The following is a 100,267-nucleotide window of genomic DNA, read 5'->3' as shown; positions in this document are numbered from 1 at the left end:
TAAAGAAAAAACCAGCTCTGCCTCTGGCCCGCGCGGAGCGCAAAGCCATTTGACCATAAAATAAAACTCACCCCGCGCCAAAAGCGCGCAAGCTCACTTTACCGTCCCGAAAAATAAAAAACAAAAACCCCCGCACCGGGGTCCCGGTACAGGGGTTTTGTTCGTCAATCAAACTGCGATCAAGCGTTCTTGTTAACACGCTTTGCCATACGGCTGATCTTGCGGCTAGCGGTGTTCTTTTTGATGACACCCTTAGCGCGAGCCTTGTCGATCGCGGAAACAGCAGCCAGGACGGTTGCGTCCTTGTCAGCGGCATTCGCATCGATGGCAGCGTCTGCCTTCTTGACGACTGTTTTCAGGTTGGTCTTAATGGCCTTGTTGTGAGCCTGCTCTGCAACAGCCTGCACGACACGGTCCTTCTGAGATTTGATGTTAGGCATTCGTTCCACCTCCTTGGCTACCTATAACAGCGCACCTTATGATACCATATTTGCCGCTCCAGCGCAAGCATTTTTTCGATTTTTGTTTCAAAAAGTTTTGATTTTCCCATACTTTTTGTGCCGCGAGGCCCCAAAACCGGCTTTTTGGCGGCAAACAGAGCAGAAAAGAGGGAAAATCATGCGCTTGACAGATATGGCGGACGAGCTCTACACGGCCGCGACTGACCTGCCCGGCGGAGTCCGCGCGGCCACGGCAAAACGGGGCGGCGTGACGGTGACGCGGGTGGAGATCGCCCGGGAGGGCCTCGAAAAGCCCCGGGGGCGGTACGTCACGCTGGAAGTCCCCAGCGTCAGTGTGCTGGACGAGCGGGACGCCGAGGTCATCGAGCAGGCAGCGGACGAGCTGCGGGCGCTTCTGCCGCCGGAGGGGCCGGTGCTGGTGCTGGGCGTGGGCAACCGCCGGGTCACCGCCGACGCCCTCGGCCCCCGCACCGTCCAGAAAATTTTTGTTACGATGGGCGCAGGCCGTCCGCCGGTGAAGGGCATCCGCCCGGTGGCGGCGGTGGCCCCGGGCATCTCGGCGTCCACCGGTCTGAGCCTGCAGCAGCTGGCCGGTGCGCTGGTGCGGGAAGTGCGGCCCACGGCCCTCATCTGTGTGGACAGCCTCTGCTCGTCGGAACCCCAGCGTCTGGGCCGGACGCTGCAGTTCTCCGACACCGGCCTCTGCCCGGCCCAGCCCGGCAGCAGCAAGCATCTGGACGCGGCCCGTCTGGGCCTGCCAGTGATCGCGGCGGGCATCCCCACCCTGATGATGGCGCAGGAGGGCAAAGACCTCGTGGTGACGCCCCGAGAACTGGACAGCGTCATCGCCCACGGGGCCGCCCTGTTGGGCGCGGCCATTAACCGCGCCTTGCAGCCGAGGCTCAGCATCGCCCAGCTCTGCTGGCTGGTGGGATAAAACCAGGCCGTCCATCATATTGTATGGATAAAACAAAAGGGGAGGGGGCAGTCTATGCGCTATGGCGAGGCCGGGCAGAGCCATCTGCTGCCCTTTCTGGGCGCAGCGGCCCTTTTTGCGGCTCTGACCATCATGGCCCACAGTGTTGTGCTGGGGCTGGCGGCGGTCATCGCCGGGCCTGTCCCGGCGGCGCAGACGGCGCTCTCCCTGAGCCGAAAGGCCGTCTCCGGCGCGGCACAGGAGGAGGCCGCATCTGTGGCCGAAGCCGCCCCTGAAAGCACCGGGACTGCCGCCTCTCAGCCCGAAGCCGCCGCCCCGACAGGCGGCATCGAAAGCTATCTTGTGGAGCTTCTGGGTGACGACGCTCGGCCCGAAGGCGCGGGCGCAGTGATTGAAAAAAATTACCCGCAAGGCAGCGGTGAAAAGTACGTTGCCTGCGGCGCGGGCAGCATCAAGAACAACACCCGACAGACTGCGGCGGACATCGCAGCAGAGATACAGGAGCCACTGCCCTTTGGCGTCGAAAAGGACAGCCCTGACCCGCAGATCCTCATCATGCACACCCACGCCACTGAGGACTACCGCCTTTCGGCGGGGCTGTGGTATTCGCCCGGCGACGGCGCCCGTACCACCGACACGAACCTGAATATGTGTGCCGTGGGCCGGGTGATGGCCGACACCCTCAACGCCGCCGGGCTGAACACTCTCCACGACGAGACCCTGAACGACTACCCCAGTTACACCGGCAGCTACGAGAACAGCCGGGCCGTCGTCCAGCGGTACTTGGCCCAGTACCCCAGCATCAAGGTGGTGCTGGACGTCCACCGGGACGCCATCGAGACAGAGGGAGGTTCCCGGATGGCACCGGTCTGCACCGTGAACGGGCGGCAGGCCGCGCAGGTCATGATCATCTGCGGGTGCGACAACGGCGGCAGCGTCCGGCTGCCGGGCTGGCGGCAGAACCTCCGTTTCGCCGCCGCATGGGAGCGGAGCATGGAGGGGATGTACCCCGGTTTCACCCGGCCTGTGCTGTTCAGCTACCGCTTTTATAATCAGGACCTCACCACCGGCAGTCTGCTCATCGAGATAGGAGGCCACGGCAATAACCTCAACGAGGCCCTCTACGCCGGGCAGCTGGCGGCCAACGGCCTTGTGCAGGCCCTGCTTGGCCCGGATACTTGACGAAACGGCGGCAAAGTGCTATATTTTACTGGTAAATGCAGTGATTGGGAAAAGTAGCGCATCACAACGCCACAGAGAGCGCGGCAGAGCTGGGAGCCGTGCGCGGACGGTGCGTGAACGAACACCCGGGAGCAGCAAACTGAACAGGGCGCAGTGAGAAAAATGCGCCGCCAGTAGGTGCGCCGCAGGCTCAGCGTTAACGGAGCAGCGCTTTTACTTGAGCGCGTGAGCGACCGGACACTTCCGGTAATTCAGGTGGCACCGCGGACATTACAAGACAGCTTGTTCGCCCTGAACTTTCAGGGAGAAAAGCTGTCTTTTTCTTTTGTAAAATCGATAAGGAGAAAAACTATGGAACGCACTGAGATCGTTTCGCTGTACAAGAACACCCCCGCCGATGGTACGGTCGTCACCGTATGCGGCTGGGCAAAGAACATCCGCGACTCCAAGAACATCGGCTTCATCGCCCTGTCCGATGGCGGCTGCTTCAAGACCCTGCAGGTCGTGCTGGAAGCCGGCAAGCTGGCAAACTACGATGAGGTCGTCCACACCGGCCTGTACAGCAGCCTGCGTGTCGTGGGCCGCATCGTGCTGACCCCGCAGGCAAAGCAGCCCTTTGAGCTGAACGCTGATTCCGTCGAGATCCTGGGCGACTGCCCCGCCGACGAGTATCCGCTGCAGAAAAAGAAGATGAGCATGGAGTATCTGCGCACCATGCCCACCCTGCGCCCCCGCACCAACACCTTCAACGCCGCTTTCCGCGTCCGCAGCGTGGCCGCTTACGCCATCCACAAGTTCTTCCAGGAGAACGGCTTCGTCTACGCCCACTCTCCGCTGCTGACCGCTTCCGACTGTGAGGGCGCCGGCGAGATGTTCCGCGTCACCACCCTCGACCTCGACAACGTCCCCAAGAACGAAGACGGCACCGTCGATTACACCAAGGACTTCTTCGAGAAGCCCGTCAACCTGACCGTTTCCGGCCAGCTGGAAGCCGAGGCCATGGCAATGGCGTTCGGCAAGGTGTACACCTTTGGTCCCACCTTCCGCGCGGAGAAGAGCTTTACCACCCGCCACGCCGCCGAGTTCTGGATGATCGAGCCGGAGATGGCTTTCTGCGATTTGAACGGCTACATGGACACCGCCGAGGCCATGACCAAGTACGTTATCCGCTACGTTCTGGACAACTGCCCCGATGAGATGGCTTTCTTCAACCAGTTCATCGACAAGGGCCTCATCGAGCGCCTTGAGCTGGTGGCAAACAGCGAGTTTGGCCGCATCAGCTACACTGACGCCATCGAGATCCTGAAGAAGAACAACAAGAAGTTCCAGTTCCCCGTGGAGTGGGGTGTGGACATCCAGACCGAGCACGAGCGCTACCTGACCGAGGTGGTGTTCAAGAAGCCCGTCTTCGTCACCGACTACCCGAAGGAGATCAAGAGCTTCTACATGAAGCAGAACGCCGACGGCAAGACCGTCGCCGCAGCCGATATGCTGGTTCCCGGCATCGGCGAGCTCATCGGCGGCAGCCAGCGTGAGGAGGACTACGATAAGCTCGTGACCCGTATGGACGAGCTGGGTCTGGACAAGTCCAGCTACGACTGGTACCTGAACCTCCGCAAGTTCGGCGGCGTGGAGCACGCAGGCTATGGTCTGGGCTTCGAGCGCATGATCATGTACCTCACGGGCATCCAGAACATCCGTGACGTGCTGCCCTTCCCCCGCACGGCTTACGGCTTCTAATCAGTGAGTCAACCTCTCCGTCATTGCTTCGCAATGCCACCTCTCCTGACGAGGAGAGGCTTTGGCAGAACGGGAAACTTTTCCTTTTCGCCAGAGGCTCCCCTCGGTAGGGGAGCTGGCAAAGCCGCAGGCTTTGACTGAGAGGTTTTCTTTTATTTTCAACAAGGAGAGCAAAACAAGTGGAAAACATCGCCCCGGCATTGCTGGAATGGTTCTACAAGAACCAGCGCATCCTGCCTTTCCGCACCGACCCCAGCCCCTACCACGTCTGGCTCAGCGAGATCATGCTGCAGCAGACCCGCGTCTCGGCGGCGCTGCCCTATTATGAGCGCTTCCTCGCCGCCCTGCCGGACATTCCCGCGCTGGCGGCGTGCGAAGAAGAAAAGCTCCACAAGCTCTGGGAGGGGCTGGGCTACTACAGCCGGGTGCGCAACCTGCAAAAGGCCGCCCGCATCGTCTGTGAGCAGTACGGCGGGCAGCTGCCAGCCGACTACGACGCCCTCCGCGCTCTGCCCGGTATCGGGGACTACACAGCGGGAGCCGTCGCGTCCATCAGCTTCGGGCTGGCTGTCCCGGCGGTAGACGGAAATGTGCTGCGGGTGTTTTCCAGACTGTATAATGACCCTGGCATTATTACAGAACCGACGGTAAAACGAGCTTTTACGGCCCGGGTCATGGAGCATCAGCCCCCCGAGAAGGCGGGCGACTACAACCAGGCTCTGATGGAGCTGGGCGCACTGGTCTGTGTGCCGAACGGCGCACCGCTCTGTGAGCAGTGTCCGCTGGCCTCTCTGTGCGAAGCCCGCAGGGCCGGTACGGCGCTGGAACTGCCCCATAAGGCTGCGCCCAAAGCACGGCGCATCGAGCCGGTGACGGTAGTGCTGGCCGAAGACGCCGAAGGACGTTTCCTGTTGCAGCAGCGGCCCGAAAAAGGTCTGCTGGCCGGTCTGTGGCAGCCGCTTCTGTGGGAGGGCGAAGCCCTCAGCGCCGAAGAAGTCTGCGGCCGGCTGGAAGCGCTGGGCCTTGCCTGTGAGGGCATCGAACCTCTGCCGGCGGCAAAACATATTTTCAGCCACATTGAGTGGCGGATGAGCGGCTATTCTGTCTGCGTCGGCAGTGCGGAAGCTCCGGCGGGCTGTGTCTGGACCAGCCGCGAACAGCTGCAGAACGAATACACCCTGCCCGGCGCATTCAAGGCGTATAAGAAAAAGCTGGGACTCTGAAAAAAGCAAAATTTTGCCTTTTTGGTTGTAATTTTCGTGAAGTCCGGGTATAATAGTTTCAGAATAGACCGAGCCTGTGCCGCGGAACGACCGCTGAAAATAGCTGGACCGCTGGTTCGACCAAAAAGGAGTGTGCTGAACCTATGAAGAAATCCTGTCTGATCGCTGTTATCGCAACGCTGGCTGCTGTGGCTGGTGCGCTGGCTGCTGTGGCTGTTTATCTGCGCCGCCGTGAGAAGGAGCTGGACGAGTACGAGCGTCTGCTGTTCGGCGAGGATACCGCCGCCCCCGCTGAGGAAGAGCCTGCTGAGGCCGAAGACGAGGCTGCAGAAGAGGCTGCTCCCGCTGAGGATACTGCCGAATAACGCGGGCCGAAACAGAACAAAATGACGAAGGGCGCACCGGCAGTCTGTAACAGGGCTGTGCCGGTGCGCCTTTTTATACCCTCTCAGGCGCTTGCGCCCAAACTTTAGGAGGAGAGTACATATGAAGCGGCTTTTGTTATGGCTCATCGGCGTCGCGCTGGGCGTCGTGGTGCTGCTTGCGGCGGTGCTGGGCGTGAGCTATTCGTTCACCTCGGAGGGCGCGAAGCCTGCGCCTGAGGTGCAGTTCGCCGGGCAGGAGCTGGAGCCCAACGGCTGGTGCTGGCAGGTGCCGCTGCTGGGCGGGCAGGTGGATAAAGTCTTCGCCAGCCCCCGCACCCTCACGGTGCAGAAGCTTGGCGTCCTCTACGACGCCCACCCGGCCTTCGCTCTGCCCGAGTGGTACAGCTACGGCCCGCTGACCATCACCGACAGCGCGGGCAATGTGGTCTTCGAGGGGACTGCGGCCACCTACGACGATTTTTTGTTCCCGGCCAACGGCGACTATAAGGCCGAGCTGACCGTCTGGCGTCTGCCGGAAAATATGCTGGCCACCCAGTTCGAGGGCGGCAGCACCGGCGAGCTGCGGCAGGACGTCCGGCTCGAAAAGCCCGCGAAGCCCATCGGTTGGTATTATTACTCTTTCCGCTTTACGCTGCAGGCAAGCGCCGAGGTGGAGCTTTCCGCCGAACGGATGGAGCAGGGCGGCACGGTGGCCGCGGCTTTCACCGGCATGGTGGGTGAGACGGCCCCTACGGTGGAAACAGACCTCGGCAATGTGCAGGCTGTCCGTCTGGGCAGCGGGTGGCGCGCCTATATCCCGGCGGCCTACAATGCCGCTGCCGGTGCGCATGAAGTGACCTTTACCGTGGGCGGCGAGACGGTGGTGAAGAACATCACCGTCATCCCGAAGGACTTCGGCACGGTTGAAATCGAAGCCGAACCGGAAGCCTCCGAAGCTGCCAACACCGAGTTCCGCAACGCCGTCTGGCCCCTCTATGAGCAGCCAGCCCGCGAAAAGCTGTGGAGCGGCGGCTTCGCCTGCCCGGCGGAGAATTACATGACCCTCGTGGACTTCGGCCAGACCAAAGTCACCGGCGGCAAGCAGGGCAGCAAATCGAACTCCACGAAACTCTACACCATCCCGGGCGACCCCTGCCGCGCCCCGGCCAACGGCGTCGTGGTGCTGGCCCGGAACCTCGCCCTCACCGGCAACACCGTCGTCATCGACCACGGCTGCGGGATGCGCAGCTACCTCTACGGGCTGGATGCTCTCTCGGTGAGCGAGGGCCAGAGCGTGGAGCGCGGGCAGGCCGTGGGCGCATTGGGCGAAGACCTGACCATGGACTTCAAGCTCGGCAGCAAGAGCATCAATCCGTGGCTGCTCTTCCAGACCAGCGGCGGACTGTTCTGGAAAGAGAATGGGTGAGGTCGGCAAATCGGAATTTGAAAGGAGCGTTTTCAATGGCAAGCAAGAAAGTCGAAATGTATGCTAAAAAACGATATGAATTAGATGAAATCAAAAATAAAATCAAAGAAGAATTTGATAAACGTAAGTTCGAATTCAAAGACGAAATTATACGTGAATTGGGAGACACCAAAACACTACTATTAATTTTTGAAAACTTGTTTTTACGAACAGGAAGTTATGCCAGTTTAGTAATTATGTTATCCGAGTATCAGGGGTATCAGAGTGCAGATATTATTGCCACTGGTGGTAAAAAAGTTTTCTTTTCTTTTGGTGCAGAAAGTGACTTTGCAAAGTTTGGAGAAGATGCTTTGAAGAATTTAGGCTTTCAAGGAAAAGTTAGATAAATTCCAGTTTATCATAAAGAATCCAGATATAAAACGAGCAGAGCCTCTACCTTTCGGTGGAGGCTCTGCTCGTTTCATATCTGCGGTTTTGCTCAGGAAATGGCGTCCACGTCCCACTTCATCTGGACGGCGTCGGCGCCTTCCAGTGCGATGTGGAGCGCACCGGCGTTGTCGATGGCCTGCTCCGGCGTCCGTGCGCCGCACAGAACGTGCAGGCCGGGGATCATCCGGGCCGTCAGGGCGATGACCAGCTGCGCCTTGGTGCAGTGGTACTTCTCGCAGAGGTCAGACCAGCTGTCCAGCAGCCGGATGGCCTGCATCCGACGGGCGGGCTGGAAGCAGGGGTTCGTGTTCCGGGTGCTGCCCTCGGGGTAGGTGGTGTCCATGGTCACCTTGCCGGTGAGCAGGCCCTGCTCCAAGGGAGAATAAGCCTGAATGGACACGCCCAGCTCCTTGCAGGTGGGCAGCAGCTGCTTTTCGATGCGGCGGGTCAGCAGGCTGTACTTTTCCTGAATGACATCCAGCTGGCCGTATTTGCAGTAGCCGCGGATGAACTCAGCGGTGGTGTTGGACGCGCCGATGGCACGAATTTTTCCCTGCTCCTTGAGCTTCATCATGGCTTCGACGGTTTCTTCCAGCGGGAAGATGTTCAGGTCGGGCGTCTGCCAGTGGGTGTAGAGCACGTCCAGATGGTCGGTGCCGAGACGGCGCAGGCTGTCTTCCACGTCCTCGATGATGCTCTTGGCCGACAGGTCGCGGTAGGTCTGCACGCCGTCCACCACCTTGTGGAGAACGGGGCTTTCGTGCCGCCACTCGAGGCCGCACTTGGTGGAGAGGATGACCTTGTCCCGGTCGATGTGGCGCAAAGCTTCGCCCACCACCTCTTCGCTGTGGTAAAGGCCGTAGATGGGGGCGGTGTCTATCCAGGTGATGCCCTGCTCCACGGCAGTCTCGATGGCTTTTACCGACAGGGCGTCGTCGTTGTCGCCCCACCAGCTGCCGCCGCCGATGGCCCAGGTGCCAAGCCCCAGAAATGGTGCAGAGAGGCCGCTTTTGCCAATGTTACGTTTTTCCATAAATCGTTACCTTCTTTTCCGGCAGCGCCCCGCGAAGGGGGGTGTTGTCGCTGACTGGTATATATTGTTGCATTTTAGATTTATTCCAAAAAGAGCTGCCATGCAGGTCTTCTGCACAGCAGCTCTTGGGAACCTGTAACTTAAATATTGCCAAATTCGCTCAGCTTTAACGTCTCATTGTGCGTTTCAGCCCAGCGGATAGCCCAATCGGAGGTGAACAGGAGCAGGCGGTTGCCCTTCATGTCCTCGACGGCCTTGGTGTCGCTGGTGAGGTCGAGGTCACGCAGGACGTAGGTGTCGGGGTCGTTCTGGATCCAGCGCAGCTGCTCGAAGGGGAGCTGCTGCATCCGGATCTCGACGTTGTACTCGGTGTTCAGACGGTACTCCAGCACTTCCAGCTGCAGCACGCCGACGACGCCGACCACGACTTCTTCCATGCCGCCGCCCACTTCGCGGAAGATCTGGATAGCGCCCTCCTGAGCGATCTGCTCCATGCCTTTCACGAACTGCTTGCGCTTCATGGTGTCCTTCTGCTCGATGCGGGCAAAGTGCTCGGGAGAGAAGGTGGGGATGCCGGCGAACTCGACCTTCTTCTTGCCGGTACACAGGGTGTCGCCGATGGAGAAGATGCCCGGGTCGAACAGGCCGATGATGTCGCCTGCGTAGGCTTCATCGACGATGGCGCGATCCTGCGCCATCAGCTGGGTGCCGGTGGCCAGCTTGATGTTCTTGCCCTCCTGCACGTGGTAGGCTTCCATGCCGCGCTCGAACTTGCCCGAGCAGATGCGCATGAAGGCGATACGGTCGCGGTGGGCCTTGTTCATGTTGGCCTGAATTTTGAAGATGAAGGCAGAGAACTCATCGCGGCAGGGGTCAACGGCCTCGCCGGTCAGGCTGTCCACGCGGGCCAGCGGGGTGGGGGTGAGGCGGAGGAAGTTCTCGAGGAAGGGCTCGACGCCGAAGTTGGTCAGCGCAGAGCCGAAGAACACGGGGCTCAGCTCGCCGCGCAGCACGCGGTCGAGGTCAAATTCCTCGGCAGCACCGTCCAGAAGCTCAATTTCGTCCACCAGCTGCTGGTGCAGGTAGGGGGTCAGCAGTTCGTCCAGTGCGGCATCGCCCAGCTCAGCCTCGGTTTCCTCGACCTTCTTGACGCCGTTGGCGCGGCCGTCGCTGGAGAAAGCAAGCACTTTGCGGGTGTTGCGGTCGAACACGCCCTTGAACTCCTTGCCGCAGCCGATGGGCCAGTTCATGGGGTAGGTCTTGATGCCCAGAATTTCTTCGATGTTCTCCATCAGCTCGAAGGGGTCGCGGGCCTCGCGGTCCATCTTGTTGATGAAGGTGAAGATGGGGATATGGCGCAGGGTGCAGACCTTGAACAGCTTGATGGTCTGGGCCTCGACGCCCTTTGCGGCGTCGATGACCATGACAGCCGAGTCGGCTGCCATCAGGGTGCGGTAGGTGTCCTCCGAAAAGTCCTGATGGCCCGGGGTATCCAGAATGTTCACGCACTTGCCTGCGTAGTTGAACTGCAGCACAGAGGAAGTGACGGAGATGCCGCGCTGCTTCTCGATGTCCATCCAGTCGGACACGGCGTGCTTTGCGCTCTGCTTGCCCTTGACAGAGCCTGCCTGATTGATGGCTCCGCCGTACAGCAGCAGCTTTTCGGTCAGCGTCGTTTTGCCGGCGTCGGGGTGGCTGATGATAGCAAACGTCCGGCGGCGCTCGATTTCTTCACGATTTGTCATAAAAGTTTCGTTCTCCTGAGATGCGGCCCCGCGAAGGGCCGGGTGGATGTATCAGCAAACAATAGGGTCTGTTTACATGGGAAACTCTCCTATAAAATTACATACAACGCTTATTTTAACAGAAAATCCACATGGATGCAAGAGTTTTTGCTATTTTTTCAGAACAAGGCAGGGCAGGGGCGCGGTGTCGGCCCAGTTGGCAAAATCGCACACCAGTACGGTATATTTTTCCAGCGGGAGAGCCCGCAGCCAGCCGAGGATGCTCTGCTTTTCGTCCGTGCCGATGACGCGCCCGCTGTAGAGGATGGCGCTGAGCACGCCGCCGACGCGCAGCGCCGCGAGGGCGGCTTCCAGCGCAGGGATGCTGCTGTCTGCTGTGGAGAAGACGCTGTGGTCGGCCCCGGGCAGCCAGCCGAAGTTGAACATCACGATGTCCGCCGTGCCGGGCCGGACATACTGTAAGAGGTTCGCGTGGCTGTCGCAGATAAGCTCTGCCGTGAGGCCCTGCTTTTTGAGCCGGGCGCGGGTGGAAGTGATGGCCTCGGGCTGGATGTCGAAGCCCAGCACCCGGCCTTCCGGGCCGGCAAGGCGGCAGAGGAACGCCGTGTCGCCGCCGTTGCCGCAGGTGGCGTCGATGCAGAGCTTCGGGTGGGGGAGATGGGCGGCAAGATAGTCCTGCACGAAGCGCACCGCCGTCAAATCGGGGGTGCGGCGGCGGACGAGCCGCCCATCCTCAGGCGCAAAGCCGAATTTCTGCCAGAACAGCCCTTCGCCCTCGTCGGCGGGCAGGGGCGCGGTGAACACCGTCGCGGCCTCCCGGTCATAACCGCCGAACCGGCGCAATATCTCTTTTAACAGGTAGGAGCCGTAGCCCTTCCGCCGCCACTGGGGCAGGACGGACAGGGCCGTGATGTCCGCGCCTTTTGGGGTGGGCGTGACGTCGCACTGGCCGATGACGTCGGCCTCTTTATAAAGGGCAAAGCCCGTTTGAGTGGCGCTGATTTTCATAGAAACTCCTTAGGACTTGGAAGCTGTTTCCATAACCATTGCACACCGTCTGAACGGCTTTTTTGACCGCATTCTGCGTTGCTTTCCCTTGCAATCCGTCAGGATTGCTGCGGAAAATCGCCTTGCCTGCGGGCAAAAAATCTCGTTTATCCGGCGCACTCTGGCTATGGAAACAACTTCTGATTTCACACATTCTTCACTGGGGAAACGATTGATTTTCACAATTAGCAGATAGAATAAAACCGTGCCAGAGAGGAGCGAAAAAGCTCTTCCCCCGACCATATCCCTTAGAAAGGAAGTAATCACGATGGATGAAAACAAATGGGAATATGACTATTCCTCTTCCAATAATCCTGCCGGTGATACCGGCTACCCCAATGTGGGTTCCAGCGGCATGAACACCGCAAACACTGCTTCTACCTTCAGCGAGAGCACCCAGCCTTCCGGCGGCGCAACGCCGCCCCCCGCAGGCCCGCAGAACACAGCCCCTGCTGCGCCGAAGAAGCCTAAGAAGAATGCAGGCAAGGCTGTAAAGAGCATCGTCGCTCTGGTGCTGGCCGCAGCCATGGGCTTTATGGGCGGCTTTGTGGGCGCACGCTTCGGCGGCAATAACAAAGTCATCATCCAGCAGGTGGAGCGGTCTAGCAGCTCTTCGGCAGACTCTGAGAGCGCGGCCGAAGGCACGACTGTTTCCAGCGGCATGACCACCGCACAGGTGGCCAAGACCGTCAGCCCCAGCGTCGTGGTCATCACCACCGAGCAGGTGGTCTACTCCCAGTGGTCCTGGTACGGCCAGAGCCAGGTGGAGAGCGGCGCCGGCAGCGGCGTCATCATCAGCTCGGATGGCTACATCCTCACCTGTGACCATGTCGTGAGCGGCGCGTCCAACATCACCGTCACCATCGGCGACAAGGACTACACCGCCACCGTCGTGGGCGAGGATTCCACCAGCGACATCGCCGTCATCAAGGTCGATGCCGACGGCCTGACCCCCGCCATCGTGGGCGACAGCGACAAGCTGGCCGTGGGCGACAACGTGCTGGCCGTGGGCAACCCGCTGGGTGAGCTGGGCGGCACCGTCACCAGCGGCATCGTCAGCGCCCTGAACCGCAGCGTCTCCATCCAGAGCTCCAGCTCTGTCAACACCATGTCCCTCATTCAGATGGATGCTTCTGTCAGCCCCGGCAACTCCGGCGGCGGCCTGTTCAACATGAACGGCGAGCTGATCGGCATCGTCAACGCAAAGTCTTCCAGCTCTGACGCTGAGGGTCTGGGCTTCGCCATCCCCATCAACGACGCCATCAAGGTGGCGCAGGACCTGCTGGAGAACGGCTACGTCACGGGTCGTCCCTACATGGGCATCACCTATCTGGCTGTCAACGACGCACAGACGGCGGCACAGTTGGGCGTCAACGCCTACGGCATCTACGTCGTGGACGTCGTGTCCGGCGGCCCTGCCGATAAGGCGGGCCTCAAGGCCGGCGACCGCATCGTCAGCATCGACAACACCGAGGTAGCCCAGAAGACCGACCTTGGCACCCTGATGCAGGAGCACTCTGCCGGTGATACCCTGTCCATCACCGTCGCCCGCGACGGTCAGATGCAGACTGTCAGCCTGACGCTGGGCGAAAAGAACGCCTCCAACAGCGGCAATGGCACCAACGGCGCATCTCGTCAGGAGAAGTCTGCCGAGTCTGCACCTCAGCAGAACCCGCAGGGCTAAATCAGGACATGATTGGGTGGCTCGCCGCGTAAAGCGGCGGGCCGCTTTTTTTTATACCTGGCCGAAAATCGTTGCACTGTATGGCAGCAGTGTCACTTCGCCGCCGCAGACCCGGCTGGGGCCTTTCCAGAGCGCAGACGATACGCCGTCGCTCAGCAATTTCCACTGGCCGTCGGGCAGATGGACCCGTTTTTCTTCTTCCGTGGGATTGTAAAAGACGCAGAGCGCCCGCCATGCCGCGCCGTCGCCGGGTGCGGCGGGCAAAGTCCAGCCCACGAGGGGCTGTTCCAGCGAGAAAAACTTGATAGCCGCCGGGCTGGCCGCATCCGAGGCGCTCAGGCGGGGGAACTGCGCCCGCAGGCCCAGCAGGCCCCGGTAATAGTCCACCAGTCCGTGGAACTGTGCGGCCCGCTTCCAGTCCAGACGGTTGAGGGAGGGCGAAGAGCGGTAGGTGTTGCCCTGACCTTTTTTGGTGCGGGCGAACTCCTCGCCGGCCTGCATGAAGGGCATCCCCATGCAGGTGAGATAGATGCCCGCCGCCAGCCGGTTCTGGGCCAGCGCCGCCGAGTCGGCGGCAGTGTACTCGGGACGGGCGTACCGGACGAGCATCAGCTTATCCCAGAGAGTGAAATTGTCGTGGGCGGACACATAGCTGACGATTTGGGAGGGCGAATGGGCGGGCAGTTTGTCGCTGCGGCACCACGCGGCCACGGCCCCGCCGATGTCCCAGAAGCTGCCCGGTTTGCCCTCGACGTAACCCGGCTCTCGGGCGTCAAAACAGCCGCCCTTGATGACGTCGCGGGTGTTGTCGCAGAAGACGCCGATGCGCTCGGACAGCATGGCGAGGTTCGCCTTGTTGGCCTCGTACCGGTGGAGCTGGCTCCCGCCGCCCTGCCATGGCTCACCGTACATCAGGATGCTTCTGCCGCCCGGAAGAGCGTCCAGCGCGGCCCGCAGTTCGTTCATGGTGTCCACGTCATAGAGGCCCATGAGGTCGAAGCGGAAGCCGTCGATGTGATATTCCTGCGCCCAGTAGAGCACCGAGTCGATGAGGTATTTCCGGGCCATGGGCCGCTCACTGGCAAACTCGTTGCCGCAGCCGCTGCCGTTGGAGAAGCTGCCGTCCGGGTTCTGCCGGAAGAAATAATAAGGCACCGTGCTGTTCAGCGGGTTCTCGCTGCGGTACATATGATTGTACACCACGTCCATGATGACGCCGATGCCCGCCGCGTGGAGGGCGGCTATCATCTCCTTGCACTCCCGCACCCGGACTTCGCCTTTCGTGGGGTCGGTGGAGTAGCTGCCCTCGGGGACGTTGTAGTTGGTGGGGTCGTAGCCCCAGTTGTACTGCCGGGTGAGGGGGCGGCTCTCGTCCACACTGCCGAAGTCGAAGATGGGCATCAGCTGCACATAGCCCACTCCCAGCCGCTTGAGGTAGTCGAGGCAGGTGGGGAAGGTGCCGGCGGAAGAAAGGGTGGTTCCCTTCTGGGTAAAGGCCATGAATTTGCCCCGCCATGCATTCCGAACGCCGCAGGCCGGGTCTTGCGAGAAGTCACGGACGCTGACCTCCCACACCGTCCGGCGGGAGGCTGGGACGATGACCCGGTGGTCGTGGTTCCAGTCGGGCGGGTCGATGCGGGGCGCGTCTAAAATCATGCTCCGCAGGCCGTTGACGCCTGCCGTCCGGGCGTAGGGGTCGCCCGTCTCGTATGCTGTGCCGTCCACCTCGACGGTAAAGGTATAGTAATGTCCGTGCTGGTCGCCGGGCAGATAGACCGACCAGACGCCCTGCCCGTGCTGTTCCAGCGGCAGGGTCCCCATGCAGGCCCCGCCGTCGCCCCGGCGGTAGAGATTGACTGATACCTTCTGCGCCGTGGGCGCCCAGAGCCGGAGCCGGGTGCCGGAGGGGTTATATTCCGGCCCCAGAGGGCCGCTGTAGTTTGTCTGCCGTGCAAAGGCGCTGCTCTCGAACAGCGTTTTCCACTCTGCGGGCGTTTTCATTTCGTTCCATTCCCTTCGCATATCAAATCAATATAAAATTAGTGTACCCGCCTGCCCGTGGATTTTCAAGACTTTTCTTGCAAAAGGGGGCAAAGTACACTATACTGGGAAAAAACGCAGGACGGAGGCAGGCAGATGGCATACACCGACGATTGGGAGAACTTGATGAACGGAGTGTTCGGCCCGGGAGGAAAACTACACTTTGATACGCAGAAAACGCCGCCGGAAAAGCCCGGTCTGCCCGATATGAACGCAGCCCTGCTCGAGCAGCAGAAAAAGCTGGACGAAATGCTGAAAAAACAGAACGCCGAGCTGCGCAGAGACACCACACAGGAGGCGCTGGCCCAGAGCCGGAAGATGCTTGAGGATATGGAGGCCGACGGCCTGCTGGCCAAAGGAACCACCGAAGCCAAACAGGAGCATCTGGGCAGCTTCGAAGGGCTGGCCGCTGAGGTGAAAAAGACAGTGCTGGGGCAGGACGCCTTCGTAGACGGCGTCGTGCGGGCGATGCGCCGGCCTTTCGTGCTGGGGACGGAGGCCCCCACGGCCCGGAACGTCATCCTGCTCTGCGGTGCGCCCGGCACGGGGCGGCATTTCACTCTGACGGAGACGGCCCGCTGCATGGCCGTCCGGGGTCTTTTGCAGAGCGATAAGCTGGCCGTTATGGATCTGGCGCTTTACCCCAACTCGGGGGCCGAAAAGCTCTTTTTGCAGGATCTGTACGCCGCCCTCCATGCGCCGGGCGAGATCCTGGTCTTTGAGCACTACGAGAGCTGCTACCCGGGCTTTTTGAAGACGCTGGCAGACCTCGCCGTCAAGGGCAGTGCGCCCCTGTCCAGCCGGTATCTTGTCAACAAGGAGGGCATCCTCGTGGACGCCGGAACGGCGCTTGCCCCCGGGGCTGTGAGCCGCATCACCCCCTGCGGCAAGTACCTCGTCTTCTTCTCCCAGAAGGGCCGGGAGGCGCTGGCTGACAAGTTCGGTGCGGCCTTCGTCTCGGCGCTGGGCGATGTCTGTGAGACCAGCGCCTTTGCGCGGGAAGCCCTCGCCGCGCTGGCCGCCCAGCAGCTCAACGCGCTGGCCGCAAAAGTGAAGACCCGCCTCGGCCTGACCCTGTCGGCGGGCGCGGATGTGCGGGACTATGTGGCGGCCCAGTGCAGCCCGAAGCAGGGTGCGGCGGGGCTTTCGGCCTGCTGCGATAAGATATTCCGCGCTCTGAGCGAATACTGTCTGCAAACAGATGCCACGCTTACCGGAACGATTACACTGACTGCCCGGGAGGACGGCCTGGACTTTGCCCTCAACGACGCCGGACCCCAGAAGCTCTTCGACCTGCTGCCCGCCGCCTATACCGGCGCAGTGGAAGAAATCAGGAAAGAGCTGAACGACCTCGTGGGTCTTGCACCGGTGAAGGAATACGTCTTCGGTCTTGCCGATAACATTCAGGTGCAGCAGCGCCGTGCGGCGGCGGGCCTCAAGACCGCCAGCCTCTCGATGCACATGATCTTCACCGGCAACCCCGGCACCGGCAAGACCACCATCGCCCGGCTCGTGGCAAAGTACCTCAAGGTCATCGGCGCCCTCAAGGGCGGGCAGCTGGTGGAGGTGAGCCGGGGAGACCTCGTGGGCCGCTACACCGGCCACACCGCCCCCCTGACCAACAGCGTCATTCAGAGCGCGCTGGGCGGCGTCCTTTTCATCGACGAGGCCTACAGCCTCTACCGGGGCGAGCAGGACAGCTTCGGCCTTGAGGCCATCGACACGCTGGTGAAGGGGATGGAAGACCACCGCGACGAGCTGGTGGTCATCCTTGCGGGCTACACCAGGGAGATGGAGACGTTCCTGACCGCCAACAGCGGCCTTGCCAGCCGCTTCCCGAACAAGATAGAGTTCCCGGACTACACCGCCGATGAGCTGCTGGACATCACGAATGTGCTGGCGAGGGGCAAGGGCTACAGGCTGGCCGAGAGCTGCACGGAACCGCTGCGGGGCTACTACGAGCGCCGCCAGGCAGAGGATGCCCGCACGGCGGGCAACGGACGTCTCGCCCGCAACACGCTGGAAAAGGCCATCTTCAACCAGAGCCGCCGCCTCGTGGCAGAGCCTGCGGCGGAGCTGGATGTCATCCTGCCCAGTGATCTGGAGCTTTGATGATAAAAACAAACGCTGGCACGAAATGTAGATGTCCATAAAACAGCATCAATCCCGGCAGTAATGTCTGCCGGGATTGTTCTTGACGTACATTGAAGCCATATGATATGATTAAACAGACTGATAAACTTGAGTTTATTTGATTAAGGAGAATTGAAAATAATGTTGGAATTAAAAAGATTGTCAGTTGATGATGGCTTAGATATTTACACAATGCTGCAAGAGATCCCTGCTGAAGAAAATGGATTAATTAACAAAGCCAACGGATTAACATTTGATGAGTATAAAGAATGGCTGATTGTAAAACAGAGGGATTCTGAGCAAGAAGGGATTGTAGATGGTTGGAAAGTGCCTTCTACAACTTTTTGGCTATATGCTGATGGTATTCCGGTTGGATTTGGTTCTGTCAGACATTTTTTGACTGAGGCACTGAGAAAAGCAGGAGGAAATATCGGGTACGGAATTGCACCAGCGTTTCGTGGAAAAGGATATGGAAAAGAACTGCTGAGATTATTGCTTAATGAAGCGAAAGAAATGGGAATAGATAAAGTGTTAGTAACCATTCTTTTAGATAACATAGCATCTCAAGCTGTGGCAATAGCAAACGGAGGTGTTGTTACTGAAAGAACTGACGAGAGAGTTTTCATTTGGATTGATACTAAGAAATAAAAAGGAAAATCAATTCCAATTTGTCAAACAGTAAGGGCGCACTTCTATACACTATTCGGTGTAGTGCGGTAATGTGCGATTTTGCACCGCATCCAAGCCTCCCGCGTCAGAGGGAGCCATGGATATTCCAGCCCTAACATAAAAAAAGAATCCGACCTTTGATTGCAGCCATAGGTCGGATTCACTTTTTTATGAGCAACCAGCTAAGGTGCCAGCGTTTGTTTTTTACAGATTTTCCATCCGCAGCAGGTAGTAAAGCACTTCGATAAGGACGTTCGGCGAGAGCAGCGATGCCGCATGGCTGCCCTCGATGAGCCGCTGTTCGCGGTTGGAAGCCGTCATCACATAGTCGGCCAGCTGGGCCAGCGGGCCGTGGCTGTCACAGGTGATGACCAGCACCGGTACATCCCGCCCTTTGGCGACAGCGGACACCTCTTCCAGCCTGGCGCTCTGCCCGGAGGCCGAGAGCACGATGAGGATGTCTTTGGGTGTCAGCGTCTGAGCAAAGGCAAGGTTCTTCTCGTGGACTGCGCTGGAAACGCACCGCTTGCCCAGGTGGCTGAACCGGATGGAGGCATCGAAGGCCACCGGCAGGCCGCCGCCCTCAGAGACCACCTCCATGACCTCGCAGCTGCGCAGCAGAGAGAGTATCTGCCGCAGCTGGCGGGTATCAATGGCCTGAATGGTGGCCCGCAGCTCCTCTTCGCGGTTTGCCAGAATGTTCAGAAGTGCCTGATGCAGCTCGTCCTGCCCTTCGTCCCGCATACGCTGGGCTTCCTGCTGCTCCATGGCGTCCCGTGCCAGCGCCAGCTGGAATTTGCGGTAGTTCTCGAATCCCAGTTTGTGGCACAGCCGGGTGATGGTGGCCTCGGACGAACAGCTCAGCCGGGCCAGTTCTGCTGACGTACACATCGACGCCCGCTTTACATCTGCAAGGATGCAGTCCGCAATGCGCCTCTCGGCGCTGTAAAGCTGGATGCCGGAACATAGCAGCGTTACTACGCTTCCGGGGGCTTCGCACATAAGTGATCCCTCCTCGCATTATGCGCAAGACACAATTTCTTCTTGAGTTCTACTTGAGATTGTAGCAGTTTGAACGAAGAAAATCAATTCAAATTCCCATAAATTTTCATGGTTGACGGAAATTGACTTTTTCTGCCGATTTTTGTATCCTGCACAGTTTTGCCGCAGGAAGCGCAAAAAATGCCCCTCCGCGGAGTGCGGAGAGGCATCGGGAACCAAATATTCAGCGCAGCTTAGTGCAGAAAGACGTTTCAGCAGCCTTCCTTCTCAGCCAGCTTGCGGCCCATCAGCACGCCCATGACGGAGGCCATCATCAGGCCACGGGTCCAGCCGGAAGAGTCGCCGAGGCAGTGCAGGCCCTTGATGTTGGTGTCGAGGTTCGAGTCCATCTTGACCTTGTTGGAGTAGAACTTCAGCTCAGGGCTGTACAGCAGGGTCTCGTTGGCGGCGAAGCCGGGGACGACCATATCCAGCATCTTGATGAACTCGATGATGTTGGTCATGGCGCGGTAGGGCATGGCGGCGGTGATGTCGCCGGCCACAGCGTCCTTCAGGGTGGGCTTGACGTTGGACTGGGCCAGCTCCTTCGCCCAGGTGCGCTTGCCGTCGAGGATGTCGCCGTAGCGCTGCACCATGATGTGGCCTGCGCCCAGCATATTGGTCAGCTCGCCCACCTTCTGGGCGTAGGCGATGGGCTGGTTGAAGGGCTCGGTGAAGTTGTGGGAGACGAGGATGGCGAGGTTGGTGTTCTCGCTCTTCTTCTCCTTGAAGCTGTGGCCATTGACCACGGCCAGGTCGTTGTCGTAGTTCTCCTGTGCCACGAAGCCGCCGGGGTTCTGGCAGAAGGTGCGGACCTTGTTCTTCCAGGGCTTCGGATAGCCGATGAGCTTGGACTCATACAGCACCTTGTTCACCTTTTCCATGACCTCGTTGCGGCACTCGACGCGGACACCGATGTCCACGGTGCCAGGCTTGTGGGCGATATGGTGCTCTGCACAAATTTTCTCAAGCCAGTCTGCGCCGCGGCGGCCGGTGCCGATGACCACGGTGTCGCCGTAGACGGCGCGGGGCTCTCCGTCGCCCTGACGCAGCAGCACGCCCTTGCACTCCTCGTCTTCGAGGATGATGTTCTCGCACTCGGTGGAGAAGAGCATCTCCACGCCGTTGTCAGCCAGATAGTTCTGGATGGCGAGATAGAGCTGCTGTGCCTTCTCGGTGCCGAGGTGGCGGATGGGGCAGTCCACCAGCTTCAGACCGGCGTGGATGGCGTTCTTGCGGATCTCCTTGATGTCCTCGCCGGTGTAGATGCCCTCCACATGGGGGTCAGCGCCGAACTCGAGGTAGATCTTGTCGGTGTAGTCGATGAGCTCCTGTGCAAACTCTTCGCCGATGAGGCTGGGCAGGTCGCCGCCGACCTCATAGGAGAGGCTCAGCTTGCCGTCGGAGAAGGCGCCTGCACCGGAGAAGCCGGTGGTGATGGCGCAGGTGGGGCGGCAGTTGACGCAGTGGCCGATCTCGGCCTTGGGGCAGTGGCGCTTTTCCACCGGCTTACCTTTTTCCACCAGCAGGATGTGCTTCTTGCTGCCGCGGCGCAGCAGCTCCACAGCGGTGAAGATGCCGGCAGGGCCGGCACCAACGATGATGAGATCGTACTTTTCCATAACTCTTTTTATCCTTTATGTTGAATTGATAAAACCTCTCAGTCTCGCTAACGCTCGACAAGGCCGGGTTGCGGCACCCAGCATCCGCTGCGCATTGCGCGCGTCTTGCTGGCCGCTGCCCCAACAACGACTCCCTGTTTCCGCCACTGGCGGCGGTCGTCGTTGTTGCCCCTACCGAGGGGAGCCTTTGGCAAAGAGGTCAGTCTTACGATGTTTTACGAGAAGCGCAGAGGAACGCCAGGGCCTCTCGGAGAGGTGGCATCGCGCAGCGATGACGGAGAGGTTATTCCTCCTCCTGCTCCACCTCGGCGCTCTCATCCACATAGTCGAGCTCCACAGCGGTGGACTCCACATCTGCGTGGGAGACATCCGGGGCGATGACGCCGTCGCCGTTCAGATCTTGGCCGGTAATGGCTTCCAGCATGGACTGGGTCTCCGGATGCAGCTTTATAAAGCGCCGGACGGCCAGCATGGTGTACAGGGCGCTCAGCAGGTTCAGTGCGCCTTCCAGAATGAGGATGAGGCCGATGGCCATCACCAGCGTCTCCATGGTGCCGAAGGGGTCCACCACCATCACGATGCCCAGCACGACGCTGAGCACGGCCAGCAGCAGAAAAACCTTCCAGCTCGAATACTCGCACCGGCGCAGCTCGAGAGCGTTCTGGATGCGGCCCAGACTGTCAAAGATGACGAACAGGCCAAACACGATGGGCAGCACCCGCACCACCACATCGCTGCGGATGATGAGGAATGCGCCCAGCGCCAGACAGACAAGCCCCGAGATGAGGGTGAGCTGGCTCTGGAACACGCCGCGCTCTACGACAAAATACCGCACCAGCTGCACTGCCGCGCAGGCCAGCACCACGCCGCCCAGCGCGTAGCAGACCACGTTGAGGGCCGTGCCAGGCACCATCAGCAGGAAGATGCCCAGCGCCAGATAGAGCAGGCTCATGAGGATAAGGTTCCACTTCAGCTTTTTTGCCATAGAGTTCACGTTCCTTTCAGGTTATACAGCTGCGTCCTGCTTTTCGGAGAGCGGGACGATGACGGTATGGTTGATGCGGGCCATGAAAACGAGGCTCAGCGCAAGGCTGACCACCTCCGCGATGATGAAGGCCCACCAGACCATGTTCACCTCGCCGGTGCGGCTCAGCAGCCATGCAGCGGGGATGAGCACCACCAGCTGACGGCAGATGGAGACGGTCAGGCTGAACACGCCGTTGCCCAGCGCCTGGAACACCGAGCTCAGCACGATGCCGGCACCCGCCAGCAGGAAGTGGGGGCAGATGATGCGCAGCGCCGGGACGCCGATGGCCAGCATGGCGTCGCTGGCGGCAAAGAGGCCCAGCAGCTTATCCGGCAGGAACTGGAAGATGCAGAAGCCAACCAGCATGATGCACTCGGCGTAGAAGACTGAGAGGCGGATGGTCTTTTTGACCCGCTCCGGCTTCCGTGCGCCGTAGTTGTAGCTGATGATGGGGACCATGCCGTTGTTCATACCGAAGATGGGCATGAACACGAAGCTCTGCAGCTTGAAGTAAACGCCGAAGACGGCGACAGCCGTGGCCGAGAAGGCCATCAGGATCTGGTTCATGAAGAAGGTCATCACGCTGCCCACGCACTGCATGGCGATGCTGGGCAGGCCGACGGTGTAGATGCGGCCGATGGCCTTTGCGCTGGGCCGGAAGCCCCGGAAGCTGATCTGGATGTCGGGGTTCTTATTGAGGTTGAAGTACAGCGTCATGCCCGCGCCGCAGAACTGGCCGATGACGGTGGCCGCGGCAGCGCCGGTGGTGCCGGACAGGGCCTCGCCGCAGTAGCCGAAGATGAAGATGGGGTCGAGAACGATGTTCACGACAGCGCCCACCAGCTGGCTTATCATGCTCAGATGGGTGCGGCCGGTGGCGGCCAGCAGTTTTTCGCCCATGGTCTGGGTAAAGAGACCGAGGCTGAGCACGCAGCAGAGCTGCAGATACTGGATGCCCTGCCGGGCGATGTCCATGTCCGAAGTCTGTGCGTAGAAGTAGGGTTTCATGCAGGTGAGGCCGATGACGAGGAAGACGGCGTAGCTGCACAGGGACAGGAAGATGCCGTTCTCGGCGGTCTTATTGGCCCGTTCCTGGTTCTTTTCGCCGAGGCTCTTGGACAGCAGGGCGTTGACGCCCACGCCGGTGCCGACGCCCACGGCGATCATGACGTTCTGCAAAGAGAACGCCAGCGAAACGGCGGTCAGAGCGCTCTCGCTGACGTGGGACACGAAAATCGAGTCCACCACGTTGTAGAGGGCCTGCACCAGCATGGATACCATCATCGGCACGCTGAGCTTGATGAGCAGAGGGTTGATGTCCATGGTACCCATGATGTTTTCCCGCTCACCGGCGGGAGAGGATAAGGACTGCTTGTTTTCCACGATTTCTCCTTTTGATGTTGATGACTTGGGGATGCAAAGTTCTTCTATGCCGCAAACGTGGGCAGAGCGCAAAAGCACCCCACCCACGCAGCATCATTATTTATTTTGCCCCTTCCGGGGCGGCGGGCATCAGCCCTCCATGGCCTTCTCCTTGGCCTCTGCGGCGGCAAGGATCATCTGCACACAGGCGTCATGGCCCAGTGCAGCGTTGATGGCAAGGTCATAGTTGTGGGCGTCGCCCCAGCGGTTCTGGGTGTAGTAGTTGTAGTAGGAAGCACGGTTGCGGTCGGTCTTGTCGATCTCGTCCTTGATGCCCTTTTCGTCCTTGGCCTGCAGCATGTTGTTCTCCTTGCCGTAAGCCAGACGCCACTCCTTGGGGGCGTAGACGAAGACGCGCAGCACGTCCTTGCGGTCGCGCAGGACGTAGTCGCCGCAGCGGCCCACGATGACGCAGGGGCCTTCGTCGGCCAGCTGCTTGATGATGCGGCTCTGCAGGATGAAGACCTGATCGCCCAGCGGAAGGTCATTGCCCATCGTATACAGGCTGTACAGCAGGCTGTGGGTGTGCCGCTTTTCGCTGGCGGCCACGGCCTCCTCGGACAGTCCGGAATTCTTGGCGGCCATCGTGATCAGTTCCTTGTCGTAGAGCTTGATGCCCAGTGCGCGTGCCACGTCCTTGGCGATGTAGCGTCCGCCGGTGCAGTACTCGCGGCCCAAAGTGATGATCGTCTTTGCCATAATATGTTCCTCCCATGTTGATGATTTATCCCAAAAAGCTCTTGGCTGTGCTGTCTCTCAGGAGACAGAAGGCTCGGTGCTTTGGTTTGCTTCCGATAGCGGCAGCGCGGGCGGCGGAGGGGCTGGCAGACGGACCTCTGCAAACTGCATGGTGCCGGTCTGATCCACGATGTAAACGCTGCACCGCCCGCCTGCGTCGGTCTGCTCGGGCGGGAAGCGGAAGCCGCCTGTCCGTGTCCGCTCCATCCGCCGGAAGGTGCGGTGGGCTGTGGTGGCGTGGGCTACTCCGTCGTGAGGGCTGCAGGCCGCCCAGCCGGAAAATTCTGCCGGGAGCAGCTGCCGCTGGCCCTTCTGGGCCAGATACCAGCAGTCATCCTCGGCGCTGTACACAAAGTCGCAGGAGACCCGCCGGGGGCGGTTGGCCTCGGTGTTCCGGGGCTTGGGGCGGAGGGCGATGGCCCGCCCGGTGAAGTAGCGGGCAAAATCCGTCACCGCCATCGTGCAGTTCACGGCTCCGTCGCTGTCGGCGGTGGGGTCGTTGAGCAGGACAAAATCGGCGAGGACCGCGTCGTCGTGGCCGAAGCCCCGCAGACCCATCCAGACCCCGATGGGGTCCCGCTGGCCCCGGATGCGGCGCTCGATGCGCACGGCCACGGAACAGCCGTCGTGTATCTGCTCCCGCAGGTCCTGCAGGTCCATCCACGCCTGCCAGCAGGGAAAACCGCAGCAGCCCGCTGCCGCGGCGGCAAAAGCGCCGTTGCTGGTGCTGCCGGTGGTCTTGTCCTCCATGACGTAGGCCACCTCTTCGGGCAGGATGTCCTCGCCCCAGCGGTTCATCAGGGCCGCCATCACCAGCGGCAGGTCCATGTCCCGGCCAAAGCTGGGGTCATGGGCCGAGAGGCAGTATTCCGGTAAGTACAGGCGGCGGTTGATGGGGTGGCCGCTCTGCTTATCCCACGCAAGGGGGCGGACCGCCGCCGCCAGCAGCCGGAGCGCCGGGGTGACTTTATCGTCGTTGGTCGAAAGATTGACCTGAAGCTGGACGCCGGTGCCGCCGCCGGGCAGCGCCACCGTCACGGTGTCGCCCATCAGGAAGATGAGGCCGTCGTCGCTGTGGGTGCTGATGCTGGCCCGGGGGTAATCCGGCGCCCACTTGCCAAAGCTCATCCAGCCCGTCCAGCTGCCGCCTGCGTAGACGCGGCAGCGCACCTCCACCATCGTGTTCTGGGGCGCGTGGGCGTTCCAGCTGACGTTCAGGTTGCAGAAGGCCGGCATGGCGAACTCGGGCGTCGTGTAGCTGCCGTATTGCAGGTACCGCCCGGCCACGCTGTCCAGCACGACGCTGCCGTTGTCCAGCGCTACATTATCGAGCTGTCCGCGGGAAAATGTCTCCGTGCCCTGCAGCACCAGATTGTTCCGCTGTTCCATTGCACGCATCCCCTTTCCGCGTCGGTGTGTCGTTTATTCCTCGTCGTCGCTGCGCTCCTCGGCCATCTCGGCTTCATACTCGGCGTCGTGGAGCTTGCGGATGTTCTCCTCGATGTGGAACACCCGGTCGAGGTCGCCGTAGACGATCTGGCTGGTGATCTCCACCTGGAACCAGAAGCCGAACACCAGCATGAGCAGCAGGCCCAGCGGCATACAGAGGATGACGAGGCCCCAGAACAGTACCGTCACGAGAGACGCAGCCAGTGCGTGGGGCAGGAAAGCGATCATGCAGTTGACGCTGTTCTTGAGCGTCTGGCCGAGAGGCTGGTCCAGCAGGACCACCTGGGGCCACATGTAGGAGAACAGCATGTGGAAGATGACGAGGTTGAGCACCGTGGCCACCCACATGCCTACGCCGACGTTGGTGCCGTGGTAGAGCAGGTTGAAGCAGAAGTACACGAGGAAGATCTGCACCGTGACCACGACGCAGTAGAGCACGCCCGGCAGGATGCTGGCTTTGAAGTTCTGCTTGAAAGCCTTGCGGTAGGTGGTCCACCAGTAACCGGCCTCATCGCGCAGAGCGCGCAGGACGGTGTCGTACATGCCTGCCAGCACCGGACCGGCCAGGATGCCGCCCACGGCAGCGCTGAGCACCATGACGGGCAGGCTGTTCATCAGGAAGCCGATGTACACCAGACAGATGACGGGCAGAAAGCCCAGACAGGTGAGCAGGTTTGCAAGGAACATCCCGCTCATATCCCGGCCCACCAGCTCGAAGAAGCGGCCTACGCCGGTCTTGCGGGGGGCGTCCTTTTCGACGCCCGGCCCGGACTTGAAATCGTTTGCAGAAGGGAACAGACTCATGTTGTGTGAATATCCTCTCTCGCTGTCCCGAAAGACGGCTTACATTGCGCAGCACGGTTTTGGCAGGAAACGCCATTGTGCTGGCTTTCTGATTATAAATATACCCGGATTTTGTGGATTTTGCAAGCCGCAAAGCCCTCTAAATGTAAAAAAAGTATTTCCTCTCCCTTTTTGGGGCGGAGTGTGATACAATAGAAACGGCTTTTTGAGCCAGAAGGAGGTATCGCTCTGTGAGCATTTTCCGCACCATTGCGTTATTCGTTTATCTGTTCGGGTACATGATCGTCCATTACAGTGTGCTGTGCAAAGCCGAGCGTGCGCTGGCCGCAGGCGACACCGAGACGGTGCGCCAGCTGGTAAAAAAGCACATCCCCCATTGGAGCAAAGGCATCCTGAACGTCACTGGCGTCCGGCTCAGCGTCGAGGGACTGGACAACATCCCGAAGGATGGCCCCTGCGTCTTTGTGGCGAACCACCGCAGTTATTATGACATCCCGCTGCTGCTGGCCGGCCTTGATGAGCCCTATGGCATCCTCGCCAAGGAAGAGCTGGGAAAAATTCCTCTGCTCAACCGCTGGATGAAGCTGCTGGGCTGCGTTTTCGTCCAGCGCGACGATGTCCGCGCCTCGGTGCGCGCGTTGAACGACGCCACCGCCATCGTGGAGAGCGGCAGGAGCTTCATCATCTTCCCTGAAGGCACCCGCTACAAGGGCGAAGAGGGCGGCGCCGGTGAGTTTAAGGCCGGTGCCTTCCGCATTGCGGTCAAGACCGGCGCGCCGGTGGTGCCGGTGGCCATCTCCGGCGCACGGGGCCTGTTCGAGGCCCACGGCAACCGTGCCACCCCCGGAACGGTACACGTCCGGGTGCTGCCGCCCATCCAGACGGCAGACATGAGCCGGGCCGAGCAGAAGCAGCTGCCTGACGCCGTCCGCCAGACCATTCTGGCAGAGTTATAACTTTTTTGGAGGACACTGCCTCATGGCAAGCTACCGTTACGAGCGCGACATCGACCCGAAAGACATTGCCCCTCGCAAGGAAAGACAGTACACCCGCAAGGAGCGCTGGGCCAACTGGTGGGACTATAACCTGAAATGGGTCATCATCATCGGCATCGCTGCGGCTTTTGTGGCCTACAACTTCATCGGACAATATTTCTTTGTCACCAAGCCCGATTATAACGTGGCCGTGGTGGCCCCCTACTATCTGCCCGAGGACACCGTGAACGCTTTGCAGGATGCACTGGCCGCCTACGGCGAAGACCGCAACGGCGACGGCAAGGTGGTCGTGACCCTCAACGTCTACACTCTCGACTACTCCGACACTGAGACCCAGACCGAGAGCGCCGCCTATCTGACCATGGCTGGAACTACCAAGCTGGCCACCGACGTACAGGGCGGCCTCAGCTCTGTCTTTCTGCTCTGGGACCCGGCGGGCTTTGAAGAAAGCACCGGCTCGCTGCGGTATCTTGACGGCACTTTGCCCGCCGCCGACAGCGACGAGGACTGGTGGAACATGGTGTACAAGTGGGACGACTGCCCGGTCCTGGCTGGCCTCGACCTCGGTGATTACGGCCCCGACACCACCCAGAGCAGGAGTGGTTCCAGTCAGGAGTATATGTCCCAGTTCTATGTGGGAATGCGGGGCGCGTGGAACAGCGGCACTGCTGATAACCTCGCAGGAGGCGAAGAATTCTGGCAGAAGCTGACCGAAGGCGCTGCCTCCACGGCAACCCCGGAGGACTGAGCCATGCGGTACCGTGTTCTCTCCAAGGGGAAGGCAAAGCATCTCAGCATCCCTGAAAAGCCTGCCGAAAAAACTGCATCTCTGAAGGCTGCCGACCTCGACAACCCCTATGGCCGGGTGTTCGGCACCCCCCGCAGCAGGGAAGACCTGCGCAAATAAGCAAGAACGCCCTCTCCGGCAATGTCGGAGGGGGCGTTTTGGTTATCGGCCAAAGAGCCGCTGTGTTTCCTGCAAAAAGAAGCGGGCCGGAGTGGAGGGTGTGACGTTCTGAGGATAGACGACGCAGAAGGTCCAGAACGCTTCATATTTATCTTCCAGATAGAAATAGGCGAGTTCTTTCTGTGCATTGAAAAGGGGGATATAGCTTTCTGGCGCAAAGGTGATGCCGAGGTCGTTGGATGCAAAGCAGAGGGCGCTCTGGATGCTGCTGGTCTCCAGCCGGATCTTCGGCACGATGCCTGCATGGCGGAGGATGCGGTCGGAGATCTGCCGGACGCGCTGCTGAGGGTGGGCGAGGATGAACTGCTGCTCTGCGGCCAGCGCCGGGTCGAGAAAGAGGTGCGCAAAGCCGGGTTTGGAGTAGGCTTTGCGGGTGAGGGGATTGTCTTTCGCTATTGCCATGACATAGCGGTCGTCGCTGACGCGGGTATAGCCTGCGTGCTCGCAGAGCAGAGGAAGATGCATGAGCGCCAGATCCAGCTCGTTGTTGTCGATGAGCTTTTCCAGCGTGAGGGAAGTCCCCTCTGTGATGGCAAGCTGGATGTTCGGATAGCGGTTCTGGAAAGAAAAAAGCATCTCGGGCAGAACGATGGAGCCGATATGGGGAGAAGTCCCGAGACGAAGGATGCCTTTGCGCTCGGCCTGTATCTCACACAGCTCCTGGTCGAAGCTGTGGCCAAGCGCGATGGACTGACGGGCAAATTCGATGTATTTCTGGCCTGCGTAGGTAGGGACAAGTCCACGTTTGGTGCGCTCGAAAAGCCGGGTCTGAAGCTGCGTTTCCAGCCGTGTGAGGAAAATGCTGAGGGCAGGCTGGGTGATATAGAGCTTTTCGGCGGCTTTCGAGAGGCTTTTTTCCTGATAGATGGTTAGAACATATTCAAAATCTCGGTATTCCATGAGACAGCTCCATTCTGCCAGAGAGGGCGTTTCGTCGCTTTTATCATAGCGCAAAATGGGAAAAATGAAAAGCGGAACTGGCCGATGCAGAGCACCGGCCAGTTCCGGGAAGAGGAAGGAGCGAGAATGCGGTTCAGACGACAATGGTGCCGATGAGGCAGCCGAAGACGATCATGATGAGGCCGATGATCCAGTGGGGGAGGAAGTTGGTCTTCATGACGTCCTTCAGGGACATACCGGACACGGCCAGGCCGAGGTAGGTGGAGGCGATGACCGGTGCCATCGTGAAGCAGGAGTCTGCGCCGACGCCGAATGCGATGGCGACGCTGGTGGCAGGGATGCCGTAGTTACCGCAGACCTCGATAAGAACGGGCAGGATGCCGTAGTACAGTGGGTCAGGAGAGACGGCCAGACCGATGAAGCCGCCCAGGAAGGCAAAGACGAGGTGCAGATGCTTGGCCAGTGCGGCGGGCAGGATGTTGATGATGAACTCTGCCATGGCGACGATCATGCCGGTGTTGTTCAGGATGCCGACCATGACACCGGCGGCCAGAACGGTGGCGACCAGAGAGATGGCTTTGGGAGCGTGTGCGGCGAGACGGGCTTCCTGCTCTTTGGGGTCAGGGAAGTTGACGACGAGAGCGAACACGCAGCCCAGCATGAAGATGAAGTAGTTGGGAAGCTTGGTGGTGAAGAGGAGCACGAAGACGACGACAGTCAGCAGGACGTTGTACCAGAGCAGCTTGGGGCGAAGGAGCTTCGCAGCGGCTTTATCTACGACTTCAGCTTCTTCTTCCTGCGTGGCAGAGACGTCGATCTTACCGGCACCGCGCTTGACTTCGACACGAGCCATGATAACGGCCAGACCGACACAGCAGACGAGGCCGCAGACCTGCAGGGGCAGATACATATGCCACAACTCGTTGGAATCCATCACCAGCGTGATGGACTGACGGTTGAGCACGCCGCCCCAGGGTACGAGGTTCATGACGGTGATGGTGGCTGTGCAGACCATCATGATGGTGCTGATGCGGATGTTCAGCTTTTTGCACAGGGGTGCCATTGCGGGGATGACGATGAGGTAGGTCGTGGGGCTGTTGCCGTCCAGATGGCCCAGGATGGAGACGAGGACGACGACCAGAAGGATGCCCAATACCCGGCCGTTGGCGATCTTGATGAGCTTTTTGACCAGCTTATCAAACATACCGACATCGGTCATGATGCCAAAGTAGGTGATGACGAAGACGAACAGGGCGGCCATGCCCCAGGTGGTGGAGACGCCGGATTTGATGTAATCGGTGATGTCTGCGATGCCGAAGCCGTTGATGAGTGCACCGATGATGGGAAGGACGACGAAAAGGGTCACGGGGATGGCCTTTCCCTTCAGCAGGAAGTACATCAGCAGGCCTATCATGACGAAACCTGTGAGCGCGAGCAGCATTGTTTTTTCCTCCTTTTTCGTGTGGTGTTTTTATTTTTGGCGGGAGAGCGCGTCGGCTTTCCGCACAAAGTCAGCGAGACAGGCGTTGAACTTTTCCGCCTCGTACAGGAACATCAGGTGGCCGCTCTTGTAGAACTTGTGGACCTCACTGTAGCCCTGCACTTCGGCGGCAAAGCGGTCTACCATGTCCAGACCATACGCCTTGGACTGTGCGCCGAATACGGCGTAAGGAACGGTGACCTTTTTCAGATTGCTGAAATTATCGGTCAGGCAGAAGTCGTAGTGCAGCTCCAGCGCCGTCCAGGGCATCGTCTTTTTGCACTCGGCCTCGAACCAGGCACGGGTCTCATCGTCCATTCCCTCCGCACAGGAAACGCGGGCGATGAATTTGTCATAGAAGAGCTTGGGGTCATAGTAAAGAGGCAGGTAGGTGTCGAACCAGTTCTGCAAATTGTAGTCCCGGCCACGGTGGTGGTTCCAGTCGGCGTCCGAGAACGGATACAGCGAGCCGTCCATCGTCACGAGGCCGTTGAGCTTGTACTGCTCAAATTCGGCTGCATAGCTGACAACGATGGAGGAGGCCAGCGACCAGCCCAGCAGGACGACATGCTCCAGACCGAGATGGTCGATGAGTTCCTTGATGTCCTGTGCGTTGCGGCGGATGGTGTTGCCCTGACAGGTCTTGGAGGAGTTGCCCTGTCCGCGGAGGTCCATCGTGATGACGCGGAACTCTTTGGAGAGGACCTCAGCGTTTTTTTCGAAAAATTTGGTGGTGCATAAAAATCCGGGGACCATCACGATAGGAAGTCCGGAACCCCGGTCTTCGAAATAAATGTGAATGCCGTCCGAGGTGGTGAAAAAATTATCTGTGGTGATTTTCACTGAAACTGCCTCCCTTCTGTTGACAATTTAATTATAACTTGCCGTGGTATAAAGTCAAATTTATGGTTTTTATGTCAGATATTAGCGCAGAGTAATAGGAGGGCGCAGGGCATAAAATACAGCGCAGGTCCCGGAAACAGACGGGTCCCCCTGTTGCAATCTCTTCGCGTTGACGGCCCCGGATTTGAAATATTATCTACCCTCAAAGAGAGCCGGGCTTGTTGTTTCCTCATCCGGGTTATGGTATACTTACTAGGTATCATCGCTGTAAGAACTGAAACTTTACCCAAAGGATGTGGAAAGATGGACACACTGGAACAAGCCCGCGCCGAGATCGACGCGGTGGACGCGCAGCTAGCCGCCCTGTTTGAGCGGCGGATGGCCGCTGTGCTCAGCGTCGCCCAATACAAACAGGCCCACGGCCTGCCGATTTTTGACGCCGCGCGGGAGGCGGTGGTGCTGGAAAAGGCTGCGGCCCGCATCCAGAACGCTGCCCTCCGGCCTTACTATAAAGACCATGTCCAGAACATGATGGATGTCGCCAAGCAGTACGAAGCTGAGGTGTTGGGCCGGAATCGCGCCGCCTATCAGGGCGTGGAAGGCGCTTTCGCCCACATCGCGCTGCGGGCGCTCTTCCCCCACGCGGAGGCCGTCAGCTGCCCGACGTGGGACGAGGTGTTCGATGCCGTCAGCCGGGGCGACACCGCCCACGGCGTTGTGCCGTTTGAAAACAGCCACGCAGGCGACGTCTCCGCTGTCCTCGACTTGTGCTACAACCACCCTGAGCTGTGGGTGGTGGACGTCTACGACCTGCCCATCTCCCAGAACCTGCTCGTCCTGCCCGGCACCCAGCTGGCCCAGCTCAAGCACGTTTACAGCCATCAGCAGGCCATCGCCCAGAGTGAGACGTTCTTAAAGCAGTTCCATCTGCCCGCCACGGCCATGCCCAACACGGCCATGGCCGCAAAGTTCGTGGCCGAGTCGGGCGACCCGGCCAAAGCCGCCATCGCCAGCGCCGAGACAGCCGCCCTCTACGGGCTGGAAGTCCTCGTCCCCAGCATCAACACCGACGGCGACAACACCACCCGCTTCATCGTCCTCAGCCGCGAAAAGCCCACCGCGGGCAACCGCTTCTCGCTGCTGTTCACACTGGACAACAAACCCGGCAAGCTGGCTGAGGTCATCCAGGTCATTGGCCGCTTCGGCTACGACATGGAGTCCATCAAGAGCCGTCCGCTGCCCCATGTCCCCTTTGATTATTATTTTTACGTCGAGCTGGTGGGCGACCCCTCCGCCGACAAGACCGCCGCGCTGCTGCGTGAGCTGGACCATACCTGCCGCACGGTGCGGCTGTTAGGAGTGTATACAAAATGAGTGGATTTATCGGCACCAAGCTCACCATGAATCTGGGTGAGCGCAGCTATGACATCATCCTGAAAAACGGCGCACTGGAAAATCTGTACCAGTTTGCCCGCCTCGACCGCCGGGTGGCGGTGGTGACGGACGCAGGCGTTCCCGCCGAGTACGCACAGCGTGTGGCCGACCAGTGCCGCGACGCAAAAATTATTACTGTCCCGCAGGGCGAGGCCAGCAAGAGCATGAAGATCCTCGAAAGCGTCCTGCGCCAGATGCTCGAGTTCAACATGGGCCGCGGCGACCTCGTCATCGCCGTCGGCGGCGGCGTTGTGGGCGATCTGGCGGGTTTTGCCGCTTCCATCTATATGCGCGGCATCGACTTCATCAACTGCCCCACCACCACCCTCTCGATGATCGATTCCTCTATCGGCGGCAAGACCGCTGTGGATCTGGGGGAGACGAAGAACATCGTCGGTTCCTTCTGGCAGCCCAAGCTGGTCATCGTAGACCCCAGCACCCTCGTCACCCTGCCCCGCCGCCAGTACATCAACGGTCTGGCCGAGTCGGTGAAGGCCAGTCTGCTGGCCGACCCGGAACTGTTCGCCATCTTTGAAAAGGGCGACATCGACGAGCAGATCGGCGAGATCATCTACCGCAGCCTCCGTTTCAAAAAGAGCATCGTCGAGCAGGACGAGACGGAGCATGGAATGCGCAAGGCCCTCAATTTCGGCCACACCATCGGCCACGGCATCGAGGCCGTCAAGGGCGTCAAGGGACGCCGCACCGTGGGCCTCTACCACGGCGAGTGCGTGGCTCTGGGGATGCTGCCGATGATCGAGTCCAAGGCACTGCAGAAGCGCGTCCGTGCGGTCTACCGCCGTCTGGGCCTGCCCCTGCGTACCGCCTACAACAAGGACAAGGTCTACGCCGAGATGCTCCACGACAAAAAGGCACAGGGCGGCCAGATCACCGTCATCAAGGTGCCGGGCCTGGGCTGCTGGCGCGCGGAGACCATCCCGGTGGAGGGTCTGCGCCCCCTGCTGGGCATGGAGGACTAAAGCCATGAAAAACACCTTTGGCAGCGCATTGGCGCTGACCATCTTCGGCGAGAGCCACGGCAGGGCCATCGGCGGTGTGCTGGACGGCATGGCCGCTGGTGTGCCGGTGGACGAGGAATTCATTGCCGCCTGCATGGATAAGCGCCGCGCCCGTGGCGACGGGCTTTCGACGCCCCGCGTGGAGGCCGATAACGTACAGCTGCTCTCCGGCGTCGTGAACGGTCACACCACCGGCACGGCCATCGCCCTGATGATCGAGAACCAGAACACCCGCAGCGGCGACTACGCCAAGACGGCTGACCTTCTCCGCCCCGGCCACGCGGACTATACCGCCTACGCCAAATACCACGGCTTTCAGGACGCCCGGGGCGGTGGACACTTTTCGGGCCGCATCACTGCCGCGCTGGTGGCAGGCGGTGCCATCGTGCTGGGTGCGCTGAACCGCGCCGGCATCGACATCACCACCCACATCGCCCGCTGTGCCGGCATTTCCGATACGCCCTTTGCGCTGGACGATGCCGCCGCACTGGCCGCTCAGGTGAGCGTGCTGGAAAGCAGGGACGAGGGCTTCGCCCTGCTGGATGCTTCCGTCGAAGAGCCGATGAAAACGGCCATCCGTGCCGCCGGTTCGGAGGGCGACAGCGTGGGCGGCATCCTTGAAACAGCCATTCTCGGCCTGCCCGCCGGTGTGGGCGAGCCGTATTTTGACAGCGTGGAGAGCCTTATTTCCCACATGGCGTTTTCGGTGCCTGCCGTGAAGGGCATTGAGTTCGGCACCGGCTTCGGCTTCGCCGACCTGAAAGGCTCTGAGGCCAACGATGCCTTCCGCATGAAGGGCGATTCGGTGGTCACGGCCACCAACCACAACGCGGGCATCAACGGCGGCATCACCAACGGAATGCCTGTCGTCTTCCGCACCGCTGTCAAGCCGACGCCCAGCATCTACAAAGAGCAGGAGACGGTGGATTATATTGCAAAGCAGGACGCGCCCCTCTCCATTCAGGGCCGTCATGATCCCTGCATCGTGCCTCGCGCCGCCATCGTCCAGACCTGCGCCGCCGCGCTGGCTGTGGGCGATTTGATGACCGCCCGCTACGGCACCGCATGGATGGAGCGGCCCACCAGCTACCGCAGGGAGGGACTGTGATGGAATACGGACTCATCGGCTCGAAACTGGGCCATTCCTACTCGAAGATCATCCATGAGATGCTCTGCGGCTACCACTACGACCTCTGCCCGCTTCCCACCGAAGAGGAAGCCCGGGTTTTCCTGACCAGGCGGCAGTTCAAGGCCATCAATGTCACCATCCCCTATAAGCGGCTGGTGATGGAATACTGCACCTACATCGACCCCCGTGCCAAGGCCATCGGCGCGGTGAACACTGTGGTCAACAAGAACGGCCTGCTCTACGGCTACAACACCGATTATCTCGGCTTTGCCCACCTGTGCGACGCCCACGGCGTCGATTTTGTGGGCAAGACCGTCCTCATCCTCGGCACCGGCGGCACCCACAACACCACCAGCGCCGTCGCCCGCGACAAGGGTGCGGCCAGAGTGCTCACCGTCAGCCGGACGCCGGACGCCGCCAAAGGCCAGCTTTCCTATGAAGAGGCTGTGTTCAGCGGCGCACACATCGTCATCAACACCACCCCCGCCGGAATGTACCCCAACGTGGGCGTGTGCAGTCTGGACGTGGCAAAAATGCCCGGGCTGGAAGCTGTGCTGGACGTGGTGTACAACCCCGATAAGACGGAACTCATCCTCCGGGCCGAAGAGGCCGGGACCCCGGTGGCTGTGGGCGGCCTCGAGATGCTGGTGGCGCAGGCCGTGTACGCCGCCGAATACTTCCTCAGCCGAAAGTTCGACGACGCAGCGGGGGAGATCGGCCGCATCACTGCCGCACTCCGCCGCGATATGCTCAACGTGGCCCTCATCGGAATGCCCTCCAGCGGAAAATCCACGGTGGGCCGTGCATTGGCCGAGAAGCTGGGCAAAAAGTTCATCGACCTCGACGAGGAGATCGTCAAGGCCGACGGCCGCAGCATCCCCGACATCTTCGCCGCCGAGGGCGAGGACGGCTTCCGTGCGAAGGAATCCGCCCAGACCGCCCGCTTTGCCAAAGAGGGACGACAGCTGCTCTCCTGCGGCGGCGGCATCATCAAGCGGGGCGAGAATCTGCGGGCGCTGCATCAGAACGGCGTCGTGCTCTTCCTCGACCGGCCCCTGGATGCGCTGACGGTGGGCGGCGGACGTCCGCTCTCGTCCAGCACCGAGGCGTTGAAAAAGATGGAGGCGGAGCGCCGCCCCCTGTATCTCGCGGCGGCAGACGCCGTTATCCCGAACAGCGGCACGGTGGAAGACGCCGTGACCGCCGCAATGGAGGCACTGGATGAAATTTTTAGTCATTAACGGCCCCAACCTCAACATGATGCACTTCACCGAGCCGGGTGTGGCCGGTCAGCTGGATTATAACGGTCTGCTGGATTACCTCGAGCTGTGCTGCACCCAGATGGGCATGGAAGTGGAATTTTTTCAGTCCAACCACGAGGGCGACCTCATCGACGAGATCCAGTCTGCCGCAGGCCGGGCCGACGGCATCATCCTGAACCCGGGCGGCTATGCCCACTACAGCGTCGCCATCCTCGACGCGCTGCGCCTCTGCGGTGTGCCTGCCGTGGAAGTGCTGCTCAGCGAGCCCGACGAGCACGAGCCCTTCCGCAAGACGGACATCGTCTCGTTCGGCTGTCAGGGCCACTTCATCGGCGAGGGCATCAGCGGCTATCTCCACGCTGCCGCCTATCTGGCCCAGCTGCTGCGGCTGGACGGTAGTGCGCACACCCATTTAGTGATGTAAAAATCGACTCTCTTCTGCTGGAAAGCGGAGCAAAGAGGGCGTGGAAAAGAAGGATAGAAAGGAAAAATCTTATGATCATCTCCACCAAAAAGGGTACCCCGAAGGAAGAACTCGAGAAAATCGTTGACCGCTTCGAAAAGCAGGGCCTCGACGTCACCCTCATCACCGGCAAGGACTACAATGTCTTCGGCCTCGTGGGCGATACCACCAAGATCGACGAGCGCGACGTCCTCGCCAACCCCTGGATCGACAACGTGACCCGTGTTTCTGCCCCCTATAAGCGTGCCAACCGCCTGTTCCACCCGGCAGATTCCGTCATCGACTGCGGCGGCGTGAAGATCGGCGGCAAGGAGAAGATCGCTGTCATGGCCGGCCCCTGCAGCATCGAGAGCGAAGAGCAGGCCCTCCGCATCGCACAGGGCGTCAAGGCCGGCGGTGCGACCCTCTTCCGCGGCGGCGCTTACAAGCCCCGCACCTCTCCCTACTCCTTCCAGGGCCTCGAGACTGAGGGCATCCTTGACATGGTAAAGGCCCGCGAGGCCACCGGCATGCCCATCGTCTCCGAGCTGATGAGCGAGGAGCGCATCCCCGAGTTCGAGGAATATGTGGACGTGGTGCAGATCGGCGCCCGCAATATGCAGAACTTCCAGCTGCTCAAGGCTGTGGGCAAGATGCACAAGCCCGTTCTGCTCAAGCGCGGCCTCTGCAACACCATCGAAGAGTGGATCATGAGCGCCGAGTACATCATGGCCGGCGGCAATGAGCAGGTCATCCTCTGTGAGCGCGGTATCCGCACCTTCGAGAAGTACACCCGCAACACCCTCGACCTCTCCGCTGTGCCTATCATCCACGAGAAGACCCATCTGCCCGTCATCGTGGACCCCAGCCACGCTACCGGCAAGGCAAACCTTGTGGAGCCCATGATGATCGCCGCTGTCGCCGCGGGTGCCGACGGCCTTGAGGTGGAAGTCCACTACGACCCCCGCCACGCATGGAGCGACGGCGCACAGTGCCTGACCCCCGACGCCTTTGCACAGGCTATGGCAAAGTGCCGTCAGGTCGCATGGGCTATTGGCCGGGATATGTGATATGAATGCTACGATAAAACGCGCCCCCGGCGGCATCGGCGGCACCATCACCGCGCCACCCAGCAAGAGCATGGCGCACCGTGCGGTGCTCTGCTCGGCGCTGGCCGAGGGTGCTTCCCACATCGAAAACCTTGAATTCAGCAAGGATATTTCTGCCACCCTCTCCGCCGCCGGGCAGCTCTGCGCCAAAGTGCGCACCGGTGCGGATCGTGCCGTCGTGGAGGGTCTGGGGAGCTTTCTGCCCGTCAGCGCTCCGGTGGACTGCTGTGAGAGTGGAAGCACCCTGCGCTTTCTCATCCCCATTGCCAGCCTCACCGGGCAGAAAGTGACCTTTATTGGCCGCGGACGGCTGATGGAACGCCCTCAGACAGTATACGAGAAGTTGTATCAGGAGCAGTCTCTCCGATTTGAACAATCTTCGGCGGGCCTGACCGTCGAAGGAACTCTGAAAAGCAGCGAATACGAGCTGGCGGGCAACGTGTCCAGCCAGTTCATCAGCGGATTGCTGTTTGCCCTGCCGCTGCTGGCAGGCGACAGCACCCTCCACCTTATCCCGCCGGTAGAGAGCCGCAGTTATATCGAGATGACCCGGGCGGCCCAGCGCCGTTTCGGCGTCGAGAGCCGCTGGCAGGACGAAAACACCCTCTTTATCCCGGGCGGGCAGAAATACCGGCCTTGCGATTACACCGTGGAGGGCGATTACAGCCAGGCGGCATTCCCGGCGGTGCTGGGAGCGGTGCAGGGCGGCGTGACCCTCAAAGGATTATCCGCCGACACCCTGCAGGGCGATGCCGCGATCCTCGACATTCTGCGCCGCTGTGGTGCAAGCTTCCGCACCACCGATGCAGGCATCGTGTTCGGGAAAGCACCTCTCCACGGTGTGGACATTGACCTTGCCGACTGCCCCGACCTCGGCCCCGTGCTGATGGTCCTGGGCCTGCTTTGCGAAGGGACCACCACCATCCGCAACGCGGAACGTCTCCGTATCAAGGAGAGCGACCGCATTGCAGCCATGGAAGCCGAACTGCGGGCCTGCGGCGGCGTCCTCGAGAGCGAGGGCGGCACCATCACCATCCACGGCTGTGCAGACAGGCTCCACGCCCCCGCCGCGCCGCTCCATGGCCACAACGACCACCGTGTGGTGATGAGCCTTGCGGTGCTGGCGCTGGCCGCCGGACTGGAACTCTCCATCGACGACGCCGAGGCCGTGCAGAAGAGCTGGCCCCATTTCTTTGAAGCCATCAAGCCGTTAGGCGCGGAGGTAGAATATGCTGGATAAAACAAAGCGTTATCTTATCGTGGGCCTCGGACTGCTGGGCGGCAAATACGCCCTCGAGCTTTCCAAAGCCGGATTCCATGTGGACGGCATCAACCGCAGCGAGGGCCACTTACAGTACGCTCTCGACCACGGCTATATCGCCAGCGGAAAGACCCACGATTTCGAGGACCTCGTCTCACAGGCCGACCACATCATCTTCGGCCTCTACCCCACGGCCCTCATCGACTGGTTCAAGACCTACGGCCATCTCATCAAGTCCGGCTGCATCTTTACCGATGTCTCCGGCGTCAAGACCGGCCTTGTGGAGCCGGTGCAGGCCATGTGTCCGGAGGGTGTGGAGTTCATCGCCAGCCACCCGATGGCAGGCCGTGAGACTTCCAGCGTCGAGCACGCCGCCGAGGTCAGCTTTGCCCCGGCCAACTTCATCATCACCCCCACCGAGAAGAACACCCCCGAGGCCATCCAGTGGGCAAAAGAGCTGGCCGAGGTGCTGGGCTTCCGCCACATCTGCACCCTGACGGTGCAGGAGCACGACAAAATGATCGGCTACGTCAGCCAGCTCTGCCACGCCATCGCCGTCAGCCTCATGTGTGCAAACGACAACTCTTCTCTCTGCGAGTACACGGGCGACTCCTTCCGCGATTTGACCCGCATCGCCCGCATCAACGAGAAGATGTGGGCGGAGCTGTTCCTCTGGAACAAGGAGAACCTCATTGCCGAGATCGACCAGTTCGATTCCGCTCTGGACCAGCTGCGGGACGCCCTCGTGGCCGATGACCGGGACAAGCTGGAAGAGATGTTCCGTCTGTCCACCCAGCGCCGCGCCGCATTCGACAAAAAGGACTCGTGACCGTAAAGGAGGCCGCCCATGCCCAAGCAGGAGGGACAAAAATCCAAACTGTTGGCGCTGCTGCATATCTTTGAGCAGCAGACCGACGAGGAGCATCTGCTGAATGTGCCTCAGCTGGTGGAGCTGCTGGCCCGGCAGGGCATCCTCTGCGAGCGAAAGAGCGTCTACAGCGACATCGACGCGCTGAACGCGCTGGGCTATGACATCCGGCTGCGCCGGGGCCGCAGCGGCGGCTATTGGATGGCGACGCGGCCTTTCGAGCTGGCGGAGCTGAAGCTTCTGGTGGACGCTGTCCAGTCCAGCCGGGTCATCTCGAAAGCGTCCAGTGATAAGCTCATCCATAAGCTGGAAGGGCTGGCCTCCCAGTATGAGGGCAGTCAGCTCCAGCGTCAGGTCTATGTCGATGGCCGCCCCAAGAGCGCCAACAAAGACCTGCCCTACAGCGTGGACGCCCTCTTTACGGCCATCAACACCGGCAGGATGGTGCGCTTCCGCTACAAAAAGGCGGGACGCCCCGCGCCTTACACCATCAGCCCCTGGCAGATGGCGTGGGAGAACGGCTGCTACTACCTCATCGCCTATCAGGATGAGAAGGAGCCGGTGGGCATCCGCCATTACCGGGTGGATAAAATGGCCGGCGTCACGGTGCTGGACGAGCCCCGCCGCGGCAAAGAGCAGTTCGCGGATCTCGACCTTCCTGCCTACCTGAAAAAGCACTTCCAGATGTTCGGCGGGCCGGAGTATAGAGTCACCCTGCGGTGTACTTCCGACCTTGAATCAGCCATGCGGGAGCGCTTCGGCGCTTCGCCCATCTTCGTGCCGGAAGGAAAGGAACATTTCCATTTCGACGTCCCCGTCTGTGTCAGCGACCAGTTCTACGGCTGGGTCTGCGGCTTCGGCGGCAAGATAGAAGTCGTCTCGCCCGCCGAGGTGCGGGACGGCCTGCGGGCGCTGAACGAGCGGCTGGTAAAAATGCATCAATAAAAATAAAGAGGCTGTTGTTCTAACCTCTCCGTCACGGCTGCGCCGTGCCATTGTCCGGGTTGCGGTACCCAGCATCCGCTTCGCTTTGCTTGCGTATTGCTGACCGCGGCCCCAACAACTCCTCCCTGTTTCCGCCACCGGCGGCGGTCGTCGTCGTTGCCCTACCGAGGGGAGGCTTTGGCCATGGCGGAAAGCCTTCTCTCTTCGCCAGAGGCTCCCCTACTAGGGGAGCTGTCGAGCGTATGCGAGACTGAGAGGTTGAGTCAACAGCCTCTTTTGCTGTATAAATTTTATTTGAAATTACTTTGCGTTGAACACATACTTGTCCATCCGGTGGAACGCCTCTTCAATGCGGGCGCGGGGCGAGGCCAGATTGATGCGCAGATGGCAGGGGCCGTGGAACATCACGCCGTCCTGCACGGCAGCACCGACGGCCCAGCAGGCCTTCTCCACGTCCTGAATGGTCTTGCCGTGGGCGGCGCACCAGTCGGTGCAGTCCACAAAGAGCATATAGGTGCCTTCGGGCTTTGTCACATGGACACCCTCGAAGTGCTTTGCGATGTAGTCGCAGGCGAAATCCACATTGCCGGTCAGCGTCTCACAGAGCTCGTCGGCCCACTCATAGCCCTCGGGGCGGTAGGCACCGATGAGGGCGTGCATTGAGAGGACGTTCATGGAGTTGTAGTGGCAGAGGGAGGATTCCTTCTTGATGCGGTCACGCCACCACGGGTTATAAACGATGTGATAGCTGCCGATGAGACCGGCGAGGTTGAAGGTCTTGGAGGGGGCGTAGAGGGCGGCAGTGCGCATCCGGGCGTCCTCACTGATGGACTGGGTGGGGATGTGCTTGTGGCCGGAGAGGATGATGTCCGACCAGATCTCGTCGGAAACGACGTAGACATTATACTTTTTGTACAACTCCATGGCCTTTTCCAGCTCCCACCGCTCCCAGACGCGGCCGCAGGGGTTGTGGGGGCTGCACAGGATGGCGGCGTGGATGTGCTCTTCGGCGAGGTGCTTTTCCATGTCGGCGTAATCCATCCGCCAGATGCCATTTTCGTCCTGCACCAGCGGGGAGTGGACGATGTCATAGCCGTTGTCGGTCAGGCAGCGGGTGAAGCCGATGTAGGTGGGGCTGTGGACCAGCACCTTGTCGCCCCGGGAGCAGACGCAGTTCAGTGCGCTGATGACGCCGCCCAGCACACCGTTCTCGTAGCCGATGGCCTCGGCGGTCAGACCCGTGACGTCGTTGCGAATCTCCTGCCAGCGGATGATGGAGCCGTAGTATTCGGGCGTCGGGTCAAAATAGCCGAAAGCCGGGTGCTGGACCCGCTCGATGACGGCCTGCTGGATGGTGGGCAGGCAGACGAAGTTCATGTCCGCCACCCACATGGGGATGGCATCGAAGCCGGGCTGCGGTGCGTCGGGCGCAAAACCTTTGCCCAGCCCGTCCACGGCGATGGAGTCCCGGCCATGGCGGTCGGGCAGGGTGGTGAAATCGTACTTCATGGAAGTTCCTCCTGTGGATGCAAAAAAGGCTTTCCCCAAAGGGAAAGCCATAGGTGCAGAAAATCAGCCCTCGATGAGCTCGACGGTCTTCATCTTGACGGGGGTCTTGGGCTTGTCGTTCCAGTCGGTGGGGACGGATGCGATCTTGTCCACGACGTCCATGCCGGCGACGACCTTGCCGAAAGCGGCGTACTGGCCGTCCAGATGGGGTGCGTCCTTATGCATGATGAAGAACTGGCTGCCGGCACTGTTGGGGTTCATGCTGCGGGCCATGCTGATGACGCCGCGGACGTGCTTGATGGGGTTGTTGACGCCGTTGGCGGCAAACTCGCCCTTGATGTTCCAGCCGGGGCCGCCGGTGCCGTTGCCCAGCGGGCAGCCGCCCTGGATCATGAAGTTGGGAATGACGCGGTGGAAGGTCAGGCCGTTGTAAAAGCCCTGACCGACCAGCTTCTTGAAATTCTCACAGGTGATGGGGGCAGCTTCCTCGTTCAGCTCGATGTCGATGATGCCGCCGTCTTCCATAGTAATGCGAACCATAGTTTTAACAATGCTCCTTTTATCATAGCCCGTTTCGGGGTGGGTGCGGCAGATGCTCTGCCGAAGCTCCCCTTTAGTATACCATACCTTTTGCAGAGCGCAACGGCGCAGATGCAACCTTTTTGTAAAGAATCACCGCATTTCTACCATATCCTGCCAGAAACGCTTGGGACAGTGGGTCATCCGGCCCTTTTCGTTGTGGCGGGCCTTGATCTCCAGCGTGTCGTAGAACTGCTTCCAGAGGGCCTGAAACTCCTGTTCCCGGGCGCTGGGCGGGGGCAGCTCCAGCGGCGCAGCCAGCTCCAGAAGCTGGGCTTTGTGCTCCTGATAAAGCAATACCGCCTGATGGACTGCGTCGTATATCATGAAGTTCTCTTCCGGAAAGCGGGAGCAGAAATGCCCCCGCAGCAGAGGCAGGATATAGTTTTTGGGGTGGATGACCGCACCCAGCATCCTGTCGTGCTCCTCGAAGCGGACGAAGCCCTGAAACTTGTCCACCTCCCAGTCGAGACTCTTTTTCATCTCGTAGAGCGGGGCCACATCCGGGTGGCCCATCCGCTTGACCGTGCCGGGGCCGAGGGCGAAGGCCAGATGCAGGAAGCGGATGAGAAGCAATTCCTTATCTTCCTGCCCGGAGAGAAAATCCCGGCTGACGAGATATTCCGTCTCCCGGCCCAGTTTCCGGCCAAGGGCCGAAAAGACCCGCTGCGCTCTGGCAGAGTCCGTCTCGATGTCCCGGACGGGGTAGAGGGTGGCCGTTTCCCGCTGGGGCGTCCAGACGGCGAAGGGGATCTCATGCTGGGCGAAACTCTCGAATACACAGCACAGGAAGCCCTCAAAGCTGCCATCGTAGAGGTAGACCACATCGGCGTCGTGGAGCTTCCGGGGCGGCGTCACAGTGCTCTCGCCAGACATTGCACCGCCTCCTCCCGCACCATCCGCTGGGCCGCCCGGGGCGGTACGCCCTGTTCCACCAGCCGGTAAACGGCGGGCGGTGCGAACATACTCAGCTGCTCGGCCCCGGCGCTGAAGACGTTGGGGTCGATGAGCGTCCGGGTGATGCGCTCCCGTCCGGCGCTGCCCCGGCCCGGGTGCGCCCCGGAAAAGCCCCGGCAGGTGATGAAATACTGCGCCCGCTTGAGCACGACGCCCATCCGCTTCAGTTCGTCGAGGCCGAGGGCCGACAGCCGCCGGGCGTCTCGGATGCGGCGGGCGCTCTTGGGGCCGATGCCCGGCACCCGCAGCAGCATCTCGAAGGGGGCGCGGTTCACGTCCACCGGGAACAGCCCGTAGTGCTGGACGGCCCAGTTGCATTTCGGGTCGAGATAGGGGTTGAAGCTCTGGTTGTCCTTATCCAGTATCTCGTCGGCCTTGAACTGGTAGAACCGCAGCAGCCAGTCGGCCTGATAGAGCCGGTGTTCCCGCAGGAGCGGCGGCTTCGTGTCCAGCGCAGGCAGGCGGGTGTCGTCCGACACCGGGATATAGGCCGAGTAGAACACCCGCTTGAGGCCGTATTTCTGGTACATCCCCTCGGACAGCTGCAAAATGTGGTAGTCCGTCTCGGGCGACGCACCGACGATCATCTGGGTGCTCTGGCCGGCGGGAGCGAACTTGGGCGCGTGGCGGTAGAGGGCCAGCTCCTGCCGGCTCTCTTCACCTGCCACCGAGATCTGCTTCATGGGCCGGAAGATGGAGTGGCGGCCCTTGTCGGGGGCGAGAAGATGGAGGCTCTGCTCGCTGGGCAGCTCGACGTTGACGCTGAGGCGGTCGGCGAGGTAGCCCATCTGCTGGATGAGCTCGGGGCTGGTGCCGGGGATGGTCTTGGCATGGATGTAGCCGCCGAAGTGATATTCGTTCCGCAGCAGCCGCAGAACGGTGAGCATCCGCTCGGTGGTGTAGTCGGGGGTCCCCAGCACGGCGCTGGACAGGAAAAGTCCCTCGATGTAGTTGCGGCGGTAGAACTCAATGGTCAGTTCTGCCAGCTCCCGGGGTGAAAAAGTGGCCCGGGGAACGTCGTTGGACTTCCGATTGACGCAGTAGCTGCAGTCGAAGGCGCAGCAGTTGCTCATCAGGACCTTCAACAGGCTGACGCAGCGGCCATCAGCGGTAAAGGCGTGGCAGCAGCCCGGCGCATAGCAGCTGCCGATGGTGCCGCGCTTCGCCGGATGGGACGCGCCGCTGGACGTGCAGGCCACGTCATATTTTGCGCTGTCGGCCAAGATGGTGAGCTTGTCCATCAGGGACTGTTCCATAGAAAGATACCTCCCAGAAAGGTATATCTCCCCCTTACCCCCACAGCTGCTGATCAGAAGCGCCGTGGGGCAGGGGAGAGACTCACCACTTGGCCTTCGTCTCGACCACGCGGCCCGCGATGTGCAGGCGGTTCAGGTCCTCACCCTTGATGACCAGCTCGTTGTAAGCGGGGTTGAAGGGCTGCAGAACGACGCAGTTGCCCCGCTGGATATACCGCTTGAGGGTGCCTTCGCCCTCGTCGCCGTAGACCAGCACACCCAGATCGCCGTTCTCCAGCGTGTCCTGCTTGTGGACAAGGGCGAGGTCGCCGTCCTGGATGCGGGGCTCCATGCTGTCGCCGCGCACGACGAGGTAGAAGTAGTTGGAGGGGTCCTTGACGCGGGCATACTCCTGCCCATAATCCTCCTCAAAGGCCAGTGCGCCGTACCCGGCCTTCACGGTGCCGATGACCGGGATGAGGCTCTCGGCGTAGTTGCCGAAGAAACGCTCCTCGGGGGTGGTCACGTTGGACACCGGACGGTAGAGCCCCAGCAGGAAATCGGCTGTGGTGCTCAGGATCTCAGCGATGCGGGCCACCGTGGCGGGGTCGGGGGAGGATTTGCCGCTTTCCCACTTGCCGACGGCCTGCTGGGTCACCCCCAGTTTGGATGCCAGCTCAGCCTGACTGATCCCCTTCTGCTTGCGGCACTGCTTCAAAAGCTCTGAAAACGACATGGTCGTACACTCCTTTACTCCGAGGTCAATATTTTATGCTTTTATTGTACAACAAAAAGATGTTTTTGTAAAGAGAAAAGTGAGCGGCCAGCCAAAAAAAGGTTGTCGCATGAGAGGGATTTGCAGGGCTGGACGAAAAACTTTCAATTTGGGCTTGACAGAAGGCCGGAAATCTGGTAAATTAAATAGGCATTCGGTACGGCGTGTGCGAGTGCCCACGAGGAGAGATGTCCGAGTGGTTTAAGGAAGCAGTCTTGAAAACTGCCGTACGGCAACGTACCGTGGGTTCGAATCCCACTCTCTCCGCCATTTTTTTGAATAAGTGTAATGCACTTTGCTCTGGAGTAGTACTCAAGAGGCCGAAGAGGCGCCCCTGCTAAGGGCGTAGGTCGTCTAAACAACGGCGCGAGGGTTCAAATCCCTCCTACTCCGCCAAGAAAAAGCTCGATGGTTCGTTGAAACCACCGGGCTTTTTCCATTGTTGCACACTTTTGTGAATTTTCGGGGCGGATGATTTACTTTTGCACTCGGATTTCTTATAATGGGATAAATAATGGGATAAAACGGAAATACCGGAACAGGAGGAAACGAGCAATGGCACTCAAAAAATTTGCCCGCAGGGACGTCATCCTGCCCGCAGTGGTCTTCCTGCTCACATTTGTGGTGGCGCTGTTTTCGCTCCGGCTTCTCTCGCTCAATCAGGAAAAAGACGAGCGGCTGCGGGCTGTCTATGCGGCCGAGTCCACCATCAGCCGTGTGTCTTCCCAGCTGAACCGCTATCTGGCAGAATCGGACTTCATCAAAAAATATATCGAGTCGGGCCGTGTGCTCCGTGAAGCGGAGTTCGCAGCTATATCCAGCAATATGCAGGATGGCAGCAACGTCATCAAGACCCACGAGCTGGCGAAAGACGGCATCATCTCTCAGGTGTACCCGGTAGCGGGCAATGAGGCGGCCATCGGGCTCGATATGCTGCATAACCCCGCCCGCAAAAAGGAAGCAAACCTTGCCAAGAACAGCGGGATGTACACCATCGCTGGTCCCTTCGAGCTGGTGCAGGGCGGCACGGGCGCGCTGCTGTTCGACCCCATCTATACCTATAGTAAAAAGGGGGAGCGCTCGTTCTGGGGCTTCTCCATCCTTGTTTTACAGTGGGACAACTTCATTGATGAAGTCGAGCTGGACAAGATGGAGGATGCTGGCTACCAGTATCAAATCTGGAAAAAAGACCCCTATACCGGCGAAAAAATCGTCATCGCGGAGAGCGAAGAGGATTTCCCCGGCAATGCGCTGGAAGTTGCGTGCAGCGTCCCCAACGATACATGGTATTTTGAAATCATCCCGAAGGCCGGGTGGTTCTCGGACCAGCAGCTCTTGCGGGGCATCGCCATCGCCACCATCATTGGCATGATGGCGGCCTATGTCTGCTGGGAGCTCATGAACCGGCACCAGAAGGACCTGCAGCACGAAGCGGCCCTTGAAAAGTCTGCACAGGAGGCCCGGGCAGCCAACGAGGCAAAGACCCGCTTCCTGTTCAATATGAGCCATGACATCCGCACCCCGATGAACGCCATCATCGGCTTTTCGGAGCTTCTGGAAAAGCACATCGACGAGAAGGACAAGGTGCTGGATTACACCGAGAAGATACGCTCGTCCAGCGCATTTCTGCTCTCGCTCATCAACTATGTGCTGGAAATGGCCCGCATCGAGAGCGGCAAGGCTGTGCTGAAAGAAGAACCCGGCGACCTGTGCGCGCTGATGCAGACGCTCTCAGACGTATTTGAGCCCTCTGTCCAGCAGAAAAAGCTGACCTGCACCTACCATACGGATGTCGAACATCCCTATATTGTGAGCGACCGCACCAAAGTGCGGGAGATATTGCTGAATGTCATCAGCAACGCCATCAAGTATACGCCCGAGGGCGGACATATTGCGGTGTCGGTGAAAGAACTGCCGGCTGAGAAGCCGAAGACGGGCCGCTATACCTTTACTGTTCAGGACGACGGCATCGGCATGAGCGAGGAGTATCTGCCCCATATCTTCGAGGAGTTCACCCGTGAGCATACCAGCACCGAGAGCAAAGTCATCGGCACCGGACTCGGCCTGCCCATCGTGAAGGCTCTCGTGGAGTGGATGCACGGCAGCATCGACGTGCAGAGCAAGCTGGGCGCAGGAACCACTGTGACCATCACCCTTGGGTTCCCACTGGCGGATGAGGCCCAGAAGAGCGTAGAGGAGCAGAACGCAGAGGGCGACGCGGCCCAGCTCAAGGGCTGCCGCATCCTGCTGGCCGAGGACAACGACCTCAACGCAGAGATCGTCGTGACCATTCTGGAAGAGAGCGGCCTTACCGTGGAGCGCACTGCCGACGGTGAACTCTGCATCGAGGCACTCAAAGCCCACCCGGCGGGCTATTATGATGCCATCCTCATGGACATCCAGATGCCCAACATGGACGGCTATCAGGCAACGAAGATCATCCGCAATCTGTCGGGCAATTACCGCACCATCCCCATCATCGCCATGACGGCCAACGCCTTCGACGAAGACCGCCAGAAAGCCCTCTCCGTCGGCATGGACGCCCATCTGGCAAAGCCTGTTGATGTGGAGCGGCTGTTTGGGACGCTGCGGAAAGTGATAAGATAAGCATATCATTTCATCCATAACAAAAAGAACCCCAGCCTAAGCCGGGGTTCTTTTTGTTATGGGCCAGGCAGGACTTGAACCCGCGACCAAGCGGTTATGAGAACGTCACTAATTTTGAAATCCCGTTTTTCTTGTGAAATCTTGTGACTATCTCATAGTTTCGCAAAAACACCTTTGTGTACTTTGACGTAACTTTTGGTGTCTTTTAGTGTCTAAAATGGCTCTTTGTACCCAGAACCGTACCCAAGAATTTTTGGGTACGAAACTCGACACTTACTGTTACCATTTTACCATGCCCATATAAAAACCTGAACACCCTGTGTGTGTCGTTCTTCATAAGGGTACATCATTTCTGCCGTAAAAGCAATATCTATTTTTTACATGGCTCACTTTCAAAAAGAAGGTGAGCTTTTTCTTTTGCAGAAATCAGGGAGGAGGTTTTCCACATGAATACACCCATACAGTTGAAAATCCGAGGTCACACCAAATGACGCTGGACTACTTCTATGGTCAGTCGGGCGAATTGTTCTCCTATTTCCGCATCCCAAAGGCACTGTTCCAAGACCACCGCTTCCGGCAGCTCTCCACCGATGCCCGGACACTGTACGGCATTCTGCTGGACCGCATGAGCCTGTCCGCAAAGAACGGCTGGCTTGACGAGCAGGGCCGGGTGTATATCATTTACACCGTCCGGGAAGTGCAGGAATCCCTCTGTTGCGCCGAGCACAAGGCGGTCAAGCTGTTCCGGGAGTTGGAGGACATCGACCTCATCGAGCGCAAACGCCGTGGTCTGGGCAGACCCAGCCTGATCTACGTCAAGGACTTTTCGTCTGGACTGCCAAAAGCGCAAGTACAGAATTGCCCAAACAACAATTCTGGTGCTGTCGAAAGCGCAATTCTGGTGCAGTCAAAACCGCAAGCAAATAAGACTGATAAGAATAAGACAGAGTGGAACGATCCTGACCCTATCTATTCCGTGGGAATCCGGGAGCAGCTTGAGGATTATTTTTATCAGGCATTGGAGGTAGAACTTCTGCTCCGACTCTGCCCGGACGATGAGGATACAATCTACCAGATCGTAGACCTGCTTGTGGATACCTGTTCCACCAAACGCAAGATGTTGTGGATTGCCGGAGATGATAAGCCCACCGAGGTGGTACGCAGTCGGCTGAAAAAGCTGAACGCCGACCACATCCGTTTTGTGCTGGATTCTCTGGCAGAAAACACCGCCCCGGTGCGGAACATGAAGCAGTATCTGCTGGCGATGCTCTACAATGCGCCCACCACCATGAACCTCTACTATCAGAACAAGACGAACCACGACTTTGCGCGCGGTTCACCGAAGGCGGGGTGATGTTATCGCAAAGAAAGCTACGATTATTGCAGTCACCAATCAAAAAGGCGGTGTTGGGAAAAGCACCACCTGTGAGAATCTGGGCATCGGGCTGGCAATGGAGGGCAAAAAAGTCCTGTTGGTAGACACCGACCCGCAGGGCAGCTTGACCATCAGCATGGGCTGGCAGCAGCCCGATGAACTGCCCACTACCCTCTCTACCCTGATGCAAAAAGCCATGAACGACCAGCCCATTCAGCCCGGTGAGGGCGTTCTGCACCATGCAGAGGGCATTGACCTGATCCCGGCAAACATCGAACTGGCAGGGCTGGAAGTAGCCCTCGTGAACAGTATGAACCGGGAGAAGATGCTCAAGCAGGTGCTGGACAGTGCCAAACGGGAGTACGATTTTATTTTGCTGGACTGTATGCCCTCGCTGGGAATGCTGACCATTAACGCATTGGCGGCGGCAGACGCTGCCCTGATTCCGGTGCAGGCGCAGTACCTGTCCGCAAAAGGCTTGGAACAACTTTTGCAGACTGTCCAAAAAGTCAGAAGGCAAATCAACCCGAAGCTGAAAATCGAGGGTATCCTGCTGACCATGACCGACAACCGCACCAACTACGGAAAACAGATCAGCAACCTGATCCGGCAGGCATACGGAAAGCACCTGAAGGTGTTCGAGCAGACTATCCCACGGTCAGTCCGTGCGGCGGAAACCAGTGCGGCAGGAAAAAGCATCTTTGCCTATGACTCCAAGGGCAAGGTGGCAGAAGCCTACAAATCTCTTGCAAAGGAGGTGCTGGCAGATGCCGATCGACAGCGGAAACTTAGCTCTGAAAGGGCTAGATGACCTGTTTTCCACCGAGGAAAACCGACAGGAGGAGCAGCGGGAACAGGTGCAGCAAATCCCTATCGGTGAACTGCATCCGTTCACCAACCATCCTTTCAAGGTCGTGGATGATGAAGCCATGACCCGGACGGTAGAAAGTATCGCTCAGTTTGGTGTGCTGGCTCCGCTTATCGCAAGGCCGCGCCCAGATGGTGATGGTTATGAAATCATTTCCGGGCACCGCCGTCAGTTCGCCGCAAAGATGGCCGGACTGGAAACGCTGCCTGTCATTGTAAGAAATATGGACGATGATGCTGCCACCATTTTGATGGTCGATTCCAATTTACAGCGAGAACACATTTCGCCTAGCGAAAGGGCTTTTGCGTACAAAATGAAGATGGATGCTATGAAAAGAACTGCTGGTAGGCCATCAAAAGAAAATTCCCGACAAGTTGTCGGGAATTTTGAAACAGCCGATCTTATTGGTAAAGAAAGCGGTGAAAGTGGCAGACAAGTCCAACGATTTATTCGTTTGACGAACCTCATTCCTGAACTGCTGAATATGGTAGATGAGAAAAAAGTATCATTTAATCCTGCGGTGGAACTGTCTTATCTCTCTACTGAACAGCAGCAGGAGATGATAAATGCCATGGACGATACGCAAAATGCGCCCTCATTCTCACAAGCAAAGCGCATAAAAAAGTTGGCACAGGAGGGCAATTTCACATCAGAAGCCGTAGTTGATATTATGGGGGAAGAAAAGAAAAGCGAGTTGGATACCGTGACCATCAAAAACGAAACCCTGCGGAAATACTTTCCGCGCAGTTACACGCCCCGGCAGATGGAAAGCATCATCATCAAGCTGCTCGACCAGTGGCAGCTGAAAAAACAGCAGGCAAAACAGAAGAAGCAGGAAGAAGCGCGTTGAGCGCAGACTGAACTAAGAGACCCGATTCGGGTCTTTTTATTTTGCAAAAATAACGGAGGAAACGCCTATGAACAACACGATTGATTTCAAGACCGCAAAGACCATCGACAGCATGAGCAAGAAGCTCGACCACATCGACGATGCCGTGACCGGCTTCTTCTCAATCATGCACATGGCAATGAAGAACGAGCTTGGCAGTGCAGAGCCTTATTTCGCCGCAACCTCGCCGGTTCTGGATTTGACGGTTATCCGTCCTGACGATGCGCCGCACATTTTGGCTTGCTTCGACGAAGCAGATGAGGGTATCGGCATCTCTGAGAACGAGCCGCTGGGCTTCCGTTACAATCCTAAACAGGTTGTCAAGCTGATGGGGCAGCGGTATCTGGTCGGTCCGGTCATTTTTCACCGCTTCGATGAGGATGGCAACTTCGCATCTCTGACGATGGGCGATATGTACACCATCCAGAAATATCTGGAGACCAAGAGTGTCACCCTGATGATCGACCGAGACAAACTGACCTGCATCTGTATTGACTGAGGTGTGCCATGCTGAACTTTTTTATCGGTTTCGCATTTTTTGAAGCAGGTGCCTTTTTCGGCTTCTTCGTGGCGGCTTTGATGCAGGCGGCACGAAGCGGCGAAATCGGACTGAATGGAAAGGAGGACTCGCATGGAAGAGAACACCCTGTCGGTGCTGAAAATTGCACCGGGGCAGTATCCGCAGCAGGTCGAGATCGATAACGACCTGAAAGCCTTGCAGCAGGCGGTGGGCGGCTCCATCGGCGCAAGCTACCCTTTTGAAGATCCGGTTGCCATCGTCTATAACGATGACGGCAAGCTCATGGGACTGCCCCTGAACCGTGCCCTTCGGGATGAAAACGGAGAAATGTACGATGCCGTTGCCGGGACTTTTCTCGTGGTGGGGCTGGGTGAGGAGGATTTCGCATCCCTGACCCCGGAACTGGCGCAGAAGTACGAGCAGCTTTTCCATCAGCCGGAAGCCTTTCTGAAGCTGGGCAACCGTCTGTTGGTACTGCCGGTGCCCGATGAACCCCCTGCAGAAAAGCCCCGCACCAAGCCCCCGGCAGAGCATGACCGCTAAAATCACCCTGCTGCACGGGAGGTGATGGCAGTGCAGGAAGAAATCGAACAGAAGTCATTCAACATTATGATCTCCACCACAAAGCTGTCTGCCCGGACCGTCCTCCGGGCGGTAAAGGCGGCATTTCGGCTATACCAGTCCAAAACATCCCAAGGTAAGCAGAGCGTCCGCACTCTTCTGCGGCAGAACCGGGGCGTGTCCAGCGTGGAGATCAGCAAGACCGGCATCCGTGGTCTGGAACGCTATGCCAAAAAGTACGGCATCGACTACGCCATCCGCAAGGACACCTCTGAGGTGCCGCCCCGGTATCTGGTCTTTTTCAAAGCCCCGGACGCAGAAGCCTTCAACTCGGCGTTCAAAGAGTATTCGGCATCTTTGCTCAACAAGGACAAACGCCCCTCGGTGCTGGCACGATTGCATGAACTGGTGCAGGCCGCAGCGGAACTTTCCGGCAAAGTCCGGCGCAAGCAGGAGGAACGCGGCTTATGACCACGAAAAAGCTGACGAAGCTGATTGCGCTGTATCTGCCCTATATCCTGCTGGGGCTGGTGGCAACGAACCTTGGTGAAGCATGGCGGCTTGCCGAGGGAAAAGAACTGGGCGAACGCATTATGTCTATGATGGGCACCATCCCGATGGCGTTTGCAAACCCTCTGCCCAGCCTGCATCCGCTTGATTTGCTGGTGGGTTTGTGCTGCGGCGCAGGGTTACGGCTGGCGGTCTATTTGCGTGGCAAAAACGCCAAGAAGTACCGCCATGGCATGGAATACGGCTCTGCCCGATGGGGTACGCCCAAGGACATTGAGCCGTTCATTGCTCCGAAGTTTGAGGACAATATCATTCTGACCAAAACAGAGCGCCTGATGATGAGCAATCGCCCGCCTGACCCCAAGAATGCCCGGAATAAAAACGTGCTGGTGGTGGGCGGCTCCGGCAGCGGCAAGACCCGGTTTTGGCTCAAGCCCAACCTTTTACAATGTCACAGTTCCTATGTGGTCACCGACCCGAAAGGTAGTATCGTGGTCGAGTGTGGGAACGCACTTCTGAAAAACGGTTACAAGCTGAAGATCCTGAACACCATAAACTTCAAAAAGTCCATGCACTATAACCCCTTTGCCTATGTTCACAGCGAAAAGGACATTCTGAAACTGGTCACGACCCTGATGACCAACACCAAGGGTGAAGGGTCCGGCGGGGACCCATTCTGGGAAAAATCGGAGCGTCTTTTGCTCACTGCCCTGATTGCCTATCTGCACTATGAAGCCCCGGTGGAGGAGCAAAACTTCGCTACCCTGCTGGAGATGCTGAACACCATGCAGGTACTGGAGGACGACGAGGAATACCAGAACCCGGTGGACTTGCTGTTTGAGGAACTGGCAAAAAAGAAGCCCAACAGCTTTGCCGGGCGGCAGTACAAACTTTACAAGCTGGCTGCCGGAAAGACCGCAAAATCCATCCTGATTTCCTGCGGTGCTAGGCTCGCGCCCTTCGACATCCAAGAGTTGCGGGACCTTACCATGTACGATGAACTGCAACTGGACACGCTGGGCGATAAGAAAACGGCGCTGTTCCTCATCATGTCGGACACGGATTCTACCTTTAATTTCCTCATCAGCATGGTCTACACCCAGCTTTTCAACCTCCTGTGCGACAAAGCAGACGATGTGTACGGCGGCAAATTGCCCATCCATGTACGGTGCCTGATCGACGAGTGCGCCAACATCGGGCAGATTCCAAACCTTGAAAAATTGGTGGCGACCATCCGCAGTCGTGAGATCTCCGCCTGCCTTGTTTTGCAGGCGAGAAGTCAGTTGAAAGCCATCTACAAGGACAATGCGGACACCATCGTGGGCAACATGGATTCTCAAATTTTTCTGGGCGGCTCCGAACCTACCACCCTGAAAGACCTGTCCGAAATGCTAGGCAAGGAGACCATCGACGCCTTCAACACCTCGGATACCCGTGGCAACAGCCCCAGTTACGGCACTACGTTCCAGAAGATGGGGCATGAATTATTGAGCCGGGACGAGATTGCGGTGCTGGACGGCGGCAAGTGTATTTTGCAGCTGCGTGGCGTCAGACCGTTTCTCTCGGACAAATACGACCTGACCCAGCACCCCAACTACAAGTTGACCTCGGACTACGACCCCAAAAACACCTTCGATATTGAAAAATATCTGAACCGAAAAGAAAAAATCCACTCCGGTGATGAGTTCATCGTGGTGGACGCTGATTCGCTCCCGCCTGCCTGAACCGGTAGGCGGTTTTATTTTACCCGGACCAGAGAGGTACACCGGCAAGCTCACTCTCGCCGCAGTTTGCGGCTTAACAACAACGGCTTCAGGTGTGTACGGACGGTCTGCAACTTTCATTTATAAAGGAGAAACGACTATGGAATTCTTTAACTCTGCTATCGAAGTCCTCCAGACCCTCGTTGTTGCTCTCGGTGCCGGTCTCGGCGTTTGGGGTGCCATCAACCTGCTGGAAGGTTATGGTAACGACAACCCCGGCTCCAAGTCTCAGGGCATGAAGCAGCTCATGGCTGGCGGCGGCGTTGCTCTGGTGGGCATCACCCTCATTCCTCTGCTGTCTGGTCTGTTCGGCTAAGAGCCGCAGGCGGGGTTTCCCGCCTGTACATACGCAATCGCTCCATCTCTGCTGTGGATAACAGTCCTTTATCATAAGGAGCGCATTGCGGTACGAAACTCCACCCATCAGCGAAAGGCGGTGCTATTATGCAGTTTTTGACCCACATTATTTTTCTCCTGAACCTTCTCAAGACCCTTATCAACCACTTCAGCTAAGGACGGTGACTGCTGAATGGAAACCGTTCTTAAAGCCATTGCCGACTGGATCAAAGGCATCCTGACGGCAGGCATTATGTCAAACCTTTCCGGCCTGTTCGACGATGTGAACACGCAGGTCGGCAATATCGCCCAGCAGGTGGGCACCAAGCCCTCCAGCTTTGAGCCGAGAGTGTTCGCTATGATCGAAGCCCTCTCCCGGAACGTGGTGCTACCCATTGCAGGCATCATCCTGACCTTCATCGCCTGTTATGAATTGATCGAGATGATCACTCAGCATAACAATATGGCGCAGTTTGAGCCTGCCCTCATCATGCGCTGGATTTTTAAGACCGCTGTTTCGGTATGGCTCATCAGCAACACCTTCGATATTGTGATGGCGGTCTTTGACCTGACACAGAAGGTGGTGTCCGATTCCAGCGGCATCATCGCCGGAAACACCCGTGTCAACGACATTGGGCTTTCCATGCTGCAATCCAGCCTGATGCAGATGGACGTTGGCCCCCTGTTCGGGCTTTTCCTGCAATCCCTCTTCATCGGCATCACCATGCGCATCCTGTCCATCGTGATTTTCGTCATCGTCTACGGAAGAATGATTGAAATTTACTGCATGGTAAGCCTTGCGCCCATCCCCATGGCAACCTTCGGCAACCACGAGCAGAGCCACATGGGGCAGAACTATTTGAAATGCCTGTTTGCGCTGGGTTTTCAGGGCTTTCTCATCCTCATCTGCGTAGCAATTTATGCGGTGCTGATCCAGAGCGTAGCGATTTCCGGGGATGCCATCAACTCCATTTGGAGCATTGTGGGCTACACTGTTCTGCTCTGTTTCAGCCTGTTCAAGACCAGTTCCGTGACAAAATCCGTTCTCGGAGCGCATTAAAGGAGGTGCTTTATTGGCTGCGTATATTTCCGTCCCCCGTGACCTGACGAAGGTGAAATCGAAGGTCGCATTCAATCTGACCAAACGGCAGCTCGTCTGCTTTGGCACAGCGGCTCTCATTGGAGTGCCGCTGTTTTTTGTTCTCCGGGATTCCGGCGGCAACACTACCGCCACCCTCGGCATGATGGCGGTGATGCTGCCGGCGTTCTTCCTTGGAATGTACGAAAAAAACGGTCAGCCCATGGAAAAGCTGCTGTCGTACTATGTGCAGGCCCGGTTTGTCCGCCCGAAAATTCGCCCCTACAAGACCAACAATTACTATGCGATTTTGATGAAGGGAGGCATGACTCATGATTCCGTTTTGGAAAAAGACCGTTAAGCACAAGCGCAGGCAGAATGCAAAGCCCGTTGTGCCCCGGACCGCCCAGCAGTCTATCCCCATGCAGCGGATGTTTGAGGATGGCACCTGCCGGGTGAAGCCCAACTACTACACCCGCACCATCCAGTATCAGGACATCAATTATCAGCTTGCCCAGCAGGAGGATAAGACGGCGATTTTTGAGGAATGGTGCAGTTTTCTGAACTTCTTCGACAGCTCCATCAAATTTGAGCTGTCCTTCGTGAACATGGCAACGGATAGCACCGAGTTTGAGAAAAGCATCCGTATCCCGTACCAGCGGGATGGTTTTGACGATGTGCGCGCCGAGTATTCCCAGATGCTGCGCCAGCAGCTTGCCAAGGGCAATAATGGTCTGACCAAGACCAAGTTCATCACCTTTGGTGTGGAGGGCGAAAGCATGGCGCAGGTCAAGCCCCGGCTCGACCACATCCAGAACGATCTGCTCAACAACTTTCACCGGCTGGGGGTGCAGGCAAAGCCCCTGAACGGTGTCCAGCGGCTGAAACTCATGCACGATATGTTCAACATGGACGGTGCCAGCAAGTTTCATTTCGACTGGAAAGACCTCGTAAAAAGTGGGCTTTCGGTGAAGGATGCTATTGCACCCACCGCCTTTGCCTTCAAAAACTCCCGGACGTTCCAGATGGGCGGCATTTTTTGCGCCGCCAGTTTCTTGAGCATCACGGCATCCGACATCAGCGACCAGCTGCTGAAGGATTTTCTGGATATGGATTCCAGCCAGATCGTCACCATGCACATCCAGAGTGTCGATCAGAATCGTGCCATTAAGACCGTGAAGCGCACCATCACCGAACTCGATAGATCAAAGATTGAGGAGCAGAAGAAAGCCATCCGTGCCGGATATGATATTGACATCATTCCATCGGATTTGGCGACCTACGGCAGAGATGCCAAGGCTCTTTTGAAGGAATTGCAGAGCCAGAACGAGAGAATGTTTTTGGTGACATTCCTCGTTTTGAACACCGGGCGCACGGAGCAGGAGCTGGAAAACAACGTCTTTCAGGCAAGCTCCATTGCCCAGAAACACAACTGCAACCTGTGCAGACTGGACTATCAGCAGGAGCAAGGGCTGATGAGCAGCCTGCCGCTGGCTGACTGCCAGATCGAAATTCAGCGGGGACTGACTACCAGCAGCACGGCAATCTTCATTCCGTTCACCACACAGGAACTGTACCAGTCCGGCAAAGAAAGCCTGTATTATGGCTTGAATGCTTTGTCCAACAACCTGATTATGGTAGACCGGAAGAAACTGAAGAACCCCAATGGCCTGATTTTGGGTACTCCCGGCTCCGGCAAAAGTTTCTCGGCAAAGCGTGAGATCACCAACGCTTTTCTGGTGACGGACGATGATATTATCATCAACGACCCCGAAGGCGAATACTCGCCGCTGGTGAATCGTTTGAAGGGGCAGGTCATCAAAATTTCGCCCAACAGTACCCAGTTCATCAATCCCATGGACATCAATGCCAACTACTCCGAGGAAGATAACCCGCTTTCCTTGAAAGCTGACTTTATCCTTTCGCTGTGCGAACTGGTGGTGGGCGGCAAGGAAGGGCTGCTGCCGGTGGAGAAAACCGTCATTGACCGCTGTGTGCATCTGATTTACCGCAAATATTTTGCGGACCCCTGCCCGGAGAATATGCCCATTCTTGAGGATCTGTACAACGCCCTGCTCCAACAGGACGAGAAAGAAGCCCACCATGTTGCTACAGCTCTGGAAATCTATGTGAAAGGCTCCCTGAACCTGTTCAACCACCGTACCAATGTAAACGTCAACAACCGCATCGTCTGCTACGACATCAAGGAACTGGGCAAGCAGATGAAAAAACTGGGAATGCTCATCGTACAGGATCAGGTCTGGGGGCGTGTCACCGCAAACCGCAGCAGCGGCAAGTCCACCCGGTATTATATGGATGAGATGCACCTTTTGCTGAAAGAGGAGCAGACCGCCGCTTATTCCGTCGAGATCTGGAAGCGTTTCCGTAAGTGGGGCGGTATTCCCACGGGGCTTACCCAGAACGTCAAAGACCTGCTTTCCTCTCGTGAGGTCGAGAATATTTTCGAGAACAGCGACATGATCATCATGTTGAATCAGGCGGCAGGAGACCGGCAGATCCTCGCAAAGCAGCTCAACATCTCGCCCCATCAGCTTTCCTATGTGACCCACTCCGGCGAGGGCGAAGGGCTGCTGTTTTTCGGCAATGTCATTCTGCCCTTTGTGGACCGTTTCCCCACCGATCTGGAACTCTACCGCATTATGACCACCAAGTTGGGTGAAGTCTCGGAGGGCGTGCAGAAATGAGTGAACCGAAGCTGAACATCAAAGAGGAAACGTCCGCAAAAAAGACCCGTTCTCCCCCGAAAAAAGCCAAGGTAGAGCAGACGGTGCCCAAAAAGAAAAAGCTGAAAACCGATGCAGATAAAGCTGCGGAAAAGGCACAGCATCTGCGGTTTGGCAAGGCGGAACTGACCCCGGACGAGTTGAGCCGGTTGAGCAAGGCGCAGAAGCGTGAAATGTACGCCGCCCATGCCGCCCGCTCTGCGGTGCACCGGGAAGTTGACCAGTACGAGGATGAAAACGTCGGTGTGCAGGCTCTGAGCGAGGGCGAAAAAGCCGCCGAGACCACCCACGATATTGCCAAGAGCCGCTATGCCAGGAAGCTGAAAAAGAAAGCCAAGATGCAGGGCAAGAAGGGCACCAAAACCGCAAAATCTTCTGCACGAGAGCCGACTGCGGCACAAGATGCAGGCGCATCCGGCACCGGTGAGGGCGGCTCCAACTGGCTTTCACGTTGGAAACAGCGGCAAGAAATTCACAAAAGCTATTATACCGCCGCCCGGTCGGGCACGGCGGCGCAGACCGCAGGCGGCAAGGCGGCATCCAACGGTGCATCTGCTGCCCGGTCCGGCGTGGAACAAGCCGTAGAAAAAGGTAAAACCGCCGTCAGCACTGCCGTAAAGGGGCTGATGAATGCCGCCAAGGGCAACGCACACGTTCTGGTGATCGTGGGCGTTTTTCTTTTGCTCATCCTCATGGTGATGTCCGGCTTTTCCTCCTGCGGCATCCTCTTTTCGGGAGGTACACAGGTATCCGGGCAGACCATGTACTCTGCCGAGGACCGGGACATCCGGGGCGCAGAGCAGGACTACAAGAAGCTGGAAAAGGAACTGGATAAGAAAATCAAGCGCACCCCCGCCGACCACCCCGGCTACAACGAGTACCAGTATCACCTTGACCCCATCGAGCATGACCCGTGGCAGCTCACTTCGTATTTGACCACCCTTTACGACGATTACACTCGCAGCGAGGTACAGGGCAAATTGAAGGAGACCTTCAAAAAGCAGTACAAGCTGACCACATGGGTGGAGGTGCAGATACGGTATAAGACCGTGTGGGTCATCAGTCCGGCAGGAATCCCAGTCCCCACGCAGGTGCCCTATGAGTACCGCATCTTCCACACCAAGCTGGTCAATCGTGGCTTGGAGGTGGTTGTCCGGGAAGAATTGGATGCTGACCAATGGAAACGGTACGAGATCTTTCAAGACACCTTGGGTGGTCGGCCTTATCTGTTCAACGGCGGTCTGCCGCCCGGTGGCTCCGATGGCTCTGGTACACCGGGCATCGACTATCAGGTTCCGGCAGAAGCCCTGACGGACGAGGAATTTGCCGCCATCTACAAGGAAGCCCAAAAGTATGTGGGCACACCCTATGTGTGGGGCGGCTCCACCCCGGAAACCGGCTTCGACTGTTCAGGTTATGTCTGTTGGGTGTACAACCAGAACGGCTACAATGTGGGGCGCACCACCGCCAACGGTTTGTGGAACAAGAGCCAGCACATCAGCGAGTCAGAAGCAAAGCCCGGTGACCTTGTTTTCTTCGAGGGAACGTATGATACCCCCGGAAAAAGTCACGTTGGAATCTACCTCGGCAATGGCATGATGGTCAGTGCCGGAGACCCCATCAAGTACGCAAACATTCACTCGTCCTACTGGGAGAAGCATCTCGCCGGGTTCGGACGGCTTTCAAAATGATTGGAGGAGTTTTATGAGCGAAAAATCGGATAAGCTGCGGGCAATGCTGGAAAAAGAGAAGGAACGCCGCATCAAGCTGAACAACCGCATCGAGATTCTGGAACGGCGCATTCAGGAGGAGGATTCCGCCGAGGTCAACGAGATGGTGCGGACTGCAAAGGTCACGCCGGAACAGCTTGCTGCCCTGCTGCGGCAGTCGGCAACCGCCACCCCGAACCCGGCTGCGCTGTCTGCTGTGGGTGCAACTTTTGAGAAGGAGGTCGATACAGATGAAGATTAAGAAACTGGGTGCGCTGCTGGTATCGGCGGCACTGTGCGTTGGCATGGCGGCTCCCGCCTTTGCCTTTGAGGGCGAAGCTGCCCCGGTGGAGCAGCCTGTTCTGCCGGAGGTCGTGGAGGAGGATGTTGTCACCATCACAGATGAAACCTCTGGTGCCCTGACCCCGGAGGGCAACCTGACGCTGGTGGACGATTACCACACCAACTATTCCGATGGCAGCGGACAGCAGTTCATTACGCTGGTGTCGAAGTCGGGTGCAACTTTCTATCTGGTGATTGACCGCAACGCCAAGGGGCAGCAGACCGTTCACTTTATGAACCTTGTGGACGAAGCCGACCTTCTGGCTCTGATGGAGGAAGATGCTGCCGATGCTTATACCGCTGAAAAAGAAGCGGCGGCGCAGGCAGAACAGGACAGGCTGAAAGCCGAGGAAGAAGCGAAAAAAGCCGCCGAAGAAGCGGCAGCATCCGGCACGGAACAGCCCAAGGAGAACAAGGTCACAAAGATCGCGTCCGGCTTTCTGGGTGCGGTCGTGCTGATTGCGCTGGCGGCAGGCGGCGTTTTCTATGCCTTTGCGAAGCAGAAGCAGAAAAAGCAGGCCGAAAAAGAAGCCCTTGACCCCGATGCAAACTACACCGAGGACAAGGGTGATTTTGAAATTCCCACCGAGGACGAGCCGGAAGAGACCGGCGAGGAGGATAACACAGAAGAATAATTCTATTGGCGGCGTTTGCCGCCGTACATATTGCAATCCAAAACAGATTGGAGGGATTTTTATCGCAAAATTAGTCGTGGCGGAAAAGCCATCCGTCGCTATGTCCTATGCAAAAGTCCTTGGCGCAACCAGCCGCAAAGACGGCTACCTTGAAGGCAACGGCTATCTGGTAAGCTGGTGCGTAGGGCACTTGGTAGAACTGGCTCCACCCAACATCTACGATGCCAAGTACGTCAAGTGGAGCATTGCAGACTTGCCCATCCTGCCGCAAAAGTGGCAGTATCTGGTGTCTGCCAGTACCAAAAAGCAGTTCGGTATCCTGCAAAAGCTCATGCACCGCCCGGATGTGGATAGCATTGTGAACAGTTGCGATTCCGGCCGGGAGGGAGAACTGATCTTCCGACTTGTCTACCAGCAAGCGGGCTGCAAAAAGCCCTTTACCCGCCTGTGGCTGTCCAGCATGGAGGAATCTGTTATCCGGGAGGGTTTCGCTCATCTCAAACCGTCAACTGAATACGATGCGCTGTACAACGCAGCACTCTGCCGGGAACGTGCCGACTGGATGGTCGGTATCAATGCGTCCCGGCTTTTTTCGTGCCTGTACGGTCAACCGCTGGCGGTGGGGCGTGTTATGACCCCGGTGCTTGCCATGACGGTGGTGCGGGAAGCCGCCATTGCCGCCTTTGTGCCGGAGAAGTTCTACACGGTGGATCTGGAACTGACCAGCGGCTGCACGGCATCCAGCCGCCGCATTCCCGAAAAATCCGTTGCCGAAAACCTGCTGGAAGCCTGCCGAAAGGAGATGGTAGCAACGATCCAGCGCATCACCCGCAAGGAAAAATCCGAAAATCCGCCGCCGCTGTACGATCTGACCACCCTTCAGCGAGATGCCAACCGCCTGTTGGGATACAGCGCACAGCAGACGCTGGACTATGTGCAGAGCCTGTATGAGAAGAAACTTACCACTTATCCCAGAACTGATAGCTGCTATATCACCGACGATGACGAGGAAATGCTGGAAGAACTGACCGGGGCACTGGAAGTCTTTCTCGACATTACCCCGGCAGATGTGGACGAGGCTGTGCCCCGGACACGGCGCACCGTCAACAGGGAAAAAGTCACCGACCACCACGCCATTCTGCCCACCCGCAGTATGCTGCAAGCCGATCTGGAGGCTCTGCCTAAAGGCGAGCAGAACGTCCTGAAACTCATCATCGCCCGGACGCTGATGGCGGTCAGCAAGCCCTTCCGGTATCTGGAAACCCTGCTGACCACCGAATGTGCTGGAGAGGAGTTTACTGCCAAAGGTAAGGAGATTCTGGAGGAAGGCTGGAAAGCGGTGGAGCGCAAGGTGCTGGCAGACATCCTGAATCGGAAGCAGGAACTCACCGCCCTTTCCAATGCGGCAGAGAACGAGTGTGGCATTCTCAACGCCGAACTGAAAGAGGGGCAGACCTCACCGCCGAAGCATTTTACCGAGGACACCCTGCTGCACGCTATGGAAACTGCCAGTGCAGACAGTATGCCGGAGGGTGTGGAACGTCAGGGCATCGGCACCCCGGCAACCAGAGCTGCCACCATTGAAAAACTGGTGCAGAAGGGCTTTCTGGAGCGCAAGGGCACCAAGAAAACCAAGGTGCTGCTGCCCACGGATAAGGGAAAAGCCCTCATCACCGTGATGCCCGAAGAAATCCAATCCCCGGAAATGACCGCTGATTGGGAAACAAAACTGCTGCAAATCGAGCGCAGCGAAATGGAGCCGGAAACTTTTATGACTGAAATCAAAGAGATGATTTCCTCGCTGGTAACGACCACCGAGGCTGCGAAAGGAGCGAATGCGCTTATGAAAAACAAAATCATTGGTGTCTGCCCGAACTGTGGTGCAAATGTTGTGGAGCGTGAAAAGGGCTGGTTCTGTGAGAACCGGGAGTGCCGTTTCGTGCTGTGGAAGGACAATGCGTTCTTTAAGCGTCTGGGCAAGCGTCTGGACGCTCATGTGGCGGACAAGCTGCTGCGGGATGGTCGGGTCCGGCTGAAGGACTGCAAGAGCGTCAAGGGCAAGACCTACAATGCCACCGTGCTGCTGTCCTGTGAAGCCGATGGCCGCAGCAAGTTTTCGCTGGAATTTGAAGGTGGGTGCTGATGGAGCAGATAAAAGAAGCGGTCTACCTTATCAACGATGAACGCTATCTCCACCTCCGGGAAAACGGTGCAGGAGTCGGCTTTGCCACCTATAACAAGGTAACTGGTGAGCCGCTGGAAAGCGGGCAGATCTCGGAAAAGAACCTGCCGCCCGATGGCAGGAACGCCATTCCTGCTGCCCGGAACTGGTATCTGTTTGAACTTTCGGACGATGACCGCAAGGCCATCCAACAGGAAAGCGTAAAGATCCTCGAAAACATCCCGCAAGCTGGTATCGGCAGACGGCGCATCTGGGATGACCCCACGATTCCCAGAGATGATGTCCGGCTCATCAACAGCCACTATGATGATCTCTACCGGGTGCCGAATCATGGTGTGATTCAGGTTGACCGTTCCGATGGCAACAGTTACACGGCACGGGTCGAGCATCTGGACGACTATCATTTTGATCTGGGCGAGTACGGAAACGTCTATCACATCTGTCAGTTCGGCGAGATGATGGAGCGCACCGGCTCGACCGCCTATCCTGAGATTCAGACACAGGACGAGCAGGGCGCATGGGAGCTGGGCGGCAAAGGCTATCTTGCCATCCAGTCCTGTGAAGATGGCTGGGATTATACCCTTTATCACAGCGATTATTCTGTGATGGATGGTGGACAGATCGACACACCCGAATTGACGATTCAGGAAGTCCGGGAGCAGATTCTGGAAGCGCACCACATGGAAAAGGGGCGGCGTGTGCTGAAGGACTATGACCTCATCATGGACAAAGTTGCCGAAGCCGAAGAACTGGGGCCGTCCAATCGCCCTTCCACGCTGGAAAAGCTGGCAGAGCTGGCGGGCGCAAGAGAAAAATGTGATGCCCCGGAATGCAACCCTTTTGGATGTAAGAAAGCGAGGGATGCCCATGAACTTTAATGCTGAGGAACTGATGCTGATGATGCTCTACAACACCGGCTCGCGGCTGGAGCTGATGCAGGAACTTCGGCTCATGCAGTGCTACCTGATGCCCGATGAGTTTGCTCTCCGGGAGCTGTCCGAGGGTGTGGTCGAGAAGCTGAAACTTATGACCGATGCGGAGTTTGCCGAGCTGGAATTTCCCCGGGACTGATTTTTGCCGCCTGCGGGCGGCGTACATAGGCTCTTTTGTTCCGAAAAATTTTCGCAAACCGCAAGAAAGTGGGCTTGATAGAATCCTTCCATTCATGCTATACTAAAACCAGTTTTAATGCACAGAAAAATTGAAAGCGGAGGATAGCCAATGGATACCAAAAAAAGATCACCCATCGACCGCCTGCTTTTTGCCACCTTTCTGAAAGGCCGCACTTCATCCCGTGATGTATGGGAAGAAAAGGGCGATATGACCCCCGAAGATAACCAGAAGATCATCGAAGAAACCAACGAGATCATCAACGATGATTCCACCTATCCCTTCATCAGCTACCTGTCCGACCTGCTTGCCAAATCCAAACCCTCCGATGAAGCGGTCAAGAAGCTGCACGACTGCATCGACAAAGTTGCCGCCGCACTGGGGCAGGACAGCACCGATGTGTTCCGTGCGCTCCTTGCAAAGCTGATCGAGGAGCCGGAAGAAAAGCAGACCTTTGACCGTCTGCTGGAGATGGCAGAAAAGTTTGCCGCAAAACACGAATAAAATACCATAGATTCCATAAGCGAGTGACCTGAAAAGGCCGCTCGCTTTTTTGTTTACAACGAGATTGAAGGGAGGAACGCTATGCCAAGCAAAACCGAAGAATATCTCGCCCTTGCCCAGCGCACGGCAAACGGACTGACCCGGTACTGGGAAAGCTGGACGGACTACCTGACCACCGCATCCCGGCTGTACAAGTACCCTTTTGCCGACCAGCTCATGATCTACGCCCAGCGCCCGGATGCCACCGCCTGCGCCGACTTCGACATCTGGAACAATCGGATGAACCGCTATGTGCGCCGGGGGGCCAAGGGCATCGCCCTGCTGGACGAATTCAGCGGATTTCCGCGCCTGCACTACGTTTTTGACGTAAGCGACACCGGGGTGCGCCGCAATTCCCATGACCCGGAGGTGTGGCAGTTCAACGACGACCTGAAACAGCCGGTTTCGGAAATGTTGAGCAAGACCTACGGCATCGGCGGAGAGCGTGTCAGCCAGCAGCTTGCGGATGCTGCCGGGAAACTGGTGGCAGATTACTGGGACAACAACGGCGGCGACATCCGTGCCATCGTTGACGGTTCGCTGCTGATGGATTATGATGAAGCCGGGGTGGAGATGCAGTTCAAGTCCGCCGCCGCCATCAGCGTCACCTACACGCTGCTGGAACGCTGCGGCTTTGAGCCGGCAGGCTGGTTCGACAAGGACGATTTCCAAGCCATCCACGATTTTTCCACCCCGGATGCCGTCTTTGCCCTCGGCGCAGCCGTCAGCGACATGAGCCGGGAGGTGCTGCGGAACATCGAGCGCACCGTCAAAACTACCATCCGCCGCCGCAATGCAGAAAGGAGCCAACATGAATACGAACAGCAGGAACGTGACCTACTCGACCGTCGGGGACTACCAGCTCCCGAACCTGATCCTGAACCAGCCTCAGAAGCCGCTGGGCAAGTACGGCAGGCTGCGCTGGACCTACCTGAAGGAGCAGCACCCGGTGCTGTACCACACGATGCTGATGAACGGGAGCCTGTATCCGCACCTGATGGAGGTGGAGCAGACGGCAGAGAGCCGGATGCAGCAGACCATGGCACAGCTTCTGAAGCAGGACCCAGCCCCGGACAAAGCGCAGAATCAACTGATGTGGGTGCAACACATGAACAGCCTGAAAGCACAGGCAGAGGAACTGGTGATGACGGAGCTGATCTACAGCTAAGTTTTCTGGATGCGAACATCCCCACCGAAGCCCAGCAAATCGAAAAAATCGACCGAGCGGAGAGCGAAAAAACGCCCTCCGCTTTTGTTTTGTCGCAGGCTGAAATTGAAAACGAACTGCGGCGGCATGGATCAGGGTTTGCAGGCGGCAAACAGCGCATTATGGCACTGTACCAGACCCAGCCTGACCGAAAACTCCGTGCCAAAGCACTGGCAAAGGAGTACGGCATTGGTGGGCACTCCCACGATTTTCTGGACGGAAGCCGAGGCTTCGTCAACCACGACTGGAAGGGATTGGAATTTGACCATTACCCCGACCACCAGAAAATCACCCTGAAATGGGCGCAGGTGGAAAAGTATATCGACCTGATGATCCAATCCGACCGCTACCTGACCGATGAGGAAAAAGAGCAGCGTACCACTGTACAGGAAGAAAACGGCTACAAAGTCGGTGACGATGTAATGGTTGATTTGCCCACTGGAACCATCGAGGGCACCATTGGCTATATCGGCGAAACGGATGTTCGCATCGACACCAGCGCACACGGACAGTCGTGGGATAACGAAGTTATCAACAAACGACAATTCGAGGACGGTCTGCGGCAGAATGAACCTAGCCAGCGTGTGGATGAAATGCTGGAGCAGGCAGAAACCATCTACAAGGAATCCGAGGTGCCGGAATATGAGCGTTTTTCTGTCCGCGAAGTGGTCGGAGGTACGTCCCAGCTTTTTGCTATCTGGGATGATCTCAATGAGGGCTACTATGCAAATGATAACGGAATGGCGCAATTTACAGACAAGGAGCAGGCCGAATCCTATTGCACCGCTTTGAAAAAAGAGACGGATGAACGAACCGCCGCCGATTGGCTTGCAGTGGAAAAGGCAAAGTTTTTGGCAGAAAATGAACCTGTTCCCGCTCTCCCAAAAGAGCGTGATTACCGTGTGGGCGATACAATCCGTCTGGACGGTAAGGATTTTACGGTCGAAACTGTCGGAACTCTGAACATCCAGCTTCGTGACCCGGATGAGGTCTATCCGGTTGCCCGCTCGGAAAGCAAGGAAAATCTGGAACGGCTGCTGCGCCAGCCGGGCAACATCCATCTGCACAACCTGACGGTCAATCTCACTCCTGCGCATGAGCCGGACGAGGACAAACCGCCGCTTACGGACGAAGAACTGGACGAACTCCCCATCTCTACTGTGATGGACGGAAAAGTGCAGATCTTCCCGGATGCCGCTGCCTTGGATGAAGCTCTGAATGCTGAACCTGCGCCGGAGCCTGCTGGGAACTTCCGCATCACAGACGACCATCTGGGCGAGGGCGGCGCAAAGCAGAAATATGCCCGGAACATTGAAGCCATCCGCACCCTGTTCAAGTTGGAGCAGGAGCACCGTGGTGCCACCCCTGAGGAACAGCAGGTGCTTTCCCAGTATGTGAGCTGGGGCGGTCTGGCGGATGCCTTTGACCCCGGAAAAGATAGTTGGGCAAAAGAGTATGCCGAACTGAAAGGACTGCTTTCCGAGGACGAATACGCCGCCGCCCGTTCCAGCACCCTGAACGCCCACTACACCAGCCCCACCGTTATCCGTGGCATCTACGATGCCGTGGAGCGCATGGGTTTCCGGTCTGGCAACATCTTGGAGCCGTCCATGGGTGTGGGCAACTTCTTCGGAATGCTGCCGGACAGCATGGCAGACAGCCGTCTGTACGGCGTGGAGCTGGACAGCATCACCGGGCGCATTGCGAAAAAGCTGTATCCGCAGGCAGACATTACGGTGGCGGGCTTTGAAAACACCGACCGCCGTGATTTCTACGATCTGGCGGTGGGCAATGTTCCCTTTGGTCAGTACAAGGTCAACGACAAGGCGTACAACAAACTGGGATTCAGCATTCACAACTACTTTTTCGCCAAAGCCATCGACCAAGTGCGGCCGGGCGGCGTGGTGGCGTTCGTCACCAGCCGCTACACCATGGACAGCAAGGACAGCACTGCCCGCAAACACATGGCAGAGCGTGCCGATCTGCTGGGGGCGATCCGTCTGCCGAATAATGCGTTCCGTGCCAACGCTGGCACAGATGTTGTCAGTGATATTATCTTTTTGCAGAAGCGTAACCGCCCCATCGACCATGAGCCGGACTGGGTACAGCTTGGCAAGACCGAGGACGGCTTTGCCATCAACCAGTATTTCGTAGACCACCCGGAGATGGTTCTGGGGCAGCTTACCACCGAAAGCACCCAGTACGGACGAGAGGAATTGACCGTTGTGCCCATCGAGGGCGCAAACCTTGGCGACCAGCTTGCCGAGGCGGTACAGCATATTGAAGGGCAGTATACTGCCGCCGAGGTGGACGCTCCCGACATTGCCGAGGAAGAAGCCACCCGGCACACCCTGCCTGCCGACCCGGAGGTGAAGAATTTCTCCTACACCGTGGTGGACGGCGAGGTTTTCTACCGGGAAAATTCCGTGATGACGCAGGTTGAACTGTCCGACACCGCCAAGGGGCGTGTCACCGGCATGGTGGAGCTGCGGCAGATCGTCAACGAGCTGATTCAGCAACAGTTGGAGGCTTACCCCGATGCCGACATCAAGGCAGTGCAGGAGCGTTTGAACGCCGCCTACGATGCCTTTACCGCAAAGTACGGTCTGCTGAACGACCGCAAAAACGGGCGGCTGTTTGAGCAGGATTCCTCCTATTATCTGCTGTGTTCGCTGGAAAATCTGGACGAGCAAGGGCAGCTTAAATCCAAAGCGGCGATGTTCACCAAGCGCACCATCCGCCCGGAGCGTACCGTCACCAGTGTGGATACCCCCAGCGAAGCGCTGGCGGTGTCCATCGGGGAACATGGCAAAGTGGACCTGCCCTATATGGCGGAGCTGTTGGGCACGCCCGGTGACTATGGGCGCATTACCACCGAACTTTCCGGCGTGATCTTCAAAGACCCTGCCGCCGACCCCACCGACCTAGAAGCGGGCTGGCAGATGGCAGACGAATATCTGTCCGGCAATGTCCGGGCAAAGCTGCGGATGGCACAGTTTGCGGCAGAGACCAACCCGGAATTTGCCGTCAATGTGGAGGCACTGACCAAGGCGCAGCCCAGAGAACTGGAAGCCTCCGAAATTGATGTGCGCTTGGGTGCAACGTGGCTCGACCCGGATATTATCCAAAAGTTTATGACCGAGACCTTCCAGATCCCCTACTATCTGCGCCACGCGGTCAAGGTGAGATATTCTCCGTATACCGCCGAATGGCGTGTGGAGGGCAAAACGGCTACGGGGCGGGGCGACATTATCTCCTCCGAGACCTACGGCACATCCCGTGCCAACGCCTACAAGATTCTGGAGGAGACCCTGAACCTGAAGGATGTCCGCATCTACGACACCATCGAGGATGCCGAGGGCAAACCCAAGCGTGTGCTGAACAAGCGGGAGACTATGCTGGCGCAGCAGAAACAACAGGTCATCAAGGATGCCTTTGCAAACTGGGTCTGGCAAGATCCCCAGCGGCGCATTGCGCTGGTGAAGCAGTACAACGAGCTGTTCAACAGCACCAGACCCCGTGAATACGATGGCTCCCACATCAAATTCGTGGGCATGAACCCAGAGATCACCCTCCGGGAACACCAGCGCAACGCCATCGCCCATGTGCTTTATGGCGGTAATACGTTGCTTGCACACGAAGTGGGCGCAGGCAAGACCTACGAAATGGCGGCATCTGCCATGGAAGCAAAACGCCTTGGTTTGTGCCAGAAAAGCCTTTTTGTCGTGCCCAACCATCTGACAGAGCAGTGGGCATCGGAGTTTTTGAACCTCTACCCTAATGCTAAGTTGCTGGTGGCACGGCGCAAGGACTTTGAGACCGCCAACCGCAAAAAATTCTGCGCCCGCATCGCCACCGGCGACTACGATGCCGTCATCATCGGGCACAGCCAGTTTGAGCGCATCCCGCTGTCCTTTGAGCGGCAGGAGCGTATCATTCAGGAGCAAATTTATGAAACGCTTGCCGCCATCAACGAGCTGAAAGTCCACGCAGGCGAGAATTTCAGTATCAAACAGATGGAAAAGACCCGGAAAACGCTGGAAACTAAGCTGGAAAAACTGCGCTCCGATGAGCGTAAGGATGATGTAATTACCTTTGAGCAACTGGGCGTTGACAGGCTCTTTGTGGATGAGAGCCATTTTTACAAGAACCTCTTTTTGACCACAAAAATGCGAAATGTCGCAGGATTATCCACCAGCGAAGCGCAAAAATCCAGCGATATGTTTGGCAAGTGCAGATACTTGGACGAGATCACCGGAGGGCGTGGCGTGGTGTTTGCCACGGGTACACCCGTGAGCAATTCCATGACCGAGCTGTACACGGTCATGCGCTATCTGCAATACAGCACCCTCCAGCAGAAAAAGCTGACCCACTTCGACTGTTGGGCATCTACCTTTGGTGAGACCACCACCGCCATCGAGCTTGCTCCCGAAGGTACAGGGTATCGGGCGAGGACTAGATTTGCCAAGTTCTTTAACCTGCCGGAACTGATGTCCATGTTCAAGGAGGTTGCAGACATCAAGACTGCCGACCAGCTTCATCTGCCTGTGCCGGAGGCAAAGTTTGAAACGGTGGTGGCAAAGCCGTCCGACCTCCAAAAGGAGATGGTGCAGGAGCTGAGCAAGCGTGCCGCTGAGATTCACTCCGGCACGGTGGATGCGTCTGTGGACAATATGCTCTGCGTCACCAACGATGGCAGAAAGATTGGCTTGGATGTTCGCCTGATGAACCCCATGCTGCCGGATGACCCCAACAGTAAGTTAAACGTCTGTGTGCAGAATGTGCTGAAAATCTGGGAGGAGGGCAAAGACCAGAAGCTGACCCAGCTTTTGTTCTGCGACCTCTCCACCCCGAAAAACGACGGCAATTTTAACGTCTATGACGATATTCGCAAAAAGCTGATTGCCGCCGGTGTGCCGGAAAACGAGATCGAGTTCATCCACAATGCCGACACCGAAGCAAAAAAGGCAGCGCTCTTTTCCAAAGTGCGCTCCGGCGATGTGCGAGTGTTGCTCGGAAGTACGGCGAAAATGGGAGCCGGAACCAACGTCCAATCGCGGCTTGTGGCGGTGCATCACTTGGACGTGGGCTGGAAGCCCAGCGACATGACCCAGCGCAATGGGCGCATCATCCGGCAGGGCAATATGAATAAGGAAGTCAAGGTGTTCAATTACGTCACGGAAGGGACATTTGACAGCTACCTCTTCCAGACTCTTGAGAATAAACAGCGATTCATCAGCCAAATCATGACTTCCAAATCCCCGGTGCGCTCCTGCGAGGACGTAGACGAGCAGGCGCTTTCCTATGCGGAAATCAAAGCACTGTGTGCCGGAAATCCGCTCATCAAGGAGAAAATGGACTTGGATGTACAGGTGGCAAAGCTGAAGGTGCTGAAAGCCGACCACCAGAGCCAGAAATTCCGCTTGCAGGACAAATTGCTGACCAAGTTCCCGGCTGACATTCAGGAAACGAACGCCCACATTGCCGGGCTGAAAGCCGATGCACAGCTTGCCGCCGCCCATCCACAGGGCAAGGAGGAGTTTTGCGGCATGGTCATCAAGGGTGTTGCCTACGACGAGAAAAAGACCGCCGGTGAGCGTCTGGTGCTTGCCTGCTCCGAACTGCCCAACGCCGAGGAAAAAGTCATCGGCAGCTACCGGGGCTTTGAACTGTCCCTGCGGTTCGATGCTTTCCGCACGGAGTATCAGGCACTTTTGAAAGGGCAGCGGAAGTACACGGTGCCCTTGGGCACCGACCCTTTGGGCAACATCATTCGTCTGGATAACTCCCTGAACAATTTCCCGGAGCGTATCACCGCCGCAGAAAACGAGCTGGATACCCTGCATCAGCAGCAGGCAGCGGCACAGATTGAGGTGGAAAAGCCCTTCCCGCAGGAGGAAGAACTGGCAGAGAAGTCCGCACGACTTGCAGAATTGAACGCTCAGTTGGATGTGGACGAAAAGAGCCACGAGCCGGAACAGGATGAGGAAGAACAGGAGGATGCACCTCGCCGTCCCTCGGTGCTGGCGGCACTGGAAGAAAAGTCGGACAAGACGGAGCCGGTGAAGCCCTTCCGCAGTTATTACGACAAGGATGGTGATGCCCGGTGAGCGACCGCCGTGACCAGCAACTCCATTTCCGGGTCAGCAAGGCGGAATTGGAGCGGATTCGGAACAAAATGGAAGCCAGCGGCATCCTGAGCATTGGCTCCTATCTGCGCAAGATGGCACTGGACGGGTATTGTCTGCATCTGGATCTGCCGCAGCTGCGCCGGATGGCGTATCTTCTGCAGATGTGTAGCAACAATCTGAACCAGTACGCCAAAGTAGCCAATGAAAACGGTCAGATTTATACTGCCGATCTGGAGGATTTGCGCGCCCGGTTGGATGAACTGATCAGCGTCAGCAAGCAAATTCTTGCAAAGCTGACCGAGCTGTAACACTGCCCGCAGTCAAACACTGCGGGTTACATAAATTTTATTAGCATAAGGATTACCACTCATCTTCATCCTCGTCATCCTTATTGAGCAGTAAATCTTCAAATTCATCGGCATCATCCGACGCAAGCCGTTCCGGGTGGAAGCGCATATCAAGCTGCTCCTGCGCAAGCTTCCGAATCTCAGGCCGCTTGTCATGGGCTTTGTTGTTCAGCCATTTTATTTGTTCTTTGGAAAGTCTCCATGGCAAAGAAAGCAGCTTGTTTTCGATCATCTGCGCAGAGCGTACATCTGGCGGCAGAGCAGCGCACTTTTTACAGATGTGCGCTGTATGACCTTTGCCCGAAAACTTTTCATTTGCTTTGTACTCGTCGCAGACTTTACAATAATGTCCGTGCTTTTTCATGGGACAGATTCCTTTCACAGATATTTTTACCAGTGTATCAGATTTTGAAGTCAATTCCAATTTATTTTTAAGAAAGGGGGGCGTTCGATGGCCACAACACGTTTGATTGCGCTGCACAAAAACAAGGGCAAGTCGGTTGCGGCCTGCCTGAAAAGCCGCACGGACTACGCGAAGAATCCTGACAAAACGAACAAGGGAGAACTGGTCAGCAGCTATGAGTGCAGCCCCTTGACCGCAGACGAAGAATTTATGCTTTCCAAGCGGCAGTATGAATTTGTCACTGGGCGCATACAAAAAAATGATGTGATCGCCTATCAAATTCGACAGTCTTTCAAACCCGGTGAGATCACCGCCGAAGAAGCCAACAAGGTGGGCTACGAACTGGCAATGCGTTTCACCAAAGGCAAGTATGCGTTTATTGTCGCAACGCATACCGACCGAGAACACATTCATAATCACATTATCTACAACTCCACTGCATTGGACAGCACCCGAAAATTCCGGGATTTTTTGTTGTCCGGGCTGGCGGTGCAGCGATTGAGCGATTTGATTTGTCTGGAACACCAGCTGTCCGTCATTGAAATCAAGCCGTATCGGGAGCGGCAGAAACGCACCCTTTATCCACCCAGAGAAAGCAATCGGGATAAGCTGTGTGCCGTAATCGACAACATCCTGCTGAACGAAAAATCTGTAGACTTTGAATCCTTTCTTCAAAAGCTGGAACAGCAAGGCTATGAAATCAAACGAGGAAAACACACTTCGGTCAAAGGCGCACGGCAGAAACGCTTCATCCGTTTTCGCACTTTGGGCGCAGGATACAGCGAAGATGAAATCAAGGCGGTCATCGCCGGAGAAGCCGAACACCGCCCGCATCAGAAGCAACCACCGAAAGAGCAACCATTCCATCTGTTGGTGGACATTCAGGCAAAGCTCTCCGAGGGCAAAAGCGAAGGCTATGCACGGTGGGCGAAACGCTACAATTTGAAAGAGATGTCCAAGACCCTGATTTTTTTGCAGGAAAATAAAATCGGCAGCATCGAAGAAATGCAGGAGCGTGTGGATGCTGTTACTGCTCACTATCACGAACTGGGCGATTCCATTAAAGCCTCTGAAAATCGGCTGGCAGAAATTGCGGCGCTGAAAGCGCATATCACCAACTACGCCAAAACGCGACCGGTCTACGATGCCTACCGTAAGACCGGATACAGCAAGCGCTTTCTGGAAACGCACCGCACGGAGATCACGTTGCACAAGGCAGCGAAAGCGGCGTTTGATGAAGCCAACTTGAAAAAACTCCCCAAGGTCAAGGAGTTGGATGCGGAATATTCCAAGCTGCTGACAGAAAAGAAAGTACGCTACCCGGACTACCGCAAAGCGAAAGAAGAAATGCAGGAGCTTCTTCGTGCAAAGAGAAACGTAGAAATATTCTTTGCAGAGGAAAAGAGCATTGCCGAAAAAATGAAGTCCCGATAAATGAAGATAGCCTAGGACCCTTCCCTCGTGGAAGAGCCCTAGGCTATCTTTTTTGTTATAAAAGTGTTTGGAACAAACGCGCAGCCTGCATCGGTACGATGCAGAACAAATGGGTTTGGGCACAGCCCAACAAGCATTTTGAATTTGGATTTGAAAAATCTGATTCAAAAATCGCGAGTTGGTACCAGCTCGCCCTGCTTGCAGAGTTATTTTTAAAGATGAATCAATTGCGTACAGTGCGCATCAAATGAGTCATCATGGGAAACCGCAATAATTGTCATATTATATTTCTGAGCAAATGTCAGCAATCGGTTTACCAAAACGCTTTTTGTCTTTGAATCGAGCGCACTGGTGACTTCATCCAAAAGAATGATCTCCGGTCGACGCAATAACATTCGGGCAAGACCGATTCGCTGCCGTTCACCTCCGCTGATATTGCTCCCATCTCCTTGAATCTGGTAGGATTGATCTCTTCCTTGAATGAAGTCCTGTAATACGCACACATGAATTATTTCCTCAATCCATTCTGGATAAAAAATATCTCCCAATACGAGGTTTTCATACAAGGTTCCATCGATCAGCGCAGGTGTTCTCTCCACTAACAGCACCCTGCAGTGGTAATCTTTCAAATCAAAATTAGAAATCAATTGATTGTTATACTTTATACTGCCACACAGCCCGTCCGCTGGAATCAACCTGGACATCAATTCGATTAAGGTCGTTTTTCCTTTACCACTGGCAGCTTTGATCAGCACCAAATCTCCCCTCTTAAACTGAAATTGCAGACCAACAAGAATTTTATCACCACAGTCGGTATACTGGAACTCGTGAATCTCAACACGCATTTCCTCGAAATCCTGCATGAGATTTCCACGATGCTCGTCAGCTTTTTCTGTATACAGGGATTTTGATTTTGCATACATTTCGGATGCTTTCTTTTGATCTGCAATCAAATCGGTCAGCAAAATGATCGGACCATTTAATTTTTGAGCGATAAGCATCATCGTGATCGCATCGCTCCCAGTTGCTTTTCCAAGCTTGGCAAGCAAAATCGTTGAGACAAGAACAATAACGGGCAACGTGTTGATCATGAATGTCAACATTGCATTTCTCAAAGCGGTATACCGGCTTAAAGGAACAAGTACAGACTGGCTGATCTGGTCATGGAATGTTTTTAACTTGTTGGAGAAGAAAGCCTCATTGTTTAATGCGTAGATCAAATTTCGATTGTTTAAGGTGTCTAGCAATTTCGAGTTTATTTCAGAATATCTGGTTTGCTTTTCGGCTGTATATGCAGCTTCCTTTTGCGCATATAGCTTTGAGAGTAAGAAAATCACGATAATAATGAATACGGTAATCATCGTAACCACTGCATTATGAAGAAGTAGGATCAAAAGATATGCCAGCAGCAGAAATGTTTGAAGAATGGTGTTCACAACACCCGTTGACATCCATTGCGAAATGACTTCCGTATTCCGATTGACTGCGGACACCAAATCTCCTGCTTTTTGGAACTGTACAGAAGAAAGATTTTTCAGGAAGCAGCCATAGGTATATTCTTGTAATTTGAGTTCGCCAACCCCTTTCAGCTTTCGGAAAAAATATTGATCGGAAAAAACAAGCAGAACAAAAATGACTGCACCAATGCAAAACAGAACGGAAGTTTTTGAAAAAAGACAAAGATCAGACTGTGCGGAATACGCCATCAACCGATCCAGCAGTTCAATCAGGAGCAGATTCCATGCAAATTCAATTAAAAACGAGAGCGAAAATAAACTTCTGTCTTTTTTCAACGAAGAATACACATTCAGCAATTTTTTCATCGTTCACCTATCTTTTACAGTTGAATGATTTGAGAGCTATACGGATCAAACTCTTCCCCATGACAAATAATCACAAGGGTCATTTTATGCTTCTTCGCAAAATCAACGATCCCCTTTGAAACGGCTTCTTTCAGGTCGTGGTCGAGTGCACTGGTTGGCTCATCAAGAATGAGAACATCTGGCTTACGAAGCAGAAGCCTTGCAATCCCGATTCTTTGCCGTTCACCACTGCTCAAGTTTTCGCCACCATAAGGTATTGCATACGCAAGCCCATGTTCCGCAACAAATTCCGACAGACCGCATGCCACAACCACTTCATCTATTTCATCGGGAGCTGCATTCCATTCCATCGTTATATTTTCTAACACAGTTCCATAAAATAACACGGTGTTTTGCTCGACCATCAGAACGCGTTTTTTATATTCATCCGGATCGAATTGTAAAAAGTCCTGCCCATTATACCTAATATGTCCGTTGATCTGATTGGGTGAAATCATTCGGGTGATTATTTTTGCAAGTGTGGATTTTCCTGTTCCGCTTTTTCCTTTTATTAAAACCACTTCGCCTCGTGAAAATTTGATATCAAGTTCACGTGGTGGCAACGTAGACTGTTCATTGGAAGGGCAGAATCTATTGGATATTGTAATGTCAAAGTTTTTGAATTCTGGAACTTCTTGTTGCAATCCTTTTTCTGTAAGCGAGTCCGAATGGATTGTCTTCTGTACCCTGTTGTATATATCAGTCGACAGATGGCATTGAGAAATATCATCACCGATCGACTGGATGGAATTTGAAATCTTCACCATGGAGTCCATGATAACAATTGTTTCGCCAACCGACGCATATCCATAAAAGGATAAAACGACCCCTAAAAACAAAACCATAAAAGGAAGAACTTCCCCAGAAAAAACAAGCTGAGTAATAAAAACTGTCTTTCTTACGATCGCGATTTTTAACGTTGATGTATAATTTTGCTCTACAACTTTTTCGAATTGTTCCTCAAAATAATCTGCTTTGTCCAGCTGTCGAATTGTGTTAATGTTTCTCTCTGTGTTTACGATATACTGGTTCAGAAAGCCCTTCATTTTTTGCCGATTATTTTCTGCTTTTGCAAATGCTATGCTGCAGCTGTTTGCAAGCCAAGAACTAATCAATAAAAAGAAACAGGCAATCAATGTTAAATAGAAATTTATCGACATTATCAGAAAAATCATAAATGCCACATTCAAAACTTCTAATGTTAGCTCTGATTTTCCCGAAGTATACCATGGCATCATTTTATATGTATCTTCTGTCAGGTTATAGAGCAATGTTCCTTCGTTCTCTTTTGTTTTATGCCACAAAGATTGATTAAAGATTAATCTTTGACCTTCCAGAATACCATCATTATCCAGACAGTTCTTGACGTATGACCTTAAAAATTTAAGCATAAATGTCACAAAAAACAACGCCATCAAAGATCCGAACATAAAATAATTCAAGTTTTTCTGATCAATAAACTTTTGCAGATATATTTCTCCCAAAAATGTACACGGCATATAGATCAAAGATATAAAAAGATATAGGCATTTATATGCACGTATTCTTCTTGAAAACTTGAACATTATTACTCCTTCTGGTGAATACTATGTAAAAGGTTATTAATTAAGCTGCAATTTCCTATAACACAAGGATGCCTTTAACTTGGGCTTTTATACACAAATACAAGCACCAATCCCACAAACTAAATCGTTCAGGGTTTGATGCTTGTATTGTTTGATCATCTAAAGTTTTCAATCGCTTTAGATCATTCTGTTAGCCGTGCTTGCCCCAGCCATCGACTTCCATCATAATGGGTTTCTTATACATATTATCACCTCCTTTCAAGTTTAGAGTAAGTCCAGTTTCTTTAATTGATTCATGAATTCCTCGACATCTGGAGAAACTGTATCAGAAGAAACTGAATACTTTTGACATAATTGATTGATAATTTCTTCTTGACTATTTCCGCCTTCCAGCATTAATAATATTTCGTAACTGATGTTATTCAATATATATACTTTGCCATTTGTGGAGAGAAATCCCGTACTTTCGTCATCTAATCGTGCAGTACATTGTCTTTTGAAATTATGTAATTTACAAATTTTCATTTTCAATTCCTACATTTATAAAATTTCAGTGGATTATCGGGCATATGGACATCGCCCATCTGATTCAATAAGGTCTTTAGTTGCTGCAAATGTGCAGCCCCTGCATCCACCTTTGCACCATTTCAGAATACTACAATTCTTGCAGGCCCCTTTTATATCTTTAATGGAAATATCTCGTAATTGACTAAATACTTTTGAATTTTCCCATATATCAATTAAAGAATGTTCTTTAATATTTCCAGCTTTCAATTCAGGAATAGACGACATCATAGAGCATCCATACACATCACCAAAGGCATTCACAAAGAAATTGTCTTTACCTGCTGTACAACCAAAACTATTTTCAGTAGATGTATAGTACAAATCCTCTTTGACCCAATATTTTATATCTTCTGCCCGACCAGTTTCATATAAAGGCCAATAAAGCTCCCACGGTAATTGTCCTTCCTCGACAGGAACAATCCTCAGCGAAACTGGAAGTTTTTTCTGCTTTTTCAAATCTGTCATCTGCAGAATGAATTGTTTTAGCTCGCCATATGTTAAATAGCAATCTCTGACATTCTTTTTTGCATTGCCTACAGTAGCTAAGAGCATGATTGCTGCTTCATGTATTCCCAACTCATGCATTAGTTCTAATGTTTCCGGAATATAATTCACATTATATTTTGTAAGAGTTATAATCCCATCGACTGCAATGCCGCAATTCATCAGGTTTATGATTCCTCTTTTGGTTAATTCAAATGTTCCGCTTTTTCCACGTGATTTATCATGAATTTGAGCAGTTGGACCATCCAAACTGACACAGATTCTATCAACGTTTGTTTGCGCCAATTTCTTTGCAATAGACTCATCGATCATTGTTGCATTTGTATTGACAAAGTAATTAAAATAGTGCTTATCTGCCAATTTGAGGATTTCGAACCAATCCTTCCGTAGAAAGGGTTCACCGCCTTCAAATCCAACGCGTAAAATTCCAATTTGATCAAACTGCTCAAAGATATCCTCAAAGTCCGATACCTTGAGCAAATGATTTGAAATAGTCGATTCACATTCAGCTTCTGCATAGCAGAAGTCACACCTCAAATTGCAATATGGGTAGATTGAAAAATCTACGTAGGTTGGATTTACCATTTGATTTTTCCTTTCCACATTTAAATGCGTCTCAAAATACGTGCAAGCTGTTTGCATTCTATTACTTTTTTCATCAGTTGTCAGCAAATTTGTCATGAATTCCCGAAATCATGGCATGAAGTCGTGCATTGGCTCAGTCGGTGATTTCAAGTCATTCAAGCCCCCCCCAAAAAAAAACACTTTTCTTGCATCAACAATTTTAACAGTCGATTACAAGAAAAGTGTGGATTAACGAAAATAAGTTAGCCGAATGAGCTTATAATATCGTGGAGGATACCCATCTGGTTCTTAGAAAAGTCTTTTCCTCGTTGGCTAGGGGAAAGATACTCTTGTCGAATTTTTCTCAAGAGATTACACTGTTCCTCCGTAAGTCCAGAAAGCGAAAGGACATTCGTTGTTTCTAAATCTAGCAGTTCATCGGTAGAAACTCCAAACAGAAGTGAAATACTAACAAGAACATCTAATGGAATAGCATGAGCGTCACTTTCATAGCCGCTAATTGTAGAAACGGCCTTGTTCAACCGCTTTGCAAGTTCAGCTTGCGACCAGTTTCGACTTTCTCTCAAGTTTTTTAGCTTTTCACCAAGATAATGCTCCATTTCTGTTCACTCCTATCCTATTAGAGTGTACTATTTGCATATTCGATATAATCGTACTATAATTATTAAAATGTTCGATTATGTCGAATTTCATTGACTTGCGAAAGGAGTTGCGTTATTTTGGATGACAAAAAGATCATCAAATTGCAGTGGAGGATTGGCAAAATGAGAATTTTGATTTGTGATGATGAGCAAAAGTTGATTGACTTAGAGCTTTCTATTCTTCAAGAATATTGTCGGTCCACTAACATCGCTGCAACATTTTTTACATTCACAGATTCCCTAAGTGCTGGAAATATAGGTGAATTTGATATTGCGTTCTTAGATATTGATATGGAGAAACTAAATGGAATTGAGCTGGCTCGAAAATTGCGATCAAAAAACCCGACTTCCATTATTATTTTTGTTACAAACTTCATTCAATACGCCCCTGAAGGCTATGAAGTAAATGCTTTTCGTTATCTATTAAAGTCTGATATTCCTTACAAGCTCATTCCATACTTTGTGAATTCGCTACAAGAAGTTATTGATTCTCGTCAAACCGTTACTTTTTCGATTAGCGGCGAGTCGATAGATGTTCAAACCAAAAACATTTTATATCTAGAATCCGACAAGCATATTATTGTTATGCACTTAATTAATGATGCACGGACTGAGTATCGCTTTTACGGAAATATGGCGGTTCTTTCTGACAAACTTCAAAATCTAGGCTTTCTACGTATACATAAGAGCTACCTAGTAAATATGGAATACATTGAGCTCTTTCAATATGAAAAAGTTTATCTAAAAAGTGGTGTATGTGTTCCATCCAGTGAAAAAAAGCATAAAGAATTGAAACAGCTATACTTAAAATGGAGGGGAAAAAGTCGATGGGAACTTTCTTAAGTCTTTGTTATACCGCTGTTGATACAATATGTTTGATTTTATTTTTAGATGTTTTTGAGCAACGTCGCTTTGACGGATTAAAATTCCACCTCCATGTATTGGAATATGTACTTCTGAGTTGTTGGGTTCCTTTAATTCTTTCAATCATTGTTGGACACAATCAAGCACTAAAAATTTTAATCATTTTACTGATCGATTTCATAATCGCTAAAAGGTTATATACAGAAATCTCGACTGCTATACTCTGCTTCTTTGTTAGCCTTGAATATTTATTATCATACTGCTTATCTTTCACTGTTGGAATGACATGCAGTGTAATTTTTGGAATGGATTCTAATACATTTCAATCTTCACCTATCTGCGTAATTATTTATGGTATAATCGCTTATTCTTTACAGCTATTTTTAGCACTAATGTTCCGAAAAATCATGCGCCCCAGAAGGTTTGGAAAAAATCGACATTCTCTCCGAATATCACAAATAATTATGTACGGGTTATTTCCAAGTGCTTCGTTTATGGTATTGATTGTTCTACTCTATATATCCACCGGAAGAAATGTATCAGAAGCTATACTAGCATTTACTTGTGGATTGATTATTGCTGCAAATGCAGCAATAATCTTTCTTCTAGAACGTATGGAGCAGGCTATGGAACGAGAGCAACAGCTATTTTCATTGGGACAGCAACTTGAGGTTCAAGTACGGAGCATGGAATCTGCCAGCAAACTTTTCTCGGAACAACGCAAAAAAGTACATGATTATCGCTCACATCTCAACACTCTTCGTGTGCTTTTGCAGAACCATGAATACGAGCCAGCAGAAGTCTATTTGAACTCAGTATCCAAGCAACAAACCGAACGACTTTTTTTGGTAAATACTCATCATTCGATTTTGGATGCATTATTTAATACGAAAGCGTCAGAGGCAATTCAAGAGGGGATTGAAATTGATTTCAGAGTAAACGATTTATCAATGTTGCCATTTGAAGCAGCTGATATGGTTGTACTGCTTTCAAATTTGCTAGATAATGCAATTGAAGCCAATCGATCATACTGTGGAAGTAAGAAGATTCATGTAACAGCATTATGGAAAAAAAGCTTTTTATTTTCTATTCGAAACACCTCAAATCCTGTCAGAATTGAAAACAACACTATTCAAACGACCAAACCTGACCCCCAACTTCATGGTTTTGGACTTTCCAATGTGAAGCTTATCCTTGAAAAATATAATGGTGATTTCACTATGGATTATGAGGACAACTGGTTTCAATTTACTGGAGAAATTTCACAATAACCGATTTTGTGACAGAAAAAACCTACTTGATGACAAAAAAGTTGATTTATTTGCAAACTCAAGGTATTTAATTTATAAACTTTCAAGCATGGGAGTATGGATTGAATGAACCTCATTGCAACACACTTGGCAAAAAGGTTTTTGAAGAGGGAGCTAATTGCAGAAGAATCTCTTGAGTGGTGCATTTACGGAATCGAAAAAAGACTGTCAATGTTCACTACATGGACTCTTTTAATCTTATTGGGGAGTTACTGCTTCGGCTTTCGACGAACTATATCTTTTGCTGTTTGTTTTGTTGCATTAAGAAAATATTCAAATGGGTACCATGCAAAAACGTATATCCATTGCTTATTGCTTTCTTTAATTCTCCAATCAGTTTCCATGATACTCATCAAAGCTCTCCCTACTAAATTTTTTGGGTTTGTTTGGATATTCTCTGATTTTGTGATTCTCAAAATTGCTCCTGTTAATAACAATCAATTACATTTAACGCAGTCAGAATTGTCTGCTCTAAAAGAACGAATCCCCTATGTGCTTTTTTTCGTCAACCTAACATGTATAATCTTAAGGTCACCACCAATTGAAAAAACACTTTCTAATGAGCTGGAAGGATTAACAGCTGCAATGTTATCAGATGCCTTGACGCTGCTAATCTTTGTATTAAAGAAAATATATGGGAGGATTATCCATGGAAATGAAAGTAAGAAATCTAATAAAAAAATCTCTTGAAAAAATGATGAAAAAAGATATGGAAGTCTGGCCGCCTGAGTGTTCCGGTTGGTTGTATCAACCGTGTCGTCCCAAATCACAGCTTATTAAAGATACTGACCCTCCCAAAAATCGATAACTTCATCAATTTTGTTTTTATTTTGAGGCTTTCTTAGACTCAAGGAAATCGCATTTTGAGTACATCATGCTAGACTTTAAGCCTAGTATGATGCACTTTTTGTTTACACTACGTTTGAGGAAAGCTATGCCGATTATCAACTTAAAGGAACACTACCCCACTGCGCATCCAAAAGACTTTTTTGTAGAAGTATCTGATGAAGTCCATCAGTTTCTCTTGTCTATGAAACGCAAAGAGGATGCTTTTGCCAGACAGGTGAGCCGTTACCACGCATATCACTCGCTAGACGATCCCGCTTTTTCTGCTGAGTCGTATCTTCTTGTGCCCACTCCAACACCTGCGGAGATCATAGAACGGCAACAGCATCTTGTGAACATCAACCATACAATTTTAGCTTTGTCTCCAAAACAAGCAAAGCGGTGCTACGATTACTTCTATTGTGGGATTTCCATGCCAAGCATAGCCGAAAAAGAGGGCACAACAGTAGGAAGTGTCTCGGGAAGTATTAAATCTGCTTTAATTAACCTCAGAGAAAAATGCAATTTGTTCATCAAACCCTAACTTTTACCTGTTTTTTGTCCTATATAGTATAGGGATGTTTTTCTCTATCACGGAAAAGTGCAACCGCATTTTCCATGCTCCGCCCGCCTTGCCATCATCGACAAAGAAAGGACGAAGAAACATGAAAAGGAGATTGATCGAGTACCAACCGAACCCCGGCAACCAAAACTTGGTCCGCCGCCGATTGCATCTTTGCACTCTGACCTTATGGCGCAGCTTGCGACTGCGTTGCTTTGTGGTCGGAGGGCTGGCTTATGTACTTTGACTCTTACATTACAGGAAAACGCATCCAGCAGCTGCGCAAAACCAAAGGCTTAACGCAAGAACAATTTGCCGCAAAGCTGAATATCAGTGACCGCCATTTGGGAAAGATCGAACGAGGGGAAGGAACTGCTTCCATAGATTTGTTGGTAGAAGTAGCCATTTCACTGAACACCACTCTGGACTTTTTGATTCTTGGCGTATTGGACACTCCACGGGAAAGGGAGCTTAATGCACAGATCAAAAAGCAGCACCAGAAAATCCAGATTATCAAAAATAAGCTGAGCAATCTTATTGACGAACTGGATGCATCTGTATAACCACCATAAAGAAGTCGAGAAGCGATTCTCGGCTTCTTTTTTTGCGCCATTTTTTCGACGAATCTACGAAAAATCGGAACTGGCAGTTCCAGTTTTTGAGAAAAATCCGCTCAAAAAAGTGGCAAAACCGGAACTACCAGTTCCTTAAAAAGACAGTGTTTCCACGATAAACTATTGTCACAGCAAGGGCAACACCCCAGACGGGGAGATACCCGAAGCTGTAAGACGTACCTTGAAAACTGAATATCATTCCCTCGGACAAAACAATGAAACTTCCGTAATTCGCGGCCCGGCCATAAAGAAGGCGGGGTGGCTGAAAAGCCAATGAGAGGAAGGGTGCAGTCCCCCTCACCGAGGTGTATTCCAACCCCCACCGGGCGTCGAGGACAAATAGGGTGGGACACTTAAAACAAAATCTTCAAAGCCCACCACCGGAATTCTTCTGAATCAAGGCAGTGGGCTTTTTCCATACCGAATATTCATTCTGATGACACGGAGGTAATGATTATGAGCCGTACTTTTACCCACAAGACCGATGAATCGACCCTGACCACCCTCTGCCCCCGCTGCCTGAATGCCTTTCGGAACACCCGTGGCATCCGTGTCCGCCGTGCTGACCCCCACCAGCTCACCAAGGAGCCTTGCACCTACTGCCAGACCAACTTTGGCTACGACTACTACATCCAGCCCACCAGCCCGAAATCCACCTACTTTAAGAAGGGACGGTTTGATGATGAATCTGAATGCGCTTAAGATCGACCCAGAGTTTCAGGGCAAGATCCCGCCGCTGAACGCCGAGGAGGAGCACATCTTAGAGCAGAACATGATTCAGGAGCGGCGGCTACTGAATCCGCTCATCATCTGGAACGGTTACATACTGGATGGACATTCCCGGTATCGCATCCTCAAGCATCACCCGGAGATCGCTTTTGAAGTGAAGGAAATCCAGTTGCCCGACCGTTACGCTGCACTGGCATGGATTTGTCAGAATCAGTTGGGGCGCAGAAACCTTGACCCGGAACGCCGGAAGTTCTTGATGGGGAAAACCTATGAAAACGAAAAGCTCTCTGTAGGTGGGTCAATTCATCGAGAACATGATGAATCTGGGAGATTCACCTCATGTGCTCAAAATGATCACATGAGGTCAGCCGAAGGACGCACCTGCGAACGTATTGCTGCCAAAAACGGCGTTACCCCAATATTTGTTCGTCGAGCTGAAAAGTATGCGAAAGGCGTTGATGCGGCGGAAGCTGCCGTCCCCGGTGCAATGGAGGAAATACTGACCGGGCATATCAAGGCTACCGATGCCGAGATCACCGCTTTGGCGCAAACCCCAAAAGAAGAAATCCCGGCAATCATTAAGGAGCTGCGCAAACCCAAGAAGGACCGGAAAGCAAAGAAGCCGACAAGCCCGGAAAAATCCGATGTTGCTGCCGACGATGCTTCTGATTCCGATGAAGTCCATACCGAGGATGAAATTGTGCCGGTAAGCAATTCGCCCCCGGATTTCAAAAGGAGTATCCAAGGTCACAAACGCTGTCTTACAGACGAAGATCGAAAACGACTTCGGCAATCCATTGACAACCGCCATCATAAAACGACCGTTGCGAACGGCTCAATTATGATGTGCGAAGTTCAGGGCGCAAAGGAGGATTTTATCCGCCGCTGGAATCTCGTATTCAAAGACTATCCCGATGTTTTTGAGGACAACGACTGCCGAAGTGCCATTCTTTTTCTGATTGATGACACTTCTGCCTATCTTCAGACGATAAAGGAGAGAGTGCTATGATGAATTCTAATCTGAACCTTGCCAAGCTGCCCGAATGTGTTTGCGAGATGCGCTACATCGACAGCGCACTCTTGACCCCCTGCGCGGAATACCAGCGTGTTTTGCGCACCAGAAAGGTGGAGGAGATTTCTGCTACCTTTTCGGAGTACGTTGCCAACGAACCGAGAGTCAGCTACCGTGATGGTCGCTACCATGTTTTTGATGGACAGAACACCATCGAAGCTCGTATCGCCTGCAACGGAGGTCATGACCTCCCGATCCTCTGCAAAGTCTTTCACGGTCTTTCCAAAAAGGATGAAGCCCTTTTGTTTGCTGTTCAGACGGGCATTTCCACCGATCTGACCGCAGGTGAGCGGCTTCGTGCTGACATCGTGGCAGAAGATGAGGATGCTTGTGCATTTGTTGCAGCCACCGAAGCAACTGGTGCTACTTTTGCACTGGATGGCATCCGAGCCGAGTGGAAGATCTACTGCATCCGCTCTGCCTATTATATTTACAAGAACTACGGTTCTGACATCTATCAGGAAGCCCTGAAGATCATCGTGGAGGCATGGTGGGGCGATTCCGATTCGTTCCTGTCTGGCATCCTCCATGGCGTTACCCGCTTTGTGGCAATGTACCGGGATGAGTACAGCCGGGAGCGTCTGATTGCACGGCTTTCTACGGTGCATCCGAAAACCATCACCAAAAATGCACGGAAGGACACGGGCAACACCGCCGACCGCCACATGAAGCAGATTCTGGAGATCTACAATGGCTCCAGCCGTTCTCTGAGCCTTCCTGTAAAACGTTGATGCTCTCGCCTTTATCGGCATACTCCTTTTTCCTGCAAGAGCCGCCTGCCATAAACGGGCGGCTCTTGCTACATATAGAAGGATAGGAGGTCTGATCGCTATCATACCAAAGGACTGGAAATACCTCAGAGGGGACATTTACTATGCAGACATGGAGCCGCACATCGGCTCCGAACAGGGCGGCACCCGACCTGTGGTGGTTCTGCAAAACGATGTAGGAAACCGCTATGCGCCTACCCTTATTGTGGCGACAGTGACTTCCCGCACCGAGAAAAAGAAATACCAGCCCACGCACGTTCTGATAGCCCACAATACAGCCTTTGAGAAGCCGTCTGTGGTTCAGCTGGAACAGATATTCACGATAGACAAAAGCCGCATACAGCGTTTCTTAGGACAGACTACACGGCATGAAATGCGCCGGATCGAAGAAGCCCTGATGAACAGTTTAGAAATCAATGAATGGGATAGGAGGAATGCCGATGAATGAAAAAGTGATGGTATCGCCGGAGATCCAGAGCGAAGCAGTCGTCTTGCCGCAGATCGTCAGCATCAAGCAGGCAAGCCAGCGTATGGGCTTACCTGAATATTACATCCGCCGTCTTTGCCGGGAAGTGCCGGGCATGGCGTTCCAGTCAGGCATCAAATGGTATATCAACCTTGGCAAGATGGCTGAGTATTTCAACGGGGGAACGACAACTTTGTGATTTGTCAAGGATGCGGGCATAAACTGCGACATCCTAAAAATTAACCGCCCGAACTGCTATACTCATCGTGACAGAGATAACCACCACACAGAAAGGAAGGTAAATATATGGCATCGTTTGAATTGCGAGAACCCAAAAAGAAGCCTCGTTATTATAAACTCATCGCAAATGTTCTGGTGAACGGCAAAATCGAACGCCGCTATGGTCGGTTTGATTTTGACCCTACCGAACTGAAAAATGCTCGTGCGCGCAACGCTGCTGCGAAAGTTGCCGCTGCCGAATTTGAACGGCGGGAACAGGAAAAGGCCGATAAAGAAGCCGGCAACGCAGGAAAGACCTTTGCGGTAGTGGCGCAGGAGTACATAGAATCTAAAAAGGCAAGACTTGCTCCTTCTGCTCGCTTAGAGGGCGATTATGACAGCCATCGTAATAAGGCGAACACAACGAGGGGCAAGGAAAACTACCTTCGGAAGATTCAGCAATTCCCTGAGTTTGCACAGAAGTCCGTTGATTCCATCAAAAAGGTGGATTGTGATTGGGTTCTGGAACAGATCGAAATTGGCGGCGCACGATGCCGCACCCATGCTGTTATCAATCAGCGTGGTCTGGAGATGAAAAAGGAATCTTGCCCGAAGCTGGCTAAGAGATGCGATTGCGGTGCAAAAACCATAGAAAAAGCATTTCGCAGCGAAGTGGTCGATATTAAAACAGCAGAACAGGTGGCGATTGCGCTGGGTTGTAAAGTGGACGATGCTTTTGATGTGGAAACCATTGCAAAACCTATGACCAGAAAGAGCATGAGAGAATACGCTCTGTTCATTCGTTCTACACTGGAATATGCGGATGAAAATTACGGTGTGAAGAATCCCATGCACAAAATTCCTGCACTGGGAAGCCGGAGCAGGTCGGTAGACACTATTAAGAAGCACCAGATCAAGCAGCTTCAGGACACCTTAAAGGAAAGTTCCATGTTGGAACAGGTGATCGTTCTGTCCCTGCTCAATTCTGGTGTGCGCCGTGGCGAACTGGCTGGATTGACATGGAAAGATGTCAACTTTGAAGAATGCACGATACATATTTCTAAATCGCTTCTGGTATTCAAAGATTTTGGGTATCAGTTGACAACGACCAAGGAAAGCAACATCCGGGATGTGGACGTTGCACCGGAGTACATGGACTTCCTCAAAGAATATTATAAGTATTGGAAGTCCCAGAAAAAATTGATGGGAGGGAGTTGGCAGAAAAGTCTGGATAAGAAAAGCAGCAAGTATGCACCCTCACTCCTTGCCCTTCGGGGGACGGACTTCGTGATCTGCAATGACCATGGGTTCCCCATCAACCCGGACAGCTATGGCGCACTGGTTCGCAGAATCGGACAGCGGGCAGGCATTGAAGGGCTGCATCCTCATATGTTCCGGCACACTTTTGTGAGCATCCTCTTGTCCAACCCGGAAATCGGTGTGGCGACAGTAGCCGCAGAAGCCGGACACGCACAGCCCAGTACCACCCTTGCAATTTACACGCAGGTCTATGACAAACGGCGCAAAGAAATTCGCAACCAGATGAGCAAGGAGCTGTACGAATGAGCAAAAAAGAAGCACGAAGGCCGGAACCTTCGTGCTTTTTTGGTGGGCCAGGCAGGACTTGAACCCGCGATAACCCCGTTATGAGCGGGGAGTTCTAACCACTGAACTACTGGCCCTTATGACGTTGTTTCAAAGCTCTGTAAAATGGCTTTCGTACCCAGAAAATACCCAAGTCCGATTTTCAAGCCACTCGCAAACCAAAAAACAACGGAAAAACGCTATTTGAAAAAGGTGGAAACGGTAAGGTCTGGCGGTTATGAGCCGCCAGCTCTGACCAACTGAGCTACTGGCCCACGAAGACGGCGTCTGCCGCACATGGACTAACTATAAGTATACCAAAAAATCAGAAAAAAGCAAATCCTTTTGCCGGAATTATTTTGTGCGGCGGGCGTCAAACTTGCGCAGCATGAACTCGTCCAGCATCGCGGGCTGGAACAGCGGCTCTTTGTAGCCAAAAGCTTCCCGGATGAAGATGAGGGTCACGATGGTCTGGCGGCCCGGGTCGAACCGGAGGGTGTAGAGGGTGTCCAGCGGCTGCTGGGTGGGCTGATGGAGCGTCAGGTGGAGGGTGAAGCCGCCGTCGTTCTCCCGGCGGCACTCGTAGGCAAAGACATCGTCCGGGCTGTGCTGGTCCAGCCGGTCGAAGCAGTCGTCCAGCGGCAGGTCGGTGCGGAACTCGGACAGGCCGCTGGGGCCGTACTGGCTGCGGCGGTTCTGGTCTTTCTTAGACAGCAGAAATACGATAAAGCCCAGAATGGCCGCGAGAAGAAGGATGGAAAAAACAGCGTTCATGTGCGCCTCCCGATGGAATTTGTGTCGAGTTTTCCTTATTGTAACACAACACGCCCCAAAATGTGTTATAATATTTGAAAAATTCCAAAAACTGATGGGGAGCCTGCGCCCTTTCTGCGGGCGGGAGGGACGATATGAAACTCAAATTCACGCGAAAGACCTGGTATTTCCTGCTGCTGGCTTCCGCAGCGGCCTCTATGCTCAACGGCTTTGCCGTCCTGAGCGGCACCAGCTTCGGCCTCATCGAGCAGATCGCATTCGCCATGGCGGGCATCGCGGCCCTTTTCCTCGCGGCGGAAAAAGGCTCGGCAAGCTGGGAAAAACGCAACTTTACCGGCGTGTTCGTGCTGCTGATGGTGAGCTACATGGTCAATGGCTGGGCGGGCTACCTCTGCTCTGCGCTGGCGTGGCCGCTGCTGCTCAGTACTGAGTACAAGCGCGGCATGGCCATCCAGCGCCAGCTGCAGCTGGTGGGTGCCGCCGAAGCGCTCCACCTGTTCTTCCTGCTGATGGCGAAATACGGCGGCATGGCCACGCTGGGTTTCTGGACGAACCTGCTCTGGGTGCTGCTGGCCTGCGCCCGGGGCTGGGCAGCGCTGAGCCTCTATAAGATGCAGGAGGACGCATGACCCAGCGGCGGAGAAGACGCCACGCCCGGCGGGGCCGGTTCGGGCGGCGGGCGTTCCTGGCCGGGGCCGGCTGTGCCGCTCTGGCCGGGGCAGCGGTGCTGCTGGACCGGGGCCAGACGGCCTCGGCGTCGTCGGTGCCGCCGACGGATAAAGCAGAGCCAAACGCCGCCCTGCCCACGGGTGAATGGCGGGCCGTCTGGGTGAGCTATCTGGAATGGGCCGGGATGGACTTTTCGTCCGAAGAAGCCTTCCGTGCCGGTGCGGCGGCGCTGATGGACAACTGTCTGTCCATCGGGCTGAACACCGTCATCGCGCAGGTGCGGCCTTTCGGGGATGCTCTTTACAGGAGCACCCTCTTCCCGTGGAGCCATCTCTGCACCGGCGAGCAGGGGCAGGACCCCGGCTTCGACCCGCTGGACGTCCTCATCACCGAAGCACACAGCCGGGGCCTTTCGCTGGAAGCGTGGGTGAACCCCTACCGCCTCCGCTCCTCGGCGAAGATGCCGCCTGCGCTGGCGGAAAATAACCTTGCCAATGTACATCCCGAGTGGGTCTGCGCCGTGGGCGAGGGGCTGTACCTGAACCCGGCTATCCCGGAAGCCGCAGACTATGTGGTGAAGGGCGTGGCCGAGCTGGTGCAGAACTACGCTGTGGACGGCATCCACTTCGACGACTATTTTTACCCCACGACAGACGCTGCACTGGACGCGGCCCAGTTCGCCGCCAGCGGCGCGGGGGATCTGGCCGCATGGCGGCGGCAGAACGTCACCGCGCTGGTGAAAACGGCCCACGACGCCGTCAAAGCCGCCGACGCTACCCTCCGTTTCGGCGTCAGCCCGCAGGGCAACCCCGACAACGACCTCGGCCAGCAGTACAGCGACGTGAAAGCATGGCTGGCCGCCGAGGGCGAAAACGCCGTGGTGGACTACCTCTGCCCGCAGATATACTGGGGCTGCGGCTATACCCTCCAGTCGGGCAGCACCCGCTTCGCCTTCGAGAACATCGTGCCGGAGTGGCTGGCTATGCCAAGGGCGGCATCCACGGCCCTCTACTTCGGGCTGGGGGCCTATCGCATCGGCGAGGGCGACGGCGGTGCCAACGAGGACAGCCAGAGCCAGTGGTGCACGGGCAGCGCTCTTGCCCGGCAGGTGGAAAGTCTGCACAGCCTCGGCGCGGGCGGCTGGGCGCTCTACCGGTACGATTCGCTGTTCCGGTCGGCTCAGCCGGAGCTTGCCGACGCCGAACGTGCGGCGCTGGCCGCTCTGACTACAGCCTGAACTCTTGTATGGAAAAGCAAAATGCGGTATACTATATAAATCGTGTAAAACCTCGTGTTAAAACAAAATTTGAGGATAAAAGATCATGAAAAAGATAAAGCGAATCGTCCTGCTCGTCGTGGCGGTGCTGGTACTGCTTGTGGCTGCGTCCGGCGTCAAGACTGTGCTGGACATGAAGAACAGCGCGGACAACGAGGTGCAGGAAGAGGACAGCACCCGCTGGGCCGAACCGACCAGCGACCCGCTGAACATCGAGGGCATTGCTGACGCCTCGGCCAAGTATGCCTCGGCAGCGGTGAACGGGAGCTTGAACATCGTGTTCAACGGCATCTGGAGCCGCCAGACCGATTACTTCACCGTCCCGGGCGGCAGCCTGACCATCACCGGCTACGGCACCGCCGAGGGTACCCAGCGGTACAAGGTGTCCGTCTGGCAGAAGGTGGCCGGCGGCGCACAGTACGTCAACGGAAGCACCTATTATATCAAGACCGATGGTCAGAACTACCGCTGCGTCATCTCCGGGCTGGACCCGGCGGCCAGCTACCGCCTGACCATCTCCTACGATTCCAGCCGTTACTACCTCTATGGCGGACTCAAAGTGGAGGGCATAGGATGAAGACACAGACCAAACATTCGCTCATGCTGATGCTCTGCGCATTTATCTGGGGTACGGCTTTCGTAGCCCAGAGCGCAGGCTCCGGCATGGGGGCCTATTCCTTCCTCGCAGGGCGCAGCTGGCTGGCCGTCCTTGTGCTGATCCCCACCGTGTTCGCTTTCGACGCCGTGCGCAAAAAACAGGGCCAGCCCTACGGCTGGCCGAAAGAGAAGTCGGAGCGAAAGACCCTGCTGGTGGCGGGCCTCGTCTCCGGCACCTTCCTGTTCGCGGCCTCAGCGGCCCAGCAGATCGGCATCACCATCAACCCGTCCACGGCCAAGGCCGCGTTCCTGACGGCCATGTACGTCGTGCTGGTGCCGGTGTTCGGCCTCTTTCTGGGTCGGAAGGGCAGCGCGCAGCTCTGGGTCAGCATGGTCATCGCCGTGGCGGGCCTGTATATGCTCTGCATGAAGAACGGCTTCGGCGGCATTGAGACCAGCGACTGGATACTTCTCAGCTGCGCCGTGCTGTTCAGCTTCCAGATCATGTCCATCGACCACTTTTCGCCGCTTGTGGACGGTGTGCGGCTGAGTCTCATCCAGTTCATCGTGGTGGCTGTGGAGAGCTCTGCGGCGGCGCTGATCTTCGAGACGCCCACGCTGGCAGAGTACGGCGCAAACTTTCTGCCTGTGGTCTACTGCGGCGTCATGTCCAGCGGCGCGGGCTATACGCTTCAAATCCTGGGCCAGAAAGATTTGAACCCCGCCATCGCCAGCCTTATCATGTGTTTGGAAAGCGTATTCAGCGCGCTGGGCGGCTGGCTGCTGCTGGGCCAGAACCTTTCGATGCGGGAGAGCGCAGGCTGCACCCTCATCTTCGCCGCCGTTGTGCTGTCTCAGCTGCCCTTTGCGGAGCTGCGCAGATGCAAAAAGGGCGCGTGATGCTGCGGGCGGCCGGGGGCATCCCCTATGAGCTGACGCGGGGACGAGTCAAGCGGCTCAACCTCCACGTCCGGCGGGACGGTACCGTGGCCCTCAGCATCCCCCTGCGCACGACGCTGGAAGCGGCTGACGCCTACGTCATCGCTGAGGCGGAGTGGATACGGGCCGCACAGGCCCGGCAGGCCGCCCGCGAAAAGCGGCAGGAGGAACTGCCCGACAAGGCGGCCGCCCTGGCCCACTTCACGGCCATGAGCGACAAGGTCTACCCGGCCTTTGCCGGGGTACTGGGCGGGCAGAAGCCCACCATCAAAGTGCGCAGCATGACCAGCCGCTGGGGCGTCTGCCACATGGCGAAGCGCCAGATCACCTTCGCGCTCCAGCTCTACAATATGCCCGAGGCGGCACAGATCTATGTGGTAGTGCATGAGTACTGCCACTTTTTGCGGCCCGACCACAGCCCGGCTTTCTGGGCCGAAGTGGCGAAACTGATGCCGGACTGGAAAGCCCGGCGGGATTTATTAAAATAGGAGAGAAAATCTTTTGGAAAGCGAAAAGACCTCCGGCGGCGATAAATATTCGAAGCTCGCCGGCAATACCATCATCTTTGCCATCAGCAGCTTTTCGTCCAAGCTGCTGACGCTCATCGTTCAGCCCTTCCTGACGTACGCGATGGCCGAGATTTCCGACCTCGGCCTGTCGAAGATTTTGAGCCAGTACGCCAACCTGCTCATCCCCTTTGTGTCGATGGGCATGTCCAACGCCATCATCCGCTTCGGCCTCGATAAGGGCAACAGCGAAAAGCAGGTGTTCACCAACGGCCTGCTCACCATCCTCGGCGGCTTCGGCATCCTCGTGCTCTGCTGGCCGGTGGCGCAGTTTTTGCCCGATATGGCCCAGTACGGCCTGCTCATTTATATTTATGTCCTGATGAGCTGCCTGCGCACCCTCTGCACCCAGTTCGTGCGCAGCCGCCAGTGGAACAAGCTGGTGGCCGTGGACGGTGTGCTCTGCACCGTGGCGACCATGGCATTTTATGTGCTCTATCTGGTGGGTTTCAAGTGGGGGGCCAACGGCTATCTGCTGGCCATCATCAGCGGCGACTTCGTGAGCGTGCTCTTCCTGATGTTCACCGGCAAGCTCTGGGATTTCATCGAGCTGAAGGGCATCAACAAGACCCTCTGGAAGCAGATGCTCCACTTCTCGCTGCCCATGATACCGGCCCAGATAAGCTTCTGGATCATCAACGCCTCCGATTTGTTCTTTGTGCGTGAGATGTGCGACGGCCTCGACGGCCACAGCGGCGACGCATGGAGCGGCCTGCTCTCCACCGGCTACTTCCTGCCCACCATCCTCACGACGCTGGGCCTTATCTTCTACGACGCATGGCAGCTGTCGGCTGTCACCGAGGAAGAGGGGAGAGCCAAGTTCTTTACCCAGATCTTCCGCACCTATTCCAGTGTGCTGTTCTGCTGTGCAGCGGGCATCATCTGGCTCTGCCGCCCGGTCATGCACGTCATGAAGTCCAACTACTATTACGCATGGCACTTCGTGCCGTTCCTCGTGCTGGCGTCTACCTGCAGCTGCTTCAACCAGTTCATGAACAGCGTCTATGTCGTGAATAAGAAGTCCCAGCGCAGCATGGTCACCATGATGGCCGGTGCCATCAGCAACTGCCTCATGAACTACTTCTTCATCAAGTGGTGGGGTCCTGTGGGTGCGACCTATGCGTCCTTCCTCGGCCTCGGGCTGGTGTTCACCCTCCGCGCCATGGATGCCCACGGCATGATCGGGATGCATGTCCACCCGGGCCGTGTCCTCGTCAACGCCGCCGCGCTGGTGTTCGAGGCTTTCGTGCTGCTGGCCGAGACGCCGCTGTACGGCCTCTGGACGGGCATCATTACCGCCCTCATCATCCTGTACAACTTCTCCGGTGTCTGGGCCATGGCCCGCATCCTGCTGCCTAAAATTCTGGGCCGCCGGGGCAAGGCCCTTGTGGCTGTCGTGGACGGCTGGGCAGCCAAAAAGTAAAAATGGATCTATAAGCGCTCTGTCAGGCGGCTTTCGGGCCGACTGGCGGGCGCTTTTTGCATCAGTGTGTCTTTTCGTGATTTTGTGTAGAAGAAACCGCCGCTTTTCGTCAAAGCTCCAAGAATTGTGAAAAGAATTGACTTCTGCCAGATGCAAAGACTACAATAAAATTGCCCGGTGGGTGTCCGGGTACTTGCGGAAAATAAAAAAACGGGAGGAACATCAATATGAAAAATCTGAGCAGAAGAGACTTCCTGCGGCTTTCCGGCGCGGCAGTGCTTGCCGTGGGCATGACGGGCGCACTGAGCGGATGTGACGACGACAAAGTCAGCGAGACTTTCGTTGAGTTTGGAAAAACGGTAAAGATGGGCGACTGCGAAGTGACTTTTTTCAGCATCCAGGCTGATAAAGGCGATGGTTCGGAGCATAAGGCGTATTTGAATTTCGGAGTAGCTAATAACGGAACGGAAGATGTTCTCGTAGAAAAGAAGAACATTTCGTTCTGGCTTGATAATGGAAAACAGGACATCGCAGCAATAGATTTCCATGGAAAAGAAAGCAAGTGGAGCACGGCTGAGGCTGCGGTCAAGGTCGTAGCAGGCGAGAGACTGTGGATTCGGGTAAGAGGAAACCATACTTCCTGCTCGAGCACGCCGAAGAGCGGAAAAGCCGAGGTGACCATCAGCGGGAAAACGGTGAAAGCAAGAACGAACGATATTAAAGGACTGGGTGTAGGCTAAAAGCCGCTTTCGCACTCTCTTTGAAATAACAGCGCCCCGCCAGCGGCCATCCAGCCGCCCGGCGGGGCGCTTTTTGCATCAGTGTGTCTTTTCGTGATTTTGTGCAGAAGAAACCGCCGCTTTTCGTCAAAGCTCCAAGAATTGTGAAAAGGATTGACTTCTGCCAGATGCAAAGACTACAATAAAATTGCCCGGTGGGTGTCCGGGTACTTGCGGAAAATAAAAAAACGGGAGGAACATCAACATGAAAAATCTGAGCAGAAGAGACTTCCTGCGGCTTTCCGGCGCGGCAGTGTTTGCCGTGGGCATGACAGGCGCACTGAGCGGATGCGACAGCAACAGCAGCAGTGTCATTGCTTCGCCCTTTGGTAAGGAGTTGACGGCGGGGGACTGCAAGGTTACCTTTATTAACTTGGGCGGCACTGCAAGTACGATGAGCGGCGGCGAGGTGTATGATGTGCTGCTGAAAGTTCAGAATACGGGCAATGCGACCGTGATCTTAAAAACGGAAGACTTCAAAGCAACGCTGAACGATAAGACGAACGTACCCATCAAGAAATCGGAGACGGTGACAGAAAGCGGGTATCTGGGTGACGATACAATCGAGAATGTCATCCCGGTGGAAGCTGGCGCAACCAGATATATCCTGCTTCTTCTGGGCGACCGGGTCCCGGTCGATGAGATGAAGACACTCACGGTTTCGGTGACGATCGGAAAAACGACTGTTGCCGCCGCAGGCACGAAAGACAATACGAGCCTTGGTTTCGGCTAAACAATAAGACGCCTATGAATTTGGGCGATGATATGGTTCACTCCTGAAATATCAACAGCGCCCCGCCGGATGGCTCGAAAGCCGCCCGGCGGGGCGCTTTTCCGTAGTCCAGAAGAAAAAGCCCCCACATCGGCAGTCCGATGAAGGAGCTTTGGATTCAAAGATGCAGTTGTTTTTCGAGCCAGCCGGCGATGTCCGCAAACACCTCGGCTTTGTTCGTCTCCACCAGCAGTTCATGGCGGGCGCCGGGGTAGAATTTCGACTCGATATTCCCGACACCGGCGTCCCGGAGGCTCTGGATGGCCCGCCGGACTCCGGCGGTGCGCTCGCCCACAGGGTCGGCGTCACCGGCGAGGAAGAGAAGGGGCAGGTCCTTTGGCACCCCGGCCAGAACGGCGGGGTCGTACAGCCGCAGGATGCCTGTGAACATGCTGTAGTAGGCGTTCAGGGTGAAGGTGAACATGCAGCGCTCGTCGGCGCGGTACTTGTCCACTTCGGCCTGGTCACGGTTGAGCCAGTCCTGAGGCGTGCGGCCCTCGAGACCCCTGTTGTAGCCGAGGAAGGAGAGGTTCGCCACCAGCTTGCTGCGGTGCTCCCAGCCGAAAAAGACGGCCAGCACCCGGCAGAGCGCCCGGGCCGTGGCGACCAGCGCTTTGGGCTGGAAGCCGGTACCCATGATGATGGCTCCGTCAAGCTCACCGCCCCACTCGCAAAGGTACTGCCGGGCGTAGAACGAGCCCATGCTGTGGCCCAGCAGAAAATAGGGGACGCCGGGATAGAGCTGCTTCGTCAGCGCAGTGACAGCGTGGAGATCGTCGAGGACGGCGCGGTTGCCGTCGGGCTGGGCGAAATAGCCGTAATCCGCCTTGGTGCGGATGGAGCCGCCGTGGCCCAGATGGTCGTGGCCGGTGACGAGGATGCCCCGGGCGGCCAGATACTCGGCCAGAGGCTTGTACCGGTCGATGAACTCCACCATGCCGTGGGAGAGCTGCAGGATGGCCCGCACCTCGCCCTCCGGCACACAGCGGAATGCATGGAGCGTCCGGCCCGGTACGCAGGAGGGCAGGGTGAAATCGGTCATCTGACTCATGTGATTCTCCTTTTCCGTTTACAGGGCAGCGATCTTGGCCCGGCAGGCGGGGCAGATGCAGTAACCCTCATACTGGGCCATGTCAGCCGCCAGCTCACCGCAGAAATCGCAGCTTCCGGCGGGACGGTGCTTTTTGAGGATGATCTGATCGCCCTCCACGAAGATCTCGAGCTTCGAGTCCTTGTCGATGTGCATATTGGTGCGCAGCTCCTTGGGGAGGACGATGCGGCCCAGAGAATCGATGCCCCGAACGATGCCAGTTGTTTTCATATTCATTTCTCCTTTTCAGTGTGTCCGGAAAGATGGCAGAATGAGCGTCGTTTACACCGACACAACGCAAAAAATGTTCCTGTGCAGGAAAAACAGGAAAATTCTGTCAACTTCGTGCCTGTTCAGTATACAAAAAGTTGAGCCATTCGTCAATCTAAACGGGCGGATTCGACAAAAACTTTTCAAAGAAGCAAAGAGGGGCCGCTTTTCAGCAGTCCCGTCTCGTTTTTCTGATTCACTTTCCAGTGGCAGGCGTCTGGCGATAGATGCCCAGGCTGTTGTCCGGCATTGGCATCTCCACCCGGGAGGCACGGTCGTTCACGGCCACCATCATCGCGGCCATTGCGGCCAGCACCACGGCAATGATGAGCCACTTTACAAAATTCGGCAGTTTTTTCATTTGTTACATCCTCAGTTGGTTTTCGGTCGGCAGAGGGTGCGGGCGTGGGCCAGCAGTTCCGCCGCCTCCGGCCCGGAAAGCTGTTTCACCCACGCCGGGCGCTCTGCTGCGCCCGGGCCGGCGCTGTCAGCTTCCGCAAAGCTGGCAAGGCCGGTATCGGTGCGGTCATTCCATGCGATAAAACCTTCCGGCGCGATGTGGGCGCCGAGACGGCAGTCCAGCACCGCCGTCTTGCCTTCGGGACGCCACGGACGCCCCAGGTAGACACTGCCCGCCGGGCAGTCGGAGACGAAATCGCAGTTCCAGAACACAAAGCCAAGTCCATCGGCTTTGCCCGAAGGAGCTGTGACATAGCTGTGGGGGATGTGGTTGTCCACCGTGCGGATGACGCAGTTTTCGAAGAGGGCGTCGCCGCCGCCAAAGATGAAATCAATGTCGCCCGCGATCTCACAGTCGGTGTAGTACTGGGCGGTCGGTTTGCGGGGCGCAAGACCGCGCGGGCCGAGAAAGCCGTCCTTCTCCCGCTCCTTTTCGGGCAGCGGGGCGCAGAAGAGCGTGTCCTGACTGCCCAGCAGCTTGACCCGGCGGAACACCGCCCGGGTGCTGTCCACATAGGCCGCGACGGCCTGCCCGGCTTTCGCGCCCGGGCCGGCGTCGTTTTCAATCGTCATGTCCTCCACGCAGAGCGTTTCGCCGCTGAAAAAGGCGGTGTAGCTGCGGAAGGTATGGGTGGGCCGCCCGTCCTTGTGGGGCAGCTTGCCGCCGTCGCCCCACACGAGTTTTGTCTTATCT

At 55.8% G+C, this 100,267-nt stretch carries 94 protein-coding genes, 3 tRNA genes and 1 pseudogene (1 of these 98 only partly in view); 66 read left to right on the top strand and 32 right to left on the bottom strand.

Annotated elements, in window-relative coordinates:
* Positions 1-179: 179 nt before the first annotated feature.
* Entirely contained in the window at positions 180-440 is a 261-nt protein-coding gene (rpsT, locus tag J3349_RS06210) for a 30S ribosomal protein S20 (RefSeq protein ID WP_207676794.1), read from the bottom strand.
* A 178-nt stretch (positions 441-618) separates the two neighbouring features.
* On the opposite strand from rpsT, the gene gpr reads away from it, so the two are divergent.
* The 7 genes from gpr (at position 619) to J3349_RS06175 (ending at position 7,720) form a co-directional block, all read left to right on the top strand.
* The gene (gpr, locus tag J3349_RS06205) at positions 619-1,398 is read left to right on the top strand and encodes a GPR endopeptidase (protein WP_207676793.1); all 780 of its coding nucleotides are present in this window, start codon (positions 619-621) and stop codon (positions 1,396-1,398) included.
* Positions 1,399-1,452: 54 nt separating this feature from the next.
* On the top strand, positions 1,453-2,580 hold the full coding sequence (locus J3349_RS06200; protein WP_207676792.1) for a stage II sporulation protein P: 1,128 nt from the start codon (positions 1,453-1,455) through the stop codon (positions 2,578-2,580).
* A 351-nt stretch (positions 2,581-2,931) separates the two neighbouring features.
* The gene (gene asnS / locus J3349_RS06195; protein WP_015564447.1) at positions 2,932-4,320 is read left to right on the top strand and encodes an asparagine--tRNA ligase; all 1,389 of its coding nucleotides are present in this window, start codon (positions 2,932-2,934) and stop codon (positions 4,318-4,320) included.
* A 179-nt stretch (positions 4,321-4,499) separates the two neighbouring features.
* Entirely contained in the window at positions 4,500-5,543 is a 1,044-nt protein-coding gene (mutY, locus tag J3349_RS06190) for an A/G-specific adenine glycosylase (RefSeq protein WP_207676791.1), read from the top strand.
* Between the two features lie 143 nt (positions 5,544-5,686).
* Positions 5,687-5,908, top strand: a complete 222-nt coding sequence (locus J3349_RS06185; RefSeq protein WP_149793981.1) for a phosphatase — start codon at positions 5,687-5,689, stop codon at positions 5,906-5,908.
* 121 nt (positions 5,909-6,029) lie between these two features.
* Entirely contained in the window at positions 6,030-7,334 is a 1,305-nt protein-coding gene (locus tag J3349_RS06180; RefSeq protein WP_207676790.1) for a M23 family metallopeptidase, read from the top strand.
* 35 nt (positions 7,335-7,369) lie between these two features.
* A complete protein-coding gene (locus J3349_RS06175) occupies positions 7,370-7,720 on the top strand; it encodes a DUF6054 family protein (RefSeq protein WP_207676789.1) in 351 nt (116 codons plus the stop codon).
* Positions 7,721-7,812: 92 nt separating this feature from the next.
* Here J3349_RS06175 and J3349_RS06170 read toward each other — a convergent pair whose 3' ends face one another.
* From J3349_RS06170 to J3349_RS06160, 3 genes are all read right to left on the bottom strand, one after another.
* Positions 7,813-8,796 carry an aldo/keto reductase gene (locus tag J3349_RS06170; RefSeq protein ID WP_207676788.1) on the bottom strand — a complete coding sequence of 328 codons (984 nt, stop codon included), beginning with the start codon at positions 8,794-8,796 and terminating at the stop codon, positions 7,813-7,815.
* Between the two features lie 140 nt (positions 8,797-8,936).
* Positions 8,937-10,541, bottom strand: a complete 1,605-nt coding sequence (locus tag J3349_RS06165) for a peptide chain release factor 3 (protein ID WP_158395355.1) — start codon at positions 10,539-10,541, stop codon at positions 8,937-8,939.
* A 150-nt stretch (positions 10,542-10,691) separates the two neighbouring features.
* A complete protein-coding gene (locus tag J3349_RS06160; protein ID WP_207676787.1) occupies positions 10,692-11,549 on the bottom strand; it encodes a GNAT family N-acetyltransferase in 858 nt (285 codons plus the stop codon).
* A gap of 307 nt (positions 11,550-11,856) precedes the next feature.
* Here J3349_RS06160 and J3349_RS06155 point away from each other — a divergent pair, with 307 nt between their 5' ends.
* Positions 11,857-13,272: a trypsin-like peptidase domain-containing protein gene (locus J3349_RS06155; protein ID WP_207676786.1), complete on the top strand. Its 1,416-nt coding sequence runs from the start codon at positions 11,857-11,859 to the stop codon at positions 13,270-13,272.
* 51 nt (positions 13,273-13,323) lie between these two features.
* Here the strand turns inward: J3349_RS06155 and pulA are convergent, their stop codons facing one another.
* Positions 13,324-15,273: a type I pullulanase gene (gene pulA / locus J3349_RS06150; RefSeq protein WP_207676785.1), complete on the bottom strand. Its 1,950-nt coding sequence runs from the start codon at positions 15,271-15,273 to the stop codon at positions 13,324-13,326.
* 135 nt (positions 15,274-15,408) lie between these two features.
* Here pulA and J3349_RS06145 point away from each other — a divergent pair, with 135 nt between their 5' ends.
* A complete protein-coding gene (locus tag J3349_RS06145; protein ID WP_207676784.1) occupies positions 15,409-17,424 on the top strand; it encodes an AAA family ATPase in 2,016 nt (671 codons plus the stop codon).
* A gap of 162 nt (positions 17,425-17,586) precedes the next feature.
* Complete coding sequence (locus J3349_RS06140) at positions 17,587-18,093, top strand: GNAT family N-acetyltransferase (protein ID WP_098922424.1); 507 nt, start codon at positions 17,587-17,589, stop codon at positions 18,091-18,093.
* Between the two features lie 225 nt (positions 18,094-18,318).
* On the opposite strand, the gene J3349_RS06135 is transcribed toward J3349_RS06140, so the two are convergent.
* The 7 genes from J3349_RS06135 to J3349_RS06105 all read right to left on the bottom strand — a co-directional run bounded on the left by J3349_RS06135 (position 18,319) and on the right by J3349_RS06105 (position 26,217).
* Positions 18,319-19,116 (bottom strand): MurR/RpiR family transcriptional regulator, encoded by a 798-nt coding sequence (locus J3349_RS06135; RefSeq protein ID WP_207676783.1) that lies wholly within the window; start codon positions 19,114-19,116, stop codon positions 18,319-18,321.
* A 251-nt stretch (positions 19,117-19,367) separates the two neighbouring features.
* Positions 19,368-20,777 (bottom strand): FAD-dependent protein, encoded by a 1,410-nt coding sequence (locus J3349_RS06130; RefSeq protein WP_158402127.1) that lies wholly within the window; start codon positions 20,775-20,777, stop codon positions 19,368-19,370.
* Between the two features lie 283 nt (positions 20,778-21,060).
* Positions 21,061-21,762, bottom strand: coding sequence for a DUF308 domain-containing protein (locus J3349_RS06125; RefSeq protein ID WP_207676782.1), 702 nt, complete (start codon positions 21,760-21,762; stop codon positions 21,061-21,063).
* A gap of 21 nt (positions 21,763-21,783) precedes the next feature.
* Positions 21,784-23,187, bottom strand: coding sequence for an MATE family efflux transporter (locus tag J3349_RS06120; RefSeq protein WP_207676781.1), 1,404 nt, complete (start codon positions 23,185-23,187; stop codon positions 21,784-21,786).
* Positions 23,188-23,316: 129 nt separating this feature from the next.
* Positions 23,317-23,925, bottom strand: coding sequence for a cytidylate kinase-like family protein (locus J3349_RS06115; protein WP_207676780.1), 609 nt, complete (start codon positions 23,923-23,925; stop codon positions 23,317-23,319).
* 57 nt (positions 23,926-23,982) lie between these two features.
* Complete coding sequence (locus J3349_RS06110; RefSeq protein ID WP_242699535.1) at positions 23,983-25,362, bottom strand: hypothetical protein; 1,380 nt, start codon at positions 25,360-25,362, stop codon at positions 23,983-23,985.
* Between the two features lie 24 nt (positions 25,363-25,386).
* Positions 25,387-26,217, bottom strand: a complete 831-nt coding sequence (locus J3349_RS06105) for a DUF624 domain-containing protein (protein WP_207676779.1) — start codon at positions 26,215-26,217, stop codon at positions 25,387-25,389.
* 230 nt (positions 26,218-26,447) lie between these two features.
* Between J3349_RS06105 and J3349_RS06100 the strand changes: the two genes are divergently transcribed.
* Genes J3349_RS06100 through J3349_RS06090 form a run of 3 tightly spaced genes read left to right on the top strand, consistent with a single transcriptional unit; the run spans position 26,448 to position 28,119 of the window.
* Complete coding sequence (locus J3349_RS06100) at positions 26,448-27,173, top strand: lysophospholipid acyltransferase family protein (protein WP_207676778.1); 726 nt, start codon at positions 26,448-26,450, stop codon at positions 27,171-27,173.
* Positions 27,174-27,195: 22 nt separating this feature from the next.
* On the top strand, positions 27,196-27,960 hold the full coding sequence (locus tag J3349_RS06095; RefSeq protein WP_207676777.1) for a hypothetical protein: 765 nt from the start codon (positions 27,196-27,198) through the stop codon (positions 27,958-27,960).
* Between the two features lie 3 nt (positions 27,961-27,963).
* The gene (locus J3349_RS06090) at positions 27,964-28,119 is read left to right on the top strand and encodes a hypothetical protein (protein WP_015564429.1); all 156 of its coding nucleotides are present in this window, start codon (positions 27,964-27,966) and stop codon (positions 28,117-28,119) included.
* Positions 28,120-28,161: 42 nt separating this feature from the next.
* On the opposite strand, the gene J3349_RS06085 is transcribed toward J3349_RS06090, so the two are convergent.
* From J3349_RS06085 to J3349_RS06075, 3 genes are all read right to left on the bottom strand, one after another.
* Positions 28,162-29,079: a LysR family transcriptional regulator gene (locus J3349_RS06085; protein ID WP_207676776.1), complete on the bottom strand. Its 918-nt coding sequence runs from the start codon at positions 29,077-29,079 to the stop codon at positions 28,162-28,164.
* A gap of 133 nt (positions 29,080-29,212) precedes the next feature.
* Positions 29,213-30,520, bottom strand: a complete 1,308-nt coding sequence (locus J3349_RS06080) for a citrate:proton symporter (RefSeq protein ID WP_207676775.1) — start codon at positions 30,518-30,520, stop codon at positions 29,213-29,215.
* 30 nt (positions 30,521-30,550) lie between these two features.
* A complete protein-coding gene (locus J3349_RS06075; protein WP_207676774.1) occupies positions 30,551-31,402 on the bottom strand; it encodes an alpha/beta hydrolase in 852 nt (283 codons plus the stop codon).
* Positions 31,403-31,705: 303 nt separating this feature from the next.
* On the opposite strand from J3349_RS06075, the gene J3349_RS06070 reads away from it, so the two are divergent.
* The 9 genes from J3349_RS06070 (at position 31,706) to J3349_RS06030 (ending at position 40,871) form a co-directional block, all read left to right on the top strand.
* The gene (locus tag J3349_RS06070; protein ID WP_207676773.1) at positions 31,706-32,776 is read left to right on the top strand and encodes a chorismate mutase; all 1,071 of its coding nucleotides are present in this window, start codon (positions 31,706-31,708) and stop codon (positions 32,774-32,776) included.
* Positions 32,773-33,816, top strand: coding sequence for a 3-dehydroquinate synthase (gene aroB / locus J3349_RS06065; RefSeq protein ID WP_207676772.1), 1,044 nt, complete (start codon positions 32,773-32,775; stop codon positions 33,814-33,816). Before J3349_RS06070 ends, aroB begins: the two co-directional genes overlap by 4 nt.
* Before the next feature lie 4 nt (positions 33,817-33,820).
* Positions 33,821-34,963 (top strand): chorismate synthase, encoded by a 1,143-nt coding sequence (gene aroC, locus J3349_RS06060; RefSeq protein ID WP_158395323.1) that lies wholly within the window; start codon positions 33,821-33,823, stop codon positions 34,961-34,963.
* Entirely contained in the window at positions 34,963-36,225 is a 1,263-nt protein-coding gene (locus tag J3349_RS06055) for a shikimate kinase (protein WP_207676771.1), read from the top strand. Before aroC ends, J3349_RS06055 begins: the two co-directional genes overlap by 1 nt.
* A complete protein-coding gene (locus tag J3349_RS06050; protein WP_158400382.1) occupies positions 36,206-36,670 on the top strand; it encodes a type II 3-dehydroquinate dehydratase in 465 nt (154 codons plus the stop codon). The genes J3349_RS06055 and J3349_RS06050 overlap by 20 nt, the downstream gene beginning before the upstream one ends.
* Before the next feature lie 71 nt (positions 36,671-36,741).
* Positions 36,742-37,758: a 3-deoxy-7-phosphoheptulonate synthase gene (gene aroF, locus J3349_RS06045; protein WP_158390455.1), complete on the top strand. Its 1,017-nt coding sequence runs from the start codon at positions 36,742-36,744 to the stop codon at positions 37,756-37,758.
* A 1-nt stretch (position 37,759) separates the two neighbouring features.
* Complete coding sequence (gene aroA, locus J3349_RS06040) at positions 37,760-39,037, top strand: 3-phosphoshikimate 1-carboxyvinyltransferase (RefSeq protein ID WP_207676770.1); 1,278 nt, start codon at positions 37,760-37,762, stop codon at positions 39,035-39,037.
* Entirely contained in the window at positions 39,027-39,887 is an 861-nt protein-coding gene (locus J3349_RS06035; RefSeq protein WP_207676769.1) for a prephenate dehydrogenase, read from the top strand. The genes aroA and J3349_RS06035 overlap by 11 nt, the downstream gene beginning before the upstream one ends.
* Positions 39,888-39,905: 18 nt before the next feature.
* Positions 39,906-40,871 (top strand): WYL domain-containing protein, encoded by a 966-nt coding sequence (locus J3349_RS06030; RefSeq protein ID WP_158400385.1) that lies wholly within the window; start codon positions 39,906-39,908, stop codon positions 40,869-40,871.
* Between the two features lie 300 nt (positions 40,872-41,171).
* Here J3349_RS06030 and J3349_RS06025 read toward each other — a convergent pair whose 3' ends face one another.
* The 5 genes from J3349_RS06025 to J3349_RS06005 form a co-directional block, all read right to left on the bottom strand.
* Positions 41,172-42,380, bottom strand: coding sequence for an aminotransferase class I/II-fold pyridoxal phosphate-dependent enzyme (locus tag J3349_RS06025; RefSeq protein WP_207676768.1), 1,209 nt, complete (start codon positions 42,378-42,380; stop codon positions 41,172-41,174).
* Between the two features lie 63 nt (positions 42,381-42,443).
* Entirely contained in the window at positions 42,444-42,920 is a 477-nt protein-coding gene (locus J3349_RS06020; RefSeq protein ID WP_149793951.1) for a peptidylprolyl isomerase, read from the bottom strand.
* A gap of 132 nt (positions 42,921-43,052) precedes the next feature.
* Positions 43,053-43,835 carry a TIGR03915 family putative DNA repair protein gene (locus J3349_RS06015; protein ID WP_207676767.1) on the bottom strand — a complete coding sequence of 261 codons (783 nt, stop codon included), beginning with the start codon at positions 43,833-43,835 and terminating at the stop codon, positions 43,053-43,055.
* Positions 43,814-45,172, bottom strand: a complete 1,359-nt coding sequence (locus tag J3349_RS06010; protein WP_207676766.1) for a putative DNA modification/repair radical SAM protein — start codon at positions 45,170-45,172, stop codon at positions 43,814-43,816. The genes J3349_RS06015 and J3349_RS06010 overlap by 22 nt, the downstream gene beginning before the upstream one ends.
* A gap of 82 nt (positions 45,173-45,254) precedes the next feature.
* On the bottom strand, positions 45,255-45,887 hold the full coding sequence (locus tag J3349_RS06005; protein ID WP_015564416.1) for an XRE family transcriptional regulator: 633 nt from the start codon (positions 45,885-45,887) through the stop codon (positions 45,255-45,257).
* A 221-nt stretch (positions 45,888-46,108) separates the two neighbouring features.
* Here J3349_RS06005 and J3349_RS06000 point away from each other — a divergent pair.
* The 24 genes and pseudogenes from J3349_RS06000 to mobC all read left to right on the top strand — a co-directional run bounded on the left by J3349_RS06000 (position 46,109) and on the right by mobC (position 73,344).
* Positions 46,109-46,196, top strand: a tRNA-Ser gene (locus tag J3349_RS06000).
* A gap of 32 nt (positions 46,197-46,228) precedes the next feature.
* Positions 46,229-46,322 (top strand) — tRNA-Ser (locus tag J3349_RS05995).
* Between the two features lie 159 nt (positions 46,323-46,481).
* Positions 46,482-48,533 (top strand): ATP-binding protein, encoded by a 2,052-nt coding sequence (locus tag J3349_RS05990; protein ID WP_207676765.1) that lies wholly within the window; start codon positions 46,482-46,484, stop codon positions 48,531-48,533.
* A 487-nt stretch (positions 48,534-49,020) separates the two neighbouring features.
* A complete protein-coding gene (locus tag J3349_RS05985; RefSeq protein ID WP_207676764.1) occupies positions 49,021-49,887 on the top strand; it encodes a DUF6017 domain-containing protein in 867 nt (288 codons plus the stop codon).
* Positions 49,888-49,891: 4 nt separating this feature from the next.
* Positions 49,892-50,719 carry a ParA family protein gene (locus tag J3349_RS05980; protein WP_207676803.1) on the top strand — a complete coding sequence of 276 codons (828 nt, stop codon included), beginning with the start codon at positions 49,892-49,894 and terminating at the stop codon, positions 50,717-50,719.
* On the top strand, positions 50,676-51,626 hold the full coding sequence (locus tag J3349_RS05975; protein WP_207676763.1) for a ParB/RepB/Spo0J family partition protein: 951 nt from the start codon (positions 50,676-50,678) through the stop codon (positions 51,624-51,626). The genes J3349_RS05980 and J3349_RS05975 overlap by 44 nt, the downstream gene beginning before the upstream one ends.
* Positions 51,627-51,693: 67 nt before the next feature.
* The gene (locus J3349_RS05970; RefSeq protein ID WP_207676762.1) at positions 51,694-52,164 is read left to right on the top strand and encodes a hypothetical protein; all 471 of its coding nucleotides are present in this window, start codon (positions 51,694-51,696) and stop codon (positions 52,162-52,164) included.
* A gap of 132 nt (positions 52,165-52,296) precedes the next feature.
* Positions 52,297-52,728 (top strand): DUF3846 domain-containing protein, encoded by a 432-nt coding sequence (locus tag J3349_RS05965; protein WP_207676761.1) that lies wholly within the window; start codon positions 52,297-52,299, stop codon positions 52,726-52,728.
* A 24-nt stretch (positions 52,729-52,752) separates the two neighbouring features.
* Positions 52,753-53,217: a PcfB family protein gene (locus J3349_RS05960; RefSeq protein ID WP_207676760.1), complete on the top strand. Its 465-nt coding sequence runs from the start codon at positions 52,753-52,755 to the stop codon at positions 53,215-53,217.
* On the top strand, positions 53,214-54,980 hold the full coding sequence (locus J3349_RS05955; protein ID WP_207676759.1) for a VirD4-like conjugal transfer protein, CD1115 family: 1,767 nt from the start codon (positions 53,214-53,216) through the stop codon (positions 54,978-54,980). The genes J3349_RS05960 and J3349_RS05955 overlap by 4 nt, the downstream gene beginning before the upstream one ends.
* 139 nt (positions 54,981-55,119) lie before the next feature.
* Entirely contained in the window at positions 55,120-55,335 is a 216-nt protein-coding gene (locus J3349_RS05950) for a Maff2 family mobile element protein (protein WP_055186938.1), read from the top strand.
* Between the two features lie 213 nt (positions 55,336-55,548).
* Positions 55,549-56,415, top strand: coding sequence for a VirB6/TrbL-like conjugal transfer protein, CD1112 family (locus tag J3349_RS05945; RefSeq protein ID WP_207676758.1), 867 nt, complete (start codon positions 55,549-55,551; stop codon positions 56,413-56,415).
* A 13-nt stretch (positions 56,416-56,428) separates the two neighbouring features.
* Positions 56,429-56,794 (top strand): PrgI family protein, encoded by a 366-nt coding sequence (locus tag J3349_RS05940; protein ID WP_207676757.1) that lies wholly within the window; start codon positions 56,429-56,431, stop codon positions 56,792-56,794.
* Complete coding sequence (locus J3349_RS05935; protein WP_207676756.1) at positions 56,766-59,138, top strand: VirB4-like conjugal transfer ATPase, CD1110 family; 2,373 nt, start codon at positions 56,766-56,768, stop codon at positions 59,136-59,138. Before J3349_RS05940 ends, J3349_RS05935 begins: the two co-directional genes overlap by 29 nt.
* Positions 59,135-60,868 (top strand): C40 family peptidase, encoded by a 1,734-nt coding sequence (locus J3349_RS05930; protein WP_207676755.1) that lies wholly within the window; start codon positions 59,135-59,137, stop codon positions 60,866-60,868. The genes J3349_RS05935 and J3349_RS05930 overlap by 4 nt, the downstream gene beginning before the upstream one ends.
* Positions 60,869-60,881: 13 nt before the next feature.
* Entirely contained in the window at positions 60,882-61,148 is a 267-nt protein-coding gene (locus tag J3349_RS05925) for a DUF4315 family protein (RefSeq protein WP_097839652.1), read from the top strand.
* Positions 61,138-61,863, top strand: coding sequence for a DUF4366 domain-containing protein (locus J3349_RS05920; RefSeq protein ID WP_207676754.1), 726 nt, complete (start codon positions 61,138-61,140; stop codon positions 61,861-61,863). Before J3349_RS05925 ends, J3349_RS05920 begins: the two co-directional genes overlap by 11 nt.
* Before the next feature lie 61 nt (positions 61,864-61,924).
* The gene (locus J3349_RS05915) at positions 61,925-64,006 is read left to right on the top strand and encodes a DNA topoisomerase 3 (RefSeq protein ID WP_207676802.1); all 2,082 of its coding nucleotides are present in this window, start codon (positions 61,925-61,927) and stop codon (positions 64,004-64,006) included.
* Positions 64,006-64,923, top strand: a complete 918-nt coding sequence (locus J3349_RS05910) for an LPD16 domain-containing protein (RefSeq protein WP_207676753.1) — start codon at positions 64,006-64,008, stop codon at positions 64,921-64,923. The genes J3349_RS05915 and J3349_RS05910 overlap by 1 nt, the downstream gene beginning before the upstream one ends.
* Positions 64,913-65,116 (top strand): transposon-transfer assisting family protein, encoded by a 204-nt coding sequence (locus J3349_RS05905; protein ID WP_207676752.1) that lies wholly within the window; start codon positions 64,913-64,915, stop codon positions 65,114-65,116. The genes J3349_RS05910 and J3349_RS05905 overlap by 11 nt, the downstream gene beginning before the upstream one ends.
* A 150-nt stretch (positions 65,117-65,266) precedes the next feature.
* A complete protein-coding gene (locus J3349_RS05900; protein ID WP_207676751.1) occupies positions 65,267-65,659 on the top strand; it encodes a hypothetical protein in 393 nt (130 codons plus the stop codon).
* An 850-nt stretch (positions 65,660-66,509) separates the two neighbouring features.
* Entirely contained in the window at positions 66,510-66,866 is a 357-nt protein-coding gene (locus J3349_RS05895) for a TnpV protein (RefSeq protein ID WP_207676750.1), read from the top strand.
* A 1,271-nt stretch (positions 66,867-68,137) separates the two neighbouring features.
* A pseudogene (locus J3349_RS05890) lies at positions 68,138-73,015 on the top strand (DEAD/DEAH box helicase family protein); the annotation flags it as partial.
* Positions 73,012-73,344 carry a plasmid mobilization relaxosome protein MobC gene (mobC, locus tag J3349_RS05885; RefSeq protein ID WP_347564978.1) on the top strand — a complete coding sequence of 111 codons (333 nt, stop codon included), beginning with the start codon at positions 73,012-73,014 and terminating at the stop codon, positions 73,342-73,344. The pseudogene J3349_RS05890 and the gene mobC, both read left to right, overlap by 4 nt.
* 52 nt (positions 73,345-73,396) lie before the next feature.
* Here mobC and J3349_RS05880 read toward each other — a convergent pair whose 3' ends face one another.
* Complete coding sequence (locus J3349_RS05880; RefSeq protein ID WP_097791174.1) at positions 73,397-73,747, bottom strand: hypothetical protein; 351 nt, start codon at positions 73,745-73,747, stop codon at positions 73,397-73,399.
* A gap of 87 nt (positions 73,748-73,834) precedes the next feature.
* On the opposite strand from J3349_RS05880, the gene J3349_RS05875 reads away from it, so the two are divergent.
* Complete coding sequence (locus tag J3349_RS05875) at positions 73,835-75,220, top strand: relaxase/mobilization nuclease domain-containing protein (protein ID WP_207676749.1); 1,386 nt, start codon at positions 73,835-73,837, stop codon at positions 75,218-75,220.
* Between the two features lie 212 nt (positions 75,221-75,432).
* Here the strand turns inward: J3349_RS05875 and J3349_RS05870 are convergent, their stop codons facing one another.
* The 5 genes from J3349_RS05870 to J3349_RS05850 all read right to left on the bottom strand — a co-directional run bounded on the left by J3349_RS05870 (position 75,433) and on the right by J3349_RS05850 (position 80,902).
* Positions 75,433-77,043 carry an ABC transporter ATP-binding protein gene (locus J3349_RS05870; RefSeq protein WP_207676748.1) on the bottom strand — a complete coding sequence of 537 codons (1,611 nt, stop codon included), beginning with the start codon at positions 77,041-77,043 and terminating at the stop codon, positions 75,433-75,435.
* Positions 77,044-77,057: 14 nt separating this feature from the next.
* Positions 77,058-78,524: an ABC transporter ATP-binding protein gene (locus tag J3349_RS05865; protein ID WP_207676747.1), complete on the bottom strand. Its 1,467-nt coding sequence runs from the start codon at positions 78,522-78,524 to the stop codon at positions 77,058-77,060.
* Between the two features lie 387 nt (positions 78,525-78,911).
* Entirely contained in the window at positions 78,912-79,172 is a 261-nt protein-coding gene (locus J3349_RS05860) for a PqqD family protein (RefSeq protein WP_207676746.1), read from the bottom strand.
* A 33-nt stretch (positions 79,173-79,205) separates the two neighbouring features.
* Positions 79,206-80,399 (bottom strand): radical SAM protein, encoded by a 1,194-nt coding sequence (locus J3349_RS05855; RefSeq protein WP_207676745.1) that lies wholly within the window; start codon positions 80,397-80,399, stop codon positions 79,206-79,208.
* A gap of 146 nt (positions 80,400-80,545) precedes the next feature.
* The gene (locus tag J3349_RS05850) at positions 80,546-80,902 is read right to left on the bottom strand and encodes a helix-turn-helix transcriptional regulator (protein WP_207676744.1); all 357 of its coding nucleotides are present in this window, start codon (positions 80,900-80,902) and stop codon (positions 80,546-80,548) included.
* 120 nt (positions 80,903-81,022) lie between these two features.
* On the opposite strand from J3349_RS05850, the gene J3349_RS05845 reads away from it, so the two are divergent.
* The 11 genes from J3349_RS05845 to J3349_RS05795 all read left to right on the top strand — a co-directional run bounded on the left by J3349_RS05845 (position 81,023) and on the right by J3349_RS05795 (position 89,941).
* Positions 81,023-81,787, top strand: coding sequence for a LytTR family DNA-binding domain-containing protein (locus tag J3349_RS05845; protein ID WP_242699532.1), 765 nt, complete (start codon positions 81,023-81,025; stop codon positions 81,785-81,787).
* The gene (locus tag J3349_RS05840) at positions 81,754-83,079 is read left to right on the top strand and encodes a sensor histidine kinase (protein WP_242699531.1); all 1,326 of its coding nucleotides are present in this window, start codon (positions 81,754-81,756) and stop codon (positions 83,077-83,079) included. The genes J3349_RS05845 and J3349_RS05840 overlap by 34 nt, the downstream gene beginning before the upstream one ends.
* A 105-nt stretch (positions 83,080-83,184) precedes the next feature.
* Positions 83,185-83,808, top strand: a complete 624-nt coding sequence (locus J3349_RS05835) for an accessory gene regulator B family protein (protein WP_207676743.1) — start codon at positions 83,185-83,187, stop codon at positions 83,806-83,808.
* Positions 83,809-84,052: 244 nt separating this feature from the next.
* A complete protein-coding gene (locus tag J3349_RS05830) occupies positions 84,053-84,487 on the top strand; it encodes a sigma-70 family RNA polymerase sigma factor (RefSeq protein ID WP_207676742.1) in 435 nt (144 codons plus the stop codon).
* A gap of 254 nt (positions 84,488-84,741) precedes the next feature.
* On the top strand, positions 84,742-85,068 hold the full coding sequence (locus J3349_RS05825) for a helix-turn-helix transcriptional regulator (protein ID WP_207676741.1): 327 nt from the start codon (positions 84,742-84,744) through the stop codon (positions 85,066-85,068).
* Positions 85,069-85,575: 507 nt separating this feature from the next.
* The gene (locus J3349_RS05820) at positions 85,576-85,821 is read left to right on the top strand and encodes a hypothetical protein (protein ID WP_207676740.1); all 246 of its coding nucleotides are present in this window, start codon (positions 85,576-85,578) and stop codon (positions 85,819-85,821) included.
* The gene (locus J3349_RS05815; RefSeq protein ID WP_207676739.1) at positions 85,799-86,857 is read left to right on the top strand and encodes a hypothetical protein; all 1,059 of its coding nucleotides are present in this window, start codon (positions 85,799-85,801) and stop codon (positions 86,855-86,857) included. The genes J3349_RS05820 and J3349_RS05815 overlap by 23 nt, the downstream gene beginning before the upstream one ends.
* Positions 86,854-87,651: a DUF6551 family protein gene (locus tag J3349_RS05810; RefSeq protein ID WP_207676738.1), complete on the top strand. Its 798-nt coding sequence runs from the start codon at positions 86,854-86,856 to the stop codon at positions 87,649-87,651. The genes J3349_RS05815 and J3349_RS05810 overlap by 4 nt, the downstream gene beginning before the upstream one ends.
* Positions 87,652-87,751: 100 nt before the next feature.
* Entirely contained in the window at positions 87,752-88,138 is a 387-nt protein-coding gene (locus J3349_RS05805; RefSeq protein ID WP_055185981.1) for a type II toxin-antitoxin system PemK/MazF family toxin, read from the top strand.
* The gene (locus tag J3349_RS05800) at positions 88,131-88,355 is read left to right on the top strand and encodes a hypothetical protein (protein WP_158387305.1); all 225 of its coding nucleotides are present in this window, start codon (positions 88,131-88,133) and stop codon (positions 88,353-88,355) included. Before J3349_RS05805 ends, J3349_RS05800 begins: the two co-directional genes overlap by 8 nt.
* Positions 88,356-88,462: 107 nt before the next feature.
* Complete coding sequence (locus J3349_RS05795; RefSeq protein ID WP_207676737.1) at positions 88,463-89,941, top strand: site-specific integrase; 1,479 nt, start codon at positions 88,463-88,465, stop codon at positions 89,939-89,941.
* Positions 89,942-89,981: 40 nt separating this feature from the next.
* Here J3349_RS05795 and J3349_RS05790 read toward each other — a convergent pair.
* Positions 89,982-90,057 (bottom strand) — tRNA-Ile (locus J3349_RS05790).
* A 256-nt stretch (positions 90,058-90,313) separates the two neighbouring features.
* Positions 90,314-90,733, bottom strand: a complete 420-nt coding sequence (locus J3349_RS05785; RefSeq protein WP_158400389.1) for a hypothetical protein — start codon at positions 90,731-90,733, stop codon at positions 90,314-90,316.
* Positions 90,734-90,867: 134 nt separating this feature from the next.
* On the opposite strand from J3349_RS05785, the gene J3349_RS05780 reads away from it, so the two are divergent.
* From J3349_RS05780 to J3349_RS05745, 8 genes are all read left to right on the top strand, one after another.
* Positions 90,868-91,362, top strand: coding sequence for a conjugal transfer protein TraD (locus tag J3349_RS05780; RefSeq protein WP_207676736.1), 495 nt, complete (start codon positions 90,868-90,870; stop codon positions 91,360-91,362).
* Positions 91,359-92,639 (top strand): family 10 glycosylhydrolase, encoded by a 1,281-nt coding sequence (locus tag J3349_RS05775; RefSeq protein WP_207676735.1) that lies wholly within the window; start codon positions 91,359-91,361, stop codon positions 92,637-92,639. The genes J3349_RS05780 and J3349_RS05775 overlap by 4 nt, the downstream gene beginning before the upstream one ends.
* A gap of 85 nt (positions 92,640-92,724) precedes the next feature.
* Positions 92,725-93,255 carry a hypothetical protein gene (locus J3349_RS05770; protein ID WP_207676734.1) on the top strand — a complete coding sequence of 177 codons (531 nt, stop codon included), beginning with the start codon at positions 92,725-92,727 and terminating at the stop codon, positions 93,253-93,255.
* On the top strand, positions 93,252-94,175 hold the full coding sequence (locus J3349_RS05765; RefSeq protein ID WP_207676733.1) for a DMT family transporter: 924 nt from the start codon (positions 93,252-93,254) through the stop codon (positions 94,173-94,175). The genes J3349_RS05770 and J3349_RS05765 overlap by 4 nt, the downstream gene beginning before the upstream one ends.
* Positions 94,157-94,702: a M48 family metallopeptidase gene (locus tag J3349_RS05760; protein WP_242699530.1), complete on the top strand. Its 546-nt coding sequence runs from the start codon at positions 94,157-94,159 to the stop codon at positions 94,700-94,702. The genes J3349_RS05765 and J3349_RS05760 overlap by 19 nt, the downstream gene beginning before the upstream one ends.
* A 13-nt stretch (positions 94,703-94,715) precedes the next feature.
* Positions 94,716-96,203, top strand: a complete 1,488-nt coding sequence (locus J3349_RS05755; protein ID WP_158402096.1) for a lipopolysaccharide biosynthesis protein — start codon at positions 94,716-94,718, stop codon at positions 96,201-96,203.
* 227 nt (positions 96,204-96,430) lie between these two features.
* Positions 96,431-96,943: a twin-arginine translocation signal domain-containing protein gene (locus tag J3349_RS05750; protein WP_207676732.1), complete on the top strand. Its 513-nt coding sequence runs from the start codon at positions 96,431-96,433 to the stop codon at positions 96,941-96,943.
* A 244-nt stretch (positions 96,944-97,187) separates the two neighbouring features.
* Positions 97,188-97,715, top strand: coding sequence for a twin-arginine translocation signal domain-containing protein (locus J3349_RS05745; RefSeq protein WP_207676731.1), 528 nt, complete (start codon positions 97,188-97,190; stop codon positions 97,713-97,715).
* Between the two features lie 157 nt (positions 97,716-97,872).
* Here J3349_RS05745 and J3349_RS05740 read toward each other — a convergent pair whose 3' ends face one another.
* The 4 genes from J3349_RS05740 to J3349_RS05725 form a co-directional block, all read right to left on the bottom strand.
* Positions 97,873-98,805, bottom strand: coding sequence for an alpha/beta fold hydrolase (locus tag J3349_RS05740; RefSeq protein ID WP_158395293.1), 933 nt, complete (start codon positions 98,803-98,805; stop codon positions 97,873-97,875).
* A gap of 18 nt (positions 98,806-98,823) precedes the next feature.
* Positions 98,824-99,075: an AbrB/MazE/SpoVT family DNA-binding domain-containing protein gene (locus J3349_RS05735; protein ID WP_015564383.1), complete on the bottom strand. Its 252-nt coding sequence runs from the start codon at positions 99,073-99,075 to the stop codon at positions 98,824-98,826.
* Between the two features lie 235 nt (positions 99,076-99,310).
* On the bottom strand, positions 99,311-99,475 hold the full coding sequence (locus J3349_RS05730) for a hypothetical protein (RefSeq protein ID WP_174235877.1): 165 nt from the start codon (positions 99,473-99,475) through the stop codon (positions 99,311-99,313).
* An 11-nt stretch (positions 99,476-99,486) separates the two neighbouring features.
* Positions 99,487-100,267, bottom strand: the 3' portion of a protein-coding gene (locus J3349_RS05725) for a pectinesterase family protein (RefSeq protein ID WP_207676730.1). 170 nt of this gene lie beyond the right edge of the window; 781 of the gene's 951 nt are visible here — the last part of the coding sequence; its start codon lies off the right edge, out of view; the stop codon is at positions 99,487-99,489.

The sequence above is a fragment of the Faecalibacterium sp. Marseille-P9590 genome (assembly GCF_017377665.1).
Lineage (GTDB): Bacteria > Bacillota > Clostridia > Oscillospirales > Ruminococcaceae > Faecalibacterium.
The sequence above is the reverse complement of the archived record's forward strand: the minus strand, read 5'-3'. Positions and strand labels throughout refer to the sequence as shown.

Bases quoted from the DNA above. Each gene is read 5' to 3' on its own strand.
- J3349_RS06165 (WP_158395355.1), bottom strand. From the start codon at position 10,541: ATGACAAATCGTGAAGAAATCGAGCGCCGCCGGACGTTTGCTATCATC.
- J3349_RS05760 (WP_242699530.1), top strand. From the start codon at position 94,157: ATGCAAAAAGGGCGCGTGATGCTGCGGGCGGCCGGGGGCATCCCCTAT.
- rpsT (WP_207676794.1), bottom strand. From the start codon at position 440: ATGCCTAACATCAAATCTCAGAAGGACCGTGTCGTGCAGGCTGTTGCA.
- J3349_RS06005 (WP_015564416.1), bottom strand. From the start codon at position 45,887: ATGTCGTTTTCAGAGCTTTTGAAGCAGTGCCGCAAGCAGAAGGGGATC.
- J3349_RS05970 (WP_207676762.1), top strand. From the start codon at position 51,694: ATGAACAACACGATTGATTTCAAGACCGCAAAGACCATCGACAGCATG.
- J3349_RS06020 (WP_149793951.1), bottom strand. From the start codon at position 42,920: ATGGTTCGCATTACTATGGAAGACGGCGGCATCATCGACATCGAGCTG.
- J3349_RS06080 (WP_207676775.1), bottom strand. From the start codon at position 30,520: ATGCTGCTCGCGCTCACAGGTTTCGTCATGATAGGCCTGCTGATGTAC.
- J3349_RS05875 (WP_207676749.1), top strand. From the start codon at position 73,835: ATGGCCACAACACGTTTGATTGCGCTGCACAAAAACAAGGGCAAGTCG.
- J3349_RS05985 (WP_207676764.1), top strand. From the start codon at position 49,021: ATGACGCTGGACTACTTCTATGGTCAGTCGGGCGAATTGTTCTCCTAT.
- J3349_RS05815 (WP_207676739.1), top strand. From the start codon at position 85,799: ATGATGAATCTGAATGCGCTTAAGATCGACCCAGAGTTTCAGGGCAAG.
- J3349_RS06160 (WP_207676787.1), bottom strand. From the start codon at position 11,549: ATGAAAATCAGCGCCACTCAAACGGGCTTTGCCCTTTATAAAGAGGCC.
- J3349_RS05835 (WP_207676743.1), top strand. From the start codon at position 83,185: ATGAACCTCATTGCAACACACTTGGCAAAAAGGTTTTTGAAGAGGGAG.
- J3349_RS05920 (WP_207676754.1), top strand. From the start codon at position 61,138: ATGAAGATTAAGAAACTGGGTGCGCTGCTGGTATCGGCGGCACTGTGC.
- J3349_RS05810 (WP_207676738.1), top strand. From the start codon at position 86,854: ATGATGAATTCTAATCTGAACCTTGCCAAGCTGCCCGAATGTGTTTGC.
- J3349_RS06140 (WP_098922424.1), top strand. From the start codon at position 17,587: ATGTTGGAATTAAAAAGATTGTCAGTTGATGATGGCTTAGATATTTAC.
- J3349_RS06115 (WP_207676780.1), bottom strand. From the start codon at position 23,925: ATGGCAAAGACGATCATCACTTTGGGCCGCGAGTACTGCACCGGCGGA.
- J3349_RS05895 (WP_207676750.1), top strand. From the start codon at position 66,510: ATGAATACGAACAGCAGGAACGTGACCTACTCGACCGTCGGGGACTAC.
- J3349_RS06155 (WP_207676786.1), top strand. From the start codon at position 11,857: ATGGATGAAAACAAATGGGAATATGACTATTCCTCTTCCAATAATCCT.
- J3349_RS06090 (WP_015564429.1), top strand. From the start codon at position 27,964: ATGCGGTACCGTGTTCTCTCCAAGGGGAAGGCAAAGCATCTCAGCATC.
- J3349_RS06030 (WP_158400385.1), top strand. From the start codon at position 39,906: ATGCCCAAGCAGGAGGGACAAAAATCCAAACTGTTGGCGCTGCTGCAT.
- J3349_RS05825 (WP_207676741.1), top strand. From the start codon at position 84,742: ATGTACTTTGACTCTTACATTACAGGAAAACGCATCCAGCAGCTGCGC.
- J3349_RS06055 (WP_207676771.1), top strand. From the start codon at position 34,963: ATGGAATACGGACTCATCGGCTCGAAACTGGGCCATTCCTACTCGAAG.
- J3349_RS05975 (WP_207676763.1), top strand. From the start codon at position 50,676: ATGCCGATCGACAGCGGAAACTTAGCTCTGAAAGGGCTAGATGACCTG.
- J3349_RS05945 (WP_207676758.1), top strand. From the start codon at position 55,549: ATGGAAACCGTTCTTAAAGCCATTGCCGACTGGATCAAAGGCATCCTG.
- J3349_RS05860 (WP_207676746.1), bottom strand. From the start codon at position 79,172: ATGAAAATTTGTAAATTACATAATTTCAAAAGACAATGTACTGCACGA.
- J3349_RS05950 (WP_055186938.1), top strand. From the start codon at position 55,120: ATGGAATTCTTTAACTCTGCTATCGAAGTCCTCCAGACCCTCGTTGTT.
- aroA (WP_207676770.1), top strand. From the start codon at position 37,760: ATGAATGCTACGATAAAACGCGCCCCCGGCGGCATCGGCGGCACCATC.
- J3349_RS06185 (WP_149793981.1), top strand. From the start codon at position 5,687: ATGAAGAAATCCTGTCTGATCGCTGTTATCGCAACGCTGGCTGCTGTG.
- J3349_RS05820 (WP_207676740.1), top strand. From the start codon at position 85,576: ATGAGCCGTACTTTTACCCACAAGACCGATGAATCGACCCTGACCACC.
- J3349_RS05870 (WP_207676748.1), bottom strand. From the start codon at position 77,043: ATGAAAAAATTGCTGAATGTGTATTCTTCGTTGAAAAAAGACAGAAGT.
- J3349_RS05780 (WP_207676736.1), top strand. From the start codon at position 90,868: ATGAAACTCAAATTCACGCGAAAGACCTGGTATTTCCTGCTGCTGGCT.
- J3349_RS06085 (WP_207676776.1), bottom strand. From the start codon at position 29,079: ATGGAATACCGAGATTTTGAATATGTTCTAACCATCTATCAGGAAAAA.
- J3349_RS06070 (WP_207676773.1), top strand. From the start codon at position 31,706: ATGGACACACTGGAACAAGCCCGCGCCGAGATCGACGCGGTGGACGCG.
- J3349_RS05880 (WP_097791174.1), bottom strand. From the start codon at position 73,747: ATGAAAAAGCACGGACATTATTGTAAAGTCTGCGACGAGTACAAAGCA.
- aroB (WP_207676772.1), top strand. From the start codon at position 32,773: ATGAGTGGATTTATCGGCACCAAGCTCACCATGAATCTGGGTGAGCGC.
- J3349_RS05935 (WP_207676756.1), top strand. From the start codon at position 56,766: ATGATTCCGTTTTGGAAAAAGACCGTTAAGCACAAGCGCAGGCAGAAT.
- J3349_RS05955 (WP_207676759.1), top strand. From the start codon at position 53,214: ATGACCACGAAAAAGCTGACGAAGCTGATTGCGCTGTATCTGCCCTAT.
- asnS (WP_015564447.1), top strand. From the start codon at position 2,932: ATGGAACGCACTGAGATCGTTTCGCTGTACAAGAACACCCCCGCCGAT.
- J3349_RS05765 (WP_207676733.1), top strand. From the start codon at position 93,252: ATGAAGACACAGACCAAACATTCGCTCATGCTGATGCTCTGCGCATTT.
- J3349_RS05830 (WP_207676742.1), top strand. From the start codon at position 84,053: ATGCCGATTATCAACTTAAAGGAACACTACCCCACTGCGCATCCAAAA.
- J3349_RS05775 (WP_207676735.1), top strand. From the start codon at position 91,359: ATGACCCAGCGGCGGAGAAGACGCCACGCCCGGCGGGGCCGGTTCGGG.
- gpr (WP_207676793.1), top strand. From the start codon at position 619: ATGCGCTTGACAGATATGGCGGACGAGCTCTACACGGCCGCGACTGAC.
- aroF (WP_158390455.1), top strand. From the start codon at position 36,742: ATGATCATCTCCACCAAAAAGGGTACCCCGAAGGAAGAACTCGAGAAA.
- J3349_RS05990 (WP_207676765.1), top strand. From the start codon at position 46,482: ATGGCACTCAAAAAATTTGCCCGCAGGGACGTCATCCTGCCCGCAGTG.
- J3349_RS05855 (WP_207676745.1), bottom strand. From the start codon at position 80,399: ATGACAAATTTGCTGACAACTGATGAAAAAAGTAATAGAATGCAAACA.
- J3349_RS05750 (WP_207676732.1), top strand. From the start codon at position 96,431: ATGAAAAATCTGAGCAGAAGAGACTTCCTGCGGCTTTCCGGCGCGGCA.
- J3349_RS06035 (WP_207676769.1), top strand. From the start codon at position 39,027: ATGCTGGATAAAACAAAGCGTTATCTTATCGTGGGCCTCGGACTGCTG.
- J3349_RS05730 (WP_174235877.1), bottom strand. From the start codon at position 99,475: ATGAAAAAACTGCCGAATTTTGTAAAGTGGCTCATCATTGCCGTGGTG.
- J3349_RS06170 (WP_207676788.1), bottom strand. From the start codon at position 8,796: ATGGAAAAACGTAACATTGGCAAAAGCGGCCTCTCTGCACCATTTCTG.
- J3349_RS06110 (WP_242699535.1), bottom strand. From the start codon at position 25,362: ATGCGTGCAATGGAACAGCGGAACAATCTGGTGCTGCAGGGCACGGAG.
- J3349_RS06025 (WP_207676768.1), bottom strand. From the start codon at position 42,380: ATGAAGTACGATTTCACCACCCTGCCCGACCGCCATGGCCGGGACTCC.
- J3349_RS05795 (WP_207676737.1), top strand. From the start codon at position 88,463: ATGGCATCGTTTGAATTGCGAGAACCCAAAAAGAAGCCTCGTTATTAT.
- J3349_RS06130 (WP_158402127.1), bottom strand. From the start codon at position 20,777: ATGGAAAAGTACGATCTCATCATCGTTGGTGCCGGCCCTGCCGGCATC.
- J3349_RS06180 (WP_207676790.1), top strand. From the start codon at position 6,030: ATGAAGCGGCTTTTGTTATGGCTCATCGGCGTCGCGCTGGGCGTCGTG.
- J3349_RS05910 (WP_207676753.1), top strand. From the start codon at position 64,006: ATGGAGCAGATAAAAGAAGCGGTCTACCTTATCAACGATGAACGCTAT.
- J3349_RS05740 (WP_158395293.1), bottom strand. From the start codon at position 98,805: ATGAGTCAGATGACCGATTTCACCCTGCCCTCCTGCGTACCGGGCCGG.
- J3349_RS05905 (WP_207676752.1), top strand. From the start codon at position 64,913: ATGAACTTTAATGCTGAGGAACTGATGCTGATGATGCTCTACAACACC.
- J3349_RS05850 (WP_207676744.1), bottom strand. From the start codon at position 80,902: ATGGAGCATTATCTTGGTGAAAAGCTAAAAAACTTGAGAGAAAGTCGA.
- J3349_RS05735 (WP_015564383.1), bottom strand. From the start codon at position 99,075: ATGAAAACAACTGGCATCGTTCGGGGCATCGATTCTCTGGGCCGCATC.
- J3349_RS05930 (WP_207676755.1), top strand. From the start codon at position 59,135: ATGAGTGAACCGAAGCTGAACATCAAAGAGGAAACGTCCGCAAAAAAG.
- J3349_RS06015 (WP_207676767.1), bottom strand. From the start codon at position 43,835: ATGTCTGGCGAGAGCACTGTGACGCCGCCCCGGAAGCTCCACGACGCC.
- J3349_RS05960 (WP_207676760.1), top strand. From the start codon at position 52,753: ATGGCAGTGCAGGAAGAAATCGAACAGAAGTCATTCAACATTATGATC.
- pulA (WP_207676785.1), bottom strand. From the start codon at position 15,273: ATGAAAACGCCCGCAGAGTGGAAAACGCTGTTCGAGAGCAGCGCCTTT.
- J3349_RS06105 (WP_207676779.1), bottom strand. From the start codon at position 26,217: ATGAGTCTGTTCCCTTCTGCAAACGATTTCAAGTCCGGGCCGGGCGTC.
- J3349_RS05785 (WP_158400389.1), bottom strand. From the start codon at position 90,733: ATGAACGCTGTTTTTTCCATCCTTCTTCTCGCGGCCATTCTGGGCTTT.
- J3349_RS05800 (WP_158387305.1), top strand. From the start codon at position 88,131: ATGAATGAAAAAGTGATGGTATCGCCGGAGATCCAGAGCGAAGCAGTC.
- J3349_RS06010 (WP_207676766.1), bottom strand. From the start codon at position 45,172: ATGGAACAGTCCCTGATGGACAAGCTCACCATCTTGGCCGACAGCGCA.
- J3349_RS06095 (WP_207676777.1), top strand. From the start codon at position 27,196: ATGGCAAGCTACCGTTACGAGCGCGACATCGACCCGAAAGACATTGCC.
- J3349_RS06135 (WP_207676783.1), bottom strand. From the start codon at position 19,116: ATGTGCGAAGCCCCCGGAAGCGTAGTAACGCTGCTATGTTCCGGCATC.
- aroC (WP_158395323.1), top strand. From the start codon at position 33,821: ATGAAAAACACCTTTGGCAGCGCATTGGCGCTGACCATCTTCGGCGAG.
- J3349_RS06200 (WP_207676792.1), top strand. From the start codon at position 1,453: ATGCGCTATGGCGAGGCCGGGCAGAGCCATCTGCTGCCCTTTCTGGGC.
- J3349_RS05925 (WP_097839652.1), top strand. From the start codon at position 60,882: ATGAGCGAAAAATCGGATAAGCTGCGGGCAATGCTGGAAAAAGAGAAG.
- J3349_RS06050 (WP_158400382.1), top strand. From the start codon at position 36,206: ATGAAATTTTTAGTCATTAACGGCCCCAACCTCAACATGATGCACTTC.
- J3349_RS05900 (WP_207676751.1), top strand. From the start codon at position 65,267: ATGGATACCAAAAAAAGATCACCCATCGACCGCCTGCTTTTTGCCACC.
- J3349_RS05965 (WP_207676761.1), top strand. From the start codon at position 52,297: ATGGAAGAGAACACCCTGTCGGTGCTGAAAATTGCACCGGGGCAGTAT.
- J3349_RS06175 (WP_207676789.1), top strand. From the start codon at position 7,370: ATGGCAAGCAAGAAAGTCGAAATGTATGCTAAAAAACGATATGAATTA.
- J3349_RS05840 (WP_242699531.1), top strand. From the start codon at position 81,754: ATGGAGGGGAAAAAGTCGATGGGAACTTTCTTAAGTCTTTGTTATACC.
- J3349_RS05770 (WP_207676734.1), top strand. From the start codon at position 92,725: ATGAAAAAGATAAAGCGAATCGTCCTGCTCGTCGTGGCGGTGCTGGTA.
- J3349_RS05745 (WP_207676731.1), top strand. From the start codon at position 97,188: ATGAAAAATCTGAGCAGAAGAGACTTCCTGCGGCTTTCCGGCGCGGCA.
- J3349_RS06125 (WP_207676782.1), bottom strand. From the start codon at position 21,762: ATGGCAAAAAAGCTGAAGTGGAACCTTATCCTCATGAGCCTGCTCTAT.
- J3349_RS06145 (WP_207676784.1), top strand. From the start codon at position 15,409: ATGGCATACACCGACGATTGGGAGAACTTGATGAACGGAGTGTTCGGC.